Source organism: Collimonas sp. NPDC087041, assembly GCF_044745265.1.
GTDB lineage: Bacteria > Pseudomonadota > Gammaproteobacteria > Burkholderiales > Burkholderiaceae_D > Collimonas.
This window is the reverse complement of the sequence record NZ_JBIUZX010000011.1, coordinates 1-109,265: the sequence shown is the minus strand read 5'-3', so window position 1 is coordinate 109,265 and position 109,265 is coordinate 1. Positions and strand designations below refer to the sequence as shown.

The window sequence follows — 109,265 nt, the reverse complement described above, 5'->3', positions numbered from 1 at the left end:
AGCGCAGCATGGCTTTCGTGCCGACAGAACAGCATCATTGCGAAATTTGCGACATCTACGGGATCACCCTTGGCCACGGCGCCAAGCAGAAGTTCGGCCAATCGTTCTCCGGAGGTTTGGCTGATGTCATGCCAGCCGCCGAAGCCTTGTTGTCGCTTGATGGCCAGCTTGTCTTTCATGGCCTTGGTGAACAGGTCGACCGCATGGTCGTCGAAAATGGCGGCGTCGTCGTCCTGCAGGTCAGCGATGCCGATTTCCGGCACGCGGCGCGCCCAGACCCAGACCGGGCCGTCTTCGGTGTCGTGGATCGAAATAGTGAACCAGCCTTCACCGGCCGGCGGCGTTGGCTCCCAACGGCTGATGTCAGGGTTGCCGTGCTCAAAATAGCTGTCGTAGACCGGATGGGTGTCATCCTCGCCGTCGAGCTTTTTGAACTTGGTTGCCAGCCCCTGGCTCTTCAGCCAGGCTTTGTACTGTTCGTCCTCGCCTTCATCGAAATTAGGGACGCCGATGTGGAACCAGAATCCGTCAGAATCGCGCACGACGGGAAGGGGCTGAATAAGCGGTGCTGGGTTTGTTGTCATGATAGGATCTATTTTTTCGTTCGGGAGACAAGATGGAAGAAGAGAAAATTGTGTACCGTGATAAAACGATTGCGGTCACCCTCATTGAGCTTGTCGGTGGGAAGTGGTTGTCGGCAGTGAGCATCGACGGCAAACATGTCGCAACCAAAAAACTGCCGTTTGCAGTTAAGGACGATGCGCGCACCCATGCCGTAGATGCGGCAATGGCTGTCATAGACCGAATTCAGTAACGTCATGCCACTCTCGCAATCTCGCGCTCATGGGCGAAGTTCAGCCGCGCGAGTGCATTCGCTTGATATGGTGAGACACTATTGCCGCACATGCGGACTTGAGCGGTGGCTGTAAGGGGGATGCGTGGCAAGGTCAGTGGATCGGCGACTTGCTTTCCGTCTTTGAATAACAGCTTCGGGTCCGGAATTTCGTGGATGATGTAACCCCTCGGGAATCCCTGGGCGCGAAACAGTTCAGGGGCTTTCAGCATGCGGAGCATGATGTCTACCAGCACCCATCCGCCGACAATAACCATATCCGCCAAGTCCGGGAAATATTCTGGCAAATACTCATGCAGCAACTTCGCGCAAGCACGCGCGCCTTCGCGGTGTTCCGGCGACAAACAGTCGACGGGCACCTGAATGGTTTTCACGAGGCCCATGCGCGCCTTGGTCGGGAGCGTGTGCATCGGCTCGTCAAGTGCTTGCCACTGCCCACCGCTACTGTAGTACTTCACGCAATAGGCGGTAACGAGTTGTTGGTTGCTGCCGGCTGCGGTGATAGTTGATATTGGAACGTCCATCGCGCGACCGTGGCCATCATAGAATCCTCCGTTGGCCTGTTCCATGAATGCTGTAACGACTGCCTGCTTCACACCACCGGCCACAACAGTGCTCAGTGGGGCCGTGATTTCCTGTACGCGGGCATCTTGCCCTTTACGCTCGCCGTATCCGATCGTGATCAGACTTGCACTTACGAGTGCATGATGCGTGCCGCCGGCGGAAACCGTTGTTAGCGGATCGCCAATGTTGCGGCCAATCAAGTGCGACTCTGTAGTGCCACGCAGCGGTGTGAGCATTGGAGCGACTACCGAGAAGTGTCCGCCCTTCACCTGCGCGCAAATCGTTCGTAGCGGCTCGTTGGCGGGCATATTGCGTTGACTGCTCGCATTGGCGTGCTCGCCGACAAATGGGACCAGAACCGGCTCGGCCAAGGCGCGATGATTCTCTGTGGTCAGCGTCCCAAATGGCTTATCCAACTGTGCGGGCTTGCCGGAATAGGTTGGGCCACCGGCGCCGACGATGAATGGCTTTGCACTGGTCAGGACGTGGCGCCATATTCCCTTTGCAACCCGCCGCTGGGTGTTGACTGCTAGCGGCTTCTTGCGTCCGAAGATGCTACGCGATGGCAGAGTAAAGTCGATGCACTCCGCAGCGGTACGCCATGGTAGCAATTTACCCTCGCGCACGCCTGGGCCGTCCGGATCGCCATGCGTGTGGCCGGAGAAGTAAATAGGGCGGTTATCGCGCCGCGCCACGAGAAAGAGGCGCTTGCGAATTGTCGGCGCGCCGTCGTCGCAGGCGCGCAGTTCTTTGTAATCGACCGCATATCCCAGTCCGCGCAGCTGGCGTACGAAGCTATCAAACGTTTTTCCCTTTTTTGCAGGGTCTGGATATGCCTTGCCGTCGGCGCCGACGATCAGCGGCCCCCAGGTCGTGAATTCGCCCACATTCTCCAGCATCAACACGCGAGGCTTGGTCAGCGCTGCCCAACGCATTCCTACCCAGGCCAGGCCACGGATATTTTTCGCAACGGGCGTGCCGCCCTTGGCCTTGGAAAAGTGCTTGCAGTCTGGTGACAGCCAAACCAACCCGACAGGGCAATTGTTCGTCACCTTGATCGGGTCGACATCCCAGACGCTTTCACATAGGTGCTGCGTGCGCGGATGGTTAATCGCATGCATTGCCAGCGCTTCCGGGTCATGGTTGATCGCAATATCGACATGGCGGCCAAAAGCTTGCTCTAAACCGGTGCTGGTCCCGCCACCGCCGGCGAAGTTGTCGATGATCAGTTCATTGCCGAGGTCGAGCGGCAGGCTCATCAGGTCGCGCTTCATGCGGCCACCTGTGAAGGCTCAATCATTTCGACAGCAGCGGCCAGCACATCCAACTGCTGGAAGCCACTCGTAGAATGCTTGGCGATGATCGTGGCGGCTGCGAGTGCGTCTATTTTCTTTCCGTCCATGATCTGTTGGATCAATACGGAATATTTCGACATGTGCGCGACCCAGTTCGCACCGTGCAATTGTTGGGACGCGTTGCGGGCTTCGTAAAGCTTGGCCATGATTTCGATGGTTTGCTGCAGCGGTTTAGACATGCTGGTCGGATTCCGAGTTGCGGCGCGTTTGCGCGGGTTGTGTGATAACTGGTTGGTGCTAGGAGCGACTTACTACGCGAGGCCGGCAAGTGCTTTCAGTTCCAGCGTGGTTTTGCCGGTGAACTCATGCAACTTCACGAGCAGCGTCGATCCGAGCGGCTGTACCTCGTTGCGAGCCTTGCTGATCACCGGCGGCGCGACCTGGATGGCGCGGGCGAGGGCGGCGTCGTTCTTCAAGTTCTGTTGCTCCAGCACTACGTCGAGCATGTGGGCTACTGAGTGCGATGTAATTTTGGCGTTCATGGCGGTCCTTTTGATAAATTGGATTTTGAGGATGAGGCAGAACTCAGATTTATGGCTTCAACAAAGTGCGCGTACCGTCGTGCTGCATGGTGCTGACGATTTCGTCGGTTTCCATTTGTTCAAGAAGGCGTGCTGCGCGTTTATAGCCAATGCGGAGATGGCGCTGAACCAGAGAAATTGAGGGCCTGGAATGTTCGCGGACGATGGCCACTGCCTGTGAATACAATGGGTCAGGGCCATCGCCGAAATTTGCAATCGGGATTCCAGCATGGCTTATCGTTGCGGTCGCGCCATCCTCGCGCAGTAGATTTTCAATGCCGTTTCGAGCGGAATGTGTCTTTCCACTTGATACGACGGCGGCTTCTGCATCCGCCTCGCCACCAAGCGCGGACACCAGGTCGTTCAGCATCTTGTTGAGCTCGCCGGACATCAGCACCACGTCGGCATCGAATCGCTCATCATCGTTCTGGCTGGTGCCGTCCTGCCCTTCCTTGAGCACATCCAGCGGCGTGACGCGTTTGATTGTCAGCGACTCGGTCAGCATGAATGAAATGTGATCCGACCAGGTCATGGCCAGCCGAGTGCATTGCTTGCCGGTGGCGATGTGGCGACGCGAATCGTCGGCGTCCAGCGTGTGGCGGATGTACCGCACCGTGGCCTTGCCTTCGCCGGCTGCGCGCAGTTCGGTGTCCTGGTCGACCGTGAAGCCGTGCGGCGCTTCATCTGATGCCAGCCAATTGGTCATCGAGGTCAGCGGCGAGTGCGCGGTACGCAGGCCGGAAATCTGCAATTTATCGACCGATGCCAGCAGCAGCTTGAGGACTTCCTCGGCCTTGCTCGGGCTGGCGGCGTCGATCACCAACCAGCCATTGACCGGGTCGATCCAGACCCAGGTGCTGCGCTGGATGCTGAATGCTCGCGGCAAAAGTTCATCGGTGACTTGCTCCTTCAGATCTTTGAGCTGCTTGCGGCCTGGTGCAAAGCCTTGCTGCTCTTCAATCTCGGCGGCGCGCGCCTTGGAGACCTGGTTGACGACGGTGGCCGGCAACAATTTCTTTTCCGTGCCGAGCAGGATCATCATCTGGCGATTGACGGTATGCACCAGCATGCCGTTCTCGCGCGGCGACAGCCAGCCCTGGCTTTGCAATTCCAAGCTGCTGCACTTGGCGAAAGCCTGCGGCGCCAGGAAGGTTTCCAGCTGTGCGGCTGAAATTGCCCACGGCGCCGGGATTCGGTAAATCTGGAGGTTCTTGAAAAACATGTTCGATACCCTTTGGATGCGGTGTTAAAAGTTTGATTTCATGACGCGCCGCGCTTGCCTGAGCGCCGGGAGGAATTGTTCGCCGCTGCTGCGATAGAAGCGGAAGAGGTAGTAGAACGTCCTCATTTTGGATGCCTCAATTCGGCATGGCATGCGCGCTTGAACGCTAGACGGCTGCTGTCGTCATCGGGCCAGCCGTCAGCGTTGCAGAGGTCTGCGCGCTGGGTTTGAATGTCGGCTTCAATTTCTTCCGGAGTAGGGGCCGCGTACTCGCCGGCGTTGTCTGCCAGCGCATAGCCGACTCCAATGGTTGCGATAAAGGCGATGGCGCCGAGAATGTCGCGCAAGGTGTTCATTTGGTCCTTTCGCTAATACCAAAAGTGGCGATGATCGTCTTCACCTCAGTTAAAGAAACATCGAACGCCGCGCCATCAACCCAAAGACACGCAGATTCGCGTTCGATCTCAATATCGGTGCGCGCGATGCTCCCAGACCTATAGGCCAAGGATGTCGAGCCTTTGAAGAGCGAAGCCGTGAGCGAAGTGCCAGTCGACGACAATAGAAGGTCAACACCGCGTACCGTCGACTTCACCCTCAGAGTTTTGCGCACGTCTGGTGGCGGCGTAATTGGCGTGCAGTCGATACTCATGCAGCACCCACTTTTTCTCCGCAAAACGGGCAGTAAGAAAAAAACATGTTCGTCACTGTGCCTTTGGCGCTTGAAAATCCCTTTTTGCTTCCCTTGATCCGGAATGGGATAAACAATTTCGATTCGACTGATTCGCCGAATACGATGGCTTTACCCAAACATTCGACCTGAACATCATCGCCAGCCACGGGCTTGTAATGCTCGATGAGGGCTTTTGATGTTTCATCGAGGCAGTTGCAGTTGCTCATCGTGCTTCCTCAATCATCTTGTCGAGCTTGGCTTCCAATTGCTTACGAGTCGGCGCGCTGCCGTCCCAGCACATCTCGGTCAGGAACTGCTGAGCGTGTTTGCCGGTGACCAGGTTGATCAGGGTTTCGTAGCGGAGGGCAGTAAGGTCGATCGCTGGGCTGTTAAATGCATCAACAGACTGGCGGTGATCGATGCGGACGACGTCGCCGAGCGAAGTCGCGGCACGCTGCCTTGCGACATCAATTGCGCGGCGCAAGGTGGCGGCATCCGACGAGGTGCCGGCGTGATCGCGGATAACGATGCGGGTACCAACCCATACGAGGTGATTCAAATTCGCCTCGCACCAATCGACCCGGGCCGTGTCCAGGTCGTTTTTTGACTGTCGCGCTTGATCTTGCTGGAAAGCCGCAATGCGATTTACGTCTATTGCCTGATTTTTCATGTGCTCACCTTTGCTGTTGCAGTGCTGTAGGCAAATAATAGTCCGACTATTATAAATAGTAAATAGTCGGACTATTAAATAATGAAATATTTTTAAATATGTTGCGAAATGGAAAAATGACCGTGTGAACGGTCATTGCAGAAGATTTGGGAAGGGAGGGCAGCGCGGTTGCTGGGATCGCTGGGCCGCGCCGCTGTTTGTGAGTATTTAAGTGTGCTCTAGCGCTTCGAAAATGACGCGCTCGATTTCTTTATGGCGGGTCTGAATTTTCGAGTGCCGATCGAGATTGAATGCCGAGTTTGGGCGTGCTGATTGAGGTAGTTCATGTTGGTTGAGTTGAGCCCAAAGGCGAACATCCTGCAACACCGTCCACAATTCAACAACGTACTTGCGTTCCTCTTCCAGGAGTGGAAGAAGGTCACGAAGGCCGAACGCTATCACTGAGCCTGACTTGCTCTCCATGCGATTGATCATAATTGAACCTCATCTACTGTTGATACCGAGATGCGCCCGCTGATCGGACGCCGGGGAAGTTTCCCCGACGTTGCCAGCCGGACGTGCCGCGTGGGATAGGTCAGCGCGCAGCGACTTTCTTCTGTGCTGCTTTTTGTGAATCAGGAACGATGGCGTAGTCTGCTGGATTGCCGGAGTCCGTCGGGTTTGTGATTACCGCTTGCAACTCGGGTGACATCGGCCAGTTCAGATTTATGCCCTTTGGGGGAATCGGTGAAAGGAACCATTTTTTGTAGATGCGCGTTATCTCGCCAGACTTGAATACTTGAGCAATCGAGCCGTCAACAACGCGCTTAAAGTCCGGGTCATTGCGCCGTTGCATCATGCCAAGCGGCTCAACAGAAAGCGGTTCCTTTGTGATCACCAGATCTTCGGGGGATTTGCTGCTAGCTCGTAATGAAGTCAGAACAATGTCGTCCTGCGCATATGCGGCCGCGCGGCCGCTTTCCACCATCAAAACACCTTCGGCGGTATCCCTCACGGTTACTAGGTTCATTCCCAGATTTTGAGAGCCATTCAGCACAGTGAGCTGTTTCAAGTATGACGATCCTGACGTAGCAGCGACGGTTTTCCCTTTCAGGTCCACCAGGTTGCGCACATTAGAAGTGGGTTTGGTAATAAATCTTCCCGAAGTCACGAAAACAGTGGGTGTGAAATCGACCTGGCTGTGACGTTCGACGTTGTTTGTAGTGTTGCCGCACTCGAGATCGATTGTGCCATTTGCCAAGAGCGGGATGCGGGTCGACGGCGTCACCGGAATCATCTTCACATCGAGTCTACTCAGGCCCAGCTTGCGTTGAACAGCATTGACCACCTTCATGCAAAGGTCAACCGTATATCCCTGGTACGATTGATGATCGTCAAGATAGGAGAACGGTACTGTGAAGTCTCGCACTCCCAATGCGATTGATCCGGTCTCATTAATTTTTTTCAGCGTACCTGTTAGCTCCTGGGCCTGCACGTTGATCGCAGTGACACTGGAAGCTAGCAAGATCGTAGCGCAGATGAATTTCATTATTATTCCCTCTAGTTTTTTCCTCGCGTGACAGTGGCTGTCTATTTTGCGAATAGTTGGTTCAAGTCCTTAAATGCCTTGAATTCAAGAGCATTTCCTGATGGGTCATAAAAAAACATTGTTGCTTGTTCGCCAGGCTCACCCTTGAATCTAATGTAGGGTTCGATGACGAATTTGATTTTCTCCTCCTTGAGTTTTGCAGCAAGGGCTTCCCATTGCGCCATGCTCAGTACAACTCCGAAATGCCGAACTGGTACTTCCTTGCCATCCACGGCACCAGTCGAAGCGATTGACGTTTCAGTGGGAGCCAGGTGAGCAACGATCTGATGGCCGTAAAGGTCAAAGTCGATCCATGCATCTGAACTTCTTCCTTCCGGGCAGCCTAAAAGGCCGGCGTAAAAGCTTCGAGCTTCTGGGAGGTCGTTAACGGGGAAGGCCAGGTGAAACGGTGGAATGATTTTGTCAGTCATGAATATCCTCTTTATGTTTTATTTGAAACGGATTCACAGAATAAGCGAATGAAAAAGCGATGTAAAATGATTAATTTTCAGGCTTAGCATAGAAATATTTGGTGCTCATGATTCGATACCTAAAAACATTTATCGCTGCGGCTAAGTCAAGTTCGTTCTCCGTTGCCGGAGCGCAGATTGGGCTGACGCAATCGGCCGTGAGTTCGCAAATCAAGCGGCTTGAGGATGAATTCCACTGCGAGTTGTTCGATAGAACTGCGAAGTCCGTGATCTTGAGTCCGACGGGGCGCAATCTGCTTCCGCTGGCGTTGGAGATCATCGCACTGTATGAAAAAATGAAGGCGGCGGCCGGGTCGTTGGATATTGGAGGCAATATCCAGATCGGTGCAATCACCAGCGTTCAAACAGAGTTGCTTGGGGATGCCCTACAAATGTTGAAGAAGCAATTTCCTCGCGTGGAAGTCAACATTGTTCCCGGCATGTCGATGCACATCATGGCAAAGATCGACTCTGGTGACATCGATATGGGGATAATTCTCAAGCCGCAGCAAATGCCAAAAGAGCACCACTGGGAACCGATTCTCAGTGAGCCATATGCCGTTATTGCGCCAGTGGGGTCGACTGAAAAAAGGCTGCAAGACCTAATGAAGAAGTATCAGTTCATCCGATACAATCGTTTCTCGACGGGTGGCCGGCAGGTCGATCAGTTCTTGAAGAAACACAGGATTTCCGTGAACGAGGGAATGGAGTTAGACGAGCCTGCGGTAATAATTAAAATGGTCGAACGAGGCCTTGGCGTGTCGATCGTTCCGCTGTGGCTAGCGATGGACAGAATGCCTGCTTCGGTGCGCATCGTGTCACTTGGGAAGGCCGTCTTCCACAGGGAAATTGGAATACTCGAGCATCAGCGTTCGTTGAGCAACCCGTTATCTGTTTTCATGCACTACGCATTGCGTGAAGCCGCAAAAGGCGTTCAAAAGCGCGTCGCCGATACCGGCCTATTTTTCTAAGTGAATTTCTTGCCTGTCCACGCAAAGACCACTCGATAGTGGATTCGAATGTTATCGAGGCTGGATCGGGGGACGATGTACGGCTCATACTGCTTGTTGTCAGAGATGATCGCAATGTCGCCGTTCGGTCGGCGCTCAATCCGGCGCGTGAACACTTCATCCGTCATTTGAAAGCCGTAAATCCCACCACTCTCTTTGATTCGAGTTACGCCGCGATCAATCAAGAGCAGATCTCCATCGCTGTACGTTCCATCCATGCTATTACCAACTGCCGGCGTCAACGCCAGGTCTTTGAGCGCTGAAAACTTGACGTTGTTTTGGAGGAATGACTTTGAAACAGTCATCTTTCGAATAGAAAAATCGGAATCGCGCTCCGCATCTTTCGCGGCTGTGCCGAGCTCAGACGGTGAATAAAGCCTGATTTCGACGTTATCCGGCGAGTCGGGCATATCGGCACCATTTGCCAGTGCGGCATAACCGCCCGTGCTTTTTTGTAGCGAGTCGACGCGCTGAGCAAGACTTGGGCTGATGTCTTCCAACCGAGCACCAAGGGCTTCGGCAAATTTCTGCACGGCGGTCAGATTCAACGGAATCTTGCCGTTCATATATTGAGTAATCGTCCCCTGGGTTTTCCACCCACACATAAAGGCTAGCTTCTCCTGAGTGAGGCTAGGGTCAGTTTCTTTACGTCGCAGAAACAACGACTTCAATCGCGTCGCGTCCTGAATCTGCTCGTCGGTGAGTGGTTTGGCTGGCATTTGGCAAGATTAATAGTATTACTTCTATTTCTCAAATAGCCTTACTATTGACTATAAATAATAGTCCGACTATTATCTAGGCGAATCGCCATTAACTTACGAAGGCACAGCCACAGCATGCACCTCGGTACTTACTTGAAAAAAGCCGGCCGCTCTCAAACCGAATTTGGGTCCACGTTGTCCCCACCGGTATCACAGGGGCAAATGAGTCAGTGGATTCTCGGGAAAACCCGAATCACGCTGGACTATGCCTTGCAGATCGAACCGGAAACCGGTGGCCTGGTCACTCCGCAAGACTGCGCAGATATGTATGTCGGCGCCGACAAGTAATTGTCGATGAATGAAGAGTAGTTCTTTTTCGGAAATTAATCATGTTCCTTGATCCACACGAAAGCGCAATCGCCTCCTTGTCCCGTCATATCAACGCGTGGAAGAAGCGCTCCGGCATGAGTAACGCGACGATTGCAGATGAGATTGTGAAGGCGCACGACCGCATTGGCGGCCCGGTCCGTACAGGCATCCGCTTTGAGTCGCACAGTTCCGACGAGTACAACCGAATGAAGGCAAATTCGGCGCGGATCTGGCGCTGGCTGGATGACGTGACGGACGACAAGAACCTGCTGAACGCCAATTTCCTGCCGTCCGTGGTGGCGGCGCTCCCTCCTGATTTGAAGATCAGCTTCTGGAACGAGTACCTGGCGCACGACGGCTTATGTGTCACCGGCGTGGACGCAGCGGAGCAGGGCGAGTTTCACATCCATGACTTGGCTCGGATCATGAAGGAAGACTCGGAGGCCCACCAAGCATGCGCAAAGGTCATCGAAACCCCTGACCTGGCCACGCTGCAACTGGCGAAAAAGGAAATCGACGAGGCCATCGAGATGAAGAAACACGCCGGCCGCATGATCGGCGCCATGATCCGCGCCAAGTCGTTCCTTGGCAGGATCTGCCATCCACGCCGCGCGCGGGAGGTACAGCGATGAATGATGTGCGCCACGTCCTCCAGGCTGCTTTTTGGCTTTCCTGTATCTACGCTTTGCTCTCTCTCAAGGTGCCTTCATGAAAACTCAAGTCGCTGCGACATCAAAACAGGCCTTTCGGGGTTTGATTAACTCCAATCTCCCAGACCGCGAGCGCGAAGTGATGGCGCTGTTCACCGGCTACGACGTGGAGCTGAGCCGGAAACAGATCTGGAAGCAGCTTTGCGCGCAGCAAGGTGATCGCGCGCCGGGCGAGGGCGGGACATGCGGCCGCGTGAATGCGCTGGTCAACGTCAAGAAACTGCTCGTCAGCCGCGGCGAACGCATCGATCCAACAACCGGTAAGCCCCAGGAACTCTTGGGTTTGCCCGTCGCCAACCAACTACAGCTTTTCTCATGAACGCACACCCACTCGCCACGCTAAAGTTTCGCGAAAACACAAACAGGTCGGTGCCGATGGGTGCCAACCGCAACTGCAGCATTTGCAAGCAGTTCAAAAGGCAGCTGGGCGGCCGGATGCTGACTGCGCCGAATGCGCGCGTGAAGCGCTGGGCGTGCGGGGACTGCGCAGAATGAGCGTGAAAATCCTTGTCGGTGATTCCCTCACGATATTGCGCACGCTGCCTGACAATTCGGTTCATTGCGTCGTGACATCGCCGCCGTACTGGGGTTTGCGCGACTACGGTGTCGCCGGCCAGCTTGGCCTGGAGTCCTCGCCCGCCGAGTTCATCGCCAACATGGTCGGGGTCTTTGAGGAGGTGCGCCGCGTCTTACGGCCGGATGGTACTTGCTGGGTGAACATGGGGGATAGCTACGCTACAGGTGCCGGTAGAGTCGGGAGTCACCCAGGTGGTGGGGTCCAGGGGGAAGCATGGCGCGGCGCGCGCGGCGGCCATGAAGGCAAACACGAATACAGTGTTGGCGCCCGAGGAACTGGATCGCTTACACAGCCTAATCGTATGCCTCAACCGGGGCTGAAGCCAAAAGACCTTTGCATGATGCCGCACCGTCTCGCCATCGCTTTGCAAGATGCTGGCTGGTGGGTCCGTCAGGATATTGTCTGGTCAAAACCGAACCCAATGCCGGAAAGTGTGCGTGATCGCTGCACTAAGGCGCACGAATATATTTTCCTCCTTACCAAATCGGAACGCTATTTTTATGACGCCGAGGCGATCAAAGAGCCTGTAGTTGGCGATCCTGATTCACCCCGCAATCGTTGGGATAGTAAGGATTACGACGTTCCGGGTCAGAAACCACAGAAGCGAATCGCGCGCGGCGTCGGATTTGGTCATGGAACAGACGCGAATGCTAGGCAACGCGGGCGGGTTAAGGTGAAGGTTCCTGGCGGGTGGGATCGCGGGGCCGGCAGCCACGGTACGATTCATCGCGAGGGACGCACCGACGCGGAGTACCAGGATGCCAAGGTTTCTGACAAGCGGAACAAGCGCAGCGTCTGGACGATGGCGACAAAATCGTTTGCTGAAGCGCATTTTGCAACATTCCCGCCGGAGCTGCCTGAGACATGCATCAAAGCTGGCTGCCCAATCGGTGGTGTAGTCCTCGATCCATTCTTTGGCGCCGGCACTACCGGTTTGGCTGCGGACCGCCTGCAGCGCGAATGTATCGGGATCGAATTGAACCCGGTTTATGCCGAGATCGCCCGCAAGCGCATTCAAGCCGATTCCACGTTGTTTGCTGATGTGCGAGTGGCCGCATGAAGCGTCACAAGCCCATGAAGCGCACTGGGTTTGTCGCAAAGCCCAAGCCGGTTTCCGGCCTGCTGCGCAAGTCCAACTTGGGCGAATCAGCAATGCGTTTGCCGAGCACTCCCAAGCTGACGCAGCGGAAGCCGATCAAGGTCCGGCGCCAGAAGCTGTCGAAAATCCGTGCCTCCGCGCGCGATCAGGACTGCACACTGCGATTTCCGGTCTGTAACGGTCGCAATGAAACGACTGTGCTGTGCCATAGCAACCTGCTGGAGGACGGTAAGGGCATGGGGCTGAAGGCACCGGACGAGTGTGGTGCCTTCGGTTGCAGCGCCTGCCATGACGTGCTGGACGGCCGCGCGCCGCGCCCAGTCGGTTTCACCTACGACCAAATGATTTCCCGATTTCGCCAGGCTGTCGCCGCGACGCATGTCGTTTTGCGCCACCTGGGTTTGTTGAAAGCTGAATGATGAGTATAGAACTGATACGCCGCGCTCTGAATTGCCAGCTGCCGGCCGGACAAAAGGACGTGCTGCTTTCGTTGTGCGATATGGCTAATGAGCATAACGAGTGCTGGCCGGCCATTACGCAAATCAGTCGGCGCTGCGGTACCGGTCCCCGGATCACGCTACAGCACCTTGCCGACCTTGAGGCAGCGGACCTTATTGTGCGCCGCGCTCGATCAGACTTCGCGCCGGTCTACACAATCACGCTCCCGAAGGATGCGATATGAGTATCGCGTTGATGACTCTGGCCTGGAAGATGGACATGCAATCAGGCCGCAAGATGGTTCTGCTGGCCATGTGTGACAGTGCCAACGACGAAGGCAAGTGCTGGCCGTCGATTGAAGCGTTGATGACGAAGTGCAGCATGGGGGAGCGCACGATTCAACAGCACCTTGCCGGGATGGAGTCGGACGGCATTATTAAGCGGGACATGAGGGCAGGGCGTAGCACGGTGTACAACATCGACCCCCGCAAATTATGCACCCCCGCAGAATCTGCACCCCCGCAAATTTCGCACCCCGCAGTTTCTGCACCCACCCCCGCAGCATATGCACCCCAACCCCCGCAGAATCTGCACCCCACCCCCGCAGATTTCGCACCCAGAAACACCAAGGAACCATCAAAGGAACCTTCAAAGAAACGTAAGGTGGCACGCGGTTCCCGCCTGCCCGCCGACTGGAAGCTTTTGGGAAAACACGCCAAGGCTGCGCTGGAGATTGAACCGAAGTGGACGGAGGCTGACATCCGCCTGATTGGCGACAAGTTCAAGGACCACTGGATCGCCGCCAGCGGCAACGGCGCTTGCAAACTTGACTGGGGCGCTACTTGGCGCAACTGGTGCCGCAACGAGCAGCAGCGGGGCAACGCCGTTCGGCCCACCTCGCACGGCGCTTGGTTCGCAACGGAGCAATCTGTGGCGGCGAAGGGCGCGGAGTTCGGCCTGAAGGCCTACCCAGGCGAGTCGGCGTTCACGTTCAAGGCCCGGGTGCAAGCGGTGATCGATAACGGCGGTGTCGTGCCGATCGTGGTGTCCGGCCAGGCAGTGACGCCGCGGCCACAGCCAGAGGCTGACCCGAAAGCGCAGGTTTCGCCAGAGAACCGCAAAGCTGCCCTGGACGCTGTACGGAAACTGAAACCGAAGGGCTTCGATGCGCCGCCGCCATGAAATGCATCCTTTGCACACATCTGAACCTGCAGGCCGACGTACCGATGGCGAAGCTGGGTTTTGGGAAATGCCGGGTTGACTCCCAGCGCGCGCATTCGGTGAGTTTCCGGATTGAGCGGGTTTGCAAAGATTTTGCTCAAGTCGGCGAGGCGACGGCGATTGAGCGCACTACCTGGTCAGAAAACAACCTACTTGCAAGAAAACTAAGGAACTGAATTTTGAGCAATGCAATTCGCAAATGGCCGCGACAGCTTTCCGGAACGACACCAGTGTCAAGAAAAATGCCACGCCGGCCTGCAAAGGGACCGTCACCAATCGAAGAGCTCTTCAATTTTCAGGTGCGGGCGTTGCAGTTGCCGGTGGTGACGCGCGAACACCAGTTCCACCCGACGCGCGAATGGCGGATCGATTTTGCCTGGCCCGACCGTAAGCTGGCGATTGAGATCGAGGGCGGTATCTGGACACAAGGCAGGCACACGCGCGGCGCCGGAATGCGCGCCGACATGGAGAAGTACAACGCGATGGCAGAAATGGGCTGGGCGTTGCTCAGGTTCGACAGCACTGCTGTTTCGAGCGGTGCGGCAATCAAGCAGGTTGAGAGATTTTTTCAGGAGAATAGGAAATGACGGCCACCAAGAAGCGCAACAAACCCTATCGGGCCAAATCCCTTGGCGAAAACATCAAGCTGAAGATGCAGCCCTGGAAGGTAAATGCGGTATTCGGTCCGCTCCTAGCCATCATCGACCAGCTGGAGCAGGACGGCACCATCGACACGACCGCACGCGGCCAGGCGGTGTATTGCGATCGCAGCGATGGGGTTTGGTACGACTCGTCCATTGCCATCATGGGAGTGGTGGAAGCCTATGAGATTCACGAGCGTAGGACAGGCTGCGTCTTGACTCTCGACCCATTGCGGCAGCTAGCCAACAAACTCAAGTACGCCGCCCCCGTGTTTCCTGCTGACACGTTGGCAGTTCGGGAATGCCTCTCCCGCATGCGTACCGAGACCATCGAGATGACGGCCGGCTATGCGCGCGACCTGATCAAGGATTTTCAGATCATGGAAGAACTGCAAAAGGTGGTTACATGAGCGCGAACGCATCGACCTCAGAACTACACGACACCATTGAAACCATGATCTTGTTCCACGACTGGCGCAACGGTGGCTCATCATCAAGGCCGGATTTGGAGAAAGTCACGGCGGCTATCGATCACTCCATCAGCGTGCTGATGCAGGTTGAGAACCTGATTCAGCAACGTGGCCGGCATAACACCGAGATTGCGTTCATGGGTTTGGCTAACGCGACTCGCACAGTAGTTCCGCCCGTAGCGGATCTTTTTCAAAGCAGCAATAAACAGTCCACAGGTGAGAAATGACTCAATTATTCAGCAACAGCCACGAAGCACTTGTGTTTGCGTTTAACTATTCGTCGCAGCAGTACGCGTTGTCACCAATGTCAAAAATGATGCAGCTTGGTGCCGTCGGTACCGGCAAAGGTTTGGTATCGATCGACGGTGCTGCGCAATCCGGATTTATCCGGAAACAGGTAGAGTCACTGAGTGAAGTTCACAAAGCATGTATCGTGGCCCGATACTCGCCGCGCTTTGAAGAATGCCCATGTTGCGGGAACAAGGATAAGGCGGTGCAGGAATATAAAGAGGCTATCGCGACCCTTAGCCAATGGGCGGTGAGCTGTTTCAGTGGCTTGTCGACGCGAGTAGCGCGCGAGTACATTATCCGATCCTATTACGAAAAAGGCTTGAGTATTTCTCGCGTGGCAGAGCGAACAAAAATTGGGAAGAGTACGCTTTACGACTACAAGTCCAAGATCATCGAACGTCTGAAAGACGTTGACCACGAAGCGCAAGTTGCAGTTGGGGATTTAGTTGGCACGATGATTCAGTACGAAGAAGTCGCTTAGTTCAGTTGCAGAGGGCCAGGTTCTGATGCTGGCGCTTCTGCCTGCGTGCTGAGGATGCCACCCAGTTGTCGCGCATGTTCGCGAGGGATCACGTAGTGAAGCCATCCATAGCGAGGATCTCGGATGTGCAGGATTGAATTGCCTTTCTGAACTTCCGGTTCGGAACTCCAAGCTGGATGTGGCACTGCCTCAAAAGTTTGACCAAAGGGCCAGCGACTCGAATGTTGATCGGTCATCAGAGCGCGAAGATCGCCAAGATTTCGCAGCATCTCGTCCACTTGAGAGCCATTCAATTTGAAAGCCATTGGCGGGTTTGTGGAGATGGTGAACAGAATAGATTTCCGGTCTGCATCGAGTTCCCAGTTGATTTCATCCAATGCCATCCCCCCTTTTTTAAAGTGTAAGCAAGTGTAACATTGGATGGCCAATAGTTGCCACAGGAGCAAAAAAGCTAACGTCTGTATGTGTGAAAAAGTGAAGGGATTCGTTAGATTTTTGTTGCACCGGAAAAAACAGTCCGGTATAGTCCGTTTTCATATACACGTCATCGGTGCGACCAGTTGAATTGATGGCGGATATTTGAGTAGATTCTTTAAGTCGCAGTCACTTTGCAGATAGCACTGGAATGCGCGAATCTCCTCAAGTATCAAAAATTCTAAAAACTCGCTTCGGCGGGTTTTTTTGTTTATGATTCACTGTCCTTAGCTGATTGGGGAGCGTTGTTTCGATAGTCAGCGAGGAGATTAGCCAGCACGATCTTTCGTAAAAGTGACTGCTCCTCGCCGCTGGCACCAAATTTCAAAGCCTCGTACCTTCATTGGTCCGAGGCTTTTTTGCATCTGAAGGCTGGGCTTATCGCGGATGTGGCCATAGGGCACTTGATCAGAAATCGAGTTGCGCTGGTGTGATGCCGAGCGCGGCTGCGATCTTGTTGATTGTGGCAGGGCGCAAGTTCTCGCTGCCTTCTTGTTTTGCATACGAAGGTTGCGAGATACCCAGCCGGCCTGCAACATCTGCCTGTGTCAGCTTCAGATGTTCGCGCCAGGCACGGACAGGACTTGCCCCATCGACGGTGGCGCTAACGACTTCGTGAGGGATCAAGTCACGGTCTTGCTCGTAAGCCCGCAGGTATTCATCGTAGGGCATCACAACAAAGGCCGGTTTCCCGTCCGGCCCGTTGATCATTTGGATGTTAGTAGGTGCGTTCATCGCGTTTCCTCACTTCTTGAATTTCAACAATTTTGATTTCGCCTGACCAGTCAAACAGCACTCTGTAGTTGCCTACTCTAAGCCGGTATCCATATTCATGCTTGGTCAGAGCCTTGACGTTCTGGCAGTCGGGCATGGCTGCCAATGTACTAACTGCATCACGAATCGGGCCTCTGATTGGCGCGTCCATCTTGCGGAGTTGCTTGGCTGCTTTGGGTGTCCATTTGATCGAGTTCATGTTTATGATTATAGCCTATTTATAGCTTTAGTCAATATAAGGCTATAAATAAATCCCCCGTGCAGTGCTGAGTTATGCGAGGTGAATCATTTCGTTATCACTCCTCTTTATCAATTGGGTTTGCAATGAATAAATCTTCTATCCGGATTGTGAGTAACGGCACCTCTTTAGGTACGAAGGTGTACACGGCAAACGGTCACGAGATCAAAGGCATCAGCAAAATAGTGATCCAGGAGATAAAGCACGGCAGTGGCGTGCGCGCGTCGCTTGAGTTCGCGTCGGTCGATCTGGACATGGAGGCCGTTACTGACGTTCAGCCAGTACTGTCCTCCAGTCCGAAAGCAATGACGGTGTCGAGCATCGATGTGAAGTTGAATGTCGATGGGCTGGACGATGTCGAGATCAGGACCGCAAAAATTCTGTCCCAATGGGAGCGAATCCACCTGATAGCACAAGAGAGTGCCGCGCCGACCGCGTAAGCCGTGTGCTGCTCCTGGCTGCGGGGCATTGGTAGACGGCGCGGAGCGCTGGTGTCCCAAGCATCAAAAGCTGCGCCAGCTTGAGGATCGGACGCAGCGAGGCACGGCGCACGAACGAGGTTACACAAGTGCATGGACCCGAGCACGGGCGCACTACCTGAGGGCGCACCCGCTCTGTGTTCATTGTGAACGCGAAGGCATCGTCACCGCCGCGACGGTCGTTGACCACATCACGCCGCCCCGCCTGCGGGAGGCAATGGGAAGCAAGGATGTTGGGTTAATCGCACGGGCAAAGGCGCTGTTCTGGGACAGCTTGCGAAACTGGCAGTCGCTTTGCAAGCGCCATCACGACATCAAGACTGCGACCGAAGACGGCGGGTTTGGGCGGAAAGTAAAGCACTGATATATGGAAGCATGGAAGCCGAAACGTTGGTGGCGCAACATAGGTGCGCTTGACGTTGTCGGGCGCGGTCGTCTGTGTGCTATCTGTGGCGGCGGCGATCATCACGAAGAACATTGCGACGACGCACCTGAGGCGTCGCACGAGCCAGAGGCCCACGCGGGCCAGGATGGTGGCGCCGACGGCACCTCGGACCTCTCAAGGGGGTAGGGGGAGTCAAAAGTCTGGGGGCGAACGTCCGCGAGACCGTCAGCTTAGTAATTTTTTTATTTCCACAAAATGAAATTTCAAAAGGGTTGATTTATGGCAAGGCCAAGAACCCCATCCAACGTGCTGCAAATGCGTGGCGCATTCGATAAGAATCCGAAGCGCGGGCGCGAGCGGGACGGTGAGCCTGAGCCAAATGGTGAAATTGGCGATCCTCCGGACGGCATGAGTGACGGCGCAAAAAAATGCTGGTTCGAAATCGTTGGCTTGCTGGCGCCTGGCGTTCTGTGCCGTTCGGATCGCTTATCGCTTGAGATGGCGGCCGAACTTCTCGCACAAATGCGGGATATGAAATGGATGGTGCCGGCGGCAGTGCTGACGCGTTACGAAACGCTGATCGGCAAATTCGGCATGACGCCATCTGATCGCTCGAAAGTGTCGGTGCCAAAGACCCAGACAGCAAATCCGTTCGCCAAGCTGATCAAGAAAGGAAAGTAAGCGTGTTCAATGGCCAATCCACATGTAACGGCGGCAAATCGCTACGCGCGCGAAGTCGTAGCGGGAAAGATTGTCGCGTGCAAGTGGGTGAAGTTGGCCTGCAAGCGCCACCTCGATGACCTAGAGTCCGCGAAGAAGAAAACATCGAAGTATTTCTTTGATGCTGAAGCTGCAGATGACGTTTGCTCGTTCATTGAATTGCTGCCCCATACAAAAGGCAAGTGGGCAAAAACTAAAGAATTGATTGTGCTTCAGCCGTGGCAGAAATTCATTTTCTGCGCTCTGTTCGGCTGGAAGCATCGCAAGAACAAGCGGCGGCGGTACCGCAAGGCGTACATTGCCGTGCCGCGGAAGAACGGTAAGTCGATTCTGGCCGCCGGTATCGCGTTGTATATGTTCGCCGCTGACGGCGAGTTCGGCGCCGAAGTGTATTCCGGCGCGACTACCGAGAAACAAGCCTGGGAGGTATTCCGGCCGGCCAAGCAAATGATTCAGCGCACTCCCGAGCTGGCGGACGCCATCGGCGCGGAAGTGTGGGCAAAGATGCTGCTAACGCCCGCCGACGGTTCGAAATTTGAACCAGTCATCGGTAAGCCAGGTGACGGTTCATCGCCATCGTGCGCGATCGTCGATGAGTACCACGAGCATGATTCGTCTGACCTGGTCGACACGATGGAAACCGGCATGGGGGCACGCGACCAGCCGTTACTGGTTGAGATCACCACGGCCGGTTACAACATTGCCGGGCCATGCTACGAACAGGAGCTGGACGCTAAGAAGGTGCTGGAAGGTGCCCTTGAGCAGGACGAACTGTTCGCGATCATTTACACGGTGGACGAGGAGGATGCTTGGGATGATCCAAAGGCGCTGCGAAAAGCCAACCCGAACATGGGAATTTCGGTCGACCAGGACTTTTTGCTTAGCCAGCAACGCCAGGCGGTGCAGAGCGCTGCCAAACAAACCAGATTCAAGACCAAACATCTGAATATTTGGTGTTCAGCCAAAACGGCGTGGATGAACATGATCGAGTGGGGCAAGTGCGCTGATCGGACGCTGCGTCGGGAGCAGTTCATCGGCGATAAAAATTGGAAGGCACTTGATTTGGCCTCACGGTCGGATATTTGCGCAGATGTCGATTGTTTCACCAGGCAGATTGATGGCAAGACCCACTACTACCTGTTTGGCAAGTACGCGCTGCCAGAGGCGGCAATCGAGTCCGGGAGCAAGTTCAAGAATTCCTACACAAAGTGGGTGATTGAAGGCTTCCTCGATCAGCATGAAGGTGCAGAAATCGATTTCGCCATAGTGCGCGACTTGGTGCTGGCTGATATGGATGTCTATGCGCCGGAGGAGGTCGTATTCGACCCGTGGCGCGCCGCGCAGCTGGCGCAGGAGCTCATGAAAGAGGGTGCAGTTGCTGTCGAGTTCCGGCAAACGGTGCAGAACATGTCGCTGCCGATGAAGGAATTGGAGAGCGCAGTCAAGGCAGGCCGATTGCACCATGACGGCAACCCGGTGCTGACCTGGATGATGTCGAACGTGGTGGCGAAGCTGGATGCCAAGGACAACATCTATCCGCGCAAGGAAAAGCAGGAAAACAAAATCGACGGCGTGGTTGCCGCAATCATGGCGATCGCCCGGGCAATGGTCGGCGCCGAGTCCTCTCAATCAATCTACGACCAAGGTATTGGCATATGAAACTAATCGATTTCCTCACAATCGCGGCGGGAATCCTCGGATTTCTGTTGTGCGTAGGAGGTATTGCCATGGTTTCCGTGCCGTGCGCCTTAGTCGCGGCGGGAGGCGGCCTGCTGGCCTGGTCATATTTGGTTGCGCGTGCAGCCAGTAAAGGATAACGATGTTTTTTCGCGGAATGTTCGATGGCCCAGCAGCTGGTGGGGGCGGGGAATGGCATTCTGGTTTGGGTGGTACACGGTCCGACTCTGGGCAATTGGTGACGACGCAGTCTGCACTGTCTTTGACTGCGCTACAAGCCTGCGTTTCGTTGATTGCCGAGAGCATTGCGCAACTTCCGCTTGAGCTGTACCGACGTACCGGGGACGGTACACGCCTGCCTGCCCGGGATCATTCCCTGTACAACATTCTTGCTTCTACGCCGAATGGTTGGCAAACGCCGTTCGAGTACCGGGAGCAGAGTCAGATATTGGCGGGTTTGCGAGGGAACAGCTTCAGTTTGATTGATCGCAACAGCGACGGGTCGGTTGCGGCGCTGTATCCGGTCTACCCGGAGCGCATGCAAGTTTTCAAGGGCGCCGACTTGATGCCGTACTACCAACTGGACGGCGGCGAGTTGATGCCACAGCGCATGGTGCATCACGTACGGTGGCTAAGTTTGAACGGATATACCGGACTTTCACCGGTGTTGCTGCATGCGAATGCGGTGGGCCATGCGCAGGCCATTCAACAGTACGCCGGCAAGTCTTTCGCCAACGGAACTGCGTTGGCCGGAGTGATCGAGCGGGCGCGAGAAGCACCTCCGATCAAGGACCAGGCCGCAATTGATCGGATTGTCAGCGATTGGGAAACAAAATTCGGCGGCAGCGGTAATGCAAAGAAGGTCGCCTTGTTACAAGAGGGCATGACCTTCCGCGCGCTCTCAATGACGAATGCTGACGCCGAGTTGATCAGTGTACTGAAGCTAATGGCGCTGGACATCGCCAGGATATACAAGGTGCCGCCGCACATGATCGGCGAATTAGACAAGGCGACCTTCAGCAATATCGAGCATCAGGCGATCCAATTTGTAATTTACACGTTGCTTCCTTGGATTCGCCGGCACGAACAGGCAATGATGCGCGACCTGCTGCTACCCAGCGAGCGCGCGGACTATTTCATCGAATTTAACGTCTCTGGTCTGCTCCGCGGCGATCAGAAATCCCGATACGACGCCTACGCGATCGCTCGTCAATGGGGCTGGTTGTCTGTCAACGATATTCGACGCTTGGAGAATCTGCCACCGATTGACGGTGGCAACGTTTATTTGCAGCCCCTGAACATGCTTGACGCCAGGGCAGCCCCCAGCGACAAGACCCTGCCAACCAAGGCACAAATCGCAGAAATAGAAGGAATCATGCAATGAGAGACTACTTCCGGACAGCCGGCCTGATATTCAATCAGCCTCTGATGGTCCACGAAGGAATGCTTGACCGGGCGGCACACTGGGCGAACCAGGTGATGAGTCTGAATATTGTCAATCTTAGCGTTCAAAATGGCGATGCCAAGATGATGGATGACGACTATCGCAACAGCGCCGATACTCGTGCAGCGCGCGCGGAAGAGCAGCGGCGGCAGGCGATCGCGTCCACAGGCGTGGCGGTCATCCCGGTGCATGGTGTGCTGGTAAGCCGGGGCACGCAGATGAACCCCTGCGAAACCATGACGAACTATGAAGACCTGCGCACGCAGCTGAACCAGGCACTTGCTGATCCTGCTGTTGAGCATATCGCGTTGGATCTGGATTCGCCCGGTGGAAGCACCAGCGGAGCCTTCGAGCTTGCAGACGACATCTTTGCCGCCCGGGCGATCAAGCCAATTACCGCAATCGTCAATTTCAACGCCTATTCAGCCGGATACCTGATCGCGGCGGCAGCCTCGGACATCGTCGCCAGCCGTACTTCAGGAGTCGGTTCAATCGGCGTCATTGCTAAACATATTGACATGTCCAAGCGCCTTGAGCAGCAAGGCGTCAAGGTGACAACTGTGTATGCCGGCGCGCATAAGAACGATCTGACGCCGAATGAACCGATTTCGGATCAATCGCTGGCATTCCTGCAGGATCTGGTTCAAGGATATTACGAGCAATTCGTCAACGCTGTGGCGCAGTATCGCGGCTTGACCGTCGACGCCGTTCGCGCGACAGAAGCTGGTGTGTTCTCTGGCCAGCGCGGAATTGATATGGGCTTGGCGGATCGGATCGAAACGCCGCAGGCAGCCGTCAACCGTCTGGCGACCTCAGTTCAGCAACGTCGAGCCGACCGCGCACCCCGCACCAAAATTGCCGCACGGGCCTCCGCAATGGCCATGCAAATCAAACTTTAACCGCGTTCGCGGGAAAAGCAACCAAGCCGCCTACGGGCGGTTTTTTCATTTCAGGAGTACTACATGTCAAAAGTAAATGAGTTACGCAGCGAACGCGCCAAGATCAATGACGCTGTTCAAGCCCTGGCCTCGATCGAGAGCGCCGGCGGCCAATTGTCGGTGGAGCAGCTGGCCGAGTTCGGCGTGCTGCAAGCGAAATTCGGCGAGATTACCGCGCAACTGGATCGCGCGATCGCCGCGGAACGTTTGGCGGCAGTGTCTGCGGTGCCGGTGGATGCGCCGACCAATCCGGCAGCGCCGGCACAGGGTCCACCGGCTTACGCTGCAGTACCTAAAGCAAAAGAATTGCCAGGCGCTAAAGTTGCGCAGATGGTCCGTGCTCTGGCTGCCGCTCAGGGCGACGGCCGGCGCGCCGCGCAAATCGCAATCGACCGTGGTTTCGGTGACGAAGTTGCCATGTCACTCAATACGCTGACACCGGGCGCAGGCGGCATCCTGGTTCCGCAGAACCTCTCCAGCGAAATCATCGAGCTGTTGCGCCCGAAAGCAGTCGTCCGCCGGCTGGGTACTCGCACGATGCCCCTGAACAACGGTAACGTGACGATCCCGCGCCTGAAAGGCGGCGCGATTGTTGGCTACATTGGCTCAGACGCCGATGTTCCAGCGTCTGAGCAAAGCTTCGGCGACCTCAAATTGAGCGCCAAGAAGCTGGCGGCATTGGTGCCAATTTCCAATGACCTTTTGGCGTACTCGGGTTCTAACCCCAATGTGGACCAGGTAGTTGTCGGCGATCTGACTAGTGCCCTGGCAACGCGCGAAGACAAGGCTTTCATCCGAGACGATGGCAGCGCAGATACGCCGAAGGGGCTGCGCTTCTGGGCATTGGCAACAAATCTGATTCCTGTCTCAGACGGCGCTACGGTGCAAAAGGTCGATACGGACCTGAGCAAGGCCATTCTGGCGCTGGAAACCGTGGACGCCAATCTCACGACCCCGGGTTGGATCATGGCTCCTCGCGTGTTCCGCTTCCTGGAAAGCCTGCGTGACGGCAACGGCAATCGTGTGTATCCGGAAATGGCTCAGAATCAGCTGAAGGGTTATCCGGTCGGAAAGACCACTCAAGTGCCGACAAATCTCGGCGCCGGCGCCAACGAGTCCGAAATCTACTTTGCCGACTTCGGCGACTGCTTCATCGGCGAAGACGAAACGCTGATGATCGACTATTCGAAGGAAGCGTCTTACGAGGATGGCTCCGGCAAGACCGTCAGCGCCTTCCAGCGCGACCAGACTCTGGTCCGCGTGATCGCCAAGCACGATTTTGGCCCGCGCCATGTGGAATCGATCTCGGTGCTGACGAAAGTCACCTGGGGCTCGTAATCATCGATTGCCCCTCGTTGCCGCCGGGTTCGCCGGCGGCAGCTTTCTCAACGTAGCAAAAAGTCAGGAGTAGGACATGGCAGATAAGAAAATCGTTACCTTCGTAAAGGCATGGAAGGCCTACAGCCCAGAAGATGTGGCCGGCTTCGATGAGGCCACGGCGGACGCGTTGATCGACGGTAAAGTTGCAGTCGAATTCAGCGATCAAAGCAAGAGCAAGGATGCAAAATCGCAGAAGGACCAAAAGGGCCAAACCGACTCCAAGGATCAGAAGTAATTCATGGCCGCCGCCCTGTTGAAATGGATTGACGAGGAAGAGCCCGTCACGTTTGAGAAAGTGCGGGCTCAATGTCTCATCGATGACGATGACGAAAGCGACAAGCAGTTTATCGAAGAGGAAATCATTCCAGCTGCGCGCCAGTTGGCTGAAACGCGGACCGGATCGGCGATTCGGAAGGGCTTGTATCGAGAGACCCTAAAGGTGATGCCTTCGGGGGACTTCACGCTATCTCGGGGGCGTGCTACCAAAATTCTCAAAATTACGTGTGGCGGTGCAGAAATCGATGTTGGTGGCTTTCTGCTGCTGGATATTGGCGGCGACATTGTCGTGTCTCCTACGTCTGGGAATTCCGGCACCGGACCTGTGTATATCGACTTTGAAGCTGGCATTGACATAGCGGAATATCCAACAGTGAAGCAATGGATTTTGCTGGCATGCGCATGGGCGTATGAGCAGCGCGAACTGTTTTCTGCAGGTCAGGCATTCCAGCAGATGCCGGCGTCTTACGTTGATTCGCTATTGCAACCCATTACTACGTCGCCGAGGTTCTGATGCGAGCAGGTCAGTTGCGGCATAAGTTGGTGATTCAGTCACCTCCCGGGGGTAAAGACGATCAGGGCGACCTCCAAACGGAATGGCGCGACGTATTCCGTCCTTATGCGAAGAAAGAGGATCTGAGCGGGCGAGAGCTATTTGCCGCTCAGTCCGCGCACAGCGAAGTAACCACACGGTTTCGGATTCGGTACCGGCCGGGCGTGCGCGCCGAAATGCGCGTGGTCTGCGCTGGGGTGAAATACAAGATTATTGCGGTGCTAGATCGCGATGGTCGCAAACGCGAACTACAGTTGATGTGCTCGTCCGGGTTGGTCAATGGCTAAATTCGAATGGCAGGGGTTTGATAGTGTCGAAGCCAACCTTAAGAAGGTTCCTCAAATCGTCGGGAATGCACTTAGATCGGCAGCGAACGCCGGCGCCACCGTCCTGAAGGATGAAGTCATTGCCCGGGCGCCTGAATTTAAGGGGGTTCTTAAATCGGCGATCTACCAAAAGCATATCGATGAGCTATCGAGCAGTGATCGGCAGGTATATATCGTCTCCTGGCGCAAGGGGAAGTCTGATGTCGACGCCTTCTACGCCGCATGGGTCGAGTACGGCCATTGGTATGTGCCTCCAAAGCTGGCGGGGGTATCAACCAAAGCCCATCGCGCGGCCAATCGCAAGATTTGGGTTGAAAAGCATCCCTTCCTAAGACCGGCATTCAGCGCGAAGAGAGATGCTGCACTGAGCGCAATGCGCGTTAAGTTGGCCGCGAACGTTCGCGCAGCCATTGCGGAGATTTACAAGTGATCGAAAAGCAAATCATGGATGCCCTGGAGGGTGTTGCGGCCGGTGGCATCTATTTCGACAGTGCACCCGAGGGGACACCACTTCCCTACGTGACCATTTCTGGCGTGGGCGGCAACGTCATCAGCTTTCTCGAGGGCCGAGCCCGTGAGAGGAACCCGCGCATTCAGATTGACGTCTTCGCCGCAAAGCGGTCGGAGGCAAACAAAATTATGGATGCGGCCGCTGCAATTGTCTGTGACGGCGTGTTGAACGCGGAACAGCTTGGAGAGCCATTCAGTGCTTTTGATAACTCCGTTGCAACGTATCGACGAAGCTGCGATTTCAGTTTTTGGTGTCCGGCGTAAAACTTGCGCAACCACTATCCAGACCACCTTCTCGGTGGTCTTTTTATTTGAAAGGTAAAAATCATGTCTGTAAAACTGCCGAATGGTGCAACAGTCTCTATCGCTTCCGCCTACGCCGCCAGCAAGGCAATCTCTGCAATTACAAATGCGGCCTCAGCTGTCGCCACGCTGCCAGATGGTCACGGCGTTGTCGTCGGGGACATTGTCGAAATTTCATCCGGCTGGTCGAAACTGTCCGGGCGGATTGCCCGTGTCAAAGCTGTCGTCATCGACGATGTCACGCTGGAAGGCATCAATACATCGAACCTGGAGCATTTCCCTACCGGCGCCGGAACAGGCTCGCTGCGGGTGATTTCCAGCTGGACGCAGATCACGCAGATTCTGGAATTTGCGTCGGCTGGTGGTGATCAGCAGTTCGCCACCTATTCGTTCCTTGAGGACGATGATGAGCGGCAAATTCCTACCGTGAAGGGTGCGTCGTCATTCACCCTGTCACTCGGCGACGATCAAACGCTGCCATGGTTTGACGTGATCTCTGCCGCTGACGACGACCGTGAGCCTCGCGCCATCCGGATCCAGCTTCCGTCGAAGGCATCGATTCTCTACAACACCTACGCGACGCTGAACAAGACGCCATCGCTGGTAAAAAACTCGGTCATGGCGGTGAAAGCGAGCTTTTCACTGGTTGCGGCCGTGACTCGCTACGCCACCACGACCTAAGCTGCTGCGCCGCGCCATTCAACTACACAAGGAACATAGATGACGTTCAAATTGAATCCAAATCCCACTTTCAAGGCGAAAGTGGACATCCCAGTGCCAGGTGACAAGAAGCAGTCGATTGAGTTCGAGTTCAAGCACAAAGACAAGGACGCCTTTAAGGAGTTCATCGGCACCATCGAAAAGCTGAGCGATGTCGACACCATCTTGGCCATTTCGGTTGGCTGGTCGGGCGTCGACGCCGATTTTTCACCAGAATCTGTCGCGCTCCTAGTGAAGAACTACCACGCTGCGGCACAGGCAATTTATCGCAAGTACGCCGACGAGCTGATTCAGGGGCGGCTGGGAAACTAAGAGCCCTTGCCCGGGGGCTCTACGAACAAGGGCCGACTGATGCCGAGTTAGCCGCATTTGGCATGACGCGAGACGATTTGAGCGGTGACTTTATCGAGATATGGCCGGACAACCTGCAAGCGTTCGAGGTTTTTCGTGCCATTTCTACGCAATGGCGGGTCGGCCCGGGCGGCGCAGTCGGGTTGGATTACAACCTTCTCCCTTTTGTGTTCCGGCTTCAGGGCATTCAGGAGGAGCGGCAGTCGGACCTGTTCGAGGACATCAGAGTTCTCGAAAATGAAGCATTGGTTGTCATGCAAGAACGATAGTGCTCCCGTGCGACAAATCAAACGCCACCTAGGGGTGGCACTCAATTAGGTGAAATATGGATGAATCGCTTGGCAGCATAAAACTGATGGTGGAGGCAGACTCCAGCAATCTGAGTGCTGAGTTGGTCAAAAGCGGCCAATCCGTCAAGCAATTCGAAACGACAGCGACCCAGTCCGCTGGCGCTTCGGCAACCGCGTTGGCGTCGATGGGCGAGGCGGCGCGGCAATCCGCCGACGTGATGTCGGCTGCGCAGAAGCGCTTTGTTGAGTCGCTCCAGCGGAATGTGGCCGCGGCAGAGGGTGGCAAGATCGCCGGCCTTGAACTTAAGGCCGCCCAACTTGGCATCGCAGACTCGGCGGCACCACTGTTGGAGCGGTTACGCCAAGTCGAGGCCGCTCAAAAAGCAGCAAATACAGCTGCCGGCGATCTCGCATCGGGTTACACAGCGGCAGGCGGCGCCGCTGCCCTGTTCGCCGAATCCGAGCAAGCCGCGGCGTCGCGCATCAAGGAAATGGTAAGTGCCTCTGTTGAGAAAACGAAGGCGCTGCAGCAGGAAATCGAGGCATCGCGGATCGCGGCGACAGCTTCGCGTTCACTAGGGGAGGTCGCGCAGTCTTCCTCCTCTAGCATCGCGGCACAGAACAAGCACTTCCAGGACACGGCGAACCAGGTCAACGAAGTCAACGCCGCGCTGAGTTCGATTGGAAAGGGCGCCAGTTCATTTCAGAGATTGCAGACGCAGACGGATAAGCTGGTTTCGCTCTGGTCGCAAGGTCGTATTACTGCCGAGCAGTACGATGCCGCCGTCAAGAAGCTGGATGCGTCGGAAGCCGTCCTGAACAAAACGACTGCCGATGCAACCGCAAAGGCAGATCAGTTCATTGCCAAGTTGAAGGACCAGGCTGCGACGGCCGGCATGTCGACGAAGCAGTTGCTGGAATATCGTGCCGCGCAACTTGGCGTATCCGGCGCCGCGACGCCATTCATCGAGCAGATCGCTGCCGGCGAGAAGGCGATGCACGGCTTTAGCCTGGAAACCGGCGCCGCGCGGCGCGAACTGGGGGTGATTATCCGGGAGCTGGCTTCGGGCAACTTTGGGGGCGCTTCTCGTTCGTTCTCGATCTTCGCTGAACGCAGCGGATTGATGACGACGCTGCTGTCGCCGGTGGCATTGGGCATTGGAGCCGTGACGGCGGCGTTAGGGGCGTTCGCGGTTGCCGCGTACTTGGGCCACGAAGAGCAGACTAAGCTGAACAACGCTTTGATCTTGACGGGAGGCTATGCCGGCAGCACCGCCGGCCAGCTGCACTCACTTGCCGGCGACGCCACGGCGTTCGGCGGTAGCATAGGTGTAGCCAAGGATGCGGTGTACCAGCTGGCGGACAGTGGAAAATTTACTTCGGACCAGATTGGACTGATTGCATCCGCCGCAGTCCAAATGCAAGACGCGACCGGCCAGGCAATCGATGTCACTATCGGGCAGTTTGAAACCCTGGCGAAAGAGCCGGCCAAGGCCATAGTCGAACTCAATGACAAGTATCACTTCCTGACGCTGTCGGTCTATGACCAGATTGTGGCCCTAGAAAAACAGGGTGACATGCAGGCGGCTGCGACCTTGGCAGAGGCGACCTATGCATCTGCCCTTGAGACGCGCACCGCGCAAATCCGGAGCAACCAGGGATCTATTATGCGCGGATGGGCCGATGTCAAGTCTGCGGCAACTTCGGCTTGGGATGCAATGCTCGGCATCGGGCGCACAGAAACGCCGGAAGAAAAAATCGGCAAGATCCTTGAAAACTACAAGTACACGGTCGCAAACAATCCTAATCTGGCCGGCAGTGACATTGCCAAGCGCTATCGGGAGCGGACAATTGCGCAGCTTACGCCGCTGTACGGTGAAAAGCTTGCTGCCGACAAGAAGGCACAGGAGGAATCGGACAAGGCGCAGGCGGAGAGCGCAAAAATTTCGGCCAGAAATTGGCTCGATAATTTCAATACCGAGTTCGCCACGCAGGCCGAGAAGCGCCAAAAGGAGATCGACAACTACACCGGGCGCGCAAACATGCTCGGAGTGTCCGGCGAGGATCAGGCGGCAGCCATTGCGAAGATCAACGACAAGTACAAGGACAAGAAGACTGGCAAGGGGCGCTCCAATGAGTATGGGCTCAATTCCGAGATCAAGGATATACAGGGCCAGATTCAAGAGCAGGAGCGCGCACTCAAGCGGTCAACCGACGCCATCAAGGCGCAGTACGACATCGGGTTGCTGGATACCCGGCAGTATCTTGATCAAGACTACGCGGCTCGGAAGGAGGCGCTGTCGAAGGAAATTGTGCTGGCGGATCAGCAGATCGAGGTGGCCAAGCAGAAAAAGAGCGGCGTGGCACTGAAGGAAGCCCAGAATCTCAAGAAAAAGCTTCAGGACGAGGAAACAGCGGCCGACGAGAAGCACCTCAGCGATGTGACAGCGTTGGGGGTGAAGCAAGCCAACGCGGTTGCCGCGTTTTCTGCCTCCCTGGTTGCCTCATACCAAACGCGCCAGCAGGCAGTCAATAACCTGATTGCCGGCGCCGGCCTCGGAGACGCCGCGAAGGAGGAACTCAACCGTCTGAACGGCGTGCAACAGGAGTTTGACAAGGCTGCCGAGGCGCTGCGCGCATCGAAGGAGAAAGGCGAGGCGCATGGCGGCATCAGCGCGTCGACATATGATCAAGAGCTGGCGATCCTGCAAGCGAACCTCGACAAGAGGGTAGAGCAGGAGCGGCAAGCCACCAAGGACATCAGGGCGACGCAAGAGAACGGTTGGAATGGCGCCACTGCGGCGATGGACAACTATTTAGACAACGCGGCCAACGTCGCAGCCCAAACGAAATCGCTGTTTGAAAATTCATTCAAGGGCATGGAAGACGCGATCGTCAATTTCGCCATGACGGGGAAACTGAATTTCGCGGACTTCGCCAAGTCGGTGATCGCGGACATGATCCGCATCCAGGCCAGGGCAGCCGTTTCCGGATTGCTCAATTTCGCCGTCAGCGCGGCATCCAGCTATTTCGGCGGCGGTACGTCGTATGGTGGCGCCGACGGTGCTCAAGCCGCCACTGGTGGAGATTTCACTCTCAACCCACAGTTCAGAGCGGAAGGCGGCCCAACCGATGCCGGCGGTCTGTACCGCGTGAACGAGCGCGGGCCAGAACTGCTGACAATCGGCGGCAACGATTACCTGATGATGGGCAGCCAGGCCGGTATGGTGACATCGCATGAAAAATCCCTGGCTCCCGTTGTCGCCGGATTGACCGGGTCAGGATCTGCGTCGACCGCAGGCGTGCAGGTCAATGTGTACGTGCAATCCGATGGAAGTAGCGACGTCAAGGCGCCGGACGGGCTGCAGCAGTTCGGCAAAGAGTTGGGCGAGTTTGTCGATGCGCGCATTGGCAAGGCACAGCGCGACTCGCAGCGCCAAGGCGGTTCGCTTTGGAATATGAGAAACGGAGTAGCGGCGTAATGGCAAAGAAAGTGTTCACATGGCTGCCGAAGAACGAGGCGACCGGCACGACGAAATTCGATGTGCTTACAGCCAGATTCGGGGACGGCTACAAGCAAACGGCTGAGAACGGTATCAACAATCGGTCGGAATCGTGGCCGCTCACGTTTGTCGGGAACAAGGCGCGAATTATGGCGATCATGAATTTTCTCGATTCCTGTAGTGGGGCCAGAAGCTTCCTTTGGACGCCACCGCTTAGTGAGCAGATTCTTGTGAAAGCTGGAGGCTACACCAGAACGCCAAACGGGGGTGGCGTGTACACCTTGACCGTCACTTTTGAGCAGGATTTTCAAGCATGACGATCACGGCAGATATTCAGCTGCTGGAGCCTGGCGCCAAAGTACAACTTTTCGTTCTGGACGCCAGCGAGATCGGCGGCGATGCGCTCTATTTTCATGAGTACACGCAAGCGGGTCCGATCTGGTGGCAGGGCCAGCAGTACGCGCCTTGGCCGATCAAGACGGAGGGCTTTGCCAAAATCAGTTCAGGACAGCAGCCGGCGCCGACTTTATCTGTCGGAAACGTGGATGGTTCGATTTCGGCGCTGTGCATCTATCTTGATGACCTGGCCGGCGCGCGCCTCATTCGCAAAACGACGCTAGGCAAGTATCTGGATGCCGCGAACTTCCCCGGTGGGAACCCGGATGCCGATCCGAATGAGGAGTTCCCACCAGAAATCTGGTTCATTGAACAGAAAACTAGTGAAACGAGCGAGGTTGTCGAGTTCGAGCTTTCGAGCGCGCTTGATTTCAACGGGGTGAAACTTCCCCGGCGCCAGATAGTAGCGAACGTGTGTTGGTGGCTTGGCTGCGGCGGCTACCGTGGCCCGTACTGTGGTTACACAGGCGCTGCGATGTTCGACAAAGATGGCAACCCGGTTTCCGACCCCGCCCTAGATCGATGTGGCGGGCGCCTGTCGGATTGCAAGAAGCGCTTTGGGGAATTCGAAGTCCTCAATATTGGAAGTTTCCCTGCTGCTGATTTGATCCGATCATGAAGACATCTACTTTGCAAGCCATCAAGGCGCATGCTGTCGCCGAATACCCACGCGAGTGCTGCGGGCTGGTCATTGTGGCAAAAGGCCGCGAGAAGTACATCGCATGCCGCAATGCCGCCGCGGGGACGGAACATTTCATCCTGCCTGGTGAGGATTACGCGGAGGCCGAGGAAAAAGGCGAGATTGTGGCCGTCGTTCACTCTCACCCCGACATGCCGGCCGCGCCCACCCAGGCAGACCGCGTGGCCTGCGAGGCTTCCGGCCTGGCGTGGCACATTGTTGGTGTGGATAGCGTGGATGGCGCGCCGGCCGCCGGCGAGGTGGTGACAATTTCGCCCAGCGGCTACCTCGCCCCGCTGGTTGGCCGGGAGTTTTCGCACGGCGTGCTGGATTGCTATCAGCTTATCGTCGACTGGTACAAGCAAGAGCGCGACATTTCGCTGAAACAGTTCCATCGGGCCGATGACTGGTGGAATGATGGATCGAGCGACCTCTATACCGAAGGATTTCCACAGGCCGGATTCGTGGCGATCAAGGACGGAGACAAGCCACAGGTTGGTGACGTGATCCTGATGCAGATTCGCAGCAGTAACGGAGTGCCAAATCATGCGGGCATATACATTGGCGACGGTTTGATGCTGCACCATCTCCACGGCAGGCTGTCATCACGTGACGTGTATGGCGGCTATTTTCAGGAAGTTACCAGGGCGATTTTGCGTTACAAAGATGACATTGTTGTATGATTCCTCGAATTAATATTTTTGGGGGAATAATGCGGAAATTTATGGGGGTAATTGGGGTTGTGGCGTTTATGTCGGGATGCGCGACAACGCCGCCTCAACTTTCAGAGGTCAAAGTTGCTGCGCCAGATCGAGTGCTTGCGTTCCAGAGCAAGTCGGAGAGCGCATCGGCGAAGATCGTTGTTACGCGTGATACCGGGTATCTCGGAAGCGGGTGCTTTTATGCTCTTTCCATCAACAATGTGCTTTCCGCCCGGTTAGGAACTGCGGAGACCGCTAGTTTTTACGTTGAACCGGGTGAGTTGGTCCTGCGGGCTGGACGAGATCCGTCTGGCCGAGGGCTATGCGGTGCGGGTAAAGACGATTGGACCCAACGCGAAACGATCTTGCGACCAGGTGAATCAAAGTCGTTCCGGATGACGATTGATCAAAACGGCAAAACGGACATACAGCGCTCCGACTAAGCTGCGCAATACGCAGTACAAACAATTTTTGGAAACAAGAAGGCCAGCGAAATCGCTGGCCTTTTTTATTGGGCTATCAATGAGCGAACAACTTCGAACAATCCGGCTGTACGGAAAACTTGGAGCCCAATTCGGACGCGTCCACAGATTGGCTGTGGAAAGTACGCAAGAGGCGATCCAGGCATTGCGCGTTTTGCTACCAGGATTCGAACGCGAGATGATGACGAGCAGGGATCGTGGGGTTGTATATGCGATCTTTGTCGGCAAGAAAAACATCAATCAAGATCAGCTGGGCGATCCCACTGGGGGCTGCGATATTCGTGTTGCTCCCGTCATGGCAGGATCAAAGCGCGGTGGCGTTTTACAGACAATTGTCGGTGCCGTGCTAATTGTGGTGGGTGCCGTGATCAGCTTCTACGGTGGTGGTGCCGGCGCACCAATCATGCAAGCAGGCATGGCGATGATGGCTGGTGGTGTCATTCAAATGCTTTCGCCACAACAAAAGGGTGTGAGCGCAAAAGACAATCCGAACAACGGGGCGTCATACAACTTCAACGGGCCCGTCAACACAAGCGCCCAGGGAAATCCAGTTCCAAAAGGCTACGGTCGACTAATTGTCGGGTCCGCTGTGGCATCTGCAGGAATCTACGCACAGGATCAACTTTGATGGTATCAAATGAAATTCGCGGGTTTGGCGGGGGCGGCAAGGGCGGTGGCGGCGGAAGCGCGCCGACAGAATCGCCGGATAGTCTGCACAGCACGGCATACGCTAGGGTGCTCGATATTATCAACGACGGGGAAGTGCTTGGGCCCGCAAATGGACTCCAGTCGGTGTTCTTTAATGAAACACCGTTGCAGAATCCCAATGGCTCCATGAATTTCAGCGGCGTGACGATCGATTTTCGCCCAGGGACGCAGTTTCAAGATCACATTGCGGGTTTCCCAAGTGTCGAGAACGAGATCGGCATTGGCGTCGATCTGAAGTCGACGCAGCCGTGGGTACGTGCAGTCAATAACCTACAGTTATCCGCCGTCCGGATCCGGCTCGCAGTTTCGGCTTTGAGTAAAACCGATACGAGCAACGGCAATATCAATGGCTATCGTATCGACTATGCCATTGACGTTTCCACCGATAATGGAGCGTTTCAGCAGGTATTATCGACCTCGTTCAACGGCAAGACCACTTCCAAATACGAACGCAGTCATCGCGTAGCATTACCGCCGGCGTCGATTGGGTGGAATGTTCGTGTCCGGCGGATCACGCCCAATGCAAACAGCACAGCGGTTGCTGATGCCACGAGTGTTACGTCAATTACCGAGATCATCGACGCAAAGCTTCGATACCCAATGACCGCGTTGGTCGGCGTGCAAGTGGATGCGTCACAGTTTCAGAATGTGCCGACGCGCGCATATGACATGTATCTCAGCATCGTCAAAGTGCCAAGCAACTACAATCAAATTTCTCGGACATACGAAGGTATTTGGGACGGAACCTTCAAACCTGCTTGGACCAATAATCCGGCATGGGTCTTTTACGATATGGTGCTGAGCGACCGCTACGGCCTGGGGCATCTTGTGAGTCCGTCCCAGGTGAACAAGTGGATGCTTTACCAAATCGCCCAATATTGCGACGTGATGGTGTCTGACGGTAAGGGCGGTATGGAGCCGCGATTTACCTGCAACGTGCTGATTCAAACGCAGGCCGCCGCATACAAATTGCTGCAAGATTTGGCTTCGATATTCCGCGCGGCCTCTTACTGGGCCGGCGGTAGCATCATGACCGTGGCAGACATGCCGACCGACCCCGTGTACGTGTACACAGCGGCGAATGTCATCGATGGGAAGTTTGTACGTGTCGGCAGCAGCAAGAAGTCGCGTTTTACTGTGGCCTTGGTCAGCTGGAACGATCCTGCTGATTTTTATCGAGCGAAGGTCGAATATGTCGAGGATCGGGAAGGTATCGCCCGATATGGAGTTCAGCAAACTGAACTGACGCTGATGGGGTGTACCTCGCAGGGGCAGGCCCAGCGCGCTGGTAACTGGGCGCTGCTGACTTCGCGCCTCGAAACTGGCACGATTTCATTCAGCGTTGGTCTTGATGGCGCAGTTGCTGCACCGGGTCAAATTGTTCGCGTTGCGGATCCGCATCGAATGGGGCGCCGCAATGGCGGCCGGATTCGTGCCGCCGTCGGCCGCGTCGTGACTCTGGATAAAGCACCGGTGGTTTCTGTCGGCGACAAGCTGACCGTGATGCTACCGACGGCAGTGTCCGAAACACGAATCGTCCAGTCGGTGGCCGGGGATAATGTCACCGTAACAGCTCCGTGGTCTGTGTTGCCGCAAGCACAATCAGTGTGGTCGGTCGACAATATCGACCTAGTTGCACCAACGTACAGAATCTTGTCGGTAACGGAAAAAGATGGCCTCATCTATGAGATCACCGCAGTTCAGCACGAGCCCGGGAAATTTGCCTATATCGATAATGGCACACGTATTGAGACTCGTCCGGAAACAGTAATTCCGCCATCGGTGCAGCCACCGCCAGAAAATGTCCTGCTTTCAACGCATGAGGTCGTAAATCAAGGGCTGTCCTCAACGGTGATGACAATCGCCTGGGATGCCGCCGCGCACGCTGTGGCCTATCTTCCTGAATGGCGGAAGGATGATGGCAACTGGATCGCAATACCGCGCACAGGCCAAAGCGCTGTGGAGGTGCAGGGGATCTATGCCGGTCGATACACCGCAAGAGTGCGGGCGGTCAATCCGCTGGAGGTGAAATCGATACCCGCGTATTCGGTGGAGACGCTGCTTACTGGTAAGACTACGCCACCGCCGGTAGTGACTTCGCTGATTGCCACCGCCCTTGTGTTTGGTATTGGCCTGAGCTGGGGATTCCCCATGCAGGGGGCGTCAGATACGCAGCGTACCGAGATCTGGTACAGCCGCACACCCGATCGTGCAGACGCCATCAAGCTTTCGGATTATGCCTACCCGCAAAATTCCACTACGTTGATGGGCTTGGCCGCCGGCACATCGTTCTACTTCTGGGCAAAACTGGTCGACCGCTCAGGCAACGAGGGGCAGTTCTACCCAGCCGGTGCCGGCGTCAACGGGCAGTCGAGCAACGATCCGACTGAATACGAAAAATATTTTCTCGGGCAGATCAATGAGAGCGCTCTCGGCCAGGAATTACAGAGCAAGATCGAGATGATCGGAGATCTGCGCGACGAGTTGAACAACTACCCCGATGGCGCCGAAGTGTGGAACGCGATTGTGTCGCAGCAGAACGCCGCCGAAAATCTGGATGCGATTGCGGCAACGCAGATCATCGCAGCGATCGGTGCTGACAGTGCTACATCGATCGTGAGAACGGTGCTTGGTGCGAAGGTGGCTGAAAACGAAGCAAAGATTCAGGAGGTGGCAACCACCACTGCGGATGCGTTGGGTGCGATGGCAACGCACATCACCACGGTCGAGGCTACAGCCGGGCAGGCACAAGCAGCTGCTCAGCAGTCTCTCTCGGCCATTGCCAGTACGGACGGGAAGCTATCGGCCATGTACAGCATGAAGTTACAGGTACATTCGCCGACCGGCGCCACGTATGCCGCAGGCTTTGGGCTTGGGATCGACAACAGCAGCGGCTCCTTCCAGTCCCAGTTTGTGGTGGCGGCTGATCGCTTCGCCGTGCTGGACGTGAACGGCACCGTGAAGTTGGCGCCGTTCGTGGTTCAGGGCGGGCAAGTATTCATCTCTCAGGCGCTGATTGGCACTGGATGGATCACGAACGCGATGATCGGCAGCACGATTCAATCGACGGCAGTGAACAGCGCGACTGGGCAGCCGGTGTGGCTGCTTGACAAAGGGGGAACATTTCAAATGAACGGCAGTGGCTCTTGGGGGAGACTAACTATGGACTCACAGGCAATACGGGTGTTTGATGACAACAACGTCAAACGGGTTCAACTCGGAAATCTGAGCGTCTAATGGCAATCAACGGATTGCGATGCTGGGATGCGGCGGGCAACTTGATGGTAGATATTAGCGACCGGCTGGGACGAATTTTAGGCGTCCTCACAACCGGTGGAGTCGATGGATCGGTATCAAACAACGGCTTCCTGCAAGGGATGCCGTTTTTTGTCGTCACTGCCCTCGGCAACATTGGTTCTGCGGCGAATTTGCCGACGTCGGTCACAGTGAGTGGTAACACGCTAACTTGGCGATACCAATCCGTTGTTCCCGCTGATTGCATCATTCATTACGGGGTCTTTTAGATGGCAGATTATGGTTTGCAAGTGGTTGGGAGTCACGGCGTAATTCAAGTTGACCAGAATTATTTCAATCTGCAGTTTAAACAATCCGGCTGGGTGACGACCTCAAATGTCGCAAACAGCTACGTGGAGTTTTCGGTTTCCGCAATCAACCCGCTGATTGTCCTAAAGAGTCCCGATGCGGTGGCGACGATTATTGCAACAACGCGCAGTGGCAACACCTACACATACCGGATCGCAGCAGCTACAGCGACAACCGTGTACTGGTATTTGTTCGATTCGTCGGTGCCGACGCCATCAAATGGCTATGGTCTTCGAGTTTATAACTCGGCAGGGCAACTTACGTTCGATTCCGGAACACGGGCGCTCAAGATTTATAGCCTGCTATCCGATGTCAGCGTGGGTTCGGGAACTACGGGAGGGAAGATTGCCGATCTTCCAGCGGGGAATTGGGGGACGATTCTGACCAGGCCGAGAGTAACGGGAACGCCAGGTGCCAAGCCGATTTTGTCTCAGATGGCAGCGCGCGTAACGGCGACCGAGTTGTTTGTTTTTGCGACCTCGTTCACCTACGCGTCTGGAACCTCGGCTGTCTATAACGGGCAGTGCGATTTGCTGTTGGTTGATCTGACGGGAATCGCATAGCTGCCGTGAATTTTTAGCCACTTTTGATGCCACCTTGAGGTGGCTTTTTTTACGTCCAAAGGATTCATATGAGTTGGTACAAAGCTGGGAAGATCGCCGTGACTAACGGCAAAAGGGAAATTACCGGTACCGGCACTGATTTTGTCAACAACGTCAAATCTGGATTTGCATTTCTCGGGCCAGATCTTTCAGTGTACGAAATTGACGCCGTCACAAGCGCAACTTCGGCAACTCTGGCCGTTGCATATCGTGGAGCGACGGTTGCGAATTCTGACTACGGAATTTTTCAAACGCAGGGTATTCTCGCCGCGCTTTCTGCGCAGGTCGCTGACCTGATCGTTACATTTGGGCCGCTCAGAACGGCGTTACCGGATATGATTTTGTATGTCCAGCAAGCAGTCGCCGCGCAGAATGCCGCGTTGGTGAGCGCTGACCGTGCAGGGGCATCGGAGATTGCTGCAGGAAGCTCAGCTGCTTCGGCACTTGACTCGAAGAACTCGTCGGCGCAAAGCGCCGCTACAGCAAGCCAACAAGCTACGAGCGCTGTACAGTCGGCATCGAATGCGGCGAGCTCTGCAGCGGCAGCAACAGGCGCCGCTGCCGCGATCGGCTTTGGCCAGAATGTCGCAACAACGGCAGCGCTAATTTTTGGCTATTTTGGCGGTAATGTCCGCCAGGACAATAATGTTGTTGCCGTCCCCGATGGCACGATTGCACTGACTGCATCGGCAGTATGGTACGTCTCGGTGCAAGCAGATGGGAAGGTGGTCAGGAATTTGGCCGCCTACGCGTCTGGCACCTTTCCAATTGCGAGAGTATCAACCGGCGCTACAGCAATTAACTCAGTCACGGATACTCGTGCCGCAGCAACAATTGCTCCACTTGCAGGATTCAGAAATAAAATCATCAATGGTGACATGCGTATTGACCAACGAAACAGGGGAAATGCACAGACGATTCCTGTCAATGCAGTCACATACACTTTAGATCGATTCTGGGCGTATGCGACTGGTGCAGCGGTGACTGGCCAGCAAATTTTTGATACTTCAGTTTCTCCGAATCGGTATGCTTATCAGATCACAGGGGCGGCAGGTAATACAGCTGTCCAATATTCCCAACGCATCGAATCACAGAATGTATTCAAGCTTTGCGGAAGTAATGTGGTTTTTGGTGTGGATATGGCCAATAGCTTGTTGACGACAGTCACTTGGGCATTGGGGTATCCGACTGCTGTAGACAATTTCACTACGGTGATTCCTATCGCATCAGGAACATTTACTTTAACTCCTGCAGTGACGAGATTTTCGGCATCAGCACTGATTCCTCAAGCCGCTTCCACCGGACTTCAGTTGGCATTTACTGTAACTAATCAGACATCGGGGACTTGGAAAATCGGGGAAGTTTCTTTGGAGCCGGGAACTATTTTGAGCGCACCTGAATTTCGGCATATTCAGACAGAGCAGCAGCTCTGTTATAGATACTACCGTCGATGGCGAGAGACAACTTACAATTGCTGCGGTGGATCTCAATCTATTGCAGCTATTTTGCCCGTGTCCGTTCCGTTCCGGGTTGCAGCAACAATGAGCACCAACATGTCACCCGGAAATTATGCGTCCTCGGCACCTGGTGCGAACCAGTGGTCAATGGTGGCCGGCGGTGTTCAATACATCACCAACGGAGGCTCGGGACAAGTAAGTACGGCTGGCGGTGTTGATATTGCTCAATTCTTAACTTGGTACTCACCGGGTTTCAGCGCTGTCCCCAATCAGCTGAGTCTGGGGCCAAATATGTATATCGACGCTCAAGCAGAACTCTATTAGAAAGGATTGGTATGACGTACAAATTATCACTTTTGGATGGTTACGTAACGAAAGTAGACTCTAATCAAACCATTCCTTTTGCAGACGGAAACGCGGAGTACGCTCAATATCTCGAGTGGCTTTCCGAGGGCAATACACCGGAGCCGGCCGACGTGCCTATTGTTGCCTCCAATACGATAATCCTCGCCAAGATTTCCGAAATTGAGCAAACGCTTCAGCCACGAGCGACGCGCGAGTATTTTTTGAACGGCGATAAGACAAGGCTCCAGGAGATTGAGAACCAAATCACCGCGCTCCGGGCGCAACTGATTTAACTCTTTTCATCGCAGTAAACAAGCCACCTTCGGGTGGCTTTTCTTTTTTGAAGGAATGACATGCCAGAACCAACAAGTTTCGCCGCTGGAACGTGGTTGGCAGTGACGAAGTTTCTGTTACCGCTTTTGCCTGGTGCGGTGGGGTCGGCGGTCGCTCTCAAGTTTCTTGGAGAGGGGCTGAGCTGGTGGCAGAAGCTGTCAAGCTTTGCGGCCGGCCTTGCCTGTGCAATCTACATCGCACCGGTCTTGATCGAGTGGTTTGCGATCACAGGCAGCCGCACCCATTCCGGTATCGAATTTTTGGTAGGGCTTTTTGCGCTGGCAACGGCGCGGGAGCTATTTAAGGAAATCAACGAAGCCGACATTATCGGCGCGCTCAAGCGGCGCTACCTGGGAGAGAAAAATGATCCAGCTAATTAACACGGCAGCAAATCTGGTGCTGGTGGTCTTTTGCCTCTGGGCGGTGCTGAACAAGCGCCTTGATACGCAGGTCTTCGGCACCGCGGCATTGTCACTTGTGGCTATCACGTCGTTTGTGAACATCATGCGCCCGGATGCGTTCGGGTTCTGGGCAGAGCAATCCGAGGTGCTGTCAAATGTCGCGGTCGCCATCCTGGCCGTCTGGTTTTGGCTGCGGTGGCGCAAATGCAATTGCAAGGACAAAGAATGAAACTATCACCTATCCAACTCTCTACGGCGCTACTGATCCCGTTGGAACGTGCGACCGGCTGGATCGATGCCATCAACGCGGCAATGGTCGAATTCGGGATCACGACTCCGGCACAACAAGCTGCGTTCATTGCTCAGATCGGGCACGAGAGCGTTGCTCTGTCCCGCACGTCCGAGTCGTTCGACTATTCGATCCAGGGGCTTACGGCGCAGTTCGGTATGCGCATCGGCGCGAATGCTGCCGTCCTCGGGCGGCAGCCGGGTGAAAAGGCGGTACCGCTCGATCGTCAGGCGCGCATCGCGAACATTGTCTACGCCGGCAGGTATGGAAACGGTGATGCTGCGTCCGGTGACGGCTGGCGTTATCGCGGCGGCGGCTTGAAGCAAATCACCTTCCACGACAACTATGCTGCGTGTTCGGCGGCGCTGGGCGTCAATCTTCTGGTGGCGCCGCAGCTTCTGATCACCGACAAGATGCTGGCCGCCCGCTCGGCTGGCTGGTTCTGGCTCTCGATCGCTGGAAACTCTTACGTGGCTCGCGGCGACTTCGACGGGCTGTCGACTCGGATCAATGGCAAAGGTATTTCGGCGGACAGTTTGGAGGCTCGGCGCACGCGCTGGAAGGCATGCAAAAAAGCGTTGGGGGTTGTATGAATCTGCTGAATGAAATCCTGCCGTGGTGGGCGCGTTGGCTTGCGTTGACTCTGGCGCTTTTGCTTGTGTTCACGTTTGGCCAACTTCGCGGCGAGCGCATTGCCGGAGAAAAGCACATCGACTACGTGACGGCACAAGCCGAGCGATCCGTTGCGATTGCCAAGGCCCAGCAGGTCGTCGTCACGAAAACGCAGATCGAATACGTCGATCGCATCAAGACCATTTATGTAAAAGGAGATGAAATTGAAAAACAGATTCCGATCTATATCACGCAGGCTGACACTGCTCGGTTTGCTGTTAACGCTGGCTTCGTGCGGGTCTACGACGCCGCCTGGACCGGCGACGATCCCGGACCTGCCGCCGATTCTGACCGAGAACCCGCCGGCATTTCGCTTGCTCAGGTCGCTGAAACCGACGTCTTCAACGCTACGGCTTGCCGCGCCTGGCGAGACATAGCGACAGGGCTGCGCGAAAATTATCTGCGCCTGCAATCTGTCACGAATCAAACCAAGCAGTAAAAAGACAGAGCGCCCGGTTGGCTGCGCTAACAACCAATCGAGCCTCGATCCACTGAAAGGGCCAGTGAACTAAGCTAAGGCTCTGCCACCTCGCGAGGCGGGGGAATCTTAGCACAAAGAAAGTTCTAAATGGCAACTCCAATTATTCCTTGGTTGGGCGGAAAACGCCGCCTGGCCGATATTCTGTTAAAACGCTTCCCTTCCCATAGCTGCTACGTCGAGGTCTTTGCCGGCGGCGCCGCGTTGTATTTTCTGCGGCCTCCGGCCGACGTTGATGTGATCAACGATGTGAACGGAGAGCTGGTCAACTTGTATAGGGTCGTGCAGAATCACCTCGAAGAGTTCGTGCGGCAGTTCAAATATGCTTTGTCGAGCCGCGATGTGTTCAAGTGGCTGCAGGACACGCCACCGAAAACGCTGACTGACATCCAGCGCGCGGCACGCTTTTTCTACCTACAGCAGCAATGTTTCGGCGCCAAGGTTGACGGGCAGACCTGGGGGACTGCGACGACAGCACCACCGGTGAACCTGCTGCGCATCGAGGAAAATCTGTCGGCCGCGCACATGCGATTATCCAGCACGTATATCGAAAACATCGATTGGGCGGACTGTATTACCAGATACGACCGGCCACACACGTTTTTCTACATGGATCCGCCCTACTGGCAAACCGCTGGTTACGGCGTGGATTTTGGGCTGGAACAATACAAGCGTATGGCCGACTTGATGCGGACGATGAAGGGAAAGGCGATTCTCAGCATCAACGACCATCCGGACATTCGGGAAGTGTTCGGAGGGTTCCAGTTGGAGGAAGTGCGGATCGATTACACGGTCGGCGGCGGCGGCAAGGCGGCTCCGCGAACGGAGCTGATCATTTATAGCTGGGATCGCGACGCCGAACCTGCTGGGTTGTTTTAGAGAGGAGTAGCTGTTCTCAGTTGGATGCAACGGAGGTCAGATCGGTTTGTTCAATGCCTTCGTTGCTTCCCAGTCTAGCTTCCCGGCCACATCAACGTTATTTACGGCTGTGCCGACCCTGTACCACTCAAAATCGGTGGCCGGCCGCGAATACTTGCTGGCTAGGTATATCGCCTCGTCGCGTTCGAGCCATGGTTCCAACCATCGCATGGCGTGCTCCGGGGTGAACACAACCGGGCGTAGATCACCCGGGTCAAGCAGGCCGGCGGCGCCGGCATCAGCAATGATTGCGCAGCCTCTTTCAACTGTTTGCGCCTTTTCTGGGACATAGTTGGTGACAGCGGCCAAAAACATTGGCTGATCATCCTTCAAGCGGATATACCAAGGCAATCGATTGGTGTTGTCGCCTGTCCATTCGTACCAACCGTTTATCGGGATGAGCACGCGGCCGGACATCCACATGTGGCGGTAGTAGAGGCCCAGTACGGCCCGTTCAATTAAAACACATGGCTCAATCGGTTCGCGCCGTTCCACCGCTCTAGGTGATCTGTAGCCCCAACGTATGGGATCGCACTTTAATTTTCCTTGGTACAGTCGGTGGAACATCCTGATGCCACGACCAGGTGCGATATTAAACTGTGGGAGTGTGTCGCCGCCTTGCCACTCTTGAAAAACGATCGGGACTTTCAGTGCCGTGACAAACTCCATTCGCGTGCTGTGTTGGACGATTCTGACGCACATGCTTACTTCTTTCTATTTTTTTGTTGACGTTCGGCCCAGACGACGGCTTCCGCGCAACCAAACAAATCGAACGTCTTTCCTGCGGCATGTCCGTACTTGGTCTCCGTTGGATTTTGACCAAAAATGTATCGGTGTCCTGGAGGGGCGTCATACGCGTACAACAGCGTGTCGTTGATGATCACCGACTCTTCACGCATCAAAGCCATGATGAGGTTGTGGCGCGTTTGCGTATCGAGAGGCGTGACACATCGCATCGTCGCCACCACTCTCCAATCCTTTTCTGGGCCCATGATTTCTTCCTCAAATAAGTGAGGGCTGATCGGTCTGGCGAGTTTTGGGCGGCCTCGGTGCCGGCCGCGCCGCCATGAGCTCAGCGGGGTACAGCTGCAGGTATGAGCGAGCACGCTCGGGGTCGGTGCTTTCCAGCCAGTCGTCGTATTCGGATTCTGGCACGATCACCAGTGACCGCTTTTCGTCTTCCGGTTTGTGGAAGCTTTTCATCAAAGGGTGTGCATCCGCATTGATTGTGATTTGTGTGAACGAGTGCGAGGTGCTGCCATCCGGCTCATCCCATGAACGCCAGAGCCCTGCAACAGCAAACGTCGAGTCGTCAGCCATGCCGATGCGCCAACGTTCGTGCTTGCCATCTTCCCATCGCGGTTCGTAGAAAGCTTCCATCGGGACGAGGCAGAGTTGCGCCTGGCGCCACGGCTTCGCATAGGCGCGACGCTCACCGATGGTCTCGGCACGGGCGTTCAATGTCGTGATTCGTGGCCCGCCGGGAGGGAGGTGGCGCTTCGGCACCATGCCGTAGCTGGCTAGTATCATTTCCCGGCCGGATTCGCTGCGGCGGATGATCGGGGCGTCGTAGTCCTGCCATGTTTCTTCGGGCCAGGTCAGATCGATTGCACGGGGGACGTGCATCGAGTCGAAAAATTGGATTTCTGGTGGTCGGTAGTTGACGCACATATGTCCGCCTTTGGCTGTATGAATGTACAGTATATGCAGTTTGCGAAATCAGGCAAGAGCCGCACGCAATAGACAATGTTCGTGAGTTTCTGCGTCTGTTTGGGAGTATTGCCGTAAAGTATTGACAAAAAATTACAGCGGTTCGAATATCCGCAAGGTTTCTCCGATATTCTCGGTGAATAAATTGAAGACTGTAATTTGTGGTGTGGATTTGAACAGCGGGTTGATGTCGAATTGCAACGAATGCAAGCGGATGACCAACCATGTGGTCATTGCTTCGGCAAGGGTCGGGTTGCACAAGTTCGCGGGATAGTCGGGAGCGCAGTCGCTGTATCCTCATATTAATGGGCCGTCCGGCCCGACGTGTGCAACTTCAGGGGATCATTGGCAACGTGTCATAGGCGAATCAATTGCGCAATATCTTGGTTTCCCGAGTCACTGATTGGCGCACATTTGCGCCATCTGCAGTGCGATATTGCCTCGTTAAGGTCGATGTGTAGGATAGAAAGAATAGTAGGACTCTTTGGCTTGCTCCCACGCGACCATCAGTTCTGTGCGATGCTTGGTCACCCAAGCGGACAAATGTGGTTCGTAAGGTGTCGTGTCCGTCAGGCTCCTGCCTGTTTCAATTTCATACTCCAGGTGGGTAGCGCCGCCGCTGATAGTCGCCGTTGGCGTTTCGTCTGGCCCGTGACAAAAGACAAGTGCCTTCGTGTAGCCTAGCGGGTGATGTGGTTTTACAATCATCAACAGTTCACTCAAGGCTTCGCTGGAAGGGGAGAAGAATCCTAGATCCTCGAATGCCCGTCTGGCATTTTTTTCGAAGTCAACCGGATAATATGCGCCGTCGTTGCCTCGGAATTCCACTGCTGTGATGAAACTGGCCGATATTGGCATGAACGAAATCCACCAAGTCTTCTCTTTAGTGGGAAGAGTTTTCATCAATTCAATGACCCGTTTTGTGTCGGTGTTCGCGGCATCGATGTAACAGCTGACGCCAGTCCATTTCGCGAACTGTTTATTGGCAAACCGGGCGCAGTAATCTGTAAATGGCTGAAGTAGATACATTTCTTTGTCAGGTATGTCGAACGTCAAACGAACTTTCGTTTTGTCCTGTGTTTTGTTATTTTTAATCTTCTGGCCTTGCATTTTTTCTACGTGATTTCTATTGCTCTCGGTCATCACTTCGGCTCCAGTCAAGAGGCCGTGTCCCTCAGGGTTTGGGTCAGTGGTAAGCCAAACCACCGGACGTATAGGGCCTTGCGGCGTGCTCATATGTCCAACGGAAAGATTTGAGATCAAGATGTAGTCAGCTAGAGCTGCTGCGGTGTAGTGATATAGGCGCATAAATTTCGATTGGCGGTTGGAAAGATTGTTTATTTGCAATCGTATCATATGAGCAAGCCAATCGAGATGCGCTACTCGGACACCGTCGCACTCAAGTGGTTGAGTCCAGGGAAGAACCGGGGGAAGAATTTGGGGATTCCAAGGGAACGATTAGCGTAGCGCCATAGAGGAAACTATCCCCCGATACCTCCTGATTCCCCCATCTATTTGGTTCGAGTCCAATCGTGCCTACCAGTATTCTCGACGTTTGCGGGGGTTCTGGGTTTTTTTTGGGTTTTTTCCAAAAGAAATTGTTGTGAAAACGTCGTTAGCAAATCATGAATGGAAGCGCAGTACGGCTTCCATTTTTGCTTTTTCTCTTCCGCGATCTGCGGCATCAATCCACTTGGCATAGACTGTAAATAGCATTTTGGCATTCGCATGGCCAAGCTGTCTAGCAATGTAAGCCGGATTTACGCCGGCCATTAGCGCGGTCGTCGCATAGGTGTGCCGGGTCTGATAGGCCCGCCTGGCTCGTATCCCCAATTTTTTTAGACATGGCTTCCAGTAATGGTCCCGTTGTGACCGCTCGTCGTGCCATGGCCTGCCTGTGACAGGGTTTTCAAAGATCTCCGCTCGTTTCATATAAGTAAACCGTTTTTGGGCTTGAAGCATATTCATGGCCCGATCAACCAGGTCGACGTCGCGGACCTCACTTGTTTTCAAATCCTTGAGGCCGCCCTTGAACGTCTTTGCTCGCGAAACGCAAATGGTCCGATTGTTCCAGTCGATATCGTCCCAGCGCAGCGCAATTATTTCTTCCGGACGCATTCCAGTCAGGAAAGCGAAAATGAAATAATGAGCAACTTGTAGATCGAATCGCTCAGTCATATCGGCAAGAATGCGCTCCATCTCCACAATGGTTAGTGGATCGGGCGGCGTTTTCTGATGCTTTGAATTCTCAATGCCCTCAATCGGATTGACCACGTTCCGCATATCACGACCAGCGAGATTGAAGGTACCACGCAGCGGAATCAAGTAGTTATTGCACAGTTTCGCCGATGGCCATGGATGACCACCGACAGCAGCGGCGATTTTTCCGTGCGTAATAAGGTTGATTCGCGTGTTGGCGCCAAACTTTCCCTTCCAGAACTCCAGTGCGTTTTTGTACTGCGAGAGAGTTGCATCCGCCAGTCTTCCTTTGGTTTCTAGATACAATTCACAAGCGTCAGCGAAAGTAGGCGTGTCGGTCGCGCTCTCTGTCGCATGTGGTGAGTTTGGAAAAGTGGCGGTGTAGTCGAACGTCCCAACTGAAATTTTTGATTTTATTTCTGCGACCAGGCGCTCAGCGTACTTAATATTCGCTGGCGTTGGTAGTAAATCCAGTTTCTCGCGACGCTGCTTCCCTTGCCAGATGAAAACGACGCGGATGCTCTTTTCTCGAAGCTCTACGCCCCTTGCTCTACCCATTTGTAATATTCCTCAACATTCATTGTTATGTGCCCATCCGGCGCACGCCGGTAGTGCTTGCCTTCAATCCAAATACCGTCTTCGATTTTCCGCCGCACTGCCTTGTCGGTGTAGCCAGTGATGGAGCAAAATACGGGAATTAGCGTGTAGCGGATATTTGCCGCAACAGTACTCATGATTTTTTCCCCGCTATAGAAGGCTGCATGGCGATATCAATAGCTGCCCTGGGAGTGTCGAAAACACCAGGCTGCGTTTCATCAATATTCGGCCAATGTAGCCAGAAACCTCTTTTGGCCTCGCCAGACACCGTTTTCCCACCATGAAGGACAACGGCTTTCTGATCGATCAGATAGTCAAGTCGCTGTGTATCCAGCAGATCACCGTAAATGGGGCGAGCCCCAGGTTGCTTGATAGGCGTTACCGTCTTTTTGGTGACCTTGGTTTTGCCAGCAGACCTTGCCGTCTCTAAGTGTCCAGCGAGTACTTTCCCAGCGCCGCCGCCGTGCTTCTTTACGACTTCAAGGGCCACATGAGCTGCAACCTCTTTGCGCGCAACCATGCCTTGTACGTCGCTGTTGGACTCAGCCAATGTCAGCATTTGCGAAACGTAATTCGCGGATTTGCCAACCTTTGACGCTACTTCTTGATTTGTCCAGCCGAACCCGATCAATTTGCGATACTGCAAGCCTTGTTCTAGAGGCGTAAGCGGCTTACCCTGCGCACTTGTGAGCATGTGGGCGATGCGCTCGGCGTCATTGCCGCGGAACTGACGCGCATCGATCCGCAAGATTTCAAAGCCCTCGGCAATCAGCTGCAGGATTGCTGTGAGGCGATGGTGGCCGTCGACCAGGATGATGCGGCCGTCTTCAACACGAACAACTAACGCGTCCAGCTCAGCGCCGGCCTTGATGGATGCCTTGATCGAATCGACATGCTCTTGATCGATAGGGCGACCGTTGAATCCAGGTTCAATTTCGATGATCCGTGGATCAACCTGGAATCTAGTTGTTTTCTGTACGCCGTCGGCTTTGCGTTCCGCAAGCACTTTGAGTGATACGGCGCCTAATACGTTTTCATTCATTTTTAGTTGTCCTTATTCTTGGTCGTGAATTTCAATTCTTTTTAGAATCGAATAATGCTCATTGTTTGCAGTTTCGGCGGGCTTGGGCCATGTTAGGATTGCCAATTTGCAAATAGTGAGATTTAGATGCCAGCATATAAATACAACGGATACATTTACTTCCCCTCAGCGGTATTTTTGGAAGGGGAATGGCACGCAATGATTAGAATTGCGCAGCCATTACCTGTCGATGGAGAAAAAATAATTGAAGAAGAATTTCCCGATTTATGCGATGGATTTAGCACGAGCAAAGAGGCTTTTGCGGCAGCACATACCGTAGCTAAGCAATTAATTGATCGCGTCGCGCCTGGGCTGAATTGGTAAGCTAGTGTCGGAAAGCGAAATTAGACCTCGATGCCTGCCAGCGTCTTGATTTCCTTGGTGGACATGCCGGTCGCCTCGTGCAGCTTCACCAGCAACGTGGAGCCAAGCGGTTGCACCTCATTGCGCACTTTGCTGATGACTGGCGGCGCGACTTCGATTGCGCGGGAAAGAGCCGCATCATTCTTTAGCTGCAGCAGCTCCAGTACGGTATCGAGCATGTGAGCGACGGAGTTCGTTGATTCGTTGGTGTTCATAGCGGTCCTTATAAGTAGATTTATTGAATTTGGGGTGTCGGTTCGGTTACTGCATCTTCTGTTCGCCGCGGCGGTTCGCCTGGTGCGTTCGCCATGCTTCAATCGTCGCCTGTGCGGCGACCATCTTCCAGCGGTGCACTTCATCCAGTTCAATTGCCGCGCGCATGGCCTCCAGGTGCGCTATGTATTCGGGACTGGAGTAGGCGTCGCGCTCCTGCGCTGTGAGGGTCTTCTCGGAACTGGCGGCCATGCAGTTGGCCTTGATAGTTTTCCGAAACTCCTCCATGTAGATGCGGTTGGCGCGGGAGATCGCGGCTTCCCCGGCCTGAAAGCGCAGGAAGTCGAGAGCTTTCTGAGCGGCTTCGTCGCTGAAGTGGTCAATCCTTGTGTCTGTCATGATTTTTTCCTGTTAAAGCGGGATTACTTGCGGCGGGCAGTGATGCCGGCCTGCGGGAAGGCGCGAACGCCATCAATCTTCATGTTCGCTTTCAGCGAGGTCGCCATCTGCTTGATCGGTGTCATGTTCGCTTGCAAGAACGTGATGTATTGAGGATTGGCCGCCACAAACTTGACCAGGGTCAGCAGGTCGGTGACTTCGGCGGTCCAGCGCTCTGAAGTCGACACGCCGGCAATCTTTGGCGCCGCGCTGGCGACGACCGGCGCGGTCATGACGCTGGCGATGGTTTGATTGAGCGTGACGCGTGCGTGGGCTACTTCGGCATCTGCCTGAGCAGTTGCTTGTACCTGATTGGCGGCATGCGCTTCAGCGCTGGCTTTGTTTGCTGCCTCAGTGTCGCCGGCTGCGGTTGCTTCCTCGGCGATCTTTGTCGCGGCTGCCGCTTTCTCTGCTGCGGCCTGAGCTTCACGAACCTTCTGGTCTGCTGCCGCTTGTTGGTCGCGCGCTTCGTTCTCTAGGCGCAAGCGCTCTTGGCGGGCCTGTTCGTCGGCGATGCGCTGGGCTTCGGCAGCTCTTTTCTTCTCTGCCGTCACATAATCGAGCATGAGCTTCTTCAGAAACGCGATGCCGGCTTCGCAGCGTTCGATTGGGCCACGGAACAGGTCCATGACTTCCTTCTTCGATGCATCCATCGGGCGAGTGATCTTGAAGCGCTGCTCGGTCAAGTCGTCAACCTTGCGCTGCAGGTCCGTCAGCTCCTCGACTGCAATCTCATACATGGCCGGCGAATTGATCGTGATTGAATTCGCGACGGCGTTCACGCTATCGGCGACTTTTTCCAATGCTGCCTTCTGAGGCAGAGCGGGTAGGGTGGTGGGGCGAATTTCCTCAACTAATTCCATGCTTATCTTTCCATTTCCGTAAAGTTAAAAGCGATATAAATACTGCAAAATCTGTTGGGTCCGTATAGGGAACCAGCCGGTACGTCCCGTCGGGCCGCAATCCCAGGGCGTAGCGGTCCACGATTGCCGCGCCTTCCAAGTTATGGGTGGCCTGGTAGGCGGCGAGCTGGGGACCTATCACTGGTCCCAACGTCATCATCTTCTTGATGTCGAGGACAGCACGCCGGCCGCGTACTACGCCGGTCCTGTCGGACGTACCGCAGTAGCCGTGGAGCGGGTGATACATGCGCTTCTCGATGGTGTCCGGAACAAAGCCGGTATCGGTGCGAAACTTCTTCCAGCCAGCCAAGTAAGGCAGCATTTCCGGCGCCAGGCTGTCCTCGTCCAGATCGTCTAAGTCGTGCAACTCGGTCATGCGGTGGACTGCCTGACCGAGCAGTCGGGCGCGCTCCAATGCTTCCGGCGGCACCATTGCGTAATTCACCAGGGGGCTAAGAATCTGCGTCACGCTCGGAACAACCTCGCCGTGCCAGCGATATACGTGGCTTGGTTCGTCGAAAGTAAGCATCAGGCCGCCGGGTTCTTGATCCAGGCCAGAACGTCATTGAAATTGCCATTCGTGATATCGGCTATGGCAAAGCCAAACTGCCTTTGGATGTCGTTCGAGCTCAGAGCGGCTGTTTCCAGTTTCATCTTGAGGTAGTCGAACTGCGCTTCGGAAAGCGGCGACTCGTTCTTCGGCTCTTGCAGCGGCAGCTCGTCTCTTTTGGGCGGTTCGACGCTTTCAGCCGCTATGGCCGGTTCTACCGCTTTTGCCGACTTGGATTGCGGCATCTTGGGAGGTGCAACCGGAAGGTCGGCGTTTGCGAAAGCTTGTTCCGGTGTCGTGTCGCCTTCTTTAATAGCCGTCAGGATGCCGCGTAAGGTCACGAGCTTTTCAAGGCCAATGTCATCAGTGCCGGACACGCCCAAGGTTGAGCAGATCTGTTCTTGCGTCACTCCGTAGGACTGAAACGCCTTGATGGCATCGGCGCGCCGATTCGCCAGGGTCTTGAAGTCGCCCATGACCGTGGCACGCGCCGCGTCGTACATATCAGCCCAGAATGCCTTCGGGACGCCTTTCAGAATGGCATTGCGGAGCGCGATAGAGCAGGCCGCGTTCGCCGTGACGCCGATCATGTCAGCGTTGTAGCGCTTCCCGCGGCTGTCTGTAATACGCCGCTGCACCTCGTAGGTGATAGCAACGTTCTTTTCCAAATCATGGAAAACACCCTGTGTCGTCACAAACTCGCCTTGGTCACTAACGACGCGGGCGCCGGCGCGGCTATTGCCCCAGGCCGACGCGATCACTTCGGCAAAGCGAGCGCTCGGGCCTTCGATGGTTTTTCCTGCGCGGGGCAGGGAATAGATGCATTCTCCGGCCACCTTTTCAGTCAACGTCACCATTTGCATGGCTTCGTCGCGAAATTTCTTAATAGAGCGAGGAAACTTGTGTGCGGTCGTGACCTGCTGTTCGATTTCAGACTTGTTCAGCAGCGCAATCGTGCCGCTTTCGATCGTCATGATGTCTTGGACTTCCATATGATTACCCTCAATGTGTGAATTTGTGACGCCAGGGCGTCGTGGAGCGAATGGCGCGATTAATAGCTGCGCTGTAGTTCGGTATGGCACGCGCGGCGAAACGCCAATCTGCTGTTCTCATCATCCGGCCAGCCATCGGCATCGCAAAGGTCGACCCGCTGCGCCTCTATATCCGCGTCGATCTCTTCTTGAGTGGGAGCTGCGTAGTTGCCGGCATTGCTTGCCATGCTGTTTGCAAGGCCGAGCATAGTGATGAAGGCAAATGCGCCGAGAATGTCTTGTAGAAAATTCTTGATGCCATGCCCAGAGATTCGAATTTCATTTGTTGTCCCATCCTTCATGTGGCGGCTCCATATATTTTCAATAGTTGTTTAAACAAATTACAACCAAAGGTTACATGTTTGTCTTAAGAGATTCAACTAAAAGTTGTAATTATTTTTAAAAAAAGGAAATTTGAGTTTGATGCAGGAAAGAAATTTCAGTTTCCCGAAAGGCATTTTGATGCTGAGTGCGGAGGAAGATAGGAGGGACTTTACCCGCCCAAATCGAGATTTTGGTATGAACATTTCACTTCCATATAGACATTCCTTGTCAATATGTTCAGTACAGCAGCATAATGCTTATGGGCATTAAACGAGGATGGAAGTTGTCGTATGATTAAATTTCAAGGGAATTAAATGCGTATTCGTCATGTTTTCTGCTCAATTTTCGTTATTTTAGGACTTTGGTCCTCTCAAATTGATGCGCAAACGCTCTATACTAAAACGGTATCGCTGCCCCCTCTTCGGATCTCGTTTTCCGATTTGCAGGCAATGTTGGAGAAGAGCAACGTATTATTGAACTCTGCAAATGGCTCAATTTCGACTTTGCGTGAAGAAGTAGTTTTGGGAGCCAATAATCTTCGGGTTCATATTGATGGTCACAAGCTTGATCCATCTGGCGCAAAAATCCCCAAATACATCGATTTCTTTTCTTATAGTTACGTGGCTAAGGGCGATGCGCCTATCTCCAGCGTTTCGCTTGATCTTGCAGATTACGATAGAACGTTGTCAGTTCAAGGGCAATCGCCTGACCAGGTGGATGCGTTGGCGGCTGCTCTCGGTCAAGATTTAACTGCTCTTTCAACCCCTATTGGCGGAGCGGCGATTAAATCCCTTCTTGGATTTTCACTATATACAATATTGTTATGGGTGGGAGTAGGCTTTAGTTTCCATTGGTTCTATACACGGCGGAACATTTTTTTGCTGCCACCTTTTGCCACAATTGGCATATATGTTGTGACGCGGATCGTACCTTTTGATCAATTGCTTGCAGGATTTTCTGCGACTGACGGAGACCCCGCATTTATTGTCAGATACGGTGCCCAGATAGGATTTTGGGTAGGCGTTGGTCCCATTGCCTTTTCATTTCTCTGGTATCTCATTAGGACTTTCAGATCAAAGAAAATAGCAGTGGTCGACAAGGAGGGATAGTCAGAAATTATCGGAAATTTTGGAGCCCAGCTGTTGGATTATGCTGATTTTTCCCCGCATTTTGCATCCAATATCTCTCATTACGTCAAACAACATTTCGATTCATACAGCACTCTATGAATAGACGATTATTTGCAATTGGTTTTTTTGTGATTGCTTTATTTGCAGTTTTAATAAATCTTGGGATTAGATACAACTTAAGTAAGTCCGATTGGGCAGCTTGGGTGCAAGCAATAGGATCTATTGGCGCAATTCTCGCTGCAGTTGGAGTAGTTCAATTTCAGCACATACAGCAGGCCCGCTTGGCAGCTGAAGCGAAACGTTTGGAGCGCCGGGGGCGACTAAATGCACTTATGGCAATATTTACCACGATATGTGAAATCGTTGACGATTGTGCAAGCATGGTTCATAAAGAAAATATCGTGTGGCCATTGCAAGCTGAGCGCCTGCTAGAAGCCAAGAAATTATTGGGTTCAATTCCTATTTTCGAACTACCTGACCATGTGGTTGTGCTACGGATCTCACAAATTTCAGAAGCATTACAAAGAGCAAAGGTAGTGGCTGAAGCTCTTAAAACAAACCGGAATGAAAAGATTCGGGAAATGGTCAAGAAAACGATAGGATATAGTTCCGTAATTTGTAGCCATGGTATCGCTGACGTTACAATTTTATTGTCCAAATGTAGCACCGCAAGCGAAATCGAAAAAGATCTTGCGGCCTATGAACAGATTAACGAGAACGCAAAATTAGCAGATGAAGTTTGGGCCGAGCTACGATCTGAAAAACAGACTAATTCGGAACCAACAGCAGAAAATTGAGATAATCCGCCGCAGGAACTCGCCGGCCGGAGAGAACCCCACAGCACAGCTGTTGGGCCGTCCAGTTAGCTGTAGATGTGTTGGTATATCACTAAGTTGGCTTAGTACGTCTTGCGTCACGGCGCTCTTTCGCTAGGCGAAGCCGCTCCGGTTCAGTGTAAATACGCTCTAGCAGGACTGAAGTAAAGTCAACCAAATCGCTGGCATCCTCTTCAGTTAAATTTCCCGTATGCGCGCCATCGTTCCCATCTTCTTTTATACAAGAGGACAGTTCTTTGAGTGAGTCAGGAAGTCGGCCCGATTCGAACAACCATGGCAAACGTAACCCAAGATCCCTACGGGTTCTTGCGTTTAGGCCTGCTACATCCTCATTGGGTAACATTGAGCGCGTTGCCAGGTCGACGCATAAGCGGAATATAGTTCCAGCCGCGTTGTAGCAACCAACTGCCAAACAGGTCGCGCCCTCTTGAAATACAGCCTCGATGTTTTTTGGCAAAAACTCTGGAGGGAATACAGACGCGCTATCTTTCAAGCTGACGTGTCCCTTGATGTCAACAAAGTTGTTCAGGGATTCTTCAACTTTTAGCAACCCGACCTTGTGCGCGTGCTGATAGTCGCTCTCGGCTCTATCACTCAACACAAAAATCGCGGTGCGACCGCAGTTTCTGCAAATTCCGAATGCCTCATACCAGTTTTGCCAGCCGTAATCGATTCGAATTACCTTGGAGCTGTTACGTCAAAGGTAATGTGCTGTGATGCACATCGAGGGCAATTCGCGACTAAATCTGCCATTAAAGTGTCCTTATTCTGCGAGACCCGATAGGGTGTGCCAGAGCAGGCGAAGCTAGTACAGGCTAAATATTCTCTCTTTGCAAAAGAACAACTTTTCCAAGAATTATGCAGGTGCCAGTATTACATTCTTGTCGGGAATAGCGACGTTGGTCAGGATTGTCCGAGGATAAAAACCATCGTCCAAAATCACGTGCCATACGTTTTATTACACCTTCGCCTTCATAATTGACCGCAAAAGTTTCGCCATTTTTGGGTGTTATATCAGCAGTATTAATAACTACGGTGTCGCCGTCAGACATCGTGGGCTCCATGCTGTCGCCTTTGACGTCGATAGCGATTAATTTGTCTGGGGAGTAGCCCTTCTTAATTAGCCACTCACGGCGAAAACTTATTGGGCGGCCGAAATCTTCGGCCAACTCAGCGGTGAAGCCAGTTATCCCTGCAGATAATTTCAACTTTACTTTCCTTATCTCGACGTGGTCTTGGTTGTCTGGATCGAACGCGACTACGTCTTTGTAATTTTTTGGTAGTGCCTGTGCCACTGTTTCGCCGAATTTTAGGGACGCAGGGGACATCCCTAAAAATTGTGCGGCCAACTCAAGATTCTTCCCTCTGGGCTCGGATTCTCCCGCAACCCATTTCTGTACCGCCTGAGGGCTAACACCGACGTACCGAGCCATCTCGGACTGATTCCCGCCGTTCTTCCTCTCAAGCGCGTCTGCAATTCTGTTGGCCATTTTGTTCATTCCGCGAGATTACAAGCAAACGTTGTAATGCGCACTGCAAATATAAGTTGTAATTACGTGCTTGCTTCTGTAACCTATGGTTGTAAAAATGTATGGGCGCAATTATGGAAATTGGAATCAATAAAGCCGTGCGAGTCGCCGGTAGTCAAACGGCGCTTGGCAAGCTATTGGGCGTGAGTCCTCAAGCAGTTCAAAAATGGGTGGGGATGGGGGTTGTGCCACCTCGTCGTTGCCGAGAAATCGAAGAAAAGCTCTTCGGTGCTGTGACTCGCTACGAGTTAAACGAAGGAGCCTTTGGTCCACCAGAAAACAGCTCTGTGAGCGTTCTTTCATCTCTTCGATGAACAAATAGTACAGAACTCACAGTGCAACAAAAACCACCATAAAGAAGGAAAGTAGGGATGAATTTACGTCAATCGTATTTAGGCATGATCAAGGCATTCTCAGGGGGATGGGACGCGATGTGTGGCGCCCTCGGGTACTCGCGGGATGCGTTGGAAAATCGTATATACGAAAAGAAGGGGCAGTCGCTATGGGTTGAGACTGCATTGCAGATGCAGTCATTGTCGGGAACGACACTGTTCGCAGAAGCGGTCGCGACTGCAAGCGGCGGTGTATTCGTGACGCTGCCGGCGTCGAGCGAAGTCGATAACGAAGCGCTGCTGAGCAAGTTCAATAAGCTGCACAGTCAGATCGGCTTGTTGTCCCGTCGCTTCAACGAGGCAACGGAGGACGGCGAGATCGACAAGCGCGAGCGTGCTGACCTAGCCGCGATTGGCGATGAAATCCATCGGCATACCCAAGAGCTGCTGGCGCTGACCTTCCGCATCTACTGTCGCGGCGAGGAAGGAAAGGTGGCAGCGTGAGCGAACCGATTGTATCTATCGCCGGCATCATCCAGCATGCGCATGAAGCGGCGGAGCAGGGCAGGCCGGCATCAGCGTGTCGCTATCCGTTTCATTCCGAGGCTGCTGAGCGTTGGCACGTTGCGTATCACGCGCGCCAGAAGGAACTCCGTGAAATGGCGGTTGCATGATTCCTGTGTCTGTAGGTGATCCACGGCATGCGGCTGATCGCTATGCCGAACGCACGGCGAAGATGGTTGTTTTCAATCATGCCCAGCGAGTCTGTAGAGGGGCATGCCGCAAGAGGAAGAGTATCGGGCAGTTCGCGCGCGGGGACGATTTGTGCAGGACGTGCAGGTTGCGTGCATGAAGCGAAGTCCCATGAAGCGTTCGGCGAAGCCAATGCGCCGAACGGCAATGTCCCATGGCCTGACCGGTGTTCTTTCCTCCTCATCCTTTCGACGGTCGAAGCAGCCGAAGCGAATCAAGACCCGCCATAAGCCTTTGACCAAAATACGCGCCTCCGCGCGCGACCAGGAATGTACGCTGCGATTCCCGGGTGTTTGCAACTATCGCACCGACACGACAGTTCTTTGCCATTCCAATTTGCTTGAGGACGGCAAGGGCTACGGCATCAAGGCACCAGATGAGAAGGGGGCCTACGGATGCTGCCGCTGTCATGACGTCCTGGATGGTCGCGCGCGGCGTCCGGAGGGCTTCTCCTATGACTCAATGATTTCCCTATTTAAAGAAGCGGTGGCCCTGACGCGCGCGCAGTTGCGGCATCTAGGTTTGTTGATGGATGACTAATGAGTATTAATTTAATGTCTCTTGCATGGAAGACTGATTTGCCGTCTGGTCGAAAAATGGTGCTGCTTGCGCTGTGCGACAACGCGAACGACCAGGGGGAATGCTACCCATCGGTCGGCGCCATTGCACAGAAGTGCAGCATGGGCGAGCGCACAGTGCAGCAGCACATCACGGATATGGAAGCTGCCGGCATTGTGAGGCGTGGCCTGCGTAACGGGCGCAGTACCGTGTACAAAATAGACCCCCGCAGTTTTAGCACCCCCGCAGAATTCGCACCCCCGCAGATTCGGCACCCCGCGATATCTGCACCCACCCCCGCAGAATCTGCACCCGTACCCCCGCAGATTTCGCACCCTACCCCCGCAGATCTCGCACCCAGAACCATCAAGGAACCATCAATAGAACCATCAAGTAAACGTCAGAGGGCACGCGGTTCCCGCTTGCTCGAAGACTGGACGCTTACGAAGTCGTGGGGAGACTGGGCGCTGGAGATGCATCCGACCTGGACGCCGGAGCATGTCCGCTTGGTGGCCGACAAGTTTCGAGATCACTGGATCTCGCAGCCCGGGCAGCGCGGATGCAAAACCGATTGGCAAGCGACCTGGCGTAATTGGTGCCGCAACGAGAAGCCGCTGATCGCCGGGAAGACCGGCGGGCAGGGTGCATGGTGGGCAACTGACGCGTCCACCATTGCCAAAGGGGCAGAGCTCGGTCTGATGCCCATTGCCGGCGAGTCGATGCCGGCGTTCAAGGGACGGGTGCAGGCTGCCATCGACAACGGCGGGCAAGCGCCACCGCCGCCGCGCAGCAGAATAACCAGGTCTGACCGCGCCGAGGAGGTACGGGGCAAGAAGCCGGAGGGGCTGAATTTGAAAGCGTTGATTAAATCGAAAGGAATGTTGGATGACTGGCCTTGAGCGTACGGAAGTGAAATTGGGGGCGTCGAGCTCTCCGGCGGCTGTAATCAATTTCGTCGTGGACGGCCAGCCGGTGGCGAAAGGCCGCCCGCGCTTTGCTCGCGTAGGGAAGGGCGTCAAGGCATACACGCCGGCCAAGACGGCGACTTACGAGCGGCAGGTGAGCTGGGCGGCGAAGGTGGCGATGCGGGGCACGGCGCCGATGTCTGGTCCGCTTGAGTTGAGTGTGTCTCTGTACATGCAGATTCCCGCCAGTTTCTCCAAAGCCAAGCGGGCGCAGGCCATGGCGGACACATTGCGGCCAACGACCAAGCCGGATCTGGATAACGTGGTGAAGGGCATCAAGGACGCCTGCAACAATATTGTCTGGGGCGATGATTCCCAGGTAGTCCGCATCGTCGCCAGTAAGCACTATGCTGCGCGTCCGTTCGCCGCGGTTGATGTCAAGCCAGTGGAAGGGAGTCTGTAATGGCTGGGACCAAGAAGCCGCGCAAGGCATACAAACCGAGGGGCGCATTCGTGCCGATGATGCGATGCACCCGCAACGACCTGGCGCTGGAACTGAGGTTGGCGATTGAGCTCCTGATTGCCGCGCCAAGTCCGGATGCCTACAACCAGTTATCAAAGATGCTGCTTGCCATGGGAAATGCCGGTGCGCGTGGCGTATTTTTGGAGAGGGCGAACAACACCATGTTGGCTATCTGCGATCGCTTCGATAGGGTCGGCAAGGTTGGCTTGTCTACTGATGAGGCTGCATCGCTGCGTGGTGCCGCCTGCGGGTTGGATGAAATGCTCAGCCACATTCCGATTAACGTATTTAGTGCTGCTGTCGCCGTGGTGACTGCGCAGTGCGTGGAGCTGGGCGTATGACTGAATTGGAAAAGCAAAATCAAGGTGGAGGACATGATGGGATACGTTAATGACATTGCGGCGTTTTCGGGGTCAGCGGACAGGCGTGCCGGAGCGGCCGCCCAGATCAACGATAGAAGTGAAGAGATCTGTCGTCGCCTCATTCTGGCCAGGAAGCTCAACCACCTCGATCAACGCGAAGCGGCGAAGACTTTAGGTTATAGCAATTCATCGCAGCTATCCAAGATTGAAGCCGGCCACGCCAGTGTATCGAGAGAGTTCATCGTGCGTGCGGCAATCGCCTATGGAGTGAGTGCCGATTACCTGCTGGGGTTGTCCAATGAGCCAGAGCGGGATCCGCGTACCGCTGAGCAGGTGGCAGTGTTGCGGTCGGTGCAAGGGACGGTCGAGCAGAACGTTGCGGCGATGGTCACGGTCTTGCTGAAGAACGCAGGAGAGGTGGCGCCATTACGTTCGCACCTGGAGAGTCTGGCGTTCCGCATTGCGCAGTTGCAGGAAGCATATGACAAGGTATGTCGCAAGAACGAGGCATTCCAGAACGATGTCCTAGCTGGCTCGATTCTGGAAACAGCGGTTGACGCCGCCGGCGATGCCGCGTGTAGGGCTAAGCAGTTTGTTGAGCGCCGATCAATGATTGCTGACTTCCGCGCGAAGGCTGCGACAATGGACGACAGCTATCCGTTATTTGGAGATGGCAGTGACTAAAGTAGGGAAGCAGGAGAAGCCTGTACGGAAGACAGTCAAGAGGGCGGGCAAGGTGCCGGCGCAAGATATTGTGTCTGGTGCCAAGCCCGTGTCGGCTGAGGTGCATAAGTCAGAGACTAGTGGTCAGTTACCGACAGACGAGAGTGTTGAGCAAAGGCGTCTCCGCCGTGCGCAGGAGATTGTTAACGGCTTTGATCTGCCTCCCAAGGCAAAGCTGTTCGTAGTCGAGTACACAAAGGATATGAATGGCACGCAGGCAGCTATTCGTGCTGGATATTCGGCAAAGACGGCTAATGAGCAAGCTGCACAGCAGTTAGCAAAACTTAGTATCAAGCAGTCCATCGATGCGGTAATGAACGATCGCATCGAGCAAGGCATCTTCGACGGCGACATGGTTATCTCCCGTTGGGTGGAGATATCTCAGGCCAATCCGAACAGCTTGACACAGTATCGCCGGGTGAATTGCCGCTACTGCTGGGGCGAGGGGCATCGCTACCAGTTCACGCCGGCAGAGATGGAAGATGCCATGCAGGCCCTTGCTGATACCAACACCAAGCGCGCGCTGGACGAGCTCCCCGAGCTGGTATGGGACGATAAGGGCGGCCTGGGCTTCGTCGGCAACCGTGATCCGCATCCAGACTGCCCGGAATGCTGGGGCGAGGGTGTTGGGCGCCCGTTCTTTACTGATACCCGCAAGCTTGGCCGTGAGAGCCTGCCGCTGTATGCCGGGGTGAAGCAAACCAAGGACGGACTGGAGATTCAGATGCACAACCAGACCGATGCCCTGGATAAGCTAGCCCGCCACTTTGGTCTGTACAAAGACAAGCTGGCCGATGCCGTGGAGAAGAGCTATACCCGAGAAGCCCTGGAAGAACGGTTCGCCGGCGCTATGCAACGCGCCCAGGAGCGTCAACGCCAGGTGGATGAAGAGCGCGGAACGGTCGTGAATGGCTAAGAAGCGGTTGCTGGATGATCCGCGGTACCCGGAATTCGTTGAGCGGTATCAGTTTGACCCACTGCGCTTCGCCGTTGAGGTGTGCGGTGTCTCGCCCAGTGCGGACCAGATCGACCTATACCAGGCCATGGAACCGATGGACGCCAAGGTCAGTGTGGTCTCCGGCACGTCTACGGGGAAGACGAACTCGTTCGGCCGCATCGCGCTGTGGCACCTGCTGTGCTATCCCTATGCAGTCTATGACGGCAAACTTGAGATCGGCTCCAACACCTACATCGGTGCGCCGAACCTGCAGCAGGTCGCGGACGGCGTGTGGAAGGAGATGCAGGACTCGAAGATTGCTATGGCTAATGGCCCGCATACCTGGCTGTGCGACTATTTCGTCATCACGAAGACGCGGGTGTACGTGACAGGCTTCGAGGAGCAGTGGTTCGTTGGCCGTGTCGCGCTCGCCAAAGGGCAGTCGGTCGGCATCGCCGGCAAGCACCGCTGGGCGCAACTGATTATTGTCGATGAGGCCGCTGGCGTGAGCGACGACCACTTCGACGTGATCGACGGCACGCAGACGCAGCCATGCAACCGCACGCTGATCGCCTCCCAGGGTGTCCGCAGCAGTGGCCGGCACCACGCCTCGCATCACAAGCTATCGGCGCGCAATGGCGGTTCCTGGCACTCGTTGCGCTTCAATTCCGAGCGCTCGCCGTTCGCGACCACCAAATGGCTCAAGGAGCGCGAGAAGGAGAGCGGCGGCCGGGATTCGGTCGAGTACCAGATCCGCGTGTTGGGCCTGTTCCCTGAGCAGTCTGAGCGCTTCCTGCTGGGGCGTAGCCAGGTAGAGAAGCTGGTTGGCGCCGAACGCACCATCAGCGCCGGCGAGCCCTACGGCAACCTGTTCATTATCGACGTGGCCGCAGGCGTGTTCCGCGACAAGACCGTCGGCACCTACGCGCGGGTGATCGGCAACGGCGACCGTATTGATGCCGACCCGCGCCGAGTGGACATCATGGACGTGCCTATTTTCTCGAATGCCCTGGACTGGCAGCACATCGCCGGCGAGGTGTTCCACTATACGCAGCGTCTCTCCAACTGCACTATCTTGGTCGATGTCGGCGGCCAAGGTATCCAATTCGCCAAGATGCTAGAAAACCTCGGTTGCCCGAACGTCGTCAAGATTAACTGGGGCAATCCATGCTTTAAGAAGAAAAATAAGGATCGTTTCTTCAACTTGCGGGCCCAGTGCTCCGTGCTGGCTGCTGAAGCCGTGAAGGACGACCGGATCACATTTTCCAATCAGCATGTCCAAGATCTGCTCGACCAGGCGTCCAAGATTCCCTACTTTTTCGATGAGAAGGCCCGGTATCACATCGAACCTAAGGACAAAATGAAGGAGGAGGGTATCCCATCCCCCGACCTTTGGGACACCGTATGCATGGCATTTCTGGAGAGCGCACATTACATCGTGTCAGCCGATTGCGACTCTCGTTATTGCGGATTGGACGCGGCACGACTGGCTGCTGAGAACGCATTTGCTGAAGCATAGAGATTTTGTGCAAGCACGGGACGACATCGTGCCCTTTGAAATCGTAAATTGCTCTAAACAATTACCACTGATAGTCAACACCATGTATTTGCCACCCTCCGACGAAAGATAGAAATTGCCTTCATTATCTTCCAAAGATGGCGATAAATTTGTTTCGAAGAGAGGGCAGGTGATGTGTTCTCAACATTGAAAACATGTTTGATTATGCAAGATCGAGGAAATGTTACGTGCATTTGCCGATGCGTTTCCCGCTAAAATTTCCTTTATTGTCATCACAGAAACGCCATATTTACTCGCCAGATATCGCGTGGGTGTAATACTGCCAGCGTTTATCAGCGCATCATGTTTGGCTTTTAGCGTCGCTTGACTCCACGTTCCTTCTTGGTTCCGGGCTGTGCCGAGTTTCTTAGTGATTTGCATATTTAAAGTTTTTTGCGCCTTACTTCGGCATTAATCGCATAGGCTCAAATTGGGGAGCCGACGGAAGTTCTCACAGTTATGCGACGAAGTAGTAGCGACGACAATCAATAGTCAAATATCAAACGGTCACCGAGTGTGTTGAGCTTCGATAGTTTCGGGAGACGTATTTTTATTGCTGACGGGGCAGAACTAACGTTTCTCATTCGTAACCGGTGCGCCAGCGGCGTTATAGTCAACAGCCGACACTCCCGGCACAATCCCCTCACAATCAACACGAGTAGTAAGTATGGGCAAGCAGACATCGGCAGTATCCAAGGAAGCCATTTGGCGTAACCACTTGGCACGTTACGCAACAAGCGGCAAGAGTATCGCTGCGTTTTGCCGAGACGAAGCCATTTCTGAGGGCAATTTCTACGCTTGGCGCGCACGACTGCGTCAAGATAAAGCCACCAGCGCAGCCGTGCAGGCTTCCGCGCCCACACCAACAAATTCCTTCATCGACCTAGGCCCCGTCAAGACCAAGACTCTCAACGACAAGGCACAACGCGCAGCGGCGCTGTCGGCCACGCCAGAGATCGACGTGCGCATCGACCTGGGCCATGGCATCATCCTCACGATCACGCGACGCTGATGTTCTTCCCCGAAGGCCAGGTGCGCGTATTCCTGTACGGCGAGCCCACCAGCATGCGCCTGTCGTTCGACGGACTCTACGCCATCGTCAAGCATCACATGGGACTTGACCCCTTGTCTGGCAGCCTGTTTGCCTTCGTCAACCGCCGCGCCACACAGATCAAGATGCTGTATTTCGACCGCACCGGGTTATGCGTGTGGAGCAAGCGCCTTGAACAGGGCAGACTGATCAGTAACTGGGCAAATGTATCCATGCATGAAATGGACTGGACAGGACTGAAACTGCTGCTCGAAGGCATCGAGCCAAAGCGTATGCGGCTGCGCTATAAAAAACCGCATTCTCGTAGCGGAAACGCTTCAATTCATGCGACGCAATCTATATAATATTGACATGCAGAGTACGCCCCCATCCACCAGCGAAACAGGTCACAACGTGGCCGCATTGACGCCGGTGGAAATGGCCAAACTTCTCCACAGTCAAGAGCGCGAAATCGTTCATCTGCGCCGCAGAATCGCCTGGTTTGAACGCCAGATATTCGGCCAGAAGAGCGAACGAAGATTGCCGGAGCCGGAAGGGCTGCAAGGCACCTTGGGCGAGAGCTTCGACGTGGTACCCGACGACACGCTGCCGCCCAAGAAGAGCAAGGTCGCTGCGCACAAGCGCGAGCAGAAGGTGAAGAACCCGACCGAGCTTGGCGACGATACCGAACAGTTCTTCGACGAATCCAAGGTCCCGGTCGAGGTGGTCCAGGTTCCCAATCCGGAAGTCGAGGGACTCGACCCCGAAGACTACGAGATCATCGGCGAGAAGGTCAGCCATCGCCTGGCACAACGTCCTGGCAGTTACGTAATCCTGAAATACGTCAGGCCCGTCATCAAGCGGCGTGATACGCAAGTTATTTCCTGCCCGCCGGCACCAGCCGGTGTGCTTGATGGCTGCCGCGCCGATGTCAGTTTCGTAGCCGGCATGATGGTCGACAAGTTCTCCTATCACCAGCCGCTGTACCGTCAGCACATCAAGTTGGGCGATCCCGTCATTAATGTCAGTCGACCCTGGCTTACCAGATTGATGTCGCGCGTCGCTGCCCTGTTAGAGCCCATCTTCGACGCCCAATTGGCCTCAATTCGCGCTTCCCGCGTCAAAGCCATGGACGAAACCCCGATCAAGGCCGGGCGCGCCGGCCCTGGCAAGATGAAACCGGCCTATTTCTGGCCGGTCTATGGTGAACAGGATGAAATCTGCTTCCTGTACTACCCCAGCCGATCGGCCAAACACGTTCAAGACGCACTTGGCCTGTCGCCACCTGGCGATGCCGTCTTGCAAACCGATGGCTATGGTGCCTATGAGCACTATGCCAGGGTGACGGGGATTACTCACGCGCAGTGCTGGGCGCACAGCCGGCGTAAGGTTTTTGATTGCCGGGATGTCGAACCGACTCATGCCGGCCTGGTACTGGACTACATTGGCGCACTGTATGCCGTGGAGGCACAGATTCGCGAAAAGGAATTAACGGGCGACGCCAAGCGCGACTATCGGCAGCAACACGCCAAGCCAGTGTTGAACCGCTTCTTCAACTGGATCGACCAGCAGTTCGACAAACATGGGTTCCTGCCCAGCAGTCCCTTTCTGGGCGCGCTGGCCTACATTCGTGAGCGCCGGGTTGGCTTGTCGGTGTATCTGGATGATGCCGACGTCGCCATCGATACGAACCACTTGGAACGCGCCTTACGCGTTATTCCTATGGGTCGCCGCAATTGGCTTTTTTGTTGGACGGAACTCGGCGCCAAGCACGTGGGTATTGTGCAAAGTCTGATTGCGACATGTCGCATGCATGACATCAATCCTTACGATTACTTTGTCGATGTCTTGCAGCGCATCAGCCAGCATCCGGCGTCGCTGGTGAATCAACTTACGCCGCGCGTTTGGAAGCAGATGTTTGCCGATAATCCGCTCGGGTCGGATTTGCATAACGTGGATCGGCGGGGTAATATTGGACGGGAATGACCGGTTACGCACAAACGGCAGTGCGAGCGCATGGAATCAGCGTCAGCAGCGCATGCGCGACTTTCGCGATCAGCCAGACCTGCTATCGCTACAAGGCAAAGCTATCGGAAGATAACGAGCGTGTCGCGGACTGGTTAATCCGGCTGACCGCGAACCAACGCAACTGGGGCTTTGGCCTTTGCTCCCTGTATCTGCGCAATGTCAAAGGATTCGGCAGGAACCACAAGCGCGTCTATCGGATATATCGCGAGCTGGAGTTGAATTTGCGGATCAAACCAAAAAAGCGGCTAACCAGGGCAAAGCCCGAGCCGTTGTCGGTGCCAGCATCAATCAACGACGTCTGGTCCATGGATTTCATGCACGACCAGCTGTCGGACGGGCGCAGCATCCGCCTGTTCAACGTGATTGATGACTTTAATCGGGAAGGCCTAGGCATTGACGTCGATTTCTCCTTGCCTGCAGCGCGCGTCGTTCGGTCGCTTGAGCAAATTATCGAATGCTGGGGAAAGCCGACGATGATCCGCTGTGACAACGGCACTTAATACATCAGTTCGACACTGGCCGCGTGGGCAGAAAAGCGTGGCATCCTGATCAGTTTTATTCAACCAGGACAGCCGCAACAGAATGCTTATATCGAGCGCTACAACAGAACGGTTCGCTATGACTGGCTCGCCCACTATCTCTGTTTGAATCAATCAGCGAGGTCCAGGAATTTGCCACGAAATGGCTCTGGACCTACAATCACGAACGCCCGAACATAGCGCTCTGCGGCATCACCCCTAAGCAGAAATTGGCCCTTGCGGCTTAGCCTCTACTTTTAACTTTGCTTAAAAATGGGGGGGATTACCGATGCAGCCCGTAAGGGCCCTAGTAAGAAAAGTTTTTCCCAGGGACAGACCAAATACTTACAGCGGTGCGACATGGTGCCAAATTGATTCTGGCGTTATGCTGGGGCGTCAGGTCAGTATCGAAGTTACTTAAACACAAACCCGACAACGCAGAGCTTATTGACTGATATTTAGTTTTCGGATCAATCGTTATATTCCATTGCTGATTAATTGCACCAGGAATACATGACGCAACCACAACTACTGCGCCAGTTGCGCCTAGCGCGTCCGACGCCGTCAGGCAGTAATTGTTGTGCAATTGAATACTGTGATCGACCGCAATCACCCACAAGGAGTTTGCAGCACTGCTACCACCATCTTCACCAACCTTGGCGGCTGTAGGGCAAGTCGACAAAATCGCAAAATTACTGGCTTGCAACGTCCCGTCTGCAGCGCCCAAAACAGAACTTAAGCAACTCCCACTATCACCCGATTTAATTAGACCTTGTGCGCTCTGGCCAATACCGGCTACGAACTTAGAGGAGTTTCCAGCTCTAGTATTTATTGCCGCAACACAAGGTTCCTTACCAGTTGAGACTGAGTCAGTCGTAAATATCACCGTCTTACCACTAACTGCATCAACCGCCGACATTGTCATGATCGCTTCAGAATATGGTACAGATAAACAGGTGGTACGGTGACTGTTCCAATCAAAATATTCCACCCACTGGACTACGTCACCCGACTGTTTAGGAAAACTGCTGGCTGCAGCAGGTTTTGTAGCTAGGTTAATTTTTATGCTACCGATTACAAAACTATCAGGGTTAGCGACACCAGTTGTAATGTCGCTCACACTCGAAGTAAACCAACCATCGCCAGTCACGCCAATTGCATTAGTTGGTGTCACTTGGAATTTATAGGTATGACCTACCTTCCAGTCGTAATAAATTCTGCATTGCGCACCTTGATTGCCGTCGGTGGCAGTCGCATTTACGCTGCAACTACTGCCGTAAGAGCCTGCGACCGCTGCCACCGCACCCCAGAGTGAAAATAAAAAAAGCCTTCCACCATGCTGCCCCTTCGAGACGGTGCTTTGCAAGCCAGTATAACCACCAATTGACTGGATTTGATTACTCCAAAACACATCTGAATTGGGGCCTGGATCATTCATGGGAGTAATAGTGAAATCAAGTTCAGACATCGCTTTAGTTGGCGCCGGAATATTGCTCCAAGAAAACAATGCGGGCGTAGTTCCCAGCTTAGCGGGCGTTTTTGTTGGCGTATTCCTGGAGACGTATAAGCTCGGTATAGATTGATCAGCTAGGACTGCATGATTAGAACCGCTAGCCGGGATTATAGAAAAATGCGGGGCGAAATCTGTGGCTAATGCAAGGCTAGGCACGACCAGCGAAAACGAAGCGATACAGGATTCCCCTACTTGCACAGTCGCTGCGGTCATCGTGATCAGATTGCCTTTGCTAGAGAGTAATCCTCCGCAACCTTGCACAAGATCAGTGGCAGTAAATCCAAGAGGTAAAGCCACACCAAATTGCACGTTAGCAGACGTCGTGCTGTCAGAATTAGTTAACACTAATGTCGCTTTGATAGTTGTGGGCGCCGTTATGATCGCATCGGCGAAGCTTATTACTACTGAATATTTTCCCTTCGCTATGGGTGCCGGTGGAGGGGACATACCCATGGCGGCTGTGCATCCAATTAACATAATCAGAGTGCTGAGACAGCATAACAAGATTATATTTTCAAATCTGCGAAGCATGGTCAGACCGAAAGACAAGGAGAAAAAATAGCGCGTTACATCCGTGGAAAGCATGAAATACTCATTTCCTTGGGGTTAAAAATCATGTGGTTGATATAAAACAGAATGCTGCACCGGGGTGACTAATTCAAGCAAGGCGCTGTGCATAAGTTTTTGTGTATAATTTTTGGCGTTCTTAATGCAATTTTTATCCGAATAACTTTATGCGCCTTATAAGTGAAAGAAAATTGCCTTCTAATCGATTTCGAAGACGATTTAACACACAGAGATGACATCGCGCTAAAGATCCCTGCAACCGATACTCTCATTCTAAATATGAATTGACTTGTAAAAGGTCGGCTGGAATTCTCAACGACTATCTGCCATGCCAATTTCTCCCACCCCACCCGCGACCACCCCAGTATCCAAAGCCAATGTCAATGGTTGGTGCGGCGATATAGGAAAGTGCTGGAGCATAGTAGTTGTCGCCATAGCCATAATATGGATTGCTGCTGGCATATGGAGGAGCAACAACGCACCCAGCCAGCGCCAACAGGGCACTTATACAAAGCAATTTCTTAAGCATTTTTTGTCCTCCAGCCCAATAATCGTGTCAAGAAATATCGCCATATTTTCTGTCGTGGATATGTCGTTGGAAAATATGACGATCGAATTTTCTCTTGAGTGATGGTTAGCGTACCTGTTTCTCAATCGTGATTTGCTCGACTTCCACGCGACGGTTCGACTCCAGGTATTTGATCAACTCAGCTTTGCTGCGTTCGTTGCATTCGACTATGTACTGAGTAAAGCGACGATTGCTACATTCATTTTATTAAGATTCATTTTCATCTTTCTGGAACGAGTGGGGATTTTTCTTCAATTCAAAAATTTCCGATGAGATTTGACTTTCGTTTTTTTTCAGCTGAAGTTGATGGAACACTGAAGGTTGCTCTAGTCGCGTCTTGAACGGTTTTTTTATCGATTTTGGATTCGAAATTGTTTTCTGTAGCAAGCGCGGTAGCTTTGGTTTTCTTGGTCGGAGAAGATTTAGAGGAGTCGATTGCGCCATATACCATTGCGCTCGACTTGATTGACGCTTGAGTTTGAGCGTGCGTAATGCCAATTGAGAAGGTGGAAGCAGTGGCGGCAACGATAAATTTCTTCATGATGAATCTTTCTTTTGAACACAGTAAGCGTTTCCCGCATGTGATCAATAACGAAGATCGATTGATATTTGCTGACTAAAGAATGTGAAAAAATGAAAACTGAGCTTGGTGCTTCTCTGTTGATTTCAACAGCTGCTGATTTAGATCAATCGCCCTGAGTTTTTTAAATGGGGGAGTATCAAAAACGGCGATGCTATCTCAGAGCCGATTGTTTATGAATGTTAAAGCGGCGGTGATCGCCAATTTTTTTCTAAACGAAGGTGTCGAGGCAACATACATGTGAACGATTGATAAATTCATCTTGCCTTGAGGACTCTTATGACTTGTCGAGACACATTTTCGCGTAGCATAAATATGGTCGATCTACGCCGAGTCTGGTCGTGACATCGTATGTGTAGCTTTGGATATGTGGCTATAACTGGATTGTCGATTGTCTCTGTAATGAAGTTGATTGATCGGAGGAAATTATGATTGTTGGATTCCAGAAAAATGGCGAAGGTGATGCTATTAATCTTGATGAGCACACATTGGAATTTTCTCTGGAGGCCGAAAATTACGCTGCTAGAGAGCGAAAAAAAGTTGAGTGCCGTCGGAAAATAGAAGACGCGCTGGAAAATATGAGGCAACGCCGCGCTGATCTGCTTGGCATGTGATCCGACGAAATGAGATTCGAACATGCGAGATTGAAATGAGATATTTCAAGATGTATTTTTCTCGCGCTGTCGTCGAATATTTGATGGATTTCTGAACAATTCTCGCAAGACCCTACTTAGCAGTCAATATTGTTCATATAATTTATTGCGGCCTAATTTTCTGAATTTCAGAAAAGAGTTTTTTCTATGTTTCTGGGAAATGGTGAGGGAGAAGCCGTGTCCTTTTTTACATGGAAGTAAATATGACTGGACTCTATGGTGCCTGAATGAAATTTCAGGCTCTTTCTGGCTGATGTTTTCTCAAGGATTTAGTTCGATCTTTTATCAGTTCTATTGAGCTGGATACTCTATCGCCTTGAATAATTTTCTTGTCTTATGTTGCATATGAAGTAGGGATATCTTGGCAAAAATCATCGTTGTTACGTCCGGCAAAGGCGGAGTTGGCAAGACCACCTCCAGCGCCAGTTTTGCATCGGGTCTGGCCATGCGCGGCCACAAGACTGCGGTACTCGATTTCGATGTCGGCCTGCGTAACCTGGATCTGATCATGGGCTGCGAACGCCGCGTCGTGTACGATCTGATCAATGTCGTCAACAAGGAAGCCACGCTGACCCAGGCCCTGATCAAGGACAAGCATTGCGACAACCTGTTCATCCTGCCTGCTTCGCAAACCCGCGACAAGGATGCATTGACGGAAGAAGGCGTCGAGACCGTCCTCAACGACCTCATCAAGATGGATTTCGAATTCATCATCTGCGATTCGCCGGCCGGCATCGAGCGCGGTGCGGTGATGGCGCTGACCTTTGCCGATGAGGCGATCGTGGTGACCAACCCGGAAGTCTCATCGGTACGCGATTCCGACCGCATCCTTGGCATCATTCAGGCCAAGTCGCGCCGCGCACAAAATGGCGGCGAGCCGGTCAAGGAACATCTACTGATCACCCGTTATTCACCGAAGCGCGTCGAAGCCGGCGAGATGCTCTCGTATACCGATGTCCAGGACATCCTGCGCATTCCACTGATCGGCATCATCCGGTAATCCCCCCATTTTTAAGCAAAGTTAAAAGTAGAGGCTAAGCCGCAAGGGCCAATTTCTGCTTCGGGGGGATTACCGTGTCACCGGTTTTGCGATCCATGACGGCGGCCAGGTCGCAGTGCATCCTTCATTGCAGGTACTCTTGCCGACGATAGTATCTTCATCAAAACATAAAGTGTTAGGCTATCTTCATCAACCAATTTTCCATTGAAGGTCTTGGGTGTTTCGGCCAGGGCCGGCAGAGTTAGGCCGAGGCAGGTGAGCAACAAATATAAGTTTTTACGCATGGTTTCTCCTTGATGGCGAGGTCGTACATAGCAACCAAATACAGAACTCCGATCTTCTACGATTTATTCCCGAAATATTATTTTTTTTCAGAAAATTCAAAGTGGCTTAACGATTTTGCACTCGATGTCGTTTTTTTAATCGGATGAGTTTTGAAGATTAATAAAAAATATTCATATGGAAATATTTTCATGTTCGGATTGAGGCGCAGGAAAACCCCCGTATTCCCTCTCTAGCGATGGCTCTATCATCATCGCCATGAAACCGACTATCACCGCCCAAGACATTCAAGCCATGGTCAGCCACTGGCTGAGTACACCGCCGAACGGCTATCTCGGTTCGGATTACGGCGCTGATCCCCAGTCGCTGCTGCAAAATCCCATGGCCGCCGGCATCGGTGATACTTTCATCGGCAAGATGCGCGAGGACGTGCCGGCGCTGGAAGCGATGCCGGCTGGCGCCGTGAATGTCTTCTACGTGGATGCGCTGCCGGATCGCCGCGAATTGATTGTTGACGTCGCCGGCTGGCAGGAACGCGTGAGCTGACATGGCCTATTCTAAAGAAGACTTTGATCGGGTGATCGTCAATTCGGTCTCGCAGTTTCCTGAGCTGGCGGCGTTGTACCAGGTGGGCGATCCGCGACTGCTGCAGGCGCAGTCCGCTATTGCGCAGATGATGGCAATGATGTCGCAGCAGATCGAGCTTGGCGCGATGGAACCCTTCGACAAGGTGAGGGATTCGACGGTGCTGGCCGATGCGTCGCTGAAGGGCCTAATGCCGATGGCAACGCCGGCGCGCGTGAAGGTGAAAGTTGAGAATCCTACCAATGCTGCGTTTGCCATTGGCGCCGGTCGCGGCCTGCTGGATTCGAGCGGCCGTATGTACGTTGCAGATTCGCCTGTAACGGTGCCCGCCGGCGGCGTGGGGCATGCTGAGTTGGTGCAAAAGCAGGTTCGCGCCATTGAGCACACTGTGACCGTCTCCCGGCCGTTCTATAAGATTGAGGTGCCGCAGCCCAGCGACGGGCGCTTTATCAGCGGCATCTCAGTCACCGATGCAGCCGGCACACCGTATACCTATAGTGTGGAATTTACGAATGTTGCCAATGGCGACAAGGTATTCCATGTGGAATGCGACGAATACCGGCGCTTGTTCGTCGTGTTTGGCTATGCCGGTTATGTGGGTTATCAGCCTAACGTCGGCGAAGTGCTGACCCTGACCGTGTATGAGACGACCGGGGATGTACGGCCAGACGCCGGCAGTCCCTTTGCCCTGGATTATGCGATAGCGCCGCAAGACGGCCTCATTAAGATTACGATGGACTCGCTGCTGATCCCAGGGGCGGCGCCTATCGATATCGCGACGCTACGAGAGCTTTGCAAATATCCTTCCGCCTATGACCAGACAGCGGTGTACCTGGGGGAGTTTGATTTTCTGGTTCGCCGCAATATCGGCGGGCTAAAATTTCTCTCGATCTGGAATGAAACGATTGAAGAGCTGGTGCGCGAGCCGAGCCTGGACAATATCAACCGGCTGTTCGTCTCCTTTATGCCGCCCGATGGCGCGACGCGCGAATCGATCGAGCAAGAGATTGTGCGCGTGATCAAAGCCGCCGACGACTCCTATCGCATCGTGTTCATCACGCCGGCCATTCTCGCTATTGACATGACCATCGTCGCCGAGGTGGCGCGCATTCACGACGCGGCAGCCGTCAAAAAGCAAATTCTAGATGTCTTGCTCCAGGAGTACGGAGAGAAGGCGGTGCCAATCCGCGCCGGCATGCTGGTGGTGAAATACAAGGCGATCTATGCGCTGCTGAAGAACAATGTCCAGGCGCTGCAGGATTCGGGGAGCGACTTTTCAGTGACGATCACACCGATGCAGGGTAAGCAGCTGCCTGAACATTTCCGCTACATGACCCCAGAAAGCCTGAATGTCTCGGTGACGCTGGCGAATTACAACCTTGGTTCCTGGGGGCAGTAATGGCTGTCGACAGCAGAATCCCCTCGCTTGCGCCACTCCAGCACAGTCACGACGCCAACGCGCTGGAAGCGGAACTGAAGCAGCTGGTGCTGTTCCTGTTCGAGACCCATTTGCGGGACGCTGAGCGCGAGCTGAACGTCTATGGCGTGCCGCACCTGGGGGCCTTGCCCTTGATCGAGCGGCACGTCAAACGGGAAGGGTTGGCGCTGATCCGCACTGAAGAGCCAGCCATGCGCTATCTCTATAAAGCCTGGCGTGCGCGCAATCCCAAGCGGGGATTGCATTTCCTGCGGATGTATTTGCAGCTTCTATGGCCGAACGGCTGGATAGTCGAGCAGCTTTGGCAGGATAAGAGCAAGCCCTATCCGATGGCCTTGAGCAGCGCCAGCAGCATTGGCAACGCAGATCCCAGCGCTACCCATTATCTGACCAGCCGGATCCGGGTGTCGATCGATGATGAAGGGGAAATGGGAATGAACATTCCAATGGTAGCGCCCGCGTTGCGCGCTGTGATCGCCGCCAAGTATGTGCTGCAGTTATCGCTGCTCAAGCGCTTTGAGAATGAGATCGGTCTTTTTAACGGCGCCATGGCGCAGCAATTTTATCGGGCTGAAGGCGAAGCAATACTGCCTTCACCGCACTAGACGGGAGAGAGTGGGATGAGAACAGGTGTAATTCAGTACAACCTCAATGATCGCGGTCGCGAACTGACAGGAAAGCCGCGGCAATTCAATATCGGCAAGGTCGCCGCATTTATCAATGGCGCCAGGACACAGGAACGTATTCAAAAGCGCGATATGTTCGGCTATTACGGCCACTGGCCGCGCGTCAAATTCGGCATGATGCCGCCGGAGGGTGGAATTTACCAGGGCAAGCTGGTCAAGCTGGAGCCGGCGATTTCAACTATCCATTTAAAAGCCTTTCCAGACGGCACCATCGAGCATGAGGAAGAGTTCCTGGAGACCGATGCCGGCCGTACCGCGCAAAAAATGTTCGAGAGTAAGAAGGGCGGTTTCTCCTCGGCGCTGAGCGAGGTCGAAGGGCGATTCTTTGGCTTCGATTATGTCAATGAGCCCAACTTCGATGACAACCGTGGCTATGTGTTGGATGCCGCTGCAGACGACGGCGGGGCGATTCTGGATGATGCTGTCATTGTCGACTACAACCAGAATTTGCATGGCATGCTGGCGCTGCTGGATAGCGCACAGGCCAGTTTAGGGGATGCGCGGGCAGACCATGAGCGTGCCCTGACGGTGATTGCCCGGCTGGAGGAAGAAAACGAACAATACCTGGCCATGCTGGCCGGCCGGCAGGTTGCGCTAGATTCGGCGGGAGCGCTCCCTATGATGGTCAGCAAGGCCGGATTGAATGCGATGCGTGCGGATGCCGCTGAATTCAAACGCGCGATCTTGCCTGGTATCGTTGTGCCGGATCAGCCAGAGGGTCGCGGTGTCGACAACCTGGTCAATCGCCTGCTGCGCCGCTAAGGATCCAATGCTTGAATTGAAGGAAGCCTTTGGCCGCTACATGGGACGCTATTACGCCTCGCTCACGCCAACCACCAGGGCGATGAAGTCATTTGCTGAGCGGGGAATCAGTAAAAGCATCGTCTGGGCGCCGGATCGGATGATTGACCAGGTGCAGGACATGCTGGCCGCCTGGCGCAAGAACGATAACGACGGCGGGCCGGGCAGTAGCGCCTATCTGCCGGTGATGATTGTGGCGACTGGCAAGGACTATTCACCAGTGCTGGGGGATTTTTCTCGCCAGGTACCCGAGCCGGAATGGGTGACGCTGCCTGGCGATCCGCAGAACCGAATTTTTCAGCTGAGGCAGATGCAGGGCGAACGCCGCGCTCAGATTGTCATTTGCGCCGCCGAGGATGAGACGGCACGTAGCATGGCCGCGCAATTCACCTTGTTTATTGCGGCGGTCGCCAATCGCCGGTTTGATGCGACATATCGCTTTGCCGGCACCGATCACCATTGGCCGGTGATGCTGGAGGCAACCGATGTGCCGGCCATGAATATCGATTCTGGACAAAAGAACCTGACGATCTTGGCGATCGATCTGACGCTGAAAGAGACCATTCCGTTATTCTCAGGACCGAAGGCGGAGGAGCAGAACGACGGGAAAGGCGATGGCAGCGCGAATAATCCGCATGGTTATCTGGCAGCGGCGGAAGTAATCTCGCACAATCTGGTGCAGAACGTCCATAGTCATGTCGTTGATGGCGCGCCAGATTTGTCCTTGCATCATGGGGCGCCGGATCTATGAAGATTCAGGCATCGATCTCAGGCTATGGCATGGCGCCCGCCACCGTGTATTCCTTCTACGAGGCGGAATCCGACATCTTGCTGGTCAGTAAAGAGACAGCTTTTCGCGCCGACCGCTTCAGCGACGCGATTTTAATCGGTGGCGTCGGCTTGGCCGAGCGTGACAGTCTGTTTACTGATCTCGACTTCATGGATGCGATTGAAGAGTTTTTCATTCGCTCCAACGGTAAAACCTTGATGATTGATGATAAGGCCGCGCGCTGTGATCCGCGCCAGAAGCTAGAGCCGGATGGTATGAGTGACTTTGGCAAACGACTGTATCGTGTATCGCCGGACATCACTTGTGGGCAGGTGGCGGTACTGGCGACAGCGCTATACGTCAAGAAGGCATTGGGCATTGGCAGCGCGATGGAAATACAGGATTGGTTTCTTGATGTCGGTCAGGGCGGGTTCGTTACGATCTGAATGGAAAACATCTCCAATTGTAGGGGATGCCGTAGCAGAAAATAGTATTTATATATTCAGCTACAGCGGCCAGCGTGACCGCTCTCCATTCGATGAGCACTCAAATCAAGACGCAACCAAGAACGATCAGCCCGACCCTCACCGCGGCCGGCGTGATGGCCGCGATCAATGTTCCAAAAACTGGGGTCGAGGTGGCTGTCACCCATATCGCTTTCGGTACGGGTAAATATAAGACAAATGGCACCGAAACAGGCTTGCAGCATGAAATGATGCGGGTGGCGATCGCCGGCGGCGGCAAAGTCTCCCCGACCCAGATTCAAGTCCATGCGGAAGCTATAGCGCCGGCAGGATCTCCATTCTGGTGCGGTGAAATTGGTTTTTACGCCGGTGCGGTGATGTTTGCCGTGTATAGCAAATTTGATCAGCCGATTCTGTACTTTGCCGACGATAGTGTCACGACTGTGTCGTACACGTTGGGTCTATCAGCTCTTCCTGCAGGGACGGTCACTGTATTGGTAGACCCAAACGTCAATACGGCAATCCAGTTGATTGGTGCCCACGAGACTGCAGGTGATCCGCATCCACAGTACTTAACCAAGTTGCGAGCGGATGCCGAGTATTTCCATAAGCTAACCGATTTTGCGAGTAGCGAGACCGATTGCGACACGCTGATTCAATCTGGTGTGCGTGATGTGATAGTGGCCAACGATCGCGGGATTCTTGCGGCGACCCATTTGCCGATGGGAGGAGACGGTTTCGGTACGCTGATCACATTCAATGGCGGCACCTTCATTGTGCAGCGCTACACCGAAGGTGGCATCACTCCGCGCACCTGGGAGCGCACCGGCATTGTCGGACAGGATCATCCCTTTAAGGATCGTATCTGGAAACAGATATGGGACAGTAGCCATGTGTCACCCGGTGATTTCGTCAAGCGCGCGGGCGACAGCATGGGGCCACTATCAAGCGCCGCCGACAAGCCGAATATCTCCTATGCCGGCTCAAGTGTAGAGGTGCGTGAGGCGGGGCGTGTGACCAATACCAAGGGCAACGACATCAGTTACGCCCCGAAGCTGGTGTTTAACTGGGATTCCTATACCGCTGTGCAATTGCGCATGACCGACAAAGGGATGTTGGAACTGGTCGACGGCAGCGGCACGGCACACGGCAGCTTTCAGAGCGGAACGATTAACGCCGCTAAAGCGTTGACGGTGGCAGGTCAGGCCGTGTGGTATGCCGGCAATTTCAATCCTGCCGACAAGGTCAGCGGATCATCCAACATTCGATTGAATTGGGCCGGTAATGGCGGGCAGCCGACCTGGGTATTTGGCGGCAATGCCGCTGAAAACGTCAATGTCTACAATCCAGCCAATTTCAATGTCAATTACGCCAATAGCGCCAATTATGCGAGTACCGCCGGTAATGCCAATGCGCTATCGGGAGTACCAGTGCGCTTTGCCGACAACGGCGCAGCGCAACCGTATTACGTCTGGGGGACGTATGTCGGCGATGGACGCGTCAATGAATTTACGCTATTTCCCCGCAATAACCTGGCCGTCAGCTCCGCTGTGTCCGCCGTCTATGCCTCGCAATTGACCGGTCAGGGCTTGCAGGACGGCGGCGTCGGTTCCTACTGGCTTAATAAAAACCATACGACCCCTGAACGTGCCGGCGCCTGGCAGTTGCGTGGCTCAGCCTATGAATACGGTTCCGGTACCGATGGCGGTATTGGCACGCGCATTGCCTTGTGGCAACGTGTGGCGTGACGGCCATGGCAACAGGAGCGTTAAAGAAACAACCTGCAACGAAAGACTTTCCTATGCAAACAACAGATCCAGTACTGCTGAAGCGCGTCGAGTCCAACCAAGCATCGACGGTACAGCCCATTCCACAGATCCCGTCATTGGAATCACAATTTGAGCCTGAGCCACCTGATCCATTTGCCTATAACGATGTTAGGGATGTGGTTCGTTTGCCTGGAGGTTTCTTGTGTTCGGTCAAGTTTGTCAATCAGGATGGCTATTTAACATTTTTTGCTTGTTCCGATGATATTGAGTTGCACGGTCGGACGATCCATCAGGAATGTGCCCAGGGACGATGGGGAAGTACGCCCGATTATTTGCCGACACATGAGGAATTCTTGGATGCGGCACAGTCGCGAATAGCGCATGAGTTAAGGCGCGCCAACGGCGAAGTTACCAAGTATCAGGATCGTGTCGATGTGGGAGAGGCCAGCGATGAAGACATCACGCTAGTCAAAGCATGGAAAAAATACCGAGTGAATTTGAATCGGGTCCCGGAGCAAATGCATTTCCCACATCCTATCGTCTGGCCTGTGGCGCCAGCTGATCACGTCACTACAGCGATTGCTTGAACATGAGCGGAAATAAGAATACGGCGTCCACCGCGATATTTTATCGACAGGTGCGGGACTTCGTGGAAAAAATGCCGGTATGGGGAAGGGCTATACGTTACCAGACCATGCCCGATGAACGCTTTGATATGACGTTGATTTCGCGGCGCGTTTATGGGCGCCCGGAAGAGTTTCTGGTGGTGATGGCGGCTGCCGGCTTGGATTCGGTCGAGCAGGAATTACCGGAGCAATTGCTGGTGCTGCCGACTGAGTCTCAACTGCTGACACTCAAGGCCAGCGCACGTTTTGGGAGTTTTGGCTAATGGCAAACATCAATAGCGCGAAATTGGCAGCAGTGCTGGGCATTCGAGGTGCTGCAAAGGCAGCGGACCAGCTCAGGAAGGCTGATGCGGAACGTCGTGCCAAGGCGGTTAATTTACTGCGTCCGCACGAAGTCAAAGGCGAGTACAGCGCTGAGCGTCTTCTGCTGACCTCCTTAGGTGGCCAGGTTCGCCTGATTACCAATGATGACTTGGTGGTGTTCAGGAAAAATGCCAAGACCTTGGGCAGTAAGCTTAAGCCTGGGCTGACCGCGCAGCAAATTATCAACCTGTCGTTGCCCGAAGATCGGGAGCGGGCCAATGAGCAAATCCGAATGGCAGTGCCGGCGGGAACGAACCGGGGTGATATTCGCTTCGTGACGGATGCGTCGGCTGACTCGGATGTGAGCCGGCACTACGTTTCGGTGGAAATCATGAATTTTGATGCAGCGGTGGCGTCGCCGACGGGTCCTAAGGCACTGGCTAAATGGCTGGTTAAGGACAGTCCCCTGAAATTTGAATGTGATTGCGGCCGTTTTACTTACTGGTATCGCTATATCGCCACGGTGGGCGGATTCGTCAAAGGCCGGCAGGAAGCCGCGTATCCCAAGTTGCGCAATCCCAGGTTGAGCGGTGTGGCTTGCAAACATGCATTGCGCGTGATGAAGGAATTTAGCAGCAGCTTGGCCGTGCGCTGGATCGTAGCTGGCATGGTAGAGCGCGGACAAAAGGGGGCTATCAAACAGTCTGCGGTGATTGCGCAGACCAAGGCGCGCGAGATCGCCGCAGCTCAAGCGCGCAAAAATCGCGCTATCCACGTCAAGCAGCCGAGCAAATCTGTCGCAAGTCTGAAGAGTGCCGTGATAGCTACGGCAAGGAAGGCGGATAAAGCGACAGGGATGGTGGTCATTGAGGCACAAAAGACTTTGCAAAAGCTCAAAGATGCCGGCCAGATCTCCCAAGCAGACTTTGACGTGATCACGATGAAATTGAAGGGCTAATTATGCTACATAGTGTACCAACGCAAATCAACAAGGCAGCACGTAGCGTCACGCTGCGCCATCCGAATGGAATTCCATGCCACGCTTTCCGGCAACGAGTATTGCGTCAGGCAGGCGGCGGTATGGGTGGAGTGCCGACGCTGGGCGGGCTTGGTGTTCTGGATTCGTCGGATGAGCCGGATGTCGAGTGGGAGTTGCTTGGCGACGCAAAGCTGTTGATCGTAGAGAATTTCCAGTCATCGACGGTGGTTGACCGCGGTGATGCGTTGGATAACGCTGAGCCGCAAATCGTCGCGTTGATCGAGGCATTGAGGCCGGCAGAAGATCATGCGCACTTTACCGCGAAGACCAAGGACGTGCTGTACATGCTCCTGCATGCGGACGTAAAGATCGCCTACGAAGTTGTGGCGATCGATGGCGACATCAATATGGCGCCGTATAGTAGAAAATACATATTACACAAACGCGATGATCTGACATATATAAACGGATTTCGCGACACCTATAAATACTTTGATACTCAGTGAACCGTGTAGCGAAACTAAAAATTAGGAATTTATCTGTTAAGAGTCACTGTTAAATATGCCTGCTATTTGTCAGTTTTTGCTTGAGTATTGAAGCATCAATACAAACTTGATAGCAGTCGCCCGAACTTGCCACCGAAGTGTAAAACATTGCAAAATTTGATTCGATGTTTCGACTAATGCTGGTTAAATTTTTATCTGATTGTACAATCAGCATAACTAAATGATGCGGAAGTCCCGCGATTTTAGATTTCATTTCACGTCAATTTGCATGACCACATGCAATTCATTGCTTTGCGTAGATGCTTCATGAAAGCGTCGTGCATCGCCATCGCTGCAAATAAATAAGCCGATCTTGGCGATCACAGCGTCGAGAGTTGGCGGCAATTCCATCTGTCATCCACTAACAAAAATTACCTTAAAATTTCTTCTACAAGATATTTTTATCGAAGGCAATGATTGTGCGATTTTGACAGGAAGCGCCATTAGGAGAGTGCTTCTTAAATACTTTTCAGGTGGGAATAAAAATTACGGTAACGCGATTGAGTCATCAGCCATTTTGGCACTTCAACAGGAGATATAAAATGAAGAAAAAGCGCCCACTAACCTTATACATTCTCTTTGCAATGATTCTCGGTGTGTTGGTGGGTTATGCCTGTCACCAGGCTTTTCCTGATCAGAAAACTGCCATAGATGTTGCGGGGTATATCTCTATAGTCACGGATGTATTTTTGCGTTTGATTAAGATGATTATTGCGCTTCTTGTGTTCTCCACTTTGACTGTGGGCATTGCACATATGGGAGATGCTAAAAGTGTGGGACGAATTGGGGCAAAGGCCATGCTCTGGTTTGTTACCGCCTCATTGGTATCGCTCACTCTGGGACTCGTACTCTCTAACTTTATGCAATTGGGGGCGAATCTCAACATGCCGTTGCCGGATATTGGGGCGGCTACCAATCTTAAGATGTCCGGTTTCACATTGAAAGATTTCGTCAAACATCTTATCCCTAGTTCGCCGATAGAGGCATTAGCTAATAATGAAATCCTGCAAGTAGTCGTGTTCTCGATTTTTTTCGGCACTGCATTGGCCGGCTTGGGGGACGCAGGCAAGAAGCTCGCAAATATTATCGATGAGCTGGCACAAGTTATGTTACGTATTACCGGTGCCATCATGTATATGGCGCCACTGGCGGTTTTTGCGGCCATCGCTTCGGTTGTTACCACTCAAGGCTTGAGCGTGTTGCTGACCTTTGCAAAATTTATGGGTGGTTTCTATTTCGGTCTAATGTGTCTATGGGGATTACTTATTGCTGCTGGATTTGTGTTCATAGGACCACGCGTGTTCAGATTGGTCGGATTGATCCGCGAACCATTTCTATTGGCGTTTTCGACAGCCAGCTCTGAGGCCGCATACCCTAAGTTGTTGGAAGCCTTGGATAAATTTGGTGTCAAGCGCAAAATTTCCAGCTTTGTGCTGCCGATGGGCTATTCATTTAATCTGGATGGCTCGATGATGTATTGCACCTTTGCAGTATTATTTATTGCCCAGGCTTATGGTATTCACCTGCCAATCAGTACTCAGATAACTATGCTGTTACTACTGATGCTTACTTCTAAGGGCATGGCAGGAGTTCCGCGGGCTTCTCTTGTAGTGATCGCTGCAACCTTGAATCAGTTCAACATCCCAGAAGCTGGATTGTTGTTGATCATGGGTATAGATCAATTCCTTGATATGGGCCGTTCTGCGACTAATGCTGTTGGTAATTCTGTCGCTACTGCTGTAGTTGCGAAATGGGAAGGTGATTTATTGCCGGAGAATGAGAAAAATACTGTTGAGAAAATTCCGGCCGTAAATGTCGTAATGGAAGGCTAAATTCAAAAGCAGGCCTGCTGCAACTTGCGATGGATTTGTTCGAGCAGGTCTGGTTTCTTTGTAGACCCGATAGGGTATATATTATTGCTAATGACTATGTCGCATCGTTGGGTTTTAGCTTCTCCAAGCGATACCCATAACTATAAACTGGAGTTAGCCGATAGCCATTTTCTGGGCGTAAATGTAATTTAGTTCTTATGCGCGAGATGTGAGTGTCCATGGTCCTTGAAGGAATATCTATATCACGAGACCATATTTTTTCAACTATATATGCGCGGGAAAGCGGACGACCTAGATTGCAAAATAGTAGCAATGCGATGTCAAATTCCTTTTTGCGCACTTCAATAGGCTTGCCTGCCAAGCTGATACGACTGTAAATGGTTTCGAACAAATAGTCATTGAATTGAATTTGTTCGCTCGATTTGTCGACCGGGTATGCACGTCGTAGCAAGGCTTCGGTACGCGCAATTAATTCGCCATTACGAATTGGCTTTGTCATATAGTCGTCGGCACCGGCCGTGAGGCCTTCGACGATGTCTTCTTCGCTGTTGCGAGCGGTCATGAACAATATCGGAAGAGTCTTAGATAGTTTTTCGCGTACCCAGAGTAATACCTCAAGACCGCTCAAATCCGGCACTTGCCAATCCAAGATGAGCATGTCGTAGCTTTCACGGTGCAGCTCTTTCAATATTTTTTTCCCGCTTTGAAATGGATGGCAAATATACCCTTTGCTTGTCAATATTTGACAAACAAAATCGAGTTGAGAGGGGTCGTCATCAAGAATGGCAATTCTCATACGATTGCTCCTTTTAGTAATCTACGCTGCATAACGATACAATTCGCGTGTCCCCAGTGGCTGCGTGTCGACCTGCTTGAACCCCTGTGCAAGTAATAGCGAAAATGCCTCGTTTGATTTTGGATAGCAGCGAGCATAGAAGGCCGCTCCTAGTTCGTGCTGTTTTATCACATAGTCCACAAGCAGGCTTGCTAAGCCTTGTCGTCTGTATTCGCGAACGATGGACAGTTGGTAAATTTCAATTTCATCACTGCCTTCGCATCGCTGGGCGCTGACCAGAAAGCCGGCGGGTTTCTCTTCCTTTTCGATGACATCCAACCAAGCGGCAATGCCTTCGACTCCTTCCGGACGCGAAGGTGTCACGGCGGCGTGGCGCAAGATGATGCCACGGTCAATGATTTGCACCAACATGCCGCGTATGTTCTTCAATGGCTGGATCATGTAATGGCATCACGCATGCCTTCCTCAAATAAGGCTTGTATCCAGTCCAGATCGTCGTGTCGCGCCTGGCGAATTGCTACGTTTGATAATATTTTGATACTGGACTGGCGAGGTCTAACCATCGTATTACTTAATAGGCTCTTGAGGTGTTTTAGCATGCATCATCCCAGATACGTTGTACTGCTATCTTAGTGCAAAACAGAAATATTAAGAATGTTTTAGCTCGTTCGGAACTAAAAGCAACAGCCGTCAAATTAATCAATAGGATTCCGCATTTTTCAGTGCGGTCCCTATAGGAAAACACCCCTCAAATCGCTCTCTCGTTACCCCTATCATTTGCTTCAATGAAGGGGATACATGGACGAATTTACGCGCATCGAAGCCGATGCCCATCGTGCCGCAATGGGGCATAACAACCTGGCGGAGCCTATTCAGGCGCAGAAACTGGCAGGTAACTACAAAGTAGGCAGAACGTCCCTTCACGGCATGGCCATCGCCATCGAGCAGCCGCGCGGATCATTCCGTTCTGGCGTTAATGCCGCCGGCCGCCCATGGCAGAACAGAATGTCAGCGCATTACGGCTATCTCATTGGTACGACCGGCAATGATGGCGACGAGTTGGATGTGTTCATCGGCTATTTCCCAGAATCGCGAGCTGCCTTTGTGATTAATCAAGTCGATCCGCAGACCGGTGCGTTTGACGAGCACAAAATTATGCTCGGCTTTCCGGATGCGCAAGCGGCATCCCGCGCTTATCTGGAAAGCTATCACCGAGGCTGGCAAGGGCTCGGCAGCATGGTTCCGATTTCAATTCCTCAACTCAAATGGTGGGCTAAGCATGGCAACCACACCAAGCCGATCAACGCGGCGTCTCTTCCAAATTTAGGGTACGACAATATGAAAAAAGTAATGTGGGACGGTGAGTCTCCCATTGGCAAGACCTATGACGGGTTGCTGTACGATATTCGTCGCCACGACGAGGACGGGTTGATGTACGACCCGTTGAGCGTAGCGGATATTCTGGATGATGCGGAAGGTGTCTATGTCTTTGATGCGCTGGTGACGCCATTTTCGAAGCTCGAACGCAAGATGCAGATCATGCAAAACGTCATGGAGCGAACCAGCGGCACTGTCAAGCCGGTTGCGATGCAAATCACGGAACCGTTCAAGCAGCGGGGAACAGCTAATGTGGCGGTGGTCTACGAACTGTCGGATGGGCAGACGCTCAGTATCTTCTTTCACAATTCGGATGTGATGCCGCAAAAGATTACGCCAACGGACGATCTCATTTCCTGGAAGTGGATGCTCAACAAGAAGGACGTGACAATTGTTGCTGCCCCTGAGCGTGGCGTTGATCTCAATGTGCGCGAGGTGGCAAATCGCCTGATGCGCTTAGCCGAACGGAATTCGGCCACGTTCCAGCGCGCCAACGCGAAGCGCTCGGCGCGCATGCAGGCGATTGACGCATTGAAGACAGCGATCACGGAAAAAGAAGCTACCTTGGCGCGGCTGCAGCGCGAGCTGGAAGTTAGGCGCGTCGAGAAGGAGTCTACGCCCAGTGTTCCGGATGTTCCGGATAGTATCAGCACCGCGCCGGCGGCATCTATCGCTGATCCTGTCGCTGAGCCTGCTCCGGAATCAGCCCCTGAACCAATTGTCGCGGTTGCGACACCGCCCGAATCTGTCGCGGATACTGTTTCCGTCGAGACGGGCGACATTCCACCGGAAGAGATCGTGGCGCCACCGGCCGTTGAAGCGCCGGAGGGGAGCAATCCAATTTCCGAAGAAGTATTGCCGCCGGCGGTCGCTGACCCTGCTCCCGTTATCCCTGCGGTTGTGACAGTTAATCCAGTTACTGAAGCCGATCCGGCTGTTGTCGCACCTGTGGCACCGGAAGCGGCTGTAGAAGAACCAACGTCGGTTGTCGAATCGCAGCCGGTGGCCGAGTCGCCAATCGTTACCGAAGCTGAAGTCATTCTTGCGCCGGTGGAAGCTACCCAAGAGGTTGTTGCTGAACCTACTGTGGCGAGTGAGCCGACGCCGGTTGAACAATCCGAGCCCGTTATTCCTGAGCCGCCAGCCGAAATAACAGCAGACGGGGTATTCCTGCAGTCTGTGATTGACGGCCAGGTCGACATCTTTGATCCGGCGCTGTCGGCCAATATCGAAGCCATCCTGACGCGCAATCCCGACGACGCCGAAATCCTTGCGAAATGGCAGCGTGCCGTTTCCACCTACACCGCCGCCATGATGGCCGCGGCTTCCCAAACACTGAGCAATTGAACACCATGAACCAAGTATTAGAGATATGCGCAGTAGAAACAAGCGAAAGTATCCCAGCGCCAGTGGTTCTCGACACGGCGTTTCAGCAAGCCTGGGAGGGACAGCGTAGCGTTGTTCCTGTGGACGCCGAATTCGTTACCCAATTCATCTCCGGCCGGCAGATTCAGTACCGCAATGCGCATGCAGCAGACGCTCCTTACGAACAGGCGAGCTATGTGTTTCGCGACGGCAGTGGATTCGTTACGATCCAAGACGCGTCTGGCGTCGAGTTGTCGACCATCGAGGTACGCGCGGTCGACGTGCCAGAATATCTCCAGGGACTGACCGATCTGAGCGTAGTTGCGGGGGCGTTACTGGACGACGCCGGCTCGCTGGCCACCTTACGCCTGACCGCCGAGCTGGGCGGCCTGGTGGTGCAATACAGCAAGCTCAAGGGCAGCTATCAGGTAGCGGATCAACTCGCGATGCTGAAGCTGGCCGCACGCGTGAGCGAGATTATGGCTCTGCTAGGCCGGGCGCAGTTGTCCGACGCCGTGGCGAATATTGACACATCGTCCTATTTTGAATTCGACGAGCACATCAAGCCGTCTGCGCGCCAGAAGAAGAACAAGGCAGCCATGGCGCTGCTCAAACAGATTGATGCTGGCCAGATCGATGCCGAGGCATTGAGTGCCGAACAGAAAGCCATCTTGGCCGGATATTCTGGCAATGGCGGCGGCATGACGGGGGCCGATGGCAAGACCGGCAGCCAATACGAGTATTACACTCCGAAGCCGCTGGCCGAGGGCATCTGGTCCTTGATGGCTGACATGGGTTTTACGGGCGGCAAGGTGCTCGATCCTGCCGCCGGCACTGGCATTTTCGGGGCAACTTCGCCGCAACATGCCGTGATCGACGCGGTGGAGCTGGACACCACCTCGGGCCGCGTCAATCAGCTGGTCAATGGCAGCGCGCGCAATCACGTCACGATCAGCGCTTTCGAAGCCGTGGCGGCCAATACGCCGGACGAGATCTACGATGCCGTGGTCACCAATGTGCCGTTTGGCGACAACGCCGCGCGTGGTAAAGAAAAACTCAAGGATCCACGCTATCAAAGCGAATCGCTGGAAGCATATTTTATCTTGCGCTCCCTGGAGAAGCTGCGTCCGCGTGGCCTGGCCTGCTTTATCACCAGCAAAGCTTTCGTCAGCAGTGCGGGAGAGCAGAAGCTGCGCTATAAGGCGTCCCTGAAGGCCGAATTCATGGGCGCGTATCGCTTGCCGAACAAGATGTTCGATGCGACGGGCGCCGATGTGACCACGGACGTAATTGTGTTTCGCAAGTACAGCAGCGAGGCCGCCGAGAAGATCGAGGAATTGCAGCAGCAGGATCCCGACAAGTTGCATGTGGCGGGCGTTCTATGGGATGAATTTCTGTCCGGTGGCTATTTTAAGGGCACTGGCCGGCGCTTCATGCTGGGCGAAACCACCATGGACAAGGGCCGCTTCGGCGAGGTGGAAAAGGTTGTAAGCGACGACAGTATCGGTAACATCTCGAAGCTGCTGCGGCGCTTTGGTGAGTCGCGCATCGATTGGGGCAGCCTGAATGCCGCGCCGACGCTGCCGATTAGCTATAGCGACGGTGACGCCATTGCGGTCGCAGGGCGCACGATGGTCTATCAGAACGGCGTGTTTGCACCTGTGAAACAGTCGCCGGCGGACGCCAAGATGGTTGATATTGCCGATCGCTTGTATTCGCCGCTGCGCGCGGTCAACCAGGCCGCCACATGGAGCGATGCGAGCCGTCTGTACGCCTACATGATCGAGAAGGCCGATTATCAAGGGATGCCAGCATGGGTGAAGGATTGCGTCGTCGGCATTGACAATGCGGTCAATCTGAGCGAGCAGGCGGCCGTGTTCGATGTCCTTAAAACGGCGCTGGCGCTACGGGATGTCGTCAATCAGCATGCGCCGGAAGAGCCGTTTAGTTATGCCGAGGTCTATCTGCAACTTGGGGAGGCGATCAAAGGCCAGGTCAAGGGCGTCAAGGCCATACCGTCCGGCGTGCCGAAAGCGTTGCGCGATGCTGCGGCACTCCTGGGCATTTGGTACAACGTCAAGACTCGCGCTTTCAGCAATCGCTGGATGGGCACATCCTTGGCCGAAGTGGCGGTCGCCGAGCTGGCACCGACCCAGAAATACGAGCGGGCCAAGTATGAGCACGCGGACGACGCCGGCTTTATCGCGCTGGCGCACCTGAAAGAGGCACTGGGCAGCGACTTCGACCCGATGGGCGGCGACGCCTGGTGTATTTCACCGGATGGTCAGAGCGCCATGTCCGCCGAAGATTATTACGCCGGCAACTATGCCGACTTCTTGAAGCGTAATGCGGCGGAAATTGAGGCGGTGACGGATCCTGCCATCCGCGACAAGCTGGTGCGCCAGCGACAAGCTGCCGACGATCGCCTGGTGAAACCGGATGTGTCGGCGCTGACGATGAACCTGGCGACGCCATTTGTCGAGATCGAGCGCAAGGCCGAGTTCTTGCGCAAGTATCTGCATCCGGGATTCGCGGTGGTGTCCAGTGCGGACGGGCCGGTGATCGGCTTCGAGGGGACCAAGGGCAAGATGGCGGATGAGGATTTCCGCAATCTTAAACGCTACGCCGAATACATCAAGAGCGGGGGGCTGAGCACCCGTACCAAGCAGGAAGACAAGGCCATCGATTCGACCCTGGAGCCGGTGCGCATCGAGCGCCTAAAACAGCTCATTACCCAGACCAATCAGAAATTTGACGCCTGGACGAAAGCCAATACCAGCATCCAGGCCAGCCTGAAGTCGCAGTTTGAACGTCCTGATAACCTGTTCTTCCGCGAGGTGGACGATACGACGCCGTTGGAAATTCCGGGCTTGAACCCCGCATTTCAGCCGCATGGCTACCAGAACGCCACGATTCGCCGGTATGCCAAGCGGATGGGCGGGATATTGGGCTTCGACGTGGGCCTGGGTAAAACGTTTACCTCATTGACAACCGTGCAGCACATCCAAAGTATCGGCGTGAAGAAGAAAACCTTCTTTGTGGTCCCTAACTCGACCTTGACCAACTGGCAGAAGGAAACCAAGAGCTGCTATGCCTCGACTGAGGATTGCCTGTTCGTCGGCCTAGAGACGGTCGCCGACGGTGCTGCCCAGTTGAATTCCGGTAACTACGCCCGTGACCTCAATATCGTCCTGGAAAACCGTCATCGCAAGATCTTTATGACGCTGGAGGCGTTTGCCATGATCCCGATGCGTACGGCCACGTTGGAAGAATACGAAAGCCATTTGAAGCAGCACGACGCCTCCTATGACGGCGATGAAACCAAGAGCAAGGCCGCCTCAATCATCAAGGAAGGCAAGCTGGCCGGTGTCACGAAGTCCGGCGGCAAGGGTTCGGCGGCCGTGCCGTTCTTCGAAGACATGGGCGTGGATTCGTTGGTCTTCGATGAGGGGCACACCATGAAGAACAGCAAGACCACGGTGGATTTCAAGGGCGCTAAGTTCCTGTCGGCACCAGTGACCTCCGACCGCGGCCTCGATGCGCAAATTAAAACCTGGTATGTGCGTGGTAAAAGCAAGCTGGGCGACGGCGTGCTGGTGCTCACCGCCACGCCGATCACGAACAGCCCGCTGGAGATCTATGCCATGTTGACCCTGGCGGTGGGTGAACAGGAAGTCAACCGGCGCATGGGTGGCGTGCGCGGGGCAGATGCCTTCATGGAAGCGTTCTGCGATATCACTGAAGAAGAAACTACCTCGCTGTCGGGGACGGAGCGGCTGTCCCGTGTTTTCCGTGGTTTGCAAAATACGGCGCTGCTGCGCGACGTGTTGGGGCAGATCGCCAACATCAAGACGGCCAAAGAGGTCGATTTGTCGATTCCAGAGGCGCAGGAGCTGTCCACGGCGGTCGAGCTGCCGGAAGCGATGACGGAGGAGCTGAAGCGTATGCAGCGGCTGTACAGCACGGCATCGCGCCTCGTCCGCGAAAAACCTGTTTCACCGCATGAACAGGACGAATTGTTCGCGTACCTGAAGCAGAGCCGCGAAACGCCGGAGTTGGTCGCGCACCCATTCAATTTTATTAACAAGGTCAGCAAGCTGATTGCGGATCCAGAGACCGCGCGCCAAACCTCGGTCTACCTGTTCCCAGCCTCGCAAGCAGAGATTGCCCAGCAGGCTGTCGATCAGTTCAATGCCAGGAAGGTGACGGAAGAGCGAAATCGTCCTACCTTGCTGCAACGTGATGAGAGCGTAGTAAAACGGACGATCAAGAAGGGAGGCGCTGACGGCGACGGCGCTGATGTTGAGGTGCTGACGGTCCGCGTCGTGGCCGCGATCGATGGTGACAAGATCGTGATCGATACTGAGTCGCAGTCGACCCAGAATGTGTTCCTCAAGATTGCGACCGCTCTTAAATTGGACTTGGATGTCACCATTCCGCCCAAGCTGGCTGCGTTCCTGGGCAACTTCCAACAGGAGCAGGCCGCACCCAAGGCGGGCGGCAAGGCGAAGCAGCTGGTGTTTTGTGACATGCTGGCGCTGCATAACAAAATCCGCATCATGTTGGGCAAGCGCTGCGGCATTCCATCCGGCGCAATTGCCATCGTCAATCCTGAGGCGATCAAGGACGCCGGCCAGATGCAGGATGTGCAGGACGGCTTCAATGCGGAAGGCGAACAAAACCGCTTTACGGTCGTGATCGCCAACAAGAAGGCCGAAGTCGGCATCAACCTGCAAAAGGGTACGCAGGCCATTCACCATCTAACTGTTGGCTGGACACCGGATAGCTTGCATCAGCGTAACGGGCGCGGCGTGCGCCAGGGTAATCGACTGCAAAGCGTGACGATTTATCACTACGACGCCGACGGTACCTTCGATGAATACAAGCGCGGTATCGTTAGCAAGAAGGCTGACTGGATCGGCGAGCTGATGTCCGGCAAGGGTAACTCCGTCAAGATCGCCGGCGGCATCTCCAATCAGGATGTGGAAATGCTGGCCGAGGCTGCCGGCAGCGCAGAGGGCATGCGTGCTGTACGGGAAAAAATCGCCAGCCGCGAGGCGGTGGAGCGGCAACGTAGCGCCAAAGACGCATTGACGGCCAATCTATCGACCATGATGGCGCAGCGGGAAGTGGTGGCGCGCTACCCGACGGTCGGTATCTACCTGGGCGAGCAGGTAGCCGATGCTGCAGAAGCCTATTTCAAGCTGACGGCGGTGAAAGGCCGTTACGCGCGCTATGCCGATGCCAAAGATCCTGCGCAGACCGCGCGCGCGGCTGAGTTGCTGTCAAAGGCCCAGGCGGTGTATGACCGGATCGCCAATCCGATCAAGGCAAGTATTGCCATTGCCCCAGATAGCCGTCTCAAGACGTTAGAAGAGGCATTTGGTCAAACGAGCTGGGTCGAGACCGCGCGCGGATCGCAGGTAGTCAAAGGGATCAATCGCAACGGGATTATGAGCAGCGTTGCCAGTTCCGCCGGCGGCAATTCTTATACATCGTTTCGATTCTCCGTCATCGACGAGTCACCGATTGCACAAAACTGGGATACCGAAACCACGACGGCACGCGTGCTTGCTGACGAATCTGAAGCAAAGGCGCTGAGCCTCTGCGCCGACGCTGGCGTGTCGCTGGGCCGGATTGAACAAGCTAAAACCGGTGAGGCCAAGATCATTCGCAATCAGATCGTCGGTACAGGGGACTTCGTGATTGATCGCAAGGATCGCCTGTGGATTGTGGAAGATGGCAAGACAAGTAGCGTGCGGTCGATCGATGCCGAAGCGGCGAAGCTCCAGCGCGCGGATGAAAGTATTGTGTTTAGCGGGAATATCATCACTCAGGAGCATCCAGATAATGCTGTCTATCGTGCGACGGTGTTGCGGGCCGCGGCTGTTGATGACGGGCTGATTGCGCGCGGTCAAGGCGGCATGAATGCTGCCGCGATCGGGCTTTTGTATTCGACGTTGAATGCGGATGTGAAAGCTGCGCTCAAGGCAGCGCCACGCATTAGCGCGCTTCCCGATGAAGTCACTTTACCAGAGCCGATGTTTCCACTCGTGCTGAAACAAGGGGCGGACCAGTCTTTGCCGCTGATCAAGCGTATCGTCTCCGAACAGGAGGGGAAGGTGGAATACGTCACAGATCAGAATGGCGCCATCCGCGTGCTGGTGCCGGACGATGCCACCGTTGAGCGTTACAGCAAGCCGTCGTTAGAGAAAACCGCAAAAATGCTGCTACGGTACGGCATTACACAAGGCATGAAGGTGAGTGCGGCAGCGCTAAAGGTTTTCCATGACGAAGATAATGCGGACTTGGTTGAGGCACTGGTGAGAGCGGTCAACGGCGTGATCGGCACGATTGACTACACTACGATGGCCGCGGCCATCGAGGCCGCCACCACGTCGGAGGAGTTGGTGTGGTTGTGCAAGCAGGCCTATATATCCTATTATGCGGCGCTGGATTGGGACGACGCGGCGATCAACGCGCATTATGCTGAGACGTTTTCGGTCATGGTGAATGCCGCCTATCGTCGTAAATCCCTGACGCTCACGCAGCCAGCATCGACGCCGGCGGCCGAGGTGCCGGCCGCGACGGTCGCTGATGTTATGCCGTCACTAGAAAAATACGTGGCGATCATCGGCAATACGATGGCATTCAAGGATACGATTAAATCGGTTGCGCTGACGATGGGCTTTAAAGCGATGTTCCGAGGCAAGTGGCCGTCCAGGCAGCTACAGAGCGCGCCGGTCAATTCGTGGGTGGTGCCGCGCGAGGTCTATGAAACCATCTTGCGGGAGTATGCGGATCAGGTTCGCAGCTACAACATCTCTATTGCTTAACAGGAAGCTACATGCAATTCGTTAATTATTTACCCGATCAGGACTACTTGGCTGACAAACTAGCGGACCACCGGGTGGAGTTTGAAAAAAACAATCCGGGCCAATCGCATAGTGAATTCATGGCTCGACTTGCCAACAAGATCGTGCGCGCCGCACCGCAGAACTATCTGCGATTCGGCCCGTATTGGTGGGCGTTGAAGCTGGCGCTGATCGCTCGCGGCTATGCATACTCTGGGGAGCTTGAGCCGCTGCTGGCGAGCACATATAGTGGCCAGAACGAGCAATGGGAGTTTGATGCTGATGTCACGATCGTTGCCGCCTTCGAGTTTGCTGAGATGTACGACGCTACCCAATTTCAAGGCGTGCGGCAATTTGATCTATTCGGCAATGGCGAGTTTTACGTGTTGATGGATGAGAGCGTTGAGATGACGCGCTTGTAATTAGTGTGTCACCGGTTCAAAGGCTAAATCCATTTCTTCGGCGATGACCTTGAGCCGCTTGTCTCGGGTCCACAGGCGGGCAGCATGGATTGCTGTGCTGGCCAGCAAGTGCGTATCAATATACCCAATGCCACGCCCCATGAGCTTGTGCTGTTCGATGAAGAACAACGTTTCCTCGTTGGTGGCGGTGGGTAATTGCGGTAGCGATTGCAATAAATTTAAGATTTCGCTCCGGTTGCCCAAGCTGCCGCAAGCGAGTTCACCGACGACGAAGGGGTGACAATAACCCCTTCCCATTTCTAATAGCCCGGCTAGTGCTGGGCTACCGGCGCGCAAATGGTCAATCCAGATGGATGTATCGACCAAAATCATTGCGTCTCGCCCTTGCGACGTGCAATCTCCTGCAGTTGTGGTTCGCTGCCGCCTAAACGCGCCAGGCGACGCGCACTTTCACGCTGAATTAATGCGTTCAGCGCTTCCTTCAACAGCGCATTGCGTTCGTCCAAGCCGCACAATGTTTGCGCGCGGGCAAGAAGGGCGTCATCTAAATTGACTGTGGTACGCATAGGGTGCTCCATGTAAATAATTGAACCAATTATAGCATCAATTGATGATGTAATTGGTTCTTGGTATGTTGGCCGAGATGGAAACCGCAGAATAGTCGCGTAGATCTTTTGCTCGACAATGCTGAATACAGACGATTCAGAGCGATCATGGCAAAAGACACTGAGAAGAATGTGCCCAGCCTCTTCGGCAAAATGGGCACGTCGGCAAAAAAATGGTTTTCCGGGAACGTCGAGAAAGTGGACGATCTGGGCAAGGATGACCCCTACGCCTTTGACTTTGGCGCGGCGTCACAGTCTCTCCTGGGCACAGGCCGTCGCGCCGCCCGCATGCGCGCGCAGATTTATCAGAAATGGTCGTTTATGGAAGGCGACCCGATTGTGTCCGGCGCACTGTCGCTGATCGTCACGTCCGCGCTAGGCGGCCATGAGACGACGGGCAATACGGTCTTCATCGAAAAGAAGGCCGAGACGATCAAAAATATCAAACTCGCCAAGATGGTCGATGAGATCGACGCTGCCTTGACGCCCAAGCTCAATCAAATGGCGCATTGCATGGCCTATAACGGGGCAACCTTTGGGGACAGCTATGCGCGGCCCTATGTTGATAGCAGCGGTATCCGTGAATTGTATTTTGGCGAGATTGTCCGGCCACCTATGGTGCAAGCCTACGAGAAGGGCAATCGCACAGTGGGGTATATGGTCTATTCCGGCGCCAAGGCGATTGAGCGGCTAGATACAACGCAGCTTCTGCGCCTAAAAATGCCGAGGCTGGTCTGGGTGCCGCAGTTCGCGGTGCAGGACAAGGTGATCAAAATGGCCCTGTCCGAAAATGACCTGGATGAACTGCCGATTCTGCCGTCGATGGTCGGCGGCTCCTTCTTGCACCAGGCCGAAGAAGCCTACGATCATCTCTACGCCTCATTGCTTGGCTTGATCGGCCAGCGTTTCGCCGATTCGATTGATGAGCGCGTGCTGGGATTCAATGGCGATGGCATGACGGGAGACCAGAAGAAGAAATTTGGTGAGGGTGTCATGACCATGCTGAAGCAAGCGAAACAGCGTGCGCAGTGGGCGATTGAACATGGTCAGCCGATTCTGGAGAAGTTCACCACGGTGTTGCCATATCACGGCGACAAGCAGCTCACGAACCTGTCACAGTTGGTTGGCGACTCGGGCCGCAATGGCGAACCGTCGATCGAGGATGTGATGATGCACGCGCGCTTGCTGGGTGGCGCGCTGGGGGTGGATCTGTCGATGCTGGGTTTCGCCGATCAGCTATCCGGCGGATTGGGCGACGGCGGCTTCTTCCGCGTTAGCGCCCAGGTGGCGGAAAAGTCGCGCATTATCCGTGGCGCGCTGTCCGATTTCTTCAATTCCGTCATTGATCTGCACACGATGCACCGCTACGGGATCGTGTTTTCGGAAGAAGAGCGCCCCTGGAACATCAATTTCTACGGTTCCATTTCCGCCATGGAGGCCGAGAAGCAGCGGACCCGCCTGGAGTCAGCGAACTCCGCCGCTATGCTGGCGCAGGTCATGTCTCAGATTAAAGAGATGGGTCTGGACGAAAAGACGACTGCCATGTTCCTGGCGAAGCAAATGCTGTTAGATGAAGATGAGGCGGCCGCCTATGCCAAGGCCATGGCCGCCAAAGCTGTCGAGGAGAGCGATATTGGGGCTGTTTGATAACGTTGCCAATAGCATTGCCTTGCCGAAGAGCGCCGGCGCCATTGCTGCCATTGGACAAGCCAAGAAGTATCTACCGCCGCGCTTGGGAGCGCTGGTCAATGTGGGCTTGGGTGTTGGTAATAAGCTGCTGAGCGGCGATCTCGGTGGCGCTGCACTCTCGGTCCTGGATTCAGGTCTACTCGCCAATTATTTCCCGCGAGTGGACGGCCTGGCCGCATTGGCGGCGTATTGGGCCACGCCGACACCGCTCTTGGGTGGTATTACGCCGGCGGAAGCCAAGGCGATTTTTGATGAGTGCTCGGCAACCCGGTATGCCAAGAAAAACCTGTTTCTGGTCGAAGTCACGGATCTGATGCCGTCCAGTATGGATTCGTTGGTGTCGAAGCTGATGGCCGGCGACGGCGCCAGCATGTTCAACCTGTTTGCGACCGAGGTGAATTATTCGCCCTGGACGATTACTGGGGACAAGATGCGGGTCGGATCCGCGTCGATAGATTCGGTGCATAGTTTGGAATCTGTCGACCTGCGACTCACGACCATGGACGATTCGGTGGGCACGCTCAAAAAATGGTTTGAATCGAAGGCGGCGGCCGCGACCAAGCGGGACGGCTGCGTCGGCGTACCCATCGAATACCTGGTCAAGATCCGTATCTTGCATTCCTTTATTACCGATGCGAGCAATCGCGGCGGCTACGAGAGCGTTCTATATATGCGTCCGGCCAGCGTTGAATTTGATCTGTCGCGACGAGACGACACGGTGCAGGAAATTCAAATGACGTTCTCGCAGTTCGATTCATTCTTTCCGATAGCTTGACATGACCATTCAATCCGATAGCTTTGGCTTCCTGGTAGGCGATCCTGCTGATTGGGGCGAGGCACTTAAATTATGGGCCGCTATTCAGGATGACGTGCGTGGCATCCGCCAGGCGCTCACCTCAAGCGCTGCTGCCGCTAAACGGGCCACCCAGAGCAGCACGGCCCCAGTTCTTGCATTACCACGCCGTCAAAGCGCCGCGGCTGCGAAGGTGGTACAGATCGCCTCCAGGACGGTTGTGCAGCCTACGTCGTTGCTGAAGACGGCTGTTGTCAGTAAGGATGTGCTGCGGGCGGCCTTTCCTGAAACTGTGCGCCGCGATGCCAATGGCAGGTTTGTGCGGACAGATCGGGCGATTATGCTAAATGCGCTGCGCGCCGGGCAAGATCAGCCGAGTGAACGCAATGGAAAGGGCGAAAGCACTGATGGCCGCTCGGCTGTTTCCGGAAGAATCGGCGCGGTGGGAACCATGGCATCGAATGCGATCGACCGCGCGCCGGATGTGGATCCTGCCATCACCGCCGCAAAGGAACTCAGTGCGATTGTGACGCCGATCGGACGTGGTTTCGGCAAGATGCTTGGCCGTGACGGGGAAGAAAAGAAGAAGGTTATTTGGTTCAAGCGACTCTGGACCGAGTTACGGGGATTACGGCGGGATGAGACGGAATTCAGCAAGGCGCAACTGCGTAAGCTGGCCGCGATTGAGAAGAAGCCCGCCGCCGGCAGCAGTTCAGGGGGATTGCTGAGCCGTTTGGCGCCCAAAATCCCCGGACTCGGGATGCTGGGGAATTTGCTTGGCAAGGGTGGTAAGGGACTATTCGGGCTCGGCAAGGGCTTGTTCCGGCGCCTACCGCTGCTGGGCGCAATGCTGGCGGGCGGTTCTGCGTTGGCCAGCATGTTTGGTAGCGACGATCCTGACAAAACGCCGGCAGGAAATCGGAAAGGCCGCTTTGCCGGGGCCGGCAGCGGTGTGGGTGCATTAATCGGTGGCGGCATAGGGCTGGCTTTTGGCGGTCCGATTGGTGCGATGATCGGCGGGTTCATCGGCGACAAGCTGGGTGAAGTCACCGGCGAATGGCTATCCACCTTCGACTGGAAGGAAATTGGCAACAAGATCACGGCAACCTGGGACGACGGCGTTCAGAAATTTAGTGATGGATGGGATGCGATTACGGGCTTTTTTAAGGATAAATTTGAGATTGCCAGGAATGCCGCCAATGTGGTGAAGGATCTCGCCGTTCAGGCGGGAAACGCGGCTAACGAGGTCGTCAAGGGAAAAACTGGGATTGACGTCAAGGCAAAGGTAAGTAATGCGGCTACGATTATGAAGAATACGGCTGTTGCTGCCGCGGATACCGTCGACCAGTATGTCGTTAAGCCGGTGACGGCGGTCGCTGGCGCGGCTGCCAATTACGGGCAGCAACGTGTTGCCAAGATGGCGACACCGATTGGCCGTATGGTCAATGAGCGCTGGCAGACTGCAAAGGACTATTTGGTCGGCGGCGCGAGTTCTGCCGGCGTTGACCCTGGTGTAGTGGCGCAAATCGCGCATTTCGAGAGTGGTTTCAATAAGGACGCCGCTCCGATCCAGAAAAACGGTAAAAAACTGTCGAGCGCTCATGGTTACGGCCAGTTTATCGACGGGACTTGGACCGACATGATCAATAAATATGGCGGCAAGTATGGCGTTGATGGCGCTGGGAAATTGTCGAAGCAAGATGCAGAGAAGTACCGGAGCGATCCTAAAATTCAGGCTGGCATGCTGGCTGAGTTTACTCGGGAGAATATTGCAAAGGGGAGGAAGCTCGGTGGTACGGACGACGCAGCGAACGTCTACGCCTATCACAATCTCGGCGATGGTGATGCCGGCCGCATCCTGAAAGCGGTCAAAAATAATCCAGAAACGTCGGTGCGGGATGCGCTGGTGGGTGGTCGTGAGGTCAGTGACAGCGAGCGCTTGCGGATTGAGGCCGTCATCAAAAACAATAAAAGCTTGTATGGTGACGGGACGATCTCTGCTGGCGCCGCTTATCAAAATATGGGCAACAAAATGCGTATGGGCGAATTCTTCGCGCAGGATGCGAGAGCAATGCAGGCAAAGAGTGTTATGCCCTCGCTAGCGGTGACGCCGCAAGTGCCGGCGGTGCCGAATATCTCTGCCGTGCCGAATATACCGACCGTGCCTGCTATAGCGAAGATGCCGGATATCCCCGAGATTGCGTCAATATCGCCGGCGACGCAGCTCAATGCCAGGCCGTCGGGCACGTCGGTGACGGTCGTGGTACCTAAGTCTGATGTGGGGCAAGACTTGCGCGACCGCAAAATTGCCCATGTGGTGACGGGGGGAATGTCGGCGAATGGTTAGAGACGAAGTTAGAGTTTTTTTTGCGACGGTTTTTGATGGAATATTCTCTGACTATTAAGAAAGACTGGGGCCAGTTATAAAGATTTGATGTAAAGTAAATGTTCCGAATTGGCAATAAAACTAGGGGATCTAATGGCCGCACAGAAAAATAATGGAGCAGATGACGGGGAAAATCTTTCGAAGATTAAAGGATTGATCGAGGCTGGAGAGATCGATGCTATTTCCATAGACACGACAGTCTTTGACGATAATGGGATGCGGTTGGATAAAGGTCTTTTCGCGCAGTTACAGCAGTTTTCTCGTCATCCGTCAGATCTCATTATTTCAGAAGTCGTGTTAAAAGAAATTCAGCTTCATCTTATTGAACATCTTCAAAAGGCGAAGGGAAGATTCAGTCGAGATATGGCTGATGCATGTGAGTTCGTGGGTGGAGAGATCGCTGAGGTGTCTGCGCTCAAAGAAAAATTATCTAAAATGCCGCTGCCAGAGAAATTGTGTGAGGAGCAAATTGAAACTTTTATTGAACAATCAAAAGCCGAAATTATCGTTGCCGAAAAATATATTCAGGTGGGAGATCTGCTGAAATTATATTTCGAAAAATTGCCTCCATTCCATAACGAAAATCCGAAGAAGAAAGAATTTCCAGATGCCATTGCTCTAGCGAGTTTGGACGGATGGGCCAATGCAGAAAAGCGGAAAATAGTGGTTGTTTCAAGAGATGGAGATTGGAAAAGTTATTGTGATAAATCTGAGAACCTATATCTGGTAAGGGATTTTGCTGCAGCCTTAGAACTGTTTCAGAAACCGGACCAGTTTATTAGATCCAGACTGGAGCGCATTCGAGCAGATTTGGAGAACAAAGAATCTGATATGTCACGGATACTCCGGCAATACATCAAAGATTATGATGTTTGGGAAACCGCAGTGATTGAGGCAGATTCTCAATTCGAATTTGAAGAAGAGGGCGTATTCATCAAAGAAATTGTGGATGTTGTTCTATTAGAGGGTGAAGACGGGATTAGATTGACAGATGTTGATGACGATTCTTTCTCGATCAATTGCGAGTTTCAGGTTGAGGCATTATTCACAGTTGAGTTTAGATTTAGAAAATGGGACAGTATCGATAAGGAATATGTTCGTATGGGAAAAGGCAATGTTGCAGTTCCCGGTAAATTTGAAATGTCTGTGAATTTTAATCTGCCTATTAAAAGCCGTGATTTCGAAGACGGCTCGCTCAACGTTTTCGTGGGTCAGGTGTTTATTGAGGCTGGCGAAATTGAGCCTGATTGGATGTCGAACAGAGATTGATGTGCAACGGCTCGGGATCTGATATGGAAAACACCATCATTTAAGGCCGTCATGAGCCGGTAAAGTTAGGCCCACTATCTAACTTACCCGCATGAGGGCACCGTGACCGTATCCAATCCCGCTTACTTGCAGAGCCTGTACAACACCACTCGGGCGATGGGCGACAAAGCCATCTCCAGCGATGCCGCTTTCGAAATTGAGGGCTTTGAGCAGATGTGGCTGCTGACCAAGCAGTTTCCGTGGCCTGAGCTCTCCAGCGCCGGCGAAATTGAAATTCCCATGCCACTCGGTGCGGCGAAATGGGAGGCACAGCAGGTCAAAGTCAACCAGCAAGGTCAAATTACCTTGATGGAGACCAAGGCCGGCCACGTCTCCAAAATGATGCTGAACCTGATTCGTACCGGCGGCAAATTCAATGCCAAGGTTTATGAGGGCACACCGTCCCAGTTCTCGGTTGCGAAGCCGATTTATGATTGCTTCATCCAGCTGGATAACCCGGATCGTGATTGGGAAAACCGCTCCCAAGTGTTGAATATCTCGGGCACGCTGTTTTTCCATTATTTCAATGAAGAAATTCCGGGCAATATTTAAGCGTCATGGCGGAGTTTTCTAAAGCGCTGAAGGAGCTGGCCTTGCTCTTTCTGGCACAGGAAAGGCCGGTGGGTATCGTGCTGGAGGAAGAAACGGTGCTTGCCCAGGCGCTGGCCGCCGCCAGATATTGCGGTGGCTATGGCGCATTTGATGCGTTGCTGCCCGCGATGGCTTTTGCAGAGATGTCGACGGAAGCACGTGATCCCTGGGAGTCTTTATCGTCGTACCCACGTTTTCCTGTTCCGGACAACCTGTATCCGACCAGCGACTTTGTTGAGATCGACACGCCGCTGACGCAGAGCGAATGGGCGATTTTGCGTCCGTTGTTTATTCTTTACGTCGAGCGAGAAAACGCCGTCTACCTAGAAGCGTCTCGCTCCCTTGGCGTCGATGTCTACGGACGCTCTGCGTCCGAGATTGCCCAAGACATCGTTCAAAGGGAGGCGGACGTGCAGCGCTTGATGTTCTGTATGCCTATCGTGACGGTCTAGGGTATGCAACTGATTTTGTCATCCGGCACGGTGCTGCGCGGCGATCTGCTGCTGAGCGCCTGTCTGCATTCTGATCTGGCGCCGGTGCCGATGACGCTGGAAGCGGTCGTCAGGGCGACCGATACAACGGTCGCGGGGCTCAAGCAAGGTGAAACCATCAGCCTAGCCAGTGAGGGCTATATATTTCGCATCGTTCAGGTTCAGCGCAGCAAGGTGTCGGCCAACGTCCAGGGTAGCGACCAGATGGCTGCTTTGCACATTGTGGCGCTATTTGAGCCTTGTCATCAGATCGCATTTCGCCGCAAGACAGCGGTAATCAAAGAGGGCGCCACGCTAGGTAGTATTTACGGCGCGTGCGGTGCGCGCGTCAAGATTAATGCGGATTACCCGATTGCGCGCTTTGCCTGTTATGCCGGCGGCGTGCCGAGCTACGAAGTCGCCAAGGTGTTGCAAGAAGAGGGCGGTGCCATTTATACCGATGGCCGGGAAGTCACGTTCATTCGCCTGCAGGATATTTTCAAGCAAGAGCCGATATTGCGCCTGGAGCAGGATACGACTGAGAATATCGATAGCGGCTTCATGGAGCGCCACGAGGTGCCGTCTTTCTTTTCGATTGATGCATCCGGCGCATTTGTCTATGGCAACCGCTCCAAAGTGCGTGCTATTGGCTATCAGCCAAGAACCGATATCCGCATGCTGTGGAACATGACGCGCGCCTTGATTCAGAAAAAAATCTTGAAATCCGACTATCTCCCGACTGTTAATGCCGGCAAGGTCATTCAGATAGAGCGCATCAACTACGCCATCATCACTGCTGCGCATGCCTTTGAGAGTGGATCGGACGGCGGCGATAGCCGCCTGTACTCCAAATTCTGGCTTGGCACGCTGGAGAAATAGCGCATGCTGCCTTCCCGTATTCCCGGCATCGTCCGGTCCTATCTGGCGGTTTCGCGTGAGTGTCGTGTCGAAATCCCCGGCCTGACGGATGGTGCTGATGTGCTGCCGTTGGCGGAAATTGAGTATCCCATTGGTGACAAGAGTCGTGCGGACAGCCATGCTACCGAGATCGAGATTCTGCCAGGCGATCTTGTCTGGCTGGCATTCGAGGGTGGCGATCCACGCTATCCGATCATCACCGGTTTTCGGAATCCTAGGGCTGGCAACGCGATTGATTGGCGGCGCTGGCATCACGCAAATATCGAACTGACCGCGGACGGGATATTTCGTGTCAATTGCGCGCGCTACGAGATCAATGCCACTGAAATGGTTGACGTGAAGACGCCACAGGCGACGTTTTCAGAAAAAGTCACGTCAGCCGGCCTACTTACGTATCAAGGCGGCTTGGCCGGATCCGGCGGCAGCGGCGGGGCGTCGGCCAAGATACAAGGCGGTATCGAGAATACCGGCGGTGAGATTGTCAGCAACGGTATTGGGGTGGAATCGCACCATCACGAAGAACACGATGGCCCGCCGACTGGCCGGGCAAAAGCATAATTTACAATGGCAAGGAACGATATGGCAAAGAATCTCATTTTCAGTTTTGACGACATGGGCAGCAAGAAAGATGCGGCAACCCGCGCAGTGGTGCGCCACTTCGCTCGCGCAGGCTCCCATATCGTTCAGGGCGACGTGTCGCCCAATATCAAGCGCTCATCCGGCGTGTCCTACCGTGAAATGATATTAACGTTCGCCGATAGTCAGGTAGTGACGTTTTTGATTAAGCAATCAGGGGATATATTTCAGGTCAGGCTGAACGGGAAGATCGTGCCGCTCAAACACCAGGACGATCAGGCAGCGGCCATTGGTGAGATGGTCGGCATGATGGATGCAGGCCGCTCCAAGTTCCAGGCAGCCATGGCAAAGGCGCGTATCCAGTTACCAGATAGCATACGGACGGCAGCGCCAAAAATGGAGATCGCGCTACAGGAAAAACTGGCTGCATTAGATGTCGCCATCGCTGTGATAGAGGACGAAATTTCGATACAGAGAGATTAATTTGTCTTGCTATTGGTTATTGCTGCTCATCGTGGATTTACAATCGTTTGCAAATTTGAGCGAGAAGGCTTGTTTCAATAACGTAGGGTCAATGCTAGAGTAGGCGCGCACCATTTTTGATAGGGTTATTTCTACTAGCCAGTGCGCCAGACTAGTCATTTCCAACCTGGTTGTTGTAATAATGAACTAGCATGGCTCGCTTTTTTGACATTCTTCATATTGAGCCACCCCATGAAACTTCATTATTCCATTCAATCTACATATTCGCAAAAAGCACTTTTGGCGTTTTACGAAAAAGGCGTTGATTTCACTCCGGTGCAAGTCAGCGTATTGGATCCCGTAGCAAGCGCAGAGTACAAAAAAACCTACCCCCTTGGCAAAATTCCATTGCTGACAGGTGACGATATTTTCATCCCAGAATCGACGATTATCATCGAATACCTTGAAAATGAATTTCCCGTTTCGGGCACGAAGTTGATTCCCGAAGATAAGACTGTGGCTCGTCGGGTGCGTTTTAAAGACCGCGTCTTTGATTTATATTTGAATAATCCGATTGCGACGATTTTTTTTGATTCATTAAAACCAATCGAAAAGCAAAATCCAGAAGCCGTAGCTAAGGCACACCAAACCATTGACGTGGTCTACGGTTTTATGGAGCAAGACCTCAAGAACAATAATTTTGCCAGCGGCAACGAATTCAGTATGGCGGATTGTGCTGCTTTCGCACCATTGTTCTATGCCCAAAAATTACATTCATTTGCTCATCTTCCAAACATTAGTGCCTACTTCAATCGCTTGATGCAGCGCAAGAGCGTGCAGCGAGTTCTTGCCGAATTGTTGCCGGCGCTGGAAAAATTCAATAGTAAATGAATGCCCATTTGTTTGTAACTTTAATCATATAGAATTGATTGTCAGTTTAAGGTTGGGCGGGCGCGGCAACGTGCTCGTAAGACCCTTCATATCTCAAAGCTCATAGATATCACATTTGCTCTACAGATTGCGTTTCTGTTTCAGTGATTTGGCTAAGTTGATATAAATAGCTTAAAAGCATATTTACAGAGGCATTCGGCGACTGTCCATGGTTGATTGTTGTCGGCAGGTTCGGCGATTTGATCGCTAAAGAAAATAGCCTGGACAAACTTCTGACATGGAAAACCGCCAAAAGTAGTAGTGCGTCACCGCGTAATAATGGAATTGCACATACCGCGTAGGTACTTCACCTGCGCCGACATTGGGGCAAATCTTAATTACGACAAGGGTGATCTATGCCAAAGCAACATGCGGAATATAACAACGCAAGAACAGAAAAAGTCAGTACGTTTTACACGAAGTTAAAAGAAACGGCGGTCAGCAGCAATGGTGTGTTTGATTCCGCCAGTGCCGGCGCATTTATTGCAGACGCGCAGAGTCTGTCGGCATCGATCACCGGTATTGAGATTCCAGAGAACTTGCAGATTCTCTTCGATGAATCAGGTGACGGTCGCACCAGCATCGCGGGCGCCATTCTGGACGGTGCGACCTTTTACGAAGCAGAGCACGGCGTCGAGCCGACTGCTGATGTGCTGGAATGGGCCATTCACCAAGCCTACGGAACATCGGAAAATGCGCGTTCCAGATACAAGCTCGACTCGGCCTCCAATCTGGCGCACGATCCCATGTCCTTGCAACAAAATCGCGCCGTGATCTCGATTACGGCCGCCATGGCGGAAGCCATTCCGGTTGCGAACTATCTGCCCGCCGATATTGGTTCCAATGAAGCACCGTTGGTGATCGTCTCGCACGAAGCCGGTAGCACTTTCGGCCATTATGGCGCCGGCGATTTGATGGACGGTGTATTGAGCGGCCGTGCCTATACCTCAGCACAGCGCACTCATCTTCTGAAACGTACCGGTGATGACTTTGGCGGCAAGGTGACACCGATTCAACTGACTGCCGATACCTGCGACCAGGATGCACCGTCGGCCAAGCTGCTCAAGGGCCGTACCATCATCTATATCAATGGCTTGCCGGTGGCGAAAGAGACCAGCGCCGACGCGCCGGCTTCGGCCTCGCCGATTAGCGGCTATGTCCGCCTGGGCAGCACGCTCTTTACCGTGTCCGGTTCGATGAACTCGGATACCGGCGCCGTGAAAGTGACGACTGTGCCGGCGTTGCCAGCGAACACCCCAGTGATCGCCGAAGCTGTGATCGACTTCGAGAACAACAAGGGCATTATCCCGATCGTTAATACCATTGCGACGCGCTTTATTCTGCGCGCCTCGCCCTGGAAAGCCAACGCCTTTGTCTCAACGGATAGTCAAACGCAGATGGCCAATGAAATCGGGTTGAATCCGATGGGCGAATCGATGCTGGCCATTCGCAATCAGTTTGCCAATGAGCGCCATTACCAGGTGCTGGAGAAGGCCGCCCGGATTGGCGCCAACAACGCCATGGTCTGGGATTTCAAGTGGGATACCCAAGGTCTGGAAAAGACCCGCGCGCAGATCTGGCAGGACGGTTCCTGCATTCTCGGTGCGGCTAGCCAGCAAATGGCCGAAGACACCATGGATCATGGCATCACGCATTTGTACGTCTCCAAGAAGATGGCGGCGATGATCCAGGGCTTGCCGAGCACCTTGTTTGTCCCGTCAGGTGTGACTGCCCGTCCTGGCATCTATCGCGTTGGTCGTCTATTCGGCATGTACGAGGTGTATTACTCGCCGCGCATCGTGGATGTGGATCACAAAACGACTCGGATTATCTGTATCGGTCGCTCGACCCAGGTGGCGCGTAATCCGTTCGTTCTTGGCGACGCGGTGGCACCAATGCTGATCAACATGAATGCCGATGAAGACCAGCGCTACAAGCAGGGCTTCTATGCGCGTAACTTTACGGCGGTCAATCCGCATCTTCCGTCCGCGATGGGATGTGCCGTCATCGAAGTCATCAATCTCGACTAGTCCACCCACACCGAAGGAGCGGCACAAATGGCAAGCACATTACATTTGGGCGCTTCTTCCCTGACGGGGAAGAGCGTCAATGCATTAGTCGAAGAGGCATTCGGGACATTCGAGTTTCCTCTTGCCTTGCGACTTACGAATAACACACCGCGCTACCTGGTGTTTCCAGATATCCGGGCCGAGCTGAAGCCGAATTTCAGCACGCCAGACAACCAGATCGATGTCACGTTCAAGGATCACGCCCAGCTGACACGTTTTGCGTCGGACGTGGACTCTTTGTCTGAACTGAACCAATGGGCGGAAGCGATGGCACTGGATGCGTTGGACGACGGCCAGCCTGACGAGGTGGCCGCCAAGGCTCCTGCCGGCGGCAAAGGCCAGAAAAAGGCTGCGACTGAACCGAAATCGCCGGCAGACACTGCAGCGGACGACGCGGCCAATACCGACAAAAAATAAGGAACCAATATGTCTACTGCTTTTAACCGGCAACTTGGCTCTCAATCGGGCGTGCAATTGAATCCTTTGCGGGATATGACCGATGGTTACGCGCCGGATAATTCCGATCAGGTGTTTGGCATCGTCATGCGCGCCACGCGCGGGCGCATCGATAAACCGTTTCGCGTCAATCGCGGCAATTTCCAAAAGAAGCTCGGCCGCGGCGAATCGTTGCGCGCATCGGCGCTCAATGAGGCGCATATCCACGTCTATGAAGCTCTGCAAAAGGGTGCGGCCTCGGCGGTGGTGCAGCGTCTGACGACCAGTACCGCCGTGCTGTCGACCATCATTGTGACCCAGCCGGAAGCCCCTGCGACGGACCTGCAATTTACGGTTGCTGCTGATGTGCCAATCGACAAGCCATTTTTGTTGTCGGTAAAACATCTTGAGTGCTACAACGACGGCGTGGTGGTAGAACTGCACGCCGACCCGGTGATGGAGAATGGCGCGTCCGTCGCTAATCGCCTGGTGACGCTGCGATTGCGTGATAAGGATCGCAATACCCTCTACGAATTTGTCGGATCGCTTAATCCGGACGCTCTAGATGACTACCAGCAGAGTGCCTACTTGCCGGACGTGGTGGAGCGCACGACCGACAACGTTGAGGTGCTGGTGGGCAATGGCGGCCAGATCGCGCCGACATGGAATGCGTATGGACGGGACGCCAATGGCCGGCCCAAGTTCGCCATTTCTCCGGTGATGACCTATTTTACCGAGGGCAGCACCGCCTATGGTGTACCGGATTTTGCGCGCGCGCGGGATCTGCTGCAGAAGACGGAGCACGATTACGCCTATATCGTCAGCGGTGGTTCGCATGCGCCGGCGCTGCTGTCTGCCTTGGCCCAGTTGGCCTATGACACCAACCGGCAGTTTGCCTGGGATGTCCCTGGCACGCTGACGCCGGAAGCGGCCATTGCCTTCATTGCGCAACTGAACTTTGATTCGCACTACTGCCAGGCGTACTGGGCGCCGCTGAAGTCTGACGATCCACTGGGCTTGAACGGCAAAGTGGTACTCGGCACCTCGGCGTACAACGTGGCACGGCGTTGTTTGCGCAATGCCCAGACGGATGCTAACGGCTTTGCGCCTAAAAACTATCCGATTGCCGGTAAAAACTGGCCGCTGGATAGAACGGGGATTGTTCAGATCCATACGCCGGACGACGACTTGAGCGATCTGGCGGATGCCAAGATCAATCCCGTGATCTACGTCAAATACAACGGTGGCGGCAAGTACGTGTTCAGTGATTCGCTGACCTGCGCTAAAACGGCGGTCTCCATGAAAAAGCTGATCTCGGTGGCTGATATGTCCAGCTCGATCGATGATTGGGTCACGCGCTTTGCGAAAGAGGCGTTGCAGCTCCCCATGGAAGTGTCCGTCAAAAAGACGGATGCCTTCCTCAAAAAGCTGTTCAAGGATGCCAAAACGGCGAAATGGATTGTGCCCAGCACCGAGATGGACGGGGAAGCGTTTCAGTACGTGGTGCAGCCTAATGCGCTACGGCCGGCGGATCGCATGGACGTGTCCTATTCCTTGAAATACGACGGCACCAATCGCCAAACGTTCGTTACCCAAACACTTTCCCGCTAATCGGGCTTTACAAAATGAAAGGAAGAAAATGAGTCATTTAGCTGCAACAGCGATCCGCAATACCTTGTTTGGCAAGGATGTTGCGCACAAAAGCTGGCAGACGGTACTGGATTCGGCATCCGATGACGAAGGCGGCAATGCCGCGGCGGACTACGCCGCGACACATATCGCGCTAGGCGTGGCATCAACCATCCAGGAATGGATTGAAACCGATGATCTGGATGAAGACGAAACCTTGGCTGATCGCCTCCTGGCGAATATGGTCGGTCTGGTGGACGCGAACAAGGACGGCGAGCTGAGCGACGACGAAGCCGACGTGCTGGAGACCGCATTGGAATTCGCCTGGGACTATCTGGCTGAGAAGGGCGTCTCGGATGAGGATTGCAGCAAGCTCCTGAACGATTGGGACGAAGCGGCCGCAGACCGGATCCGGGATCTTCTGGCCGCTAGCTTGCCGGATGGCGATGATGCGTCGAGCGCCGATATCGACAATTTTGTGTTTGGCGACGAGGGCAGCGATGCGGTGCTGGACGCCACCTACAAGAAGCGCATGGTGATCCGCAAGGGCAAGAAAGTGCGAATCAATAAGCGCATTTCGGGCCGGATCCGTCTGACTGCCAAGCAGAAAGTCAGCATTCGCAAGGCGCAGATGAAGGCGCACACGGCCAGCGCCACCATGCGCCGCATGAAGTCGATGCGGCTGAATCGGAAGATGGGTCTGAGCAAGTAATCGTTCTCAACTTGAATTAACACTTCAACACAGCGGGCAGCCAGGTGAATCGGCTGCCCGCAATTTTATGTAAGGCGGAAATATGGCAGCACCTGGGCAGGGCACGACGGCAGACCAGCAGATCCTCGGTTCCCAATGGTTAGGGCTCTCCCAGCATCTGATCGCCAAGATTTATCCAGTTGATAACAAGGGACTGCGCGCGGGGCAAGAGCAGATAGAGGTACACGCACCGGTGACCGCCGGCGGCAATATGGAAGCGACGCTGAATTGGCAGTCGCCATTCGAGCAGAGCAGCCCGGATAGCAAAGCTCCAGCCTTGATTGCCATGCTGCAGTCGGGCGCGCTCGTGCCCGGAATGAACGATTTTTACTCGTTCTTCGGTTGGAAGTGTTGAAGATTGCTTAAAATTGCCCCACTGTTTTCATCGAAATCTGCCCCACCCTGTTAATGCGTAATTCATATTATTTCTGTGGATAAGTTTTC

General features: G+C 54.2%; 128 protein-coding genes and 4 pseudogenes (1 of these 132 running past the window's edge). 91 read left to right on the top strand and 41 right to left on the bottom strand.

Features of this window, described 5'->3' with window-relative positions; genetic code table 11:
• Positions 1–584, bottom strand: the 5' portion of a protein-coding gene (locus tag ACIPF8_RS19180) for a hypothetical protein (protein ID WP_400424021.1). 229 nt of this gene lie to the left of the window's left edge; 584 of the gene's 813 nt are visible here — the first part of the coding sequence; the start codon lies at positions 582–584; its stop codon lies off the left edge, out of view.
• A 32-nt stretch (positions 585–616) separates the two neighbouring features.
• Here ACIPF8_RS19180 and ACIPF8_RS19175 point away from each other — a divergent pair, with 32 nt between their 5' ends.
• Entirely contained in the window at positions 617–814 is a 198-nt protein-coding gene (locus tag ACIPF8_RS19175; RefSeq protein ID WP_400424019.1) for a hypothetical protein, read from the top strand.
• Between the two features lie 2 nt (positions 815–816).
• Here ACIPF8_RS19175 and ACIPF8_RS19170 read toward each other — a convergent pair whose 3' ends face one another.
• The 12 genes and pseudogenes from ACIPF8_RS19170 to ACIPF8_RS19115 form a co-directional block, all read right to left on the bottom strand.
• The gene (locus tag ACIPF8_RS19170) at positions 817–2,691 is read right to left on the bottom strand and encodes a DNA cytosine methyltransferase (protein ID WP_400424017.1); all 1,875 of its coding nucleotides are present in this window, start codon (positions 2,689–2,691) and stop codon (positions 817–819) included.
• Positions 2,688–2,951, bottom strand: coding sequence for a hypothetical protein (locus tag ACIPF8_RS19165; RefSeq protein ID WP_400424015.1), 264 nt, complete (start codon positions 2,949–2,951; stop codon positions 2,688–2,690). The genes ACIPF8_RS19170 and ACIPF8_RS19165 overlap by 4 nt, the downstream gene beginning before the upstream one ends.
• Before the next feature lie 72 nt (positions 2,952–3,023).
• The gene (locus ACIPF8_RS19160) at positions 3,024–3,254 is read right to left on the bottom strand and encodes a hypothetical protein (protein WP_400424013.1); all 231 of its coding nucleotides are present in this window, start codon (positions 3,252–3,254) and stop codon (positions 3,024–3,026) included.
• A 49-nt stretch (positions 3,255–3,303) separates the two neighbouring features.
• Positions 3,304–3,648, bottom strand: coding sequence for a DNA translocase FtsK (locus ACIPF8_RS19155; protein ID WP_400424190.1), 345 nt, complete (start codon positions 3,646–3,648; stop codon positions 3,304–3,306).
• Positions 3,625–4,515 (bottom strand): annotated as a pseudogene (locus ACIPF8_RS19150) (recombination-associated protein RdgC); the annotation flags it as partial. The pseudogene ACIPF8_RS19150 and the gene ACIPF8_RS19155, both read right to left, overlap by 24 nt.
• Positions 4,516–4,637: 122 nt before the next feature.
• Positions 4,638–4,871, bottom strand: coding sequence for a hypothetical protein (locus tag ACIPF8_RS19145; RefSeq protein WP_400424012.1), 234 nt, complete (start codon positions 4,869–4,871; stop codon positions 4,638–4,640).
• The gene (locus ACIPF8_RS19140) at positions 4,868–5,164 is read right to left on the bottom strand and encodes a hypothetical protein (protein WP_400424010.1); all 297 of its coding nucleotides are present in this window, start codon (positions 5,162–5,164) and stop codon (positions 4,868–4,870) included. The genes ACIPF8_RS19145 and ACIPF8_RS19140 overlap by 4 nt, the downstream gene beginning before the upstream one ends.
• Positions 5,161–5,412, bottom strand: a complete 252-nt coding sequence (locus tag ACIPF8_RS19135) for a hypothetical protein (RefSeq protein WP_400424009.1) — start codon at positions 5,410–5,412, stop codon at positions 5,161–5,163. The genes ACIPF8_RS19140 and ACIPF8_RS19135 overlap by 4 nt, the downstream gene beginning before the upstream one ends.
• Entirely contained in the window at positions 5,409–5,744 is a 336-nt protein-coding gene (locus ACIPF8_RS19130) for a hypothetical protein (RefSeq protein ID WP_400424007.1), read from the bottom strand. Before ACIPF8_RS19130 ends, ACIPF8_RS19135 begins: the two co-directional genes overlap by 4 nt.
• A 318-nt stretch (positions 5,745–6,062) precedes the next feature.
• Positions 6,063–6,329: a hypothetical protein gene (locus tag ACIPF8_RS19125; protein WP_400424005.1), complete on the bottom strand. Its 267-nt coding sequence runs from the start codon at positions 6,327–6,329 to the stop codon at positions 6,063–6,065.
• 100 nt (positions 6,330–6,429) lie between these two features.
• Positions 6,430–7,383 (bottom strand): amino acid ABC transporter substrate-binding protein, encoded by a 954-nt coding sequence (locus tag ACIPF8_RS19120; RefSeq protein ID WP_400424003.1) that lies wholly within the window; start codon positions 7,381–7,383, stop codon positions 6,430–6,432.
• A 41-nt stretch (positions 7,384–7,424) separates the two neighbouring features.
• Positions 7,425–7,853 (bottom strand): VOC family protein, encoded by a 429-nt coding sequence (locus tag ACIPF8_RS19115; protein ID WP_400424001.1) that lies wholly within the window; start codon positions 7,851–7,853, stop codon positions 7,425–7,427.
• Between the two features lie 107 nt (positions 7,854–7,960).
• On the opposite strand from ACIPF8_RS19115, the gene ACIPF8_RS19110 reads away from it, so the two are divergent.
• On the top strand, positions 7,961–8,863 hold the full coding sequence (locus ACIPF8_RS19110; RefSeq protein WP_400424189.1) for a LysR family transcriptional regulator: 903 nt from the start codon (positions 7,961–7,963) through the stop codon (positions 8,861–8,863).
• On the opposite strand, the gene ACIPF8_RS19105 is transcribed toward ACIPF8_RS19110, so the two are convergent.
• Positions 8,860–9,621 (bottom strand): helix-turn-helix transcriptional regulator, encoded by a 762-nt coding sequence (locus ACIPF8_RS19105; protein ID WP_400423999.1) that lies wholly within the window; start codon positions 9,619–9,621, stop codon positions 8,860–8,862. The genes ACIPF8_RS19110 and ACIPF8_RS19105 overlap by 4 nt on opposite strands.
• A gap of 204 nt (positions 9,622–9,825) precedes the next feature.
• Here ACIPF8_RS19105 and ACIPF8_RS19100 point away from each other — a divergent pair, with 204 nt between their 5' ends.
• The 11 genes from ACIPF8_RS19100 (at position 9,826) to ACIPF8_RS19050 (ending at position 15,900) form a co-directional block, all read left to right on the top strand.
• Complete coding sequence (locus ACIPF8_RS19100; protein ID WP_400423997.1) at positions 9,826–9,951, top strand: hypothetical protein; 126 nt, start codon at positions 9,826–9,828, stop codon at positions 9,949–9,951.
• A gap of 41 nt (positions 9,952–9,992) precedes the next feature.
• Positions 9,993–10,604: a hypothetical protein gene (locus ACIPF8_RS19095; RefSeq protein WP_400423996.1), complete on the top strand. Its 612-nt coding sequence runs from the start codon at positions 9,993–9,995 to the stop codon at positions 10,602–10,604.
• 76 nt (positions 10,605–10,680) lie between these two features.
• Entirely contained in the window at positions 10,681–11,001 is a 321-nt protein-coding gene (locus ACIPF8_RS19090) for a hypothetical protein (protein ID WP_400423994.1), read from the top strand.
• Between the two features lie 172 nt (positions 11,002–11,173).
• Positions 11,174–12,319: a DNA-methyltransferase gene (locus tag ACIPF8_RS19085; RefSeq protein ID WP_400423992.1), complete on the top strand. Its 1,146-nt coding sequence runs from the start codon at positions 11,174–11,176 to the stop codon at positions 12,317–12,319.
• Positions 12,316–12,777, top strand: coding sequence for a nuclease domain-containing protein (locus ACIPF8_RS19080; RefSeq protein ID WP_400423990.1), 462 nt, complete (start codon positions 12,316–12,318; stop codon positions 12,775–12,777). The genes ACIPF8_RS19085 and ACIPF8_RS19080 overlap by 4 nt, the downstream gene beginning before the upstream one ends.
• Positions 12,774–13,040: a helix-turn-helix domain-containing protein gene (locus ACIPF8_RS19075; RefSeq protein WP_400423988.1), complete on the top strand. Its 267-nt coding sequence runs from the start codon at positions 12,774–12,776 to the stop codon at positions 13,038–13,040. The genes ACIPF8_RS19080 and ACIPF8_RS19075 overlap by 4 nt, the downstream gene beginning before the upstream one ends.
• A complete protein-coding gene (locus ACIPF8_RS19070; protein ID WP_400423986.1) occupies positions 13,037–13,978 on the top strand; it encodes a helix-turn-helix domain-containing protein in 942 nt (313 codons plus the stop codon). Before ACIPF8_RS19075 ends, ACIPF8_RS19070 begins: the two co-directional genes overlap by 4 nt.
• Positions 13,979–14,196: 218 nt before the next feature.
• Complete coding sequence (locus ACIPF8_RS19065; RefSeq protein WP_400423984.1) at positions 14,197–14,604, top strand: hypothetical protein; 408 nt, start codon at positions 14,197–14,199, stop codon at positions 14,602–14,604.
• Positions 14,601–15,068 (top strand): hypothetical protein, encoded by a 468-nt coding sequence (locus ACIPF8_RS19060; protein ID WP_400423983.1) that lies wholly within the window; start codon positions 14,601–14,603, stop codon positions 15,066–15,068. Before ACIPF8_RS19065 ends, ACIPF8_RS19060 begins: the two co-directional genes overlap by 4 nt.
• Positions 15,065–15,355, top strand: a complete 291-nt coding sequence (locus ACIPF8_RS19055; protein WP_400423981.1) for a hypothetical protein — start codon at positions 15,065–15,067, stop codon at positions 15,353–15,355. The genes ACIPF8_RS19060 and ACIPF8_RS19055 overlap by 4 nt, the downstream gene beginning before the upstream one ends.
• Complete coding sequence (locus ACIPF8_RS19050; RefSeq protein ID WP_400423979.1) at positions 15,352–15,900, top strand: hypothetical protein; 549 nt, start codon at positions 15,352–15,354, stop codon at positions 15,898–15,900. Before ACIPF8_RS19055 ends, ACIPF8_RS19050 begins: the two co-directional genes overlap by 4 nt.
• Here the strand turns inward: ACIPF8_RS19050 and ACIPF8_RS19045 are convergent.
• From ACIPF8_RS19045 to ACIPF8_RS19035, 3 genes are all read right to left on the bottom strand, one after another.
• Complete coding sequence (locus tag ACIPF8_RS19045) at positions 15,897–16,283, bottom strand: hypothetical protein (RefSeq protein WP_400423977.1); 387 nt, start codon at positions 16,281–16,283, stop codon at positions 15,897–15,899. The genes ACIPF8_RS19050 and ACIPF8_RS19045 overlap by 4 nt on opposite strands.
• A gap of 499 nt (positions 16,284–16,782) precedes the next feature.
• Complete coding sequence (locus tag ACIPF8_RS19040; RefSeq protein WP_400423976.1) at positions 16,783–17,109, bottom strand: helix-turn-helix domain-containing protein; 327 nt, start codon at positions 17,107–17,109, stop codon at positions 16,783–16,785.
• Positions 17,093–17,347, bottom strand: coding sequence for a type II toxin-antitoxin system RelE/ParE family toxin (locus ACIPF8_RS19035; RefSeq protein WP_400423974.1), 255 nt, complete (start codon positions 17,345–17,347; stop codon positions 17,093–17,095). The genes ACIPF8_RS19040 and ACIPF8_RS19035 overlap by 17 nt, the downstream gene beginning before the upstream one ends.
• Positions 17,348–17,472: 125 nt before the next feature.
• Here ACIPF8_RS19035 and ACIPF8_RS19030 point away from each other — a divergent pair, with 125 nt between their 5' ends.
• The 29 genes from ACIPF8_RS19030 to ACIPF8_RS18890 all read left to right on the top strand — a co-directional run bounded on the left by ACIPF8_RS19030 (position 17,473) and on the right by ACIPF8_RS18890 (position 43,266).
• Positions 17,473–17,826: a hypothetical protein gene (locus ACIPF8_RS19030; protein ID WP_400423972.1), complete on the top strand. Its 354-nt coding sequence runs from the start codon at positions 17,473–17,475 to the stop codon at positions 17,824–17,826.
• A gap of 703 nt (positions 17,827–18,529) precedes the next feature.
• Positions 18,530–18,931, top strand: coding sequence for a hypothetical protein (locus ACIPF8_RS19025; protein WP_400423970.1), 402 nt, complete (start codon positions 18,530–18,532; stop codon positions 18,929–18,931).
• 9 nt (positions 18,932–18,940) lie between these two features.
• Positions 18,941–20,629: a terminase large subunit gene (locus ACIPF8_RS19020; RefSeq protein WP_400423968.1), complete on the top strand. Its 1,689-nt coding sequence runs from the start codon at positions 18,941–18,943 to the stop codon at positions 20,627–20,629.
• A gap of 160 nt (positions 20,630–20,789) precedes the next feature.
• Positions 20,790–22,031, top strand: coding sequence for a phage portal protein (locus ACIPF8_RS19015; protein ID WP_400423966.1), 1,242 nt, complete (start codon positions 20,790–20,792; stop codon positions 22,029–22,031).
• A complete protein-coding gene (locus ACIPF8_RS19010) occupies positions 22,028–22,990 on the top strand; it encodes a S49 family peptidase (RefSeq protein WP_400423964.1) in 963 nt (320 codons plus the stop codon). The genes ACIPF8_RS19015 and ACIPF8_RS19010 overlap by 4 nt, the downstream gene beginning before the upstream one ends.
• 63 nt (positions 22,991–23,053) lie before the next feature.
• Positions 23,054–24,367: a phage major capsid protein gene (locus ACIPF8_RS19005; protein ID WP_400423962.1), complete on the top strand. Its 1,314-nt coding sequence runs from the start codon at positions 23,054–23,056 to the stop codon at positions 24,365–24,367.
• Positions 24,368–24,443: 76 nt separating this feature from the next.
• Positions 24,444–24,644, top strand: coding sequence for a hypothetical protein (locus tag ACIPF8_RS19000; protein ID WP_400423960.1), 201 nt, complete (start codon positions 24,444–24,446; stop codon positions 24,642–24,644).
• Positions 24,645–24,647: 3 nt separating this feature from the next.
• A complete protein-coding gene (locus ACIPF8_RS18995) occupies positions 24,648–25,199 on the top strand; it encodes a hypothetical protein (protein ID WP_400423958.1) in 552 nt (183 codons plus the stop codon).
• Complete coding sequence (locus tag ACIPF8_RS18990) at positions 25,199–25,525, top strand: phage head closure protein (RefSeq protein ID WP_400423957.1); 327 nt, start codon at positions 25,199–25,201, stop codon at positions 25,523–25,525. The genes ACIPF8_RS18995 and ACIPF8_RS18990 overlap by 1 nt, the downstream gene beginning before the upstream one ends.
• Positions 25,518–25,994, top strand: coding sequence for an HK97 gp10 family phage protein (locus tag ACIPF8_RS18985; RefSeq protein WP_400423955.1), 477 nt, complete (start codon positions 25,518–25,520; stop codon positions 25,992–25,994). Before ACIPF8_RS18990 ends, ACIPF8_RS18985 begins: the two co-directional genes overlap by 8 nt.
• Complete coding sequence (locus tag ACIPF8_RS18980; RefSeq protein ID WP_400423953.1) at positions 25,991–26,338, top strand: DUF3168 domain-containing protein; 348 nt, start codon at positions 25,991–25,993, stop codon at positions 26,336–26,338. Before ACIPF8_RS18985 ends, ACIPF8_RS18980 begins: the two co-directional genes overlap by 4 nt.
• Positions 26,339–26,401: 63 nt before the next feature.
• Positions 26,402–27,058 carry a phage tail protein gene (locus ACIPF8_RS18975; RefSeq protein WP_400423951.1) on the top strand — a complete coding sequence of 219 codons (657 nt, stop codon included), beginning with the start codon at positions 26,402–26,404 and terminating at the stop codon, positions 27,056–27,058.
• 39 nt (positions 27,059–27,097) lie between these two features.
• Entirely contained in the window at positions 27,098–27,409 is a 312-nt protein-coding gene (locus tag ACIPF8_RS18970; RefSeq protein ID WP_400423949.1) for a phage tail assembly chaperone, read from the top strand.
• Between the two features lie 62 nt (positions 27,410–27,471).
• Positions 27,472–27,717 carry a DUF1799 domain-containing protein gene (locus ACIPF8_RS18965; RefSeq protein WP_400423948.1) on the top strand — a complete coding sequence of 82 codons (246 nt, stop codon included), beginning with the start codon at positions 27,472–27,474 and terminating at the stop codon, positions 27,715–27,717.
• Between the two features lie 56 nt (positions 27,718–27,773).
• A complete protein-coding gene (locus tag ACIPF8_RS18960; protein WP_400423946.1) occupies positions 27,774–31,220 on the top strand; it encodes a phage tail tape measure protein in 3,447 nt (1,148 codons plus the stop codon).
• Positions 31,220–31,558 (top strand): phage tail protein, encoded by a 339-nt coding sequence (locus ACIPF8_RS18955; RefSeq protein WP_400423944.1) that lies wholly within the window; start codon positions 31,220–31,222, stop codon positions 31,556–31,558. Before ACIPF8_RS18960 ends, ACIPF8_RS18955 begins: the two co-directional genes overlap by 1 nt.
• Positions 31,555–32,256 carry a phage minor tail protein L gene (locus ACIPF8_RS18950; protein WP_400423942.1) on the top strand — a complete coding sequence of 234 codons (702 nt, stop codon included), beginning with the start codon at positions 31,555–31,557 and terminating at the stop codon, positions 32,254–32,256. Before ACIPF8_RS18955 ends, ACIPF8_RS18950 begins: the two co-directional genes overlap by 4 nt.
• Positions 32,253–32,999: a C40 family peptidase gene (locus tag ACIPF8_RS18945; protein ID WP_400423940.1), complete on the top strand. Its 747-nt coding sequence runs from the start codon at positions 32,253–32,255 to the stop codon at positions 32,997–32,999. The genes ACIPF8_RS18950 and ACIPF8_RS18945 overlap by 4 nt, the downstream gene beginning before the upstream one ends.
• A 540-nt stretch (positions 33,000–33,539) precedes the next feature.
• The gene (locus ACIPF8_RS18940) at positions 33,540–34,127 is read left to right on the top strand and encodes a tail assembly protein (protein WP_400424187.1); all 588 of its coding nucleotides are present in this window, start codon (positions 33,540–33,542) and stop codon (positions 34,125–34,127) included.
• Positions 34,127–37,444: a host specificity protein J gene (locus ACIPF8_RS18935; RefSeq protein WP_400423938.1), complete on the top strand. Its 3,318-nt coding sequence runs from the start codon at positions 34,127–34,129 to the stop codon at positions 37,442–37,444. The genes ACIPF8_RS18940 and ACIPF8_RS18935 overlap by 1 nt, the downstream gene beginning before the upstream one ends.
• Entirely contained in the window at positions 37,444–37,731 is a 288-nt protein-coding gene (locus tag ACIPF8_RS18930) for a hypothetical protein (protein ID WP_400423936.1), read from the top strand. The genes ACIPF8_RS18935 and ACIPF8_RS18930 overlap by 1 nt, the downstream gene beginning before the upstream one ends.
• On the top strand, positions 37,732–38,373 hold the full coding sequence (locus ACIPF8_RS18925) for a hypothetical protein (protein WP_400423934.1): 642 nt from the start codon (positions 37,732–37,734) through the stop codon (positions 38,371–38,373).
• Between the two features lie 68 nt (positions 38,374–38,441).
• The gene (locus ACIPF8_RS18920) at positions 38,442–40,193 is read left to right on the top strand and encodes a hypothetical protein (RefSeq protein ID WP_400423932.1); all 1,752 of its coding nucleotides are present in this window, start codon (positions 38,442–38,444) and stop codon (positions 40,191–40,193) included.
• A gap of 11 nt (positions 40,194–40,204) precedes the next feature.
• Entirely contained in the window at positions 40,205–40,507 is a 303-nt protein-coding gene (locus tag ACIPF8_RS18915) for a hypothetical protein (protein ID WP_400423930.1), read from the top strand.
• Positions 40,508–40,567: 60 nt separating this feature from the next.
• On the top strand, positions 40,568–40,927 hold the full coding sequence (locus ACIPF8_RS18910; RefSeq protein ID WP_400423928.1) for a holin: 360 nt from the start codon (positions 40,568–40,570) through the stop codon (positions 40,925–40,927).
• Positions 40,911–41,177, top strand: coding sequence for a hypothetical protein (locus tag ACIPF8_RS18905; protein ID WP_400423926.1), 267 nt, complete (start codon positions 40,911–40,913; stop codon positions 41,175–41,177). Before ACIPF8_RS18910 ends, ACIPF8_RS18905 begins: the two co-directional genes overlap by 17 nt.
• Positions 41,174–41,830, top strand: coding sequence for a glycoside hydrolase family 19 protein (locus ACIPF8_RS18900; protein WP_400423924.1), 657 nt, complete (start codon positions 41,174–41,176; stop codon positions 41,828–41,830). The genes ACIPF8_RS18905 and ACIPF8_RS18900 overlap by 4 nt, the downstream gene beginning before the upstream one ends.
• Positions 41,827–42,348, top strand: a complete 522-nt coding sequence (locus tag ACIPF8_RS18895; RefSeq protein WP_400423922.1) for a hypothetical protein — start codon at positions 41,827–41,829, stop codon at positions 42,346–42,348. The genes ACIPF8_RS18900 and ACIPF8_RS18895 overlap by 4 nt, the downstream gene beginning before the upstream one ends.
• A gap of 129 nt (positions 42,349–42,477) precedes the next feature.
• Positions 42,478–43,266, top strand: coding sequence for a DNA adenine methylase (locus ACIPF8_RS18890; protein WP_400423920.1), 789 nt, complete (start codon positions 42,478–42,480; stop codon positions 43,264–43,266).
• A 36-nt stretch (positions 43,267–43,302) separates the two neighbouring features.
• Here the strand turns inward: ACIPF8_RS18890 and ACIPF8_RS18885 are convergent, their stop codons facing one another.
• From ACIPF8_RS18885 to ACIPF8_RS18850, 8 genes are all read right to left on the bottom strand, one after another.
• A complete protein-coding gene (locus tag ACIPF8_RS18885) occupies positions 43,303–44,007 on the bottom strand; it encodes an SOS response-associated peptidase family protein (protein WP_400423918.1) in 705 nt (234 codons plus the stop codon).
• Positions 44,008–44,009: 2 nt separating this feature from the next.
• On the bottom strand, positions 44,010–44,297 hold the full coding sequence (locus ACIPF8_RS18880) for a hypothetical protein (RefSeq protein ID WP_400423916.1): 288 nt from the start codon (positions 44,295–44,297) through the stop codon (positions 44,010–44,012).
• Between the two features lie 10 nt (positions 44,298–44,307).
• Entirely contained in the window at positions 44,308–44,976 is a 669-nt protein-coding gene (locus ACIPF8_RS18875) for an SOS response-associated peptidase (RefSeq protein ID WP_400423913.1), read from the bottom strand.
• A 132-nt stretch (positions 44,977–45,108) separates the two neighbouring features.
• A complete protein-coding gene (locus ACIPF8_RS18870; RefSeq protein WP_400423912.1) occupies positions 45,109–45,249 on the bottom strand; it encodes a hypothetical protein in 141 nt (46 codons plus the stop codon).
• Positions 45,250–45,459: 210 nt separating this feature from the next.
• Positions 45,460–46,371: a hypothetical protein gene (locus tag ACIPF8_RS18865; RefSeq protein ID WP_400423910.1), complete on the bottom strand. Its 912-nt coding sequence runs from the start codon at positions 46,369–46,371 to the stop codon at positions 45,460–45,462.
• A 267-nt stretch (positions 46,372–46,638) separates the two neighbouring features.
• Positions 46,639–47,772: an Arm DNA-binding domain-containing protein gene (locus tag ACIPF8_RS18860; protein ID WP_400423908.1), complete on the bottom strand. Its 1,134-nt coding sequence runs from the start codon at positions 47,770–47,772 to the stop codon at positions 46,639–46,641.
• A complete protein-coding gene (locus ACIPF8_RS18855) occupies positions 47,751–47,948 on the bottom strand; it encodes an excisionase (RefSeq protein WP_400423906.1) in 198 nt (65 codons plus the stop codon). Before ACIPF8_RS18855 ends, ACIPF8_RS18860 begins: the two co-directional genes overlap by 22 nt.
• A complete protein-coding gene (locus tag ACIPF8_RS18850; protein ID WP_400423904.1) occupies positions 47,945–48,853 on the bottom strand; it encodes a ParB/RepB/Spo0J family partition protein in 909 nt (302 codons plus the stop codon). Before ACIPF8_RS18850 ends, ACIPF8_RS18855 begins: the two co-directional genes overlap by 4 nt.
• A 126-nt stretch (positions 48,854–48,979) precedes the next feature.
• On the opposite strand from ACIPF8_RS18850, the gene ACIPF8_RS18845 reads away from it, so the two are divergent.
• Positions 48,980–49,216 carry a hypothetical protein gene (locus ACIPF8_RS18845; RefSeq protein ID WP_400423902.1) on the top strand — a complete coding sequence of 79 codons (237 nt, stop codon included), beginning with the start codon at positions 48,980–48,982 and terminating at the stop codon, positions 49,214–49,216.
• A gap of 20 nt (positions 49,217–49,236) precedes the next feature.
• On the opposite strand, the gene ACIPF8_RS18840 is transcribed toward ACIPF8_RS18845, so the two are convergent.
• The 6 genes from ACIPF8_RS18840 to ACIPF8_RS18815 are packed head-to-tail and all read right to left on the bottom strand — an operon-like array spanning position 49,237 to position 52,691.
• A complete protein-coding gene (locus ACIPF8_RS18840; protein ID WP_400423900.1) occupies positions 49,237–49,470 on the bottom strand; it encodes a hypothetical protein in 234 nt (77 codons plus the stop codon).
• 46 nt (positions 49,471–49,516) lie between these two features.
• Positions 49,517–49,867, bottom strand: a complete 351-nt coding sequence (locus tag ACIPF8_RS18835; protein WP_254785154.1) for a hypothetical protein — start codon at positions 49,865–49,867, stop codon at positions 49,517–49,519.
• 23 nt (positions 49,868–49,890) lie between these two features.
• The gene (locus ACIPF8_RS18830; protein ID WP_400423898.1) at positions 49,891–50,769 is read right to left on the bottom strand and encodes a hypothetical protein; all 879 of its coding nucleotides are present in this window, start codon (positions 50,767–50,769) and stop codon (positions 49,891–49,893) included.
• Complete coding sequence (locus tag ACIPF8_RS18825) at positions 50,756–51,337, bottom strand: hypothetical protein (RefSeq protein WP_400423896.1); 582 nt, start codon at positions 51,335–51,337, stop codon at positions 50,756–50,758. The genes ACIPF8_RS18830 and ACIPF8_RS18825 overlap by 14 nt, the downstream gene beginning before the upstream one ends.
• Positions 51,337–52,350: a hypothetical protein gene (locus tag ACIPF8_RS18820; RefSeq protein WP_400423894.1), complete on the bottom strand. Its 1,014-nt coding sequence runs from the start codon at positions 52,348–52,350 to the stop codon at positions 51,337–51,339. Before ACIPF8_RS18820 ends, ACIPF8_RS18825 begins: the two co-directional genes overlap by 1 nt.
• Before the next feature lie 59 nt (positions 52,351–52,409).
• Complete coding sequence (locus ACIPF8_RS18815) at positions 52,410–52,691, bottom strand: hypothetical protein (RefSeq protein ID WP_400423892.1); 282 nt, start codon at positions 52,689–52,691, stop codon at positions 52,410–52,412.
• A gap of 336 nt (positions 52,692–53,027) precedes the next feature.
• Here ACIPF8_RS18815 and ACIPF8_RS18810 point away from each other — a divergent pair, with 336 nt between their 5' ends.
• Both ACIPF8_RS18810 and ACIPF8_RS18805 read left to right on the top strand, forming a co-directional pair.
• On the top strand, positions 53,028–53,822 hold the full coding sequence (locus ACIPF8_RS18810; protein ID WP_400423890.1) for a hypothetical protein: 795 nt from the start codon (positions 53,028–53,030) through the stop codon (positions 53,820–53,822).
• 116 nt (positions 53,823–53,938) lie between these two features.
• Positions 53,939–54,640: a hypothetical protein gene (locus ACIPF8_RS18805; protein WP_400423888.1), complete on the top strand. Its 702-nt coding sequence runs from the start codon at positions 53,939–53,941 to the stop codon at positions 54,638–54,640.
• A gap of 91 nt (positions 54,641–54,731) precedes the next feature.
• On the opposite strand, the gene ACIPF8_RS18800 is transcribed toward ACIPF8_RS18805, so the two are convergent.
• Together ACIPF8_RS18800 and ACIPF8_RS18795 are read right to left on the bottom strand one after the other, a co-directional pair.
• Positions 54,732–55,277 (bottom strand): DUF4145 domain-containing protein, encoded by a 546-nt coding sequence (locus tag ACIPF8_RS18800; RefSeq protein ID WP_400423886.1) that lies wholly within the window; start codon positions 55,275–55,277, stop codon positions 54,732–54,734.
• A 217-nt stretch (positions 55,278–55,494) separates the two neighbouring features.
• Positions 55,495–56,169 (bottom strand): helix-turn-helix transcriptional regulator, encoded by a 675-nt coding sequence (locus ACIPF8_RS18795; RefSeq protein WP_400423885.1) that lies wholly within the window; start codon positions 56,167–56,169, stop codon positions 55,495–55,497.
• 113 nt (positions 56,170–56,282) lie between these two features.
• On the opposite strand from ACIPF8_RS18795, the gene ACIPF8_RS18790 reads away from it, so the two are divergent.
• The 14 genes and pseudogenes from ACIPF8_RS18790 to ACIPF8_RS18725 all read left to right on the top strand — a co-directional run.
• Entirely contained in the window at positions 56,283–56,522 is a 240-nt protein-coding gene (locus tag ACIPF8_RS18790) for a transcriptional regulator (protein ID WP_400423883.1), read from the top strand.
• A 57-nt stretch (positions 56,523–56,579) separates the two neighbouring features.
• A complete protein-coding gene (locus ACIPF8_RS18785; protein ID WP_400423881.1) occupies positions 56,580–57,044 on the top strand; it encodes a YmfL family putative regulatory protein in 465 nt (154 codons plus the stop codon).
• Positions 57,041–57,214: a hypothetical protein gene (locus ACIPF8_RS18780; RefSeq protein ID WP_400423879.1), complete on the top strand. Its 174-nt coding sequence runs from the start codon at positions 57,041–57,043 to the stop codon at positions 57,212–57,214. The genes ACIPF8_RS18785 and ACIPF8_RS18780 overlap by 4 nt, the downstream gene beginning before the upstream one ends.
• 190 nt (positions 57,215–57,404) lie before the next feature.
• Complete coding sequence (locus ACIPF8_RS18775) at positions 57,405–57,833, top strand: nuclease domain-containing protein (RefSeq protein ID WP_400423877.1); 429 nt, start codon at positions 57,405–57,407, stop codon at positions 57,831–57,833.
• Complete coding sequence (locus ACIPF8_RS18770) at positions 57,833–58,750, top strand: helix-turn-helix domain-containing protein (RefSeq protein WP_400423875.1); 918 nt, start codon at positions 57,833–57,835, stop codon at positions 58,748–58,750. The genes ACIPF8_RS18775 and ACIPF8_RS18770 overlap by 1 nt, the downstream gene beginning before the upstream one ends.
• A gap of 10 nt (positions 58,751–58,760) precedes the next feature.
• Positions 58,761–59,219: a RusA family crossover junction endodeoxyribonuclease gene (locus ACIPF8_RS18765; RefSeq protein ID WP_400423873.1), complete on the top strand. Its 459-nt coding sequence runs from the start codon at positions 58,761–58,763 to the stop codon at positions 59,217–59,219.
• Positions 59,219–59,620 carry a hypothetical protein gene (locus ACIPF8_RS18760; RefSeq protein WP_400423871.1) on the top strand — a complete coding sequence of 134 codons (402 nt, stop codon included), beginning with the start codon at positions 59,219–59,221 and terminating at the stop codon, positions 59,618–59,620. The genes ACIPF8_RS18765 and ACIPF8_RS18760 overlap by 1 nt, the downstream gene beginning before the upstream one ends.
• Before the next feature lie 33 nt (positions 59,621–59,653).
• A complete protein-coding gene (locus tag ACIPF8_RS18755) occupies positions 59,654–60,325 on the top strand; it encodes a helix-turn-helix domain-containing protein (protein ID WP_400423870.1) in 672 nt (223 codons plus the stop codon).
• Positions 60,318–61,280 (top strand): terminase small subunit, encoded by a 963-nt coding sequence (locus ACIPF8_RS18750; RefSeq protein WP_400423868.1) that lies wholly within the window; start codon positions 60,318–60,320, stop codon positions 61,278–61,280. Before ACIPF8_RS18755 ends, ACIPF8_RS18750 begins: the two co-directional genes overlap by 8 nt.
• The gene (locus ACIPF8_RS18745; RefSeq protein ID WP_400423866.1) at positions 61,273–62,820 is read left to right on the top strand and encodes a hypothetical protein; all 1,548 of its coding nucleotides are present in this window, start codon (positions 61,273–61,275) and stop codon (positions 62,818–62,820) included. The genes ACIPF8_RS18750 and ACIPF8_RS18745 overlap by 8 nt, the downstream gene beginning before the upstream one ends.
• 706 nt (positions 62,821–63,526) lie before the next feature.
• The gene (gene tnpA, locus ACIPF8_RS18740) at positions 63,527–63,871 is read left to right on the top strand and encodes an IS66 family insertion sequence element accessory protein TnpA (RefSeq protein WP_400423864.1); all 345 of its coding nucleotides are present in this window, start codon (positions 63,527–63,529) and stop codon (positions 63,869–63,871) included.
• Positions 63,871–64,254 (top strand): IS66 family insertion sequence element accessory protein TnpB, encoded by a 384-nt coding sequence (gene tnpB / locus ACIPF8_RS18735; RefSeq protein ID WP_400423862.1) that lies wholly within the window; start codon positions 63,871–63,873, stop codon positions 64,252–64,254. Before tnpA ends, tnpB begins: the two co-directional genes overlap by 1 nt.
• Positions 64,235–65,689 (top strand): annotated as a pseudogene (gene tnpC / locus ACIPF8_RS18730) (IS66 family transposase); the annotation flags it as partial. The gene tnpB and the pseudogene tnpC, both read left to right, overlap by 20 nt.
• A gap of 3 nt (positions 65,690–65,692) precedes the next feature.
• A pseudogene (locus tag ACIPF8_RS18725) lies at positions 65,693–66,683 on the top strand (IS3 family transposase); the annotation flags it as partial.
• 59 nt (positions 66,684–66,742) lie between these two features.
• On the opposite strand, the gene ACIPF8_RS18720 reads toward ACIPF8_RS18725, so the two are convergent.
• Together ACIPF8_RS18720 and ACIPF8_RS18715 are read right to left on the bottom strand one after the other, a co-directional pair.
• Complete coding sequence (locus tag ACIPF8_RS18720; RefSeq protein WP_400423860.1) at positions 66,743–68,533, bottom strand: ricin-type beta-trefoil lectin domain protein; 1,791 nt, start codon at positions 68,531–68,533, stop codon at positions 66,743–66,745.
• Between the two features lie 806 nt (positions 68,534–69,339).
• Positions 69,340–69,624 carry a hypothetical protein gene (locus tag ACIPF8_RS18715; protein ID WP_400423858.1) on the bottom strand — a complete coding sequence of 95 codons (285 nt, stop codon included), beginning with the start codon at positions 69,622–69,624 and terminating at the stop codon, positions 69,340–69,342.
• Positions 69,625–70,091: 467 nt separating this feature from the next.
• Between ACIPF8_RS18715 and ACIPF8_RS18710 the strand changes: the two genes are divergently transcribed.
• The gene (locus ACIPF8_RS18710; RefSeq protein WP_400423856.1) at positions 70,092–70,277 is read left to right on the top strand and encodes a hypothetical protein; all 186 of its coding nucleotides are present in this window, start codon (positions 70,092–70,094) and stop codon (positions 70,275–70,277) included.
• Positions 70,278–70,677: 400 nt separating this feature from the next.
• Positions 70,678–71,310: pseudogene (gene minD / locus ACIPF8_RS18705) on the top strand (septum site-determining protein MinD); the annotation flags it as partial.
• A gap of 83 nt (positions 71,311–71,393) precedes the next feature.
• Here the strand turns inward: minD and ACIPF8_RS18700 are convergent.
• Entirely contained in the window at positions 71,394–71,600 is a 207-nt protein-coding gene (locus ACIPF8_RS18700; protein WP_400423854.1) for a hypothetical protein, read from the bottom strand.
• Between the two features lie 256 nt (positions 71,601–71,856).
• Between ACIPF8_RS18700 and ACIPF8_RS18695 the strand changes: the two genes are divergently transcribed.
• The 11 genes from ACIPF8_RS18695 to ACIPF8_RS18645 all read left to right on the top strand — a co-directional run bounded on the left by ACIPF8_RS18695 (position 71,857) and on the right by ACIPF8_RS18645 (position 80,524).
• Positions 71,857–72,144: a hypothetical protein gene (locus ACIPF8_RS18695; protein WP_400423852.1), complete on the top strand. Its 288-nt coding sequence runs from the start codon at positions 71,857–71,859 to the stop codon at positions 72,142–72,144.
• Between the two features lies 1 nt (position 72,145).
• A complete protein-coding gene (locus tag ACIPF8_RS18690; protein WP_400423850.1) occupies positions 72,146–73,582 on the top strand; it encodes a hypothetical protein in 1,437 nt (478 codons plus the stop codon).
• Positions 73,582–74,226: a hypothetical protein gene (locus ACIPF8_RS18685; protein ID WP_400423848.1), complete on the top strand. Its 645-nt coding sequence runs from the start codon at positions 73,582–73,584 to the stop codon at positions 74,224–74,226. The genes ACIPF8_RS18690 and ACIPF8_RS18685 overlap by 1 nt, the downstream gene beginning before the upstream one ends.
• Positions 74,227–74,241: 15 nt before the next feature.
• Complete coding sequence (locus ACIPF8_RS18680; RefSeq protein WP_400423846.1) at positions 74,242–75,069, top strand: hypothetical protein; 828 nt, start codon at positions 74,242–74,244, stop codon at positions 75,067–75,069.
• 7 nt (positions 75,070–75,076) lie between these two features.
• Entirely contained in the window at positions 75,077–75,859 is a 783-nt protein-coding gene (locus tag ACIPF8_RS18675; RefSeq protein ID WP_400423844.1) for a hypothetical protein, read from the top strand.
• A complete protein-coding gene (locus ACIPF8_RS18670; protein ID WP_400423843.1) occupies positions 75,856–76,323 on the top strand; it encodes a hypothetical protein in 468 nt (155 codons plus the stop codon). The genes ACIPF8_RS18675 and ACIPF8_RS18670 overlap by 4 nt, the downstream gene beginning before the upstream one ends.
• Before the next feature lie 92 nt (positions 76,324–76,415).
• Positions 76,416–78,089 carry a hypothetical protein gene (locus ACIPF8_RS18665; protein WP_400423841.1) on the top strand — a complete coding sequence of 558 codons (1,674 nt, stop codon included), beginning with the start codon at positions 76,416–76,418 and terminating at the stop codon, positions 78,087–78,089.
• A 5-nt stretch (positions 78,090–78,094) separates the two neighbouring features.
• Positions 78,095–78,697 carry a tail fiber assembly protein gene (locus ACIPF8_RS18660; RefSeq protein ID WP_400423839.1) on the top strand — a complete coding sequence of 201 codons (603 nt, stop codon included), beginning with the start codon at positions 78,095–78,097 and terminating at the stop codon, positions 78,695–78,697.
• Between the two features lie 2 nt (positions 78,698–78,699).
• Positions 78,700–78,999: a hypothetical protein gene (locus tag ACIPF8_RS18655; RefSeq protein ID WP_400423837.1), complete on the top strand. Its 300-nt coding sequence runs from the start codon at positions 78,700–78,702 to the stop codon at positions 78,997–78,999.
• A complete protein-coding gene (locus tag ACIPF8_RS18650; RefSeq protein WP_400423836.1) occupies positions 78,999–79,997 on the top strand; it encodes a hypothetical protein in 999 nt (332 codons plus the stop codon). The genes ACIPF8_RS18655 and ACIPF8_RS18650 overlap by 1 nt, the downstream gene beginning before the upstream one ends.
• Positions 79,998–79,999: 2 nt before the next feature.
• A complete protein-coding gene (locus ACIPF8_RS18645) occupies positions 80,000–80,524 on the top strand; it encodes a hypothetical protein (protein WP_400423834.1) in 525 nt (174 codons plus the stop codon).
• Between the two features lie 249 nt (positions 80,525–80,773).
• Here the strand turns inward: ACIPF8_RS18645 and ACIPF8_RS18640 are convergent, their stop codons facing one another.
• On the bottom strand, positions 80,774–80,914 hold the full coding sequence (locus ACIPF8_RS18640) for a hypothetical protein (protein WP_400423833.1): 141 nt from the start codon (positions 80,912–80,914) through the stop codon (positions 80,774–80,776).
• A gap of 191 nt (positions 80,915–81,105) precedes the next feature.
• Here ACIPF8_RS18640 and ACIPF8_RS18635 point away from each other — a divergent pair, with 191 nt between their 5' ends.
• Positions 81,106–82,395 carry a dicarboxylate/amino acid:cation symporter gene (locus ACIPF8_RS18635; RefSeq protein ID WP_400423831.1) on the top strand — a complete coding sequence of 430 codons (1,290 nt, stop codon included), beginning with the start codon at positions 81,106–81,108 and terminating at the stop codon, positions 82,393–82,395.
• 94 nt (positions 82,396–82,489) lie between these two features.
• Here the strand turns inward: ACIPF8_RS18635 and ACIPF8_RS18630 are convergent, their stop codons facing one another.
• Positions 82,490–83,191 carry a response regulator transcription factor gene (locus ACIPF8_RS18630; RefSeq protein WP_400423829.1) on the bottom strand — a complete coding sequence of 234 codons (702 nt, stop codon included), beginning with the start codon at positions 83,189–83,191 and terminating at the stop codon, positions 82,490–82,492.
• 21 nt (positions 83,192–83,212) lie between these two features.
• The gene (locus tag ACIPF8_RS18625) at positions 83,213–83,632 is read right to left on the bottom strand and encodes a GNAT family N-acetyltransferase (protein ID WP_400423827.1); all 420 of its coding nucleotides are present in this window, start codon (positions 83,630–83,632) and stop codon (positions 83,213–83,215) included.
• Between the two features lie 357 nt (positions 83,633–83,989).
• On the opposite strand from ACIPF8_RS18625, the gene ACIPF8_RS18620 reads away from it, so the two are divergent.
• From ACIPF8_RS18620 to ACIPF8_RS18610, 3 genes are read left to right on the top strand one after another with little or no spacing between them, the layout of a single operon-like run.
• Entirely contained in the window at positions 83,990–85,915 is a 1,926-nt protein-coding gene (locus ACIPF8_RS18620) for a hypothetical protein (protein WP_400423825.1), read from the top strand.
• A 5-nt stretch (positions 85,916–85,920) separates the two neighbouring features.
• Positions 85,921–92,769 (top strand): SNF2-related protein, encoded by a 6,849-nt coding sequence (locus tag ACIPF8_RS18615; RefSeq protein WP_400423823.1) that lies wholly within the window; start codon positions 85,921–85,923, stop codon positions 92,767–92,769.
• Between the two features lie 11 nt (positions 92,770–92,780).
• Positions 92,781–93,209: a hypothetical protein gene (locus tag ACIPF8_RS18610; RefSeq protein WP_400423821.1), complete on the top strand. Its 429-nt coding sequence runs from the start codon at positions 92,781–92,783 to the stop codon at positions 93,207–93,209.
• Here ACIPF8_RS18610 and ACIPF8_RS18605 read toward each other — a convergent pair whose 3' ends face one another.
• Both ACIPF8_RS18605 and ACIPF8_RS18600 read right to left on the bottom strand, forming a co-directional pair.
• A complete protein-coding gene (locus ACIPF8_RS18605; protein WP_400423819.1) occupies positions 93,210–93,581 on the bottom strand; it encodes a type II toxin-antitoxin system VapC family toxin in 372 nt (123 codons plus the stop codon).
• Positions 93,578–93,775: a type II toxin-antitoxin system VapB family antitoxin gene (locus ACIPF8_RS18600; protein WP_342831728.1), complete on the bottom strand. Its 198-nt coding sequence runs from the start codon at positions 93,773–93,775 to the stop codon at positions 93,578–93,580. Before ACIPF8_RS18600 ends, ACIPF8_RS18605 begins: the two co-directional genes overlap by 4 nt.
• 147 nt (positions 93,776–93,922) lie before the next feature.
• Between ACIPF8_RS18600 and ACIPF8_RS18595 the strand changes: the two genes are divergently transcribed.
• The 15 genes from ACIPF8_RS18595 to ACIPF8_RS18525 all read left to right on the top strand — a co-directional run bounded on the left by ACIPF8_RS18595 (position 93,923) and on the right by ACIPF8_RS18525 (position 109,176).
• Positions 93,923–95,461, top strand: coding sequence for a hypothetical protein (locus ACIPF8_RS18595; protein WP_400423817.1), 1,539 nt, complete (start codon positions 93,923–93,925; stop codon positions 95,459–95,461).
• A gap of 22 nt (positions 95,462–95,483) precedes the next feature.
• Positions 95,484–96,278, top strand: a complete 795-nt coding sequence (locus tag ACIPF8_RS18590) for a hypothetical protein (RefSeq protein ID WP_400423816.1) — start codon at positions 95,484–95,486, stop codon at positions 96,276–96,278.
• 1 nt (position 96,279) lies between these two features.
• Entirely contained in the window at positions 96,280–98,643 is a 2,364-nt protein-coding gene (locus ACIPF8_RS18585) for a hypothetical protein (protein WP_400423815.1), read from the top strand.
• Positions 98,644–98,775: 132 nt separating this feature from the next.
• Positions 98,776–99,951: a PIN domain-containing protein gene (locus ACIPF8_RS18580; RefSeq protein WP_400423813.1), complete on the top strand. Its 1,176-nt coding sequence runs from the start codon at positions 98,776–98,778 to the stop codon at positions 99,949–99,951.
• Positions 99,952–100,053: 102 nt separating this feature from the next.
• Positions 100,054–100,542: a hypothetical protein gene (locus ACIPF8_RS18575; RefSeq protein ID WP_400423811.1), complete on the top strand. Its 489-nt coding sequence runs from the start codon at positions 100,054–100,056 to the stop codon at positions 100,540–100,542.
• Between the two features lie 5 nt (positions 100,543–100,547).
• Complete coding sequence (locus ACIPF8_RS18570) at positions 100,548–101,033, top strand: hypothetical protein (protein ID WP_400423809.1); 486 nt, start codon at positions 100,548–100,550, stop codon at positions 101,031–101,033.
• Between the two features lie 3 nt (positions 101,034–101,036).
• Positions 101,037–101,930 (top strand): hypothetical protein, encoded by an 894-nt coding sequence (locus ACIPF8_RS18565; RefSeq protein WP_400423807.1) that lies wholly within the window; start codon positions 101,037–101,039, stop codon positions 101,928–101,930.
• 3 nt (positions 101,931–101,933) lie between these two features.
• Positions 101,934–102,527: a hypothetical protein gene (locus ACIPF8_RS18560; RefSeq protein ID WP_400423805.1), complete on the top strand. Its 594-nt coding sequence runs from the start codon at positions 101,934–101,936 to the stop codon at positions 102,525–102,527.
• Between the two features lie 21 nt (positions 102,528–102,548).
• The gene (locus ACIPF8_RS18555) at positions 102,549–103,028 is read left to right on the top strand and encodes a hypothetical protein (RefSeq protein ID WP_400423803.1); all 480 of its coding nucleotides are present in this window, start codon (positions 102,549–102,551) and stop codon (positions 103,026–103,028) included.
• 231 nt (positions 103,029–103,259) lie between these two features.
• Entirely contained in the window at positions 103,260–103,898 is a 639-nt protein-coding gene (locus tag ACIPF8_RS18550) for a glutathione S-transferase family protein (protein ID WP_400423801.1), read from the top strand.
• A 491-nt stretch (positions 103,899–104,389) separates the two neighbouring features.
• Positions 104,390–105,967, top strand: a complete 1,578-nt coding sequence (locus tag ACIPF8_RS18545; protein ID WP_400423799.1) for a hypothetical protein — start codon at positions 104,390–104,392, stop codon at positions 105,965–105,967.
• A gap of 27 nt (positions 105,968–105,994) precedes the next feature.
• On the top strand, positions 105,995–106,423 hold the full coding sequence (locus ACIPF8_RS18540) for a hypothetical protein (RefSeq protein WP_400423797.1): 429 nt from the start codon (positions 105,995–105,997) through the stop codon (positions 106,421–106,423).
• Positions 106,424–106,432: 9 nt separating this feature from the next.
• Positions 106,433–108,052 carry a hypothetical protein gene (locus ACIPF8_RS18535; protein ID WP_400423795.1) on the top strand — a complete coding sequence of 540 codons (1,620 nt, stop codon included), beginning with the start codon at positions 106,433–106,435 and terminating at the stop codon, positions 108,050–108,052.
• Positions 108,053–108,080: 28 nt separating this feature from the next.
• Positions 108,081–108,782, top strand: a complete 702-nt coding sequence (locus ACIPF8_RS18530; protein ID WP_400423793.1) for a hypothetical protein — start codon at positions 108,081–108,083, stop codon at positions 108,780–108,782.
• A gap of 82 nt (positions 108,783–108,864) precedes the next feature.
• On the top strand, positions 108,865–109,176 hold the full coding sequence (locus tag ACIPF8_RS18525; RefSeq protein ID WP_400423791.1) for a hypothetical protein: 312 nt from the start codon (positions 108,865–108,867) through the stop codon (positions 109,174–109,176).
• The last annotated feature ends 89 nt before the right edge of the window (positions 109,177–109,265 follow it).

Excerpts from the sequence above, each read along its gene's own strand:
- ACIPF8_RS19175 (WP_400424019.1), top strand. The coding sequence starts at position 617 with ATGGAAGAAGAGAAAATTGTGTACCGTGATAAAACGATTGCGGTCACC.
- ACIPF8_RS19170 (WP_400424017.1), bottom strand. The coding sequence starts at position 2,691 with ATGAAGCGCGACCTGATGAGCCTGCCGCTCGACCTCGGCAATGAACTG.
- ACIPF8_RS19165 (WP_400424015.1), bottom strand. The coding sequence starts at position 2,951 with ATGTCTAAACCGCTGCAGCAAACCATCGAAATCATGGCCAAGCTTTAC.
- ACIPF8_RS19160 (WP_400424013.1), bottom strand. The coding sequence starts at position 3,254 with ATGAACGCCAAAATTACATCGCACTCAGTAGCCCACATGCTCGACGTA.
- ACIPF8_RS19145 (WP_400424012.1), bottom strand. The coding sequence starts at position 4,871 with ATGAACACCTTGCGCGACATTCTCGGCGCCATCGCCTTTATCGCAACC.
- ACIPF8_RS19140 (WP_400424010.1), bottom strand. The coding sequence starts at position 5,164 with ATGAGTATCGACTGCACGCCAATTACGCCGCCACCAGACGTGCGCAAA.
- ACIPF8_RS19135 (WP_400424009.1), bottom strand. The coding sequence starts at position 5,412 with ATGAGCAACTGCAACTGCCTCGATGAAACATCAAAAGCCCTCATCGAG.
- ACIPF8_RS19125 (WP_400424005.1), bottom strand. The coding sequence starts at position 6,329 with ATGATCAATCGCATGGAGAGCAAGTCAGGCTCAGTGATAGCGTTCGGC.
- ACIPF8_RS19120 (WP_400424003.1), bottom strand. The coding sequence starts at position 7,383 with ATGAAATTCATCTGCGCTACGATCTTGCTAGCTTCCAGTGTCACTGCG.
- ACIPF8_RS19115 (WP_400424001.1), bottom strand. The coding sequence starts at position 7,853 with ATGACTGACAAAATCATTCCACCGTTTCACCTGGCCTTCCCCGTTAAC.
- ACIPF8_RS19110 (WP_400424189.1), top strand. The coding sequence starts at position 7,961 with ATGATTCGATACCTAAAAACATTTATCGCTGCGGCTAAGTCAAGTTCG.
- ACIPF8_RS19105 (WP_400423999.1), bottom strand. The coding sequence starts at position 9,621 with ATGCCAGCCAAACCACTCACCGACGAGCAGATTCAGGACGCGACGCGA.
- ACIPF8_RS19100 (WP_400423997.1), top strand. The coding sequence starts at position 9,826 with ATGAGTCAGTGGATTCTCGGGAAAACCCGAATCACGCTGGACTATGCC.
- ACIPF8_RS19095 (WP_400423996.1), top strand. The coding sequence starts at position 9,993 with ATGTTCCTTGATCCACACGAAAGCGCAATCGCCTCCTTGTCCCGTCAT.
- ACIPF8_RS19090 (WP_400423994.1), top strand. The coding sequence starts at position 10,681 with ATGAAAACTCAAGTCGCTGCGACATCAAAACAGGCCTTTCGGGGTTTG.
- ACIPF8_RS19085 (WP_400423992.1), top strand. The coding sequence starts at position 11,174 with ATGAGCGTGAAAATCCTTGTCGGTGATTCCCTCACGATATTGCGCACG.
- ACIPF8_RS19080 (WP_400423990.1), top strand. The coding sequence starts at position 12,316 with ATGAAGCGTCACAAGCCCATGAAGCGCACTGGGTTTGTCGCAAAGCCC.
- ACIPF8_RS19075 (WP_400423988.1), top strand. The coding sequence starts at position 12,774 with ATGATGAGTATAGAACTGATACGCCGCGCTCTGAATTGCCAGCTGCCG.
- ACIPF8_RS19070 (WP_400423986.1), top strand. The coding sequence starts at position 13,037 with ATGAGTATCGCGTTGATGACTCTGGCCTGGAAGATGGACATGCAATCA.
- ACIPF8_RS19060 (WP_400423983.1), top strand. The coding sequence starts at position 14,601 with ATGACGGCCACCAAGAAGCGCAACAAACCCTATCGGGCCAAATCCCTT.
- ACIPF8_RS19055 (WP_400423981.1), top strand. The coding sequence starts at position 15,065 with ATGAGCGCGAACGCATCGACCTCAGAACTACACGACACCATTGAAACC.
- ACIPF8_RS19050 (WP_400423979.1), top strand. The coding sequence starts at position 15,352 with ATGACTCAATTATTCAGCAACAGCCACGAAGCACTTGTGTTTGCGTTT.
- ACIPF8_RS19045 (WP_400423977.1), bottom strand. The coding sequence starts at position 16,283 with ATGGCATTGGATGAAATCAACTGGGAACTCGATGCAGACCGGAAATCT.
- ACIPF8_RS19040 (WP_400423976.1), bottom strand. The coding sequence starts at position 17,109 with ATGAACGCACCTACTAACATCCAAATGATCAACGGGCCGGACGGGAAA.
- ACIPF8_RS19035 (WP_400423974.1), bottom strand. The coding sequence starts at position 17,347 with ATGAACTCGATCAAATGGACACCCAAAGCAGCCAAGCAACTCCGCAAG.
- ACIPF8_RS19030 (WP_400423972.1), top strand. The coding sequence starts at position 17,473 with ATGAATAAATCTTCTATCCGGATTGTGAGTAACGGCACCTCTTTAGGT.
- ACIPF8_RS19025 (WP_400423970.1), top strand. The coding sequence starts at position 18,530 with ATGGCAAGGCCAAGAACCCCATCCAACGTGCTGCAAATGCGTGGCGCA.
- ACIPF8_RS19020 (WP_400423968.1), top strand. The coding sequence starts at position 18,941 with ATGGCCAATCCACATGTAACGGCGGCAAATCGCTACGCGCGCGAAGTC.
- ACIPF8_RS19015 (WP_400423966.1), top strand. The coding sequence starts at position 20,790 with ATGTTTTTTCGCGGAATGTTCGATGGCCCAGCAGCTGGTGGGGGCGGG.
- ACIPF8_RS19010 (WP_400423964.1), top strand. The coding sequence starts at position 22,028 with ATGAGAGACTACTTCCGGACAGCCGGCCTGATATTCAATCAGCCTCTG.
- ACIPF8_RS19005 (WP_400423962.1), top strand. The coding sequence starts at position 23,054 with ATGTCAAAAGTAAATGAGTTACGCAGCGAACGCGCCAAGATCAATGAC.
- ACIPF8_RS19000 (WP_400423960.1), top strand. The coding sequence starts at position 24,444 with ATGGCAGATAAGAAAATCGTTACCTTCGTAAAGGCATGGAAGGCCTAC.
- ACIPF8_RS18995 (WP_400423958.1), top strand. The coding sequence starts at position 24,648 with ATGGCCGCCGCCCTGTTGAAATGGATTGACGAGGAAGAGCCCGTCACG.
- ACIPF8_RS18990 (WP_400423957.1), top strand. The coding sequence starts at position 25,199 with ATGCGAGCAGGTCAGTTGCGGCATAAGTTGGTGATTCAGTCACCTCCC.
- ACIPF8_RS18985 (WP_400423955.1), top strand. The coding sequence starts at position 25,518 with ATGGCTAAATTCGAATGGCAGGGGTTTGATAGTGTCGAAGCCAACCTT.
- ACIPF8_RS18975 (WP_400423951.1), top strand. The coding sequence starts at position 26,402 with ATGTCTGTAAAACTGCCGAATGGTGCAACAGTCTCTATCGCTTCCGCC.
- ACIPF8_RS18970 (WP_400423949.1), top strand. The coding sequence starts at position 27,098 with ATGACGTTCAAATTGAATCCAAATCCCACTTTCAAGGCGAAAGTGGAC.
- ACIPF8_RS18965 (WP_400423948.1), top strand. The coding sequence starts at position 27,472 with ATGACGCGAGACGATTTGAGCGGTGACTTTATCGAGATATGGCCGGAC.
- ACIPF8_RS18960 (WP_400423946.1), top strand. The coding sequence starts at position 27,774 with ATGGATGAATCGCTTGGCAGCATAAAACTGATGGTGGAGGCAGACTCC.
- ACIPF8_RS18955 (WP_400423944.1), top strand. The coding sequence starts at position 31,220 with ATGGCAAAGAAAGTGTTCACATGGCTGCCGAAGAACGAGGCGACCGGC.
- ACIPF8_RS18950 (WP_400423942.1), top strand. The coding sequence starts at position 31,555 with ATGACGATCACGGCAGATATTCAGCTGCTGGAGCCTGGCGCCAAAGTA.
- ACIPF8_RS18945 (WP_400423940.1), top strand. The coding sequence starts at position 32,253 with ATGAAGACATCTACTTTGCAAGCCATCAAGGCGCATGCTGTCGCCGAA.
- ACIPF8_RS18940 (WP_400424187.1), top strand. The coding sequence starts at position 33,540 with ATGAGCGAACAACTTCGAACAATCCGGCTGTACGGAAAACTTGGAGCC.
- ACIPF8_RS18935 (WP_400423938.1), top strand. The coding sequence starts at position 34,127 with ATGGTATCAAATGAAATTCGCGGGTTTGGCGGGGGCGGCAAGGGCGGT.
- ACIPF8_RS18930 (WP_400423936.1), top strand. The coding sequence starts at position 37,444 with ATGGCAATCAACGGATTGCGATGCTGGGATGCGGCGGGCAACTTGATG.
- ACIPF8_RS18925 (WP_400423934.1), top strand. The coding sequence starts at position 37,732 with ATGGCAGATTATGGTTTGCAAGTGGTTGGGAGTCACGGCGTAATTCAA.
- ACIPF8_RS18920 (WP_400423932.1), top strand. The coding sequence starts at position 38,442 with ATGAGTTGGTACAAAGCTGGGAAGATCGCCGTGACTAACGGCAAAAGG.
- ACIPF8_RS18915 (WP_400423930.1), top strand. The coding sequence starts at position 40,205 with ATGACGTACAAATTATCACTTTTGGATGGTTACGTAACGAAAGTAGAC.
- ACIPF8_RS18910 (WP_400423928.1), top strand. The coding sequence starts at position 40,568 with ATGCCAGAACCAACAAGTTTCGCCGCTGGAACGTGGTTGGCAGTGACG.
- ACIPF8_RS18905 (WP_400423926.1), top strand. The coding sequence starts at position 40,911 with ATGATCCAGCTAATTAACACGGCAGCAAATCTGGTGCTGGTGGTCTTT.
- ACIPF8_RS18900 (WP_400423924.1), top strand. The coding sequence starts at position 41,174 with ATGAAACTATCACCTATCCAACTCTCTACGGCGCTACTGATCCCGTTG.
- ACIPF8_RS18895 (WP_400423922.1), top strand. The coding sequence starts at position 41,827 with ATGAATCTGCTGAATGAAATCCTGCCGTGGTGGGCGCGTTGGCTTGCG.
- ACIPF8_RS18890 (WP_400423920.1), top strand. The coding sequence starts at position 42,478 with ATGGCAACTCCAATTATTCCTTGGTTGGGCGGAAAACGCCGCCTGGCC.
- ACIPF8_RS18885 (WP_400423918.1), bottom strand. The coding sequence starts at position 44,007 with ATGTGCGTCAGAATCGTCCAACACAGCACGCGAATGGAGTTTGTCACG.
- ACIPF8_RS18880 (WP_400423916.1), bottom strand. The coding sequence starts at position 44,297 with ATGGGCCCAGAAAAGGATTGGAGAGTGGTGGCGACGATGCGATGTGTC.
- ACIPF8_RS18875 (WP_400423913.1), bottom strand. The coding sequence starts at position 44,976 with ATGTGCGTCAACTACCGACCACCAGAAATCCAATTTTTCGACTCGATG.
- ACIPF8_RS18870 (WP_400423912.1), bottom strand. The coding sequence starts at position 45,249 with ATGACCACATGGTTGGTCATCCGCTTGCATTCGTTGCAATTCGACATC.
- ACIPF8_RS18865 (WP_400423910.1), bottom strand. The coding sequence starts at position 46,371 with ATGATACGATTGCAAATAAACAATCTTTCCAACCGCCAATCGAAATTT.
- ACIPF8_RS18860 (WP_400423908.1), bottom strand. The coding sequence starts at position 47,772 with ATGGGTAGAGCAAGGGGCGTAGAGCTTCGAGAAAAGAGCATCCGCGTC.
- ACIPF8_RS18855 (WP_400423906.1), bottom strand. The coding sequence starts at position 47,948 with ATGAGTACTGTTGCGGCAAATATCCGCTACACGCTAATTCCCGTATTT.
- ACIPF8_RS18850 (WP_400423904.1), bottom strand. The coding sequence starts at position 48,853 with ATGAATGAAAACGTATTAGGCGCCGTATCACTCAAAGTGCTTGCGGAA.
- ACIPF8_RS18845 (WP_400423902.1), top strand. The coding sequence starts at position 48,980 with ATGCCAGCATATAAATACAACGGATACATTTACTTCCCCTCAGCGGTA.
- ACIPF8_RS18840 (WP_400423900.1), bottom strand. The coding sequence starts at position 49,470 with ATGAACACCAACGAATCAACGAACTCCGTCGCTCACATGCTCGATACC.
- ACIPF8_RS18835 (WP_254785154.1), bottom strand. The coding sequence starts at position 49,867 with ATGACAGACACAAGGATTGACCACTTCAGCGACGAAGCCGCTCAGAAA.
- ACIPF8_RS18830 (WP_400423898.1), bottom strand. The coding sequence starts at position 50,769 with ATGGAATTAGTTGAGGAAATTCGCCCCACCACCCTACCCGCTCTGCCT.
- ACIPF8_RS18825 (WP_400423896.1), bottom strand. The coding sequence starts at position 51,337 with ATGCTTACTTTCGACGAACCAAGCCACGTATATCGCTGGCACGGCGAG.
- ACIPF8_RS18820 (WP_400423894.1), bottom strand. The coding sequence starts at position 52,350 with ATGGAAGTCCAAGACATCATGACGATCGAAAGCGGCACGATTGCGCTG.
- ACIPF8_RS18815 (WP_400423892.1), bottom strand. The coding sequence starts at position 52,691 with ATGAAGGATGGGACAACAAATGAAATTCGAATCTCTGGGCATGGCATC.
- ACIPF8_RS18810 (WP_400423890.1), top strand. The coding sequence starts at position 53,028 with ATGCGTATTCGTCATGTTTTCTGCTCAATTTTCGTTATTTTAGGACTT.
- ACIPF8_RS18805 (WP_400423888.1), top strand. The coding sequence starts at position 53,939 with ATGAATAGACGATTATTTGCAATTGGTTTTTTTGTGATTGCTTTATTT.
- ACIPF8_RS18795 (WP_400423885.1), bottom strand. The coding sequence starts at position 56,169 with ATGGCCAACAGAATTGCAGACGCGCTTGAGAGGAAGAACGGCGGGAAT.
- ACIPF8_RS18790 (WP_400423883.1), top strand. The coding sequence starts at position 56,283 with ATGGAAATTGGAATCAATAAAGCCGTGCGAGTCGCCGGTAGTCAAACG.
- ACIPF8_RS18785 (WP_400423881.1), top strand. The coding sequence starts at position 56,580 with ATGAATTTACGTCAATCGTATTTAGGCATGATCAAGGCATTCTCAGGG.
- ACIPF8_RS18775 (WP_400423877.1), top strand. The coding sequence starts at position 57,405 with ATGAAGCGTTCGGCGAAGCCAATGCGCCGAACGGCAATGTCCCATGGC.
- ACIPF8_RS18770 (WP_400423875.1), top strand. The coding sequence starts at position 57,833 with ATGAGTATTAATTTAATGTCTCTTGCATGGAAGACTGATTTGCCGTCT.
- ACIPF8_RS18760 (WP_400423871.1), top strand. The coding sequence starts at position 59,219 with ATGGCTGGGACCAAGAAGCCGCGCAAGGCATACAAACCGAGGGGCGCA.
- ACIPF8_RS18755 (WP_400423870.1), top strand. The coding sequence starts at position 59,654 with ATGATGGGATACGTTAATGACATTGCGGCGTTTTCGGGGTCAGCGGAC.
- ACIPF8_RS18745 (WP_400423866.1), top strand. The coding sequence starts at position 61,273 with ATGGCTAAGAAGCGGTTGCTGGATGATCCGCGGTACCCGGAATTCGTT.
- tnpA (WP_400423864.1), top strand. The coding sequence starts at position 63,527 with ATGGGCAAGCAGACATCGGCAGTATCCAAGGAAGCCATTTGGCGTAAC.
- tnpB (WP_400423862.1), top strand. The coding sequence starts at position 63,871 with ATGTTCTTCCCCGAAGGCCAGGTGCGCGTATTCCTGTACGGCGAGCCC.
- ACIPF8_RS18720 (WP_400423860.1), bottom strand. The coding sequence starts at position 68,533 with ATGCTTTCCACGGATGTAACGCGCTATTTTTTCTCCTTGTCTTTCGGT.
- ACIPF8_RS18715 (WP_400423858.1), bottom strand. The coding sequence starts at position 69,624 with ATGAAGAAATTTATCGTTGCCGCCACTGCTTCCACCTTCTCAATTGGC.
- ACIPF8_RS18710 (WP_400423856.1), top strand. The coding sequence starts at position 70,092 with ATGATTGTTGGATTCCAGAAAAATGGCGAAGGTGATGCTATTAATCTT.
- ACIPF8_RS18700 (WP_400423854.1), bottom strand. The coding sequence starts at position 71,600 with ATGCGTAAAAACTTATATTTGTTGCTCACCTGCCTCGGCCTAACTCTG.
- ACIPF8_RS18695 (WP_400423852.1), top strand. The coding sequence starts at position 71,857 with ATGAAACCGACTATCACCGCCCAAGACATTCAAGCCATGGTCAGCCAC.
- ACIPF8_RS18690 (WP_400423850.1), top strand. The coding sequence starts at position 72,146 with ATGGCCTATTCTAAAGAAGACTTTGATCGGGTGATCGTCAATTCGGTC.
- ACIPF8_RS18685 (WP_400423848.1), top strand. The coding sequence starts at position 73,582 with ATGGCTGTCGACAGCAGAATCCCCTCGCTTGCGCCACTCCAGCACAGT.
- ACIPF8_RS18680 (WP_400423846.1), top strand. The coding sequence starts at position 74,242 with ATGAGAACAGGTGTAATTCAGTACAACCTCAATGATCGCGGTCGCGAA.
- ACIPF8_RS18675 (WP_400423844.1), top strand. The coding sequence starts at position 75,077 with ATGCTTGAATTGAAGGAAGCCTTTGGCCGCTACATGGGACGCTATTAC.
- ACIPF8_RS18670 (WP_400423843.1), top strand. The coding sequence starts at position 75,856 with ATGAAGATTCAGGCATCGATCTCAGGCTATGGCATGGCGCCCGCCACC.
- ACIPF8_RS18665 (WP_400423841.1), top strand. The coding sequence starts at position 76,416 with ATGAGCACTCAAATCAAGACGCAACCAAGAACGATCAGCCCGACCCTC.
- ACIPF8_RS18660 (WP_400423839.1), top strand. The coding sequence starts at position 78,095 with ATGGCAACAGGAGCGTTAAAGAAACAACCTGCAACGAAAGACTTTCCT.
- ACIPF8_RS18655 (WP_400423837.1), top strand. The coding sequence starts at position 78,700 with ATGAGCGGAAATAAGAATACGGCGTCCACCGCGATATTTTATCGACAG.
- ACIPF8_RS18650 (WP_400423836.1), top strand. The coding sequence starts at position 78,999 with ATGGCAAACATCAATAGCGCGAAATTGGCAGCAGTGCTGGGCATTCGA.
- ACIPF8_RS18645 (WP_400423834.1), top strand. The coding sequence starts at position 80,000 with ATGCTACATAGTGTACCAACGCAAATCAACAAGGCAGCACGTAGCGTC.
- ACIPF8_RS18640 (WP_400423833.1), bottom strand. The coding sequence starts at position 80,914 with ATGGAATTGCCGCCAACTCTCGACGCTGTGATCGCCAAGATCGGCTTA.
- ACIPF8_RS18635 (WP_400423831.1), top strand. The coding sequence starts at position 81,106 with ATGAAGAAAAAGCGCCCACTAACCTTATACATTCTCTTTGCAATGATT.
- ACIPF8_RS18630 (WP_400423829.1), bottom strand. The coding sequence starts at position 83,191 with ATGAGAATTGCCATTCTTGATGACGACCCCTCTCAACTCGATTTTGTT.
- ACIPF8_RS18625 (WP_400423827.1), bottom strand. The coding sequence starts at position 83,632 with ATGATCCAGCCATTGAAGAACATACGCGGCATGTTGGTGCAAATCATT.
- ACIPF8_RS18620 (WP_400423825.1), top strand. The coding sequence starts at position 83,990 with ATGGACGAATTTACGCGCATCGAAGCCGATGCCCATCGTGCCGCAATG.
- ACIPF8_RS18615 (WP_400423823.1), top strand. The coding sequence starts at position 85,921 with ATGAACCAAGTATTAGAGATATGCGCAGTAGAAACAAGCGAAAGTATC.
- ACIPF8_RS18610 (WP_400423821.1), top strand. The coding sequence starts at position 92,781 with ATGCAATTCGTTAATTATTTACCCGATCAGGACTACTTGGCTGACAAA.
- ACIPF8_RS18605 (WP_400423819.1), bottom strand. The coding sequence starts at position 93,581 with ATGATTTTGGTCGATACATCCATCTGGATTGACCATTTGCGCGCCGGT.
- ACIPF8_RS18600 (WP_342831728.1), bottom strand. The coding sequence starts at position 93,775 with ATGCGTACCACAGTCAATTTAGATGACGCCCTTCTTGCCCGCGCGCAA.
- ACIPF8_RS18595 (WP_400423817.1), top strand. The coding sequence starts at position 93,923 with ATGGCAAAAGACACTGAGAAGAATGTGCCCAGCCTCTTCGGCAAAATG.
- ACIPF8_RS18585 (WP_400423815.1), top strand. The coding sequence starts at position 96,280 with ATGACCATTCAATCCGATAGCTTTGGCTTCCTGGTAGGCGATCCTGCT.
- ACIPF8_RS18580 (WP_400423813.1), top strand. The coding sequence starts at position 98,776 with ATGGCCGCACAGAAAAATAATGGAGCAGATGACGGGGAAAATCTTTCG.
- ACIPF8_RS18570 (WP_400423809.1), top strand. The coding sequence starts at position 100,548 with ATGGCGGAGTTTTCTAAAGCGCTGAAGGAGCTGGCCTTGCTCTTTCTG.
- ACIPF8_RS18565 (WP_400423807.1), top strand. The coding sequence starts at position 101,037 with ATGCAACTGATTTTGTCATCCGGCACGGTGCTGCGCGGCGATCTGCTG.
- ACIPF8_RS18560 (WP_400423805.1), top strand. The coding sequence starts at position 101,934 with ATGCTGCCTTCCCGTATTCCCGGCATCGTCCGGTCCTATCTGGCGGTT.
- ACIPF8_RS18555 (WP_400423803.1), top strand. The coding sequence starts at position 102,549 with ATGGCAAAGAATCTCATTTTCAGTTTTGACGACATGGGCAGCAAGAAA.
- ACIPF8_RS18550 (WP_400423801.1), top strand. The coding sequence starts at position 103,260 with ATGAAACTTCATTATTCCATTCAATCTACATATTCGCAAAAAGCACTT.
- ACIPF8_RS18540 (WP_400423797.1), top strand. The coding sequence starts at position 105,995 with ATGGCAAGCACATTACATTTGGGCGCTTCTTCCCTGACGGGGAAGAGC.
- ACIPF8_RS18535 (WP_400423795.1), top strand. The coding sequence starts at position 106,433 with ATGTCTACTGCTTTTAACCGGCAACTTGGCTCTCAATCGGGCGTGCAA.
- ACIPF8_RS18530 (WP_400423793.1), top strand. The coding sequence starts at position 108,081 with ATGAGTCATTTAGCTGCAACAGCGATCCGCAATACCTTGTTTGGCAAG.
- ACIPF8_RS18525 (WP_400423791.1), top strand. The coding sequence starts at position 108,865 with ATGGCAGCACCTGGGCAGGGCACGACGGCAGACCAGCAGATCCTCGGT.